Below are 115,343 nucleotides of genomic sequence, written 5' to 3'. Positions count from 1 at the left end.
ATGTACAATAATGCAGATAAAAACAGATGAAATGGCTGGAGGAATGTATTAACCGGTTTCTGATTACATTTGGTGATACCGCCGCCCACAAAGCGTTCCATTTTTACACGCGGAACACCCGGAACGCTATGAAACACGCTCATTTTCAGGTATTTTAGTTTTGCGCGATTTTCAAATTAATGCTAATTTGGATAGATGTAGCATGTTTATGTAGTTATAGACTATGGTTATAATAGTCCTATTTACAAACTTCAGACAGCGGGGTTAAGCCATCCCCTGTTTATTTTAAATATCTGTTGCAAATGAGAAGTATCTTGCTATATTTGATACTGATAATCAGTATGCTGATGCAGCCTGATCCTTAAACCGTAACCTCAAATCACATGAATAAGAACGCCTTTGCTTTTTCCAATAACGATGTCATCACCATCGCCTGGAGTTTCGGCGAAAAGCCTGTCGGCTGCGTCGGGTTCGCCATTTACCGTATAGACAATAAAGACAAAGAGGAAGCGCTGCCGAACAAGGCGGTTTTTCGGAACACGATCGATCCCGGAGACAAGTCCTCCGAAAAGTTTCCGATCCAGAAATTCTATTGGAAGGATGTCTACGCGCGACTGGAGGCAGAAAGAACCGGCAACCGGACGTTCACTTATAAGATCGTTCCCATGGAAGGTGTGCCCGGTAACTTCAAGCCAATGACCACCTTTGATGCGCTGCTGACCGCGCCGGTTACCATTTCACCAGATGTTGGTAATAAAATGAAAGCGTACTTCAACCGGGGCATCATTTCAACCCAACGTGTGGCGAATTATCTAAAGAAAACTCATGACAGCCGTAAGCTCGGCGATATTGTTGCCGAATATCCCGGTGCAAATGAGCTTCGGGATAGCCTTTCTGGCGATATGATTGAAGCGCTGACGGAATTCCTGGGACGGGCGAAAGTATCCGGTAAGATATATGCCGGCTTGTATGAGCTGCACGACAAGCAGCTTGTAGAAGGCCTTTGCGGCCTCGGAAGCCGCCTCAGCGTCGTGCTTTCCAATTCCGTTGCAAAGGAACCCGACCCGGCAGGCGGCACTCATGTTAACCGAAAGGGCAAGACCGTCGATAACACACTAACCGTCGACGCGAATGATGCAGCGCGGCAGTCGCTGATCGCATCTCATGCGGATCATTATGCCAGGGTAATGCCGAACGGTCATATCGGGCACAATAAATTTCTGGTATACGAAGACGATCATGGCGTAGCCCGGGCCGTACTATTCGGTTCGACTAACTGGACACCGACAGGGCTTTGCACCCAAACCAACAACACAATGGTGATTGACGATCAGGGGCTTGCTGAACGCTACCGTGCATACTGGAATCAACTCAAGGATGATACGATTGCGGCGGGCCACAAAAAAACCGATCTTCAGGGCAGCGTATTCAGGGATTGGAACAGCCGAGGAGAAACGCTGACTATAGACGGCCTGAAAGCACAAAGCTGGTTTTCTCCGAATACGCCCAAAGCGCGTTCAAGTCAGCACACAAATGAAGCGCGGCCTGTAGATATGGCTAGTGTGATAGAAGCCATCAAGTCTGCCGAGCAAGCCATTCTGTTCCTGGCTTTTTACCCGGGTTCGCCTTCTATCGCCAACTGGGTGGCGGATGCGGTTAAAGTAAAAAAGGACCTGTTCGTCCGGGGAATGGTTACCAATGATTCCGCTTCGGAAAGTTTTTATTATGAACTGGTTGATGAGGTGCCGCCCAAGCGGGTAAAAGGACAGTCTGCCAAAGAGGATAGCCGCGTTGAAGCTGCAGAGGCTTTTGACGGGACCGTTATGCCGGAAGGCTGGATCAAAGAGATACTGAGCGCTGGATTTGCCATTATTCATGACAAAGTGATGGTGATAGACCCGTTCTCGAAGAATTGCAAAGTCATAACCGGCAGCCATAACCTCGGGCACAAAGCCTCTTACGATAATGACGAAAATTTGGTAATCATAGAGGGTAACCGCAAACTGGCGCTGGCATACACCACGCATGTGCTGGATATCTACGATCACTTCAATTACCGCATTTACTATAAGAAACACGGCAATGGCTCAAATGCCTTTCTTGAACCGGATTCTGAAAAATTTTTGCAGCGCTACTTTAAAGGTACTGCCGAGCCGTTGAGCGCCGAGCTTCGTTTTTGGATGAACGGCGCGTTACAAATGGCAAAATGATAATTTATAACTGGCGTTAGGGAAATGCCCGCTGTAGACTGCGTCTACGAACCAATATGCCTGGAGACTCTGTCTCCAGTGCGCAGATAGATAGTGGTATATCCCCGTTTTATAATGGATTGCATCTTTCGGGTTTGGGCGGTTGATATACTTCAGCGTTTGTCATAACTCAAACGAGTAAAAAATGAAAAATCTGCATGCCAATATCCGATATGGCATGCAGATTTAAACAACAAACAAATCTTTAAATTATATTGAAAAACTGCGGGTCATAGATACAGACACCTGGTTGAAAATGTCGGTTATAGTCACCCAGGCTGTATAACTACCGCTGCCCCCAAAGCGTTCCATTTTTACACGCGGAACACCCGGAACGCTGTGAAACATCCTCATTATCAGGTGTTTTAATTTGTATATATCAGCGACTTCGAAGATAATAGTTTTATTTATAAACTACGAACAACGGGGGAAATGATGCCCTATACTGTAAACATAAAGCCGTTTTAATAAAACAAAATTAAAAAATACTCAATAATCAACACAGAATGTTTCCTGTTAAGAAGACAGCGTTTGCCGGAATATTATAGATTTTGGATCTGCTAATTAAACGGATACAATGAATCCGTATGCTTTACTTTTAAATTCACCGCTGGTTGTATGTTGGGATTTGTATTTTCATCCACCACACCTTCCCAATGCCGTACGGTATTTTCAAAGCCGACGGGCCTCATCAAATTTAAAGGTGATGTTGTAATATTAAAAGGTATGGTTTCGTTTTCCTGGTCCGGTTCAAAACTGTTGCTTTTGCTCAACTCGCCACCCAAATACACTTTCATCCCGATATCAGATGTCGATAGCTTGCCGTTTAAATTAAAAGTTATATTGCCAATTGCGCTTATAATCAGTCTGCCGCTTGTTATTGCAAGTAATTCGCCTTTGCCGGGTAAAACTTCATACTTGAATATCTCTGGGTGGCAACTGCTTACATCATTTATTTCCATTGGCCGGCGTTTTGGCGCCTCTGCCGATACTTTTACATACAGGTCATCGCCAAGTTCGAACGGCGCCGAATCTACCTGCTCCATAGTATAAGCAACCGTTCCGTTTGCACCGGCACACAGGTGTTGGGTAAACTCATCGGTACGCAGCAGCCATTTGGTGGCAATAACATAGATATTTTTTACCGCGATAATTTTCTCGCCTTTAGCGTTTTTTATACTTGCCGATATGGCAATACCCGGTTTGGCTGGCATTGCAGCCGGGGCATTGTATTTATAAATACCTGCGGCTGATTGGGTTATGGTACCAAATTCACTATTGCCATTGGCAACGCCGTTTACAAAAATTGCATCGGGCAAAATTTTTAGAGGTTTGCCATTTTCTTTTACCTGTACGGTTACCGGCAACACCTCGTTAGGGAAAACCACGTTTTGCGCATGCTTTACTGTCGCAGTAATGCTTAACTGCTGCGCAGGCAGCAAACCCGGCATCGTCATTAATAAGGCTATTATGATTTTTTTCATTTCAGTTCGGTTATCCATTGTTTAACAATCTCCCTGGCCGAGCCGGTAAACGCCTCGCCACGGCGGAAATAAAACTTCCAGGCATAACTCTTGCTCTCAAAGGCCAGGTTTGCAAATATTTTGTATTTGCCGTTGTCTTTCAGCGTGGCTTTAAAATCCATACCATCGGTAAGCGATAAAAATTGCTGTAATATAGGTTTCAGATGTAAATAAGGATTACGCAAATTTTTACGGGCCTGCACGTCCTCATCCTTTAAATTGGCCATTTCTTCCTGTATTTTCTTCTCGCGCACAAAGTCGACATAGGCTATTTCAAAGGCGGCATTGCTAACCTTCTTTTTGTCAAACACCTGCGTGTACATTAGTTTTTCCGCCTCGTATCTTTGTTTATCCGCCAGTGTTATTTTTTTATGTTCTGCCGATGCACCTGCCGACCATAGCTTCATGTCTTCGTTAATGCTGTTTAGCTGTACGTTTATTCCGTCAATTTCGTCCAGTACATCCTGGGTATGTTTATAGCTAACATAGGCCGCTTTAAAGATTTCATCGCCAGCGGGTTCCTTAGCCTCAACTATTTTAATAGCTATGAGGATACTTACCGCTTTTTGCTTTTCGTCCTTTATCCTTTTTATAGCTCCCGGCGGGATACCTTTTTCCTTCAGGCGATTATCGGCATCGGTGATATTATCAGCAGCGCTGTTTTTTATGCTGTTTACGTCCTCCACCATGTCGTCCTTAGTTTTGCTTTCGTCCAGCACAGCTGATAAAGTATTTCCTACATTATCGGCTGCCAACTCGTGGATATTATTGGCTTTAAACCATTTTTGACTGGTTATCCAGGCCTCCCATTGCTGTTGAAAGTACGGCGATTGTATTGTTTGCATAATCTCCGCTTTAGATTGCAGCAAGGTGGTTTTATAATTTGCTGTACCAACGGCTTTAAACTGGTCGAACGTAACATCCAGTCCAAATTTCCCGGCTTCGTATGTCGAAATATTTAAAAACGAGCCTGGCTCTTCGCTTTTCATCTCGGCCAGTAGCCTGTCGCTAAACTGTTCTTTGGTAAGATGTACCGTCGACAATACATCGAAGGCTGCAAAGGAACTTAGCATAACAATTGCGGCTATGGGAATAAAGTATTTAAATTTTTTCATTACAATCCTTTTACCAGCAGGAATAATTACATTTTTACAAACTCAACCCGGCGGTTATTGGCTTTACCCTCAATGGTGGCATTATCGCTTAGCGGCTTGGTATCGCCCAGGCCTTTGGTACTAAGGCGCGATTCTTCGACACCCATTTTTACCAGTTGTGCCTTTACAGCCGCTGCTCGTTGTTGCGACAAGGCAAGGTTATGGCCTGCACCGCCCGAATTATCTGTATGCCCATCAACCTCAAATTTCAACTCGGGATTGTCTTTTAATATCTGAACAATGCCATTCAGCGTGCCCATGCTTTCAGGCTTAATGGTCGATTTATCGATATCGAAATTGATGCCGTGGGTAACTATTTTTGCATCGGTAAATTTCTTGCCTATCATATTCATGCCGCCGCCGTTGGCAATTTTTACGGTTGAAAATATTATAGGTGCACTCTCGCTTCCCCCGCCGTCAAATAATAACCTGAAAGGCTTGTTTTCAAGGTTAGGATTAACACAAACGCGGAACTGGTCGACGTAAGCCTTCATTTGGCCATTTTTATATACCATAGCGGCATGGTGCCATTTGTTTTCAAACCCGTTCAATAAATCTTCGGGGTAGGTTTTGGTGAGTTCACCAATCTTTACATCGCCAATTCCAAACACCACGCGGAAAGGCCAGTCATAGCCGGCAGCCACATCCTTATAATAAAATTCCACGCCCGGCGCATCGCTAAAGGTGCCGTCGGCGGCTTTTTTAAATATGAAATCAAACTCAACGGTAAACTCTCCCGATAAGTAGTGGTCGGTTTTCATACGTGGCGCAACTTCGGCGTAGTTGCCCTCAGTTAACAGTAATGATGGTTTGTCGCCAACTTTATTTAAAACTGCCTGTCCTTTAAGCAATTTCCAGTGTGCCGGGAACTCGCCGTTTTGGTCGTCGGTAAAATGGTCTTCAAAAAGTATTTGCTCGCCCGCAATAAAATCATAGTTCTGGTAAGGCTTAAATGCAGCTGATGAGTCGGCGCGCCTCACGTTCGTGCTTACAGCAGGGGTGCTCGTACTGGCTTGGGGTGTCGGGGTTGCGGCAACCGCGTTATCCGGTTTCTTTTTCTTTTTAAACAATCCTTTTATAGCGCCGGCAGTTTTACCCACGCCATCGTCAATACTACTTTGGATATTACTGTTTACCGTATTTTCGGTGGAATTTTTTGCGACTGTCTTAGGATCAACTATTTGCGCTTTACAAAATAGCGCAGTTCCGCTTAAGGCAATTATGGCTGTGCAGGTGATTAGATTTTTCATGTTGGGTGAACTTGATTTTAGTTTACCAAATCTATTTTGCACGCCACTCATAACATATCCCTATATATAGGGAATTTTATCACAGAAATATTACTCACCTTTATATTAATATTTAAAAATGCTTAATGCACAACATTTTACAAAATATCTTATCCAAAAAACCTATTGCTATTAATACTTTATTTATCGTATTATTTATTTCATGCAGCGTTAGGGTTTATGGGCAGGAAAACTGGAAACAGCAGCGCAACCTGCTGCTCAAACAGCTGTCGGAAAATGTGGACGAACGCCAGAAAGCCGACAGGTTATTCAATTTAGGTGTAAACTATGAAGCCAACAACCCAGATTCGGCTGTTTATTATTATGAGGCCGGTAACAAGTTGAGTATTAAAATAGGCTATAATATCGGCAAGATGCGCTACCTCGCCTGTATGACGGAGGTGCTGGAGAACCAGGCGAAATACCCGGCTGCGCTTAAACTTTGCCTGCAGGCTATCGATCTCGCAAAAAAGATAAACAAACTACGCCTGCTGGCAGCCGCGTATAATAATACGGCCTCCATTTACGACGACCTTGGCAACAGGATTAAAACCCTCGAATATTTTCAACAGGCCATCAACCTGTACGAACAGCTAAAAACAAAAAGCGACAGCGCCAACCTGGCCACAGTTTACGGCAATGTGCTGGCCATTTATTCATCGCTCGAAATGCCGGAAAAGGCATATGCTTATGGCATTAAAGCAATCGCCTTTAGCCGTGCCACCAAAAACAACGACGCCCTGCTCGTGGCCTATGCCAATTTAGGCAGCGTGTTGGCAAAAATGAACCGCACAGATACTGCTATGGTGCTTATTGAACAGCAATATGAGCTGGCTAAAAGGTTGAACGATGAGTCGAACGCCATAAATGCCCTGGGTAGTATGAGCAGCATTTTATTGGCAACAAATAAACTGACCGCTGCAAAAGCAAATGCGGAAGAAATGCTATTGTTGTCTGCAAAAACAAAGGATGTAAAAGGGGTTGGGCTTGGCAACTATTTTTTATCGTTATATTATTTTAAGCTCAAGGATTACAACCCGGCCGGTTACTATGCCCGGCAGGCAGTTACCATTTTTACCGTTAATAAAATCAATAATGCTGATGTACACCTGCTGCTAAGCGATATCGCCCTTGCCACCGGCGATTTGCCAACCTATAACAAACAACGCGGCATCAGCGACTCCCTGCGGAACGTGGAAGTATCGGGCAAAATATTAAAATACAACCAGGAACTGCAAGTACAATACGCGGTAAGCAAAAAGGAGTCGGAGATAAAAAGCCTCCACGAGGAGCAAAATATTCAAAAATTAACTATAACACAACAAAAGATAATTAGTTGGGTGTTTGGCGGCTCGGTTATAATAGTTGGATTGATAGGCTATTTGTATTACCGGTATTATCGCCAAAAAAACAGGTTATTAGCCGTTGAGGACAAGGTGAAGCAACAGCGCATAACCGAACTGGAACAGGAACAAAAACTATTAGCAACCGAAACTATGTTACGCAGCCAGGAGGAAGAACGTAAACGAATCGCCAAAGACCTTCACGATGGACTTGGCGGCATACTATCAGGCGCAAAATTTTCATTAAGCAGCATGAAACAGAACTTTATACTAACACAGGAAAATGTACTTGCCTTTGAGCGAACCATGGAAATGCTCGACCAATCCATTACCGAACTCCGCCGCGTGGTGCACAATATGATGCCCGAAACGCTGTTGAAATTAACTTTTGATGAGGCCCTGGCAGATTATTGTCAGCAAATTACCAACAGTGGCGCGCTAAATGTAACTTACCAAAGCTTCGGCACGCAGAATGTGGAGTTTGACAATACCGTTAAAATAACCGTTTACCGTATGGCACAGGAACTGGTTAACAACGTAATTAAGCACGCCGGCGCATCAACTGGTATGGTGCAGTTGATTGTTAAAGGCAACGAGTTGAACCTCACCGTAGAAGACAATGGTAAAGGTTTTGATGTAGAAACGCTGCCCGAATCCACAGGGATAGGCTACAAAAGCCTGCTAAGCCGGGTCGGTTTTTTAAACGGGAAGATTGATATACAGAGCGTTAAAAACAAAGGAACACATGTTTACATAGAAGTACCGGTATGATAAATATAATTTTGGTTGAAGACCATCCGCTGGTTATTGCAGGTATAAATTTCATATTGGCTAACGAGCAAAACATCACATGCATGGCCAGTTGCGCCACAGCAACCGACCTTTACAGCCTGCTAAAAAACAACCAGCCCGATGTTATTTTGATGGATATCAACCTGCCAGATGCCAATGGTATAGAACTGTGCGCCGAGGTTAAAAAGAGATACCCGGCCATCCATATTTTGGCACTAAGCACCAACAATCAGCCAGGCATTATCAAAAAAATGATGAACAGCGGCGCCAGTGGCTACCTGCTGAAGGACGCGCCGAAGCAGGAAATCATCGAAGCCATTGAAAATGCGGTAAAAGGGAAAAACGTCTTTAGCCGTTCTGCCGCCCTGGCCATGCGCAAACCCGACCACCCGGACTTCCCCCCGCTCACCCGCCGCGAGCGCGAAATTTTAGAACTGATAGCAGACGGCTTTACCACCCAGGAAATTGCCGGCAGCTTGTTTGTTGATGTAACCACGATAGATTCACATCGCAAAAATATGATTGCAAAGTATAATGTGAAGAATACTACAGCGTTGGTGAAATTGGCGGTGGTACATCGTTTGATATAAGAGCCGGATAATATTTATATGCACGTATGCTCAAGTACTTCGCTTGAAAAGGCGTCTATGCATAGACGCAAACGGGTATGGAGCCTTTGTCTCCTGTGTGCAAATACATAGGGTATTTCCCCCGCTGCCGCAAGAGTTTTGCTTTTTCGCTACCACAAGACGCACGTCTTGTGGCTACCTATCAGCGAACCACAAGGCTGGAGCGGTAGCGAAGAAAAAACGCGGCAACATGGGCAAGCTTTCGAATTCTCGTTCAATTGATTTGAAACGTTTAGCGCGAAGACATTAACTGCAGGCAAATTAAACTAATCATACTTTAACGGGGGGCCAACAACATGAATATCATGGTCATCAAATAGTTTGGGATTGAGGTTTGCTTTGCTATCTCCGGCAGCCCTGAAAAAATCTTCCATTTTACCCGATGGTTGAAAAAAGAAGAAAACCCTGCCCTTATCTGATAATTGCGCAAAAGTATGCGGAACATCTCTAGGCAAAAATATGGTATCGCCGGCGGTAAGATTATGTTTTTCTTCTCCTACCTGGAACAGGAAATCCCCCTCCAAAATAAAAAATATTTCGTCCTGGAAAGGGTGAACATGTAATGGCGGCCCACCTTTTACATTACCTGTGTAAGTAAAGGCTGACAGGTCGCCATCGGTGTCTTTTGTGGAAACCTTAATATCATTAGGGCAATTGCCGCTTAGTACCGTCTTTTCGTTAAAGCGGCTCTCATTAGCTTTCACTACAAAACCTTTTCTAAGGCGCGGTTTCCTGAACCCGGTTTTTTGGCCGATAGCTAAAGCCGGGATACCTACTGCCCCTGCCAATAAAAAGTTTCTTCTTTGCATGGTTTTTAATTAAATTGTGATTGATAGTGAGGCAAATATGGGAGTAAACGATACCTGTTTAGTGGTAAAAAAACGACATTTTAATAAGTGTCGGCCTCCCCAAATTCTCTTTCCGGCGATTTAAGGTCGAGCGCGTGAAAGTCGGCCGGCGTTTTCTGTGTGAATGCCTGGTAATCTTTTACCAAATGCTGGTAATCGTAATACCCGCATTCAATAGCAATGGTAAACCAGCTTAAGTGCGGGTACATATTTTTCATCCGGAAAGCATTTTCAAAACGGATCACTTTGTTAAAATACCTAGGCGAAGCGCCCATACGTTCTATAAACTTCCGTTCGTACTGCCGCAGGCTCAAACAAGCTTCACCGGCAAGCCATTCTATACTCATATTTTCCTTTGTCCGCAACATCATATTACTGAGCCCATCCATACGGTGAAAATCTCTTGTACACCGTTTTATTTGCGCGGCCAGAAAACACTCAACTACCGTTACCATCTCCGGGTACCCCCTCGCATCATTAAGCTTGGCGTTTACCTCGGGTATGCCATTGCAAAAAATAGCTTCGGCATCTATATAACCGTTGTTAAGTTCGTTTGACGGTATTCCCGTTAAGCGATATAATGCCCCCGGACTAAACACCACCTGGAAAACTAAAAAATCCTTACCTACATAACGGTTAGTTACTTCGGTTTGCTGGCCAATAATAACCGCGTTTAAATTGCTTACCTTTTTGTCGCTATTGGCAAATTCAACACGTTCGGTATCCCGCGGGTAAAAACTTAAACAGTGCTCTGGCTTTGGCGGATAGGCCTTGAATGGTATCTTAGTAATATCGTCAAATACAAAATGCACGATCCTGTACACCCGTACAAATTCGGATAAGGCTGGGCTTGGTGCAAATTCCAGTAATACCATTAGCTTAAAGGTAGGTTAATTTTTTAACCACGTCCAGTAAATTACGCGCATGCATTTATCTGGTTTTTGTTTGAGATATACTTTCGCCGGCAATTTTCTGTTGCCCCACTTTTATAAACATCCACGCGGCAATTAAAGTTAATACCATTGCAGGCAATCCCCGGTATTGAAAATCGCTGTTAATGAGTTCTTCAATTTTGGCGCGCGAGTAATTGTGTGTCAGATAGCCCTGCAAATCTTTTGCTATATAAATAAAGCTGATAAAGAATATCCAAAAAATAGTAAGCCCGTAAATGCCGACCAGCCATTTAGGGATGCTTTTTGGCCGCAACCAAAACATAGGGATTGTTAACAGCATTGGGACGAAAGCCAGGATGAGCATCCAGATAAATTTTGTTGGCACGATAGCCTCCCTGAAAGCAAGCCAGTCTTTTGCGCCAACAGGAGTGTATAATGAGAAACTTACTAAGGCATCATAATTTATCGTCCAAAAGGTGAGACTAAAAAACAAGATAAACACCCAGCGGCTCAGCAATTTTATATCGCTTAAATACCTGTTCAGCAACCATAATCCCATTAAAACCTGCATTAAAGAAGGTATGATCTGGAAGTTTAAACTGACGCTTAGCAAGTGCTGGTAAAGCGTCGCATCAAAACCTTTTATCCATAGCGATAATTGAATTGGCAGTATAACAAACAACGTTGCACAAACGGACACAGCACTCAGCACGATAGTAACCCAAATTACCTGCCGTGGAAATGCGCCGGGCCGAAACCAAAGCATCAAAACGGATATGAACACCAACGCGACAGAAGAATAAATCATCAAAATTCTTGCCGAGGCATTAAACACACCCATATACTCATCATAATGCTCATTAATCTTAGAAAACGAAGGATAAATAATGAAATAATTAGATGTAATGGTACTGAAGTAGTAAAGGCTAACCAGGTAATAAGCGGTCATCACACCGATTATTTTCAGGTTAAGCGGATTTTGTTTTGGGTCTGAATGTGTCATGTTATTGGGTTTATAATAATTGGTCAAAAAAACAATTGCGAAAATTTGCCGGCAAATGCCTGCCATGGTGCAGATAGCTGAAACTGCCAGATCAAATGCATAGCAACCAAAATACCAAGGGTAACCAGGTAAGGTTTATATGGCCTTTTATTGATTGCGTCATAAATAATAAATCCTATTGCCAACGCATCTGTTAATAGCAGCGAGTATTCAATCGCCAGCGGAAACGGTACCCCGCCGTAAATGATCATTGCCCTGCCTACGCCGGGGCCCAGCATTAAAAAGGCCGTAGCTATCATATAGCGCATGTGGTAAGCACTGTTCTTTTTATAAACCAGGGCCAATATGTACAAAGCGCCGAAAGCGAAAATATCGGGCAGGTTCAATGCCAGGCCGGCAATGTTCTGTTCTTTCGGGATGGTGGGCGCCAAACGCTGAAACTGGCCTTTGGTAACTAAAAAAACAGAGAGTAACAGCAACGGCACCAGCACATAGGATACCTTGCCCAAATTGCGGTGCAGTTGATACTTTTTGTAGCGGATTAAAAATGGCTGAACAATAAGCATGGCAAACCAGCTTAACATCATGAACCCATGAAAGTGCTGCACGGTGGTTATACCATTAAAAGAAGGAAACAGGCCGAAATAAGTTCGGTAAAAGCCCCAGATAACAAAGGCTAAAATTACGACTACAAAGTAGCTCACATTTTGATAGGTTTTTTCCATGACGGGTTTGGTGTTTTATTTCAAAAATGACTTAAAAGCAAGCAGTTATGGTGGTAAAAAATCGGCATATTTTATTTTATTTTCACCACACCGTCCGTTACTTTCGGAAACTTTGAAAATACCAGCGGGTCGTGACCGGGAAGAATTAGGTCGATATTTTTTACCATGCCCCTCATCCTTTTTAGATTTTGTAGATAAGCCTTTTGGTCCAACGTTATCGGAATCGACAATAAATTAGCAAGGTTGTAGTATAAATAGCTATTATCTGACGCGATAATTACCTTAGCAGCCCCTGAAACTACCAATACATATTGGCACTCAAAAGTGTGTTTTGACCCAATAAACACGCGAACCCCAGGGGTGATCTCAACACTGTCACCTTTTACCAGGTTGAGTTTCCCCGTTAAATTCTTTTCAATTATTTTGTTTACATCTATCGGGTTAAATCCGTTATTCGGGTCTTCTCCTTTTTGCCATGCGGCACCAACAAAATAGTTAAAGTCTTCTTTTTGCATCCAAACCATGGCATTTGGAAAAAGATCGATACCGCCAATATGGTCCCAGTGCGGGTGGGTTATAATCACGTCGGTAATATCCCTTGGGTTGATGTTTATTTTCATCAGCATGGAATCGGGCCGGATGTAAGTAAATGCCTGCGAGGGATAAGGTTTAATTGGTTCGGTAAACCCGGCATCAACCAATATCAGTTTGCCATTATCGCCTTTCAATAAATAAATCATATAGCATACACCGGTGCTGTCTTTACTTGCCGAGCCAACAGCCATAGCCGCAATAGGCACTTTGAAATTAAGCGAAGCAAATTTTAAAGCATAAATTTGATAATTGGGACTTTGGCTAAATACGTTGCCGCCGGTTATGGAGAGCAGCAACACCAAAACAAAAAGCCTGAATCTTAATCTGAAATTTTCGGGGGTTATCATATTTGATTTTTAAATTGAATTAATATAAAGTTGCCTGCTAACCAGTACCAGCCAGCTTACATCCCAAACTATCAGTATTCTTTCGGTGAGCCCCCTTAATGAGGGCGGGCTGAAGAGGAAAACAATGAACATAGCAATGCCCAACCCGCCGAACACCCATGATGTTTTTGCCACAGTAAGCCAGTTATCATTCCTGGTAAAAGTAAAACCCCAGGCAAGCATAGAGATACCCAGGTTCACTAAGGCAATTAGCGCCGAAAAGCCATGAATTAAGCCCTGCGGTGTTGGTGGCGTGCCCGGCAGGTCGGTAGTGAATATTGAAAAAAGGAAAGCGCCGGTACACCAAATACATAAAGTAACAATGGCGGTTTTAGATGCTTTAATGCTGTTTAATAAACCGATGAGCAGGCATAGCGAGCCTGTTGCGAGACAAAAGAAGCCAAGCGTCATCAGCCAGCCATAGTTACCTACCGCGTATTCGCTCACAAAGCTGCCGGCGATGCTTTTATCCGGGCGGATAAAATGCATTAAAGTAAAAATGAACAGGAAAAACAGGTTGCTGTACAAACCAGCAATTGCTAACGTTTTGCCGTATCTCATAGGGTTGGTGTTTAGTTTTTCTCTAAAACTTTTGTCCCCAATTTTTCCTTCTCTTCGTCGGTGGCCTTTTTAGTCCCCTGGCCGCTTACAAAATACCACTTGCCATTTTCTTTAATGTAGGTTTCTGTGCGGATTACGGTGATTGCGACATCTCCTTTGGGAGTAGAGAATACAACATCGGCTACCAGGCTCTTTACTGCCGCATCGCCGTTATATATGCGCAGAATATAGGTGCCGGGTACAAGCTTTACCGATTTAAAAGTGAAATTATTATCATTAAACCCTTTTTTCCATTCTTCGAAACCATAGGACACTTTGCCTTCAGGTCCTACTGCGATATAGTCATCGTTTAAATACTGCGAGTTATCTTGCTGTGTGTTTAATGCCTCAATGGCTTTCCTGTCCTCGGGGTAATTTGTAGTGTTGTACTTACCTGCAGGCGGCTGTGCTTTTGCGTAAGCAGCCGCAAGTACCATAAGCCCTGCTGTGGCGATAAAGATTTTAAGGTTTACAGATTTCATTTTTAAGTTGTGTTAGGTGTTTACAGGGTTAAAATTCAGCCATACGGCATAAATTAAAAAATACGTTATGGTGAAAGGCGGGTTTGATGAGTTAGCGGTATTATCTGTTAGGGATGGGCAACCGGGCGCTGTTTTTCGCCGTTCCCTCAAAATTCCGGCTATTCACCAATCGGTTTAGGTAATGCAGTTTGCTTTAAGTAAGTTTAAATACTATAAGTTTCCGTATGCGCCGAATCCTGTTTTTCTTATTCCTGTTCACCGCTATATGTTTACGGCTTGCGGCGCAGGATACCATCGTATTAAATGGGCAGCCTAAATGGAAACAATCACTGGATATTGCCGACAAAAGTTTGTTTTTTGAGGAAACGTCAGATAAGCCACTAACCTTTACTGAAGCAAAAAGGCAGGTGTTCGGTCCATTTAAAATGGAATACAGGCAGGAGAAATTCTCGTCGAGGCCGCTTATCATCCAATGGCATAAGTTTATCATCAGTAATATATCATTAACAGATACTGTTGATTTACGCGTGGATGTAGGCGCCCATTATTTTTCGCGCTTATATAACAATAAACAGCTTATTGTGGTTGGCGGCGCTTTCCAGGCAAATGTTCCGCTCATCAATCAATTCGGGCTGCAGATAAAAATATTGCCACACTCCACAGTTACCTATTGGGCACGGAACGAGGACAGGAAAGAGCAACTGATGAACGCAGGCATTTACCTTAAAACGCCATACCTGTCGGCAAATGATGCTGCTGTTGGCAACTACTTAAGCCGTTACCTGTTCCTGCTGCTTGCCGTATTAACGGGCTGCTTGCTTTTCATTGGCATTTATGCACTCTACCAGTATTATTTATACCGTGATACTTCCTTTATATATTACATTGGCTACACTTTTGCTGCCTTGCTTACAGCGTTATTTTGGATAGATATCAGGCTTCAGCTGATGTTCTTTCCTACCCTGGTAAGAGATATCATTTTTTCCTGCTACCTTTTTCTGATTCCGGTACTCTACACACTTTTTATCGGGAGCATGTTAAAACTGCCTGTACATTTTAAAAAGACATGGATAGCTGTAAAAGTGCTATTAACCATTGCCATTTTACAAATAGTTATCGAATTTCTGCAAGTACATTGGGGGTGGTTCATTTTTAATCCCAATTATTATTCATTGGTTTTATCCCTCTTGCCGATAATCATCATGCACCTTATTTTACTGGCGCTAACTGCATTAAGTAAAGACCCCGTAAAATGGTTCCTGTTTGGTGGCTTGCTCAGCCTGTTGTTGCTTTGGTGTATCCCCATAACAGGTATTTTTGGTTTGGTGCCATCCCGAAACACCGAATTATTTCTCATACTCGTTTTTGTTCCCGGATTTTTGATATTGGGCTTAACCATTGAAGCCATTTGCTTTTCATTTGCTTTATCCTACCGTGCAAAGCTGGTTTTGACAGAGAAAAACACCCTGCAAAAAACCTATGCAATGCAGTTAGAAAGTGAGCTGGATAAAAAGGTTCGGGAGCTTCAAATACAAAACAATATCAGCGAAGCGCAAAAAATAAAACAGGTACAAACCGAGTTTGAGCAAAAAATAGCAGAAACCGAAATGACGGCACTGCGCGCACAAATGAACCCCCATTTTATATTCAACTGCCTTAACTCCATTAAGCTTTATACACTCGAAAATGATTCGCAAACAGCATCCGAATATCTAACCATTTTTTCGCAGCTCATCAGGCTGGTACTGGAAAACTCACAATCGGAAAAAGTAACCCTGCAAAAAGAACTGGAAACGCTGCGCCTTTATATTGAGCTGGAGGCCATGCGTTTTAAGAACAAGGTACGGTATGAAATTAATGTAGACCCGGCAATAGATCAGCAATACACCGACATCCCACCCCTTTTACTACAGCCGTATGTAGAAAATGCTATATGGCACGGTTTAATGCATAAAAAAGAAGGCGGGAATATTAAGATAGCTGTAACGCAGCCATCAGAACACCTGTTACATATTGAAATTATGGACGACGGTGTCGGGCGTGAATTGGCAGCAGCGTACAAAAGCAAATCGGCTACCCGGCAAAAATCGTTCGGATTAAAAATGACCTCCGAACGGATAAATATAATAAATCAGCTGTATGAGATGAAGGCAGATGTTACCATTACTGATATGAAGGATAGTATGAACAACGCCACCGGGACAAAAGTAACCATTCAAATACCTGTTTAAATTATAATAAAACTCGTTATCGATCAAATAAAAAATGATTCACAGCGTAATACCACCAGCACCACATTTAAAAACATTTGTAAAGGATTACCTTTTGCTGCATTTTGTTTTTGATAGCAATGCGCCGCCGCCGGTAAAACCTTTTCCTGCAAATACGCAACACAGCCTGGTGTTTTACTTACGGGGCGGGATAACTGCGTTTGATTCCAAAACCGGCACCTCAAAAACGTTTGCCAAAACTGCCATCAATGGTTCGCAGGTGTCGAGGTTCGATTTTCATCTTTCGCCGCATTACCTGATGTTTGCTGTTAATTTCCAGCCCGGCGCTTTAGCTAAATTTTTACGCCTGCCGCTTACCGAATTTATTGACGAGCGTATTGATGCCGAAACCGTCCTGCCACAAATAAACCGCTTGCATGAACGTATGGCAAACTCGACCAGCTACGAAGGGATAGTACAAATTGTTGAGGAATATATTGGGCAAAGGATTCGCAATTTAAACGCTGATTTTTATCCTATCGATAAGGTGATGCGGGTAATTACAGAAAAGCCGGTTGATTTTGAAATAAAGAGAATGGCCGGCCTGTCTTGCTTATCTGTTAGCCAGTTTGAGCGCCGGTTTATGCAGCAAACAGGCATCACCCCAAAACTGTATGCCCGCATTAACCGCTTTTACCATGCTTACCAAATTAAGGACCGTGAACCCGACAGCAGTTGGCTAAGCGTAGCTATTCAAGCCGGGTACCACGACTACCAGCACCTGGTTAAGGATTTCCGGCAGTTTTCTAATACTTTGCCACAGGCTTTAATCGAGGCACAGGCCGCAGCGCCCGAGCGGCTTTTAGGCATAGGTTGATCTTACATCTTAAATAATTTAGATATCGCGACATCAAAGAGAAAATTTACAGATACCACAATGCTTAAAGCTATTATTATAGATGATGAACCTGATTGCGTAAAGCTATTGGCCTTGCAGCTAAAAATGTATTGCCCGCAGATACAGGTAGTAGCCGAATGTACCGATAGCCAGGAAGGCCTTTTAAAAATAACCGGACTACTGCCCGACCTGGTGTTCCTTGATATCGAAATGCCGGTAATGAACGGGTTTCAGCTATTGGAAAAAATAGGCCAAATTAATTTTAGCCTTGTTTTTGTAACTGCTTATGATCAGTTTGCAGTTAAAGCATTCCGCTTTAGCGCATTGGATTACCTGCTCAAACCTATTGACGGGAAAGACCTGAAAGCAGCCGTAGAAAAGGCCGAGCAACGCAAATGGCCCGATAAACAGCAGCTTAGCCTGCTTAAACAGCAATTGCAGGGCGGAGAAAAAGCGTTTCCCGATAAAATAGCCTTGCCTTTTCAAAACGGGGTGACTTTTGTAGAGATAAAAAATGTGATCTATTGCGAATCGGACAATAATTATACCCGCTTTACTATGCTTGGCGGCCAGCAGCATACCGTAGCCAAAACCCTGGGCGACATACAGGAGGTATTAGAAGAACGGAATTTTTTAAGGGTACACCGCCAATACCTGGTCAACCTGGATCATATTAAAAAGTATGTGCGCGGTGAAGGTAATTACCTCACCCTTTCGAACGATAAAAATATACCTGTTGCACGCAATCAAAAGGAAAGGCTGATAGAAAAATTTGGTTGGTTGTAAACGGGCACACTCAATTGTACGATACGCTGTAGCTTCGCATTATGAGTGAAAGCTCCTTGCTTGGCTGGGGCAGCCCTAACTGATTGAAAACGAATAGTTACAAAGGCGAGCAGCCCCGCTGGCACCCTTCTCGGGTATCCGGCCAAGCCTGGGGAGGTGGAAGCCTTCGTGCACCGATGCCAGGTCTTGAACTATTTCACCTGGCCGTCCAAAACTTCCCCAAGTCCAAACCTCTACACTTATAGTCTTTCCCGTTACCCAAGAAAACTATTTATCCCCTCCAAACCAATAATTTCCTAAATTTAACCCCAATCAACCTGCTATCAAAAATTCAATAGAAAATGAAAAAAATCTTATCAAGCCTTTTACTTGTTTCGTCAGTTATTACTGGTGCGTTTGCGCAACAGTTCGAGGTAAGCTACGTTTCTCCCGGGGCCAGCCAGCCTTTTACCGGCTATGTTGTTTTGTACCTGTCGAAAGACAAGGCGCCGACGGGCGGCATGGTGGGGTTCGGCAAAACGGCCTACTTTTCGGTACATGTGAAAAATATAAAACCCGGTGGCACTGTAAAAATAAATGATGAAGCCAATAGCTACCCTGCCGCCCTTTCCGACATCCAGCGCGGGCCTTATTACGCTGAAGTAATATGGGACAAAAACTTAGGCGGTCGAGCCATAGCCGAAAGCCCGGGGAACATATACAGCGAACCGATAAAGGTCGATATCGACAAAAATACTAAATTGGTATATCATCTATTAGCAGACAAGGTTATCCTTGCACCTGAATTTAAGGAGACGGCGGTTGTTAAAGAGTTAAGGGTGCCATCGGCATTGCTCACCAAATCGCAGGGCAGGCCGGTGACAGTTGATGCTGCGGTTATTTTGCCCAAGGAATATAATTCGGACCCTAACCGGAAATTCCCGGTGCTTTTCAGGGTCTCAGGTTATGGTGGCAACTATCACCGCTATTCTGGTTCGGAAACGCCGGGCGCGCCGATTGACACCATCCCCGTAATTACGGTTTACCTGGATGGAAACTGCTCAGGCGGGCACAGTGTTTACGCCAACAGCGACAACAATGGCCCATGGGGCGACGCGTTAACAACAGAGTTTATCCCCGCACTGGAAAAACAATTCCGCTGCAATGGCGCCAAATTGTTGACTGGCCACAGCAGCGGCGGCTGGACGGTAGCCTGGCTGCAAACGCATTACCCAAAGGTATTTGACGGCACTTGGTCAAGCTCACCCGACCCGGTTGATTTCAGGAGCTTTCAAAAGATTAACCTCTACACCGATAAAAATATGTTTTATGGTAAAGACAGCACGCTTAATTCAGTTGCTACCGTTGCCGGTTTTTTCCCATGGGTTACCATGAAGGACATTTACCTGGCTGAAAACGCGGTATACCGCGGCGAACAAATGCACTCGTTTAACTTTGTCTTCAGCAAAAAAGGGGTCGACGGAGCGCCACAGCAGCTTTGCAACTACGCAACCGGCGAGATAGATACCGCTGTGGTTTCGTACTGGAAAAATTACGACATCTCGTTATACCTGCGCACCAATTGGGAACAGATTAAACCCGACCTGGACGGCAAACTGCGCATCTCGGTAGGCAAACAGGATAATTTCCTGTTAAACTATGCGGTAGTGCTGCTTGATGGTGAAATGAAAAAACTAAATTCAAAATTCCAGTTTGCCTATTACCCCGGCGACCACTTCACAGTTTCATCGCCCGAATATGTAAAAGACGGCTACCAGTTTTTAAAACAGAAGTATGCGGAATGGCAGGCGAAGAATAAGTAATAGGGGGCCGGAATTTGAAAATCCTGCCGTTGTTGCAAACTACAGGCATAATAGTCCGTAGACGCCTACGAACAGCTGATAAAATACATTACTATTAAGATGAGAACAGATAGTAGTGTTGGTTCAAAATCGAGAAAGTCTCGTGCCGTTTTTGCAATCTTATAGTTAACTTTGAATATGTCACACAACAAAACACCACAAGAGGCTTCAAACATCTTTCATAGCATTATGAAAGCGAGTGTTACGCCGCCTAAAACTGATAAAGAAGATAAGCCAAAGACTAAACCTAAGTCTAAAAAGTAATAGATGAAAACAAAATATATTTTCTTGTTCTTTATTTTCGGCTCCATATTGGGGCTATTTGGAGCCCTATTTAAAATTCTGCATTGGCCGAGTGCAAGTACATTACTCACATTTGGTACGGTTCTAAATGTATGCTTTTGGATATTACTACTTTGGAAGACATTTACACATCCCTCATTGCGAGATTTTATGAATAAATAATTTCCTCATGGTGTAACAGGTATATAGTCTCCTATCAAGACAAAAAGTAACAGCCTCCGCGGCAATTGAGCGGGGTGAAGTCTAAGTTCTACGAAGGAATAAAATTTCGAAGCTCCCGGAAATATTTTCGCCTGATAAATGGAAATTCGCTGAAGAAATCAATGATTTAGGGTCTAAATCATTATCTTTAATAGCTACAAGCCTGGGCAAAATGAATTAAGCTAATTCAGCCCTTTTTTAGGGAAAATAGGGTAATAATCAAAGATTAGGTCTTTTGTCGGATCAAATTGATGACGCGGAAGTTATTACTAAAAATGTAAATTTCTTAAATCGCATTTACACGATATTTAATAGCCATCCGGCTTTAAATTAATTTTTAGTTGTTAATTATTATTCTAAATAATTCGCATTCAAATATTGAAAAAAATAATAGGAATCATCATCTTGCTGGTGGCATATCAAATTGTTAAAGCCCAAACCGGCTATAACTGTCAGGAAGCTATTCCATTAACAAATTTAAAAAATTCCTGTTCTGATAGTGCTCAATATTCAAATGCAGCACCAAGCCAAAACGGTCAGACCTGGTTCAAGTTTACTGCCGATACAACCGGTGTTTATGTGACTATAAACGGTAAAGGTGCCGGCGGAACGTTAGCCACGCCTAAATTGAAATTGTTGCTTGCGAATTGCAGCGGCGACACCGTTGCAGGAACCAGCAGTACTACAAATAATGTGACTACTTTTTTTAGTGATCAAATACAAAGAAAAGTTACCTATTATATATTGGTTACCGGATCAAATAATCAGACTGGCAGTTTTAAGCTATGTATCAATAGTGTGCCAGCCGCCGACGCCCCCGTTACCTGTGCAAGGGCAGCTTTCCTATGTACTACCGCAGATTATACAATCACCAGGGGATTAAAAGAAGATACCGTATTAGATTCTTACGCAAGTTTGACCGCAAACGCTGCCAGCGAGAAGGGGACATGTATAACGCACGGCGAATATGGCGGTTTTTGGTTTAAGTGGAAGGCCGCAAATAGCGGGACATTAGCTTTTAATATTACTCCTCAGTCCGTGCCTTCCTATCATATATTTCTACTTTACGATCTTGGCGCTTCCCCCGACTGCACAAACGCCAATGCTGCCAGTGTAATCCGTTGTATGGGTTGGTCACCCGTATTCTGCGGTAATGGCCAGGTAAATCCCATTGGGCTTTCTTTTACCGAGAATGATATTTCCGAGCCTTCTATATGCGGTCAAGGGCAGAATGGGCGATTAAAATATGTAGATATGATACAGGGCCATTATTATGCCTTAGCGGTAAATGTTGATTATGCCGTAGTACCTGGAATTATTTCAAATATCGGATTTACACTTTCTTTCACCGATGAGAATGGCAAGTCAGGCACCGGGCAGTTTGCCCCGGCTGATCCAGCTATAACGTATACCTCGATAAACGCCGGTTGCACGTCCGATCGTACTTATACTTTCACTTGCTCAAATTTAAGTTATCAAAATCTAAGATGGGATTTTGGTGATGGCGTATTACAATCAGCCGATGCAAACCGGAATTTTACAGTGCATTATAATACATCCGGTAATAAAACAGTAAAACTTTATGCCGGCACGGGATCAAATTGCCTGGCGACAGCTACTACAAGCTTCGTTATCACAGATAATTCACCACAAAACAATGTTAAACCGAATATTAGTGTTAATAAAAAGCTGTTCTGCATTGGGGACACATTGATATTAAGTTCCATATTTAGTCAAGGCCTGACCTATTTATGGAACGGTCCTGATAATTTCGCGTCTAAACAATCTATTGTAACCATTCCTGTCAATAATGCAAGTCAGGCAGGTACTTATACTTTGACAGCCTACGATGGTTTATGCCCGGCTAGTGCTGCGGCAGCCATAACGATAATGCCTTTTCTCAATCGCCCGGAGTCGATTTTTACTACAAGTCTGTCTCTCCCGGCAAATGTTAAAAATCCCGCCACCGTTCAGTTTGTAAATGAGTCGGTTAATGCCGATAGCTATTTGTGGGACTTTGGTGATGGAAGTAGATCTGCCGAGGCTAATCCAAGTCATGAGTATACGCAAAACGGCTCCTATAAAATTACGCTTACTGCCTATCAAAGCACAGCTTGCAGTAGTTCGGAGACTAAAGGAATTTTAACTATTAGCGTCGATGGCGACATCAGCAACACGATGTTTATTCCCAATGTCTTTACGCCCAATGGCGATGGAATTAATGATAATTTTGCCGTTACCGTCAGCAATATCACAAATTTCCATCTCCAGGTCTTTAACCGATACGGTCGGCAAGTGTTTGAATCAAAAAACGAAGGGAATAAATGGGATGGAAATTTAAACGGAAAACAATTACCTGAAGGTACGTACTACTACATATTGAATACGACGGACACGAGCGGTAAGATCAGTAAAGTATCGGGGCCAATTTCACTTGTACGCTAAGGAACGGGCTTCAGTATCCGGGATTGCTATCAGTTTTAACAACAATCTTATCAGCTGTTCAAAGTTTCCGGACTAAGAACCACTATGCTTGCATCTTTGCCTACACCATTCAAACCGCACAATCATCCAATCTTTTCCAAATTATCCCTATAGTTTTCACCAACAGGTATCCGTTCATTACCAACCAGTATGCTGTTTTTATCCACCAGGTTAATCAGCGAACGGTTAACCAGGTAGGAGCGGTGCACCCGCAGAAATGCCGGCGAAGGCATCAGTTCACTTAAATATTTCATAGTCATATGCACCAGGTGGTTGCCGGTTTTGGTACATATTAAAATATAATCCTTAACCGACTGCGCATACAGCAGCTCTGCATGCTGAATTTTGACTAACCGCCCCGATACCTTAAAGTAGGTGTAGTCTTTAGGCGCTTCCTTTTCGGGTTGCCATACCTTCAGCATTTTATTAATGCTTTTCTCAAACCGTTCGTAGGTAATGGGTTTAAGCAGGTAATCCACGGCATCCAGTTCGAAACCTTTAACGGCATGTTCTGCAAAGGCGGTCGTAAATATAATAGCAGGCGGGTTTTTCAGGGAAGCGACAAAATCCAGTCCGCTAATGCCGGGCATTTTAATATCCAGGAACATCAGGTCAACCTGCTGGTCATGCAGCGCCTTAAAAGCCTCAATAGCATTAGCACATTTGGCCACTAATTCCAATTGTGGCGTGCGGTTGATGAAATGCTCCAGTACCTCAAGCGCCAGTGGCTCGTCGTCAATAATGATACATTTAATCATATGTTGGGCAGGATTAAAGTTACCTCATAAGTGCCGGGTGCATCGTTCATTTCCAGCCGATAACCGCCCGGGTATAAAATATCCAGTCGTTTACGCACATTCTTAATGCCTATTCCCGCTACTGCCTTTCCCTTTGCAGTTTCGGGGATGCTGTTGCTTACCTGGAGCGTGAGGTCTTCATCTGTCTGGCAGATCACAATATGCACAAATCCGTTCCCGGTTTCCTCTTCCAGGCCGTGCTTAAATGCATTCTCAATAAATGGAAGTAATAACAACGGCTCAATACGATATTCCGGCAGGATGCCCTGCACATCAAATTGGATATTTGTGCCCTTCTGGTGGCGTATTTTCTCCACTTCGATATAACCCGATAAAAAAGCAATTTCGCGGGATAGGGGCACCGTTTCCTGGTCGGCCTCGTAAAGGATATACCTCATCATTTCACCCAGGCGGGCCACCATTGGTGCGGTGTCAGTGGATTGTTTAAGTGCCAGCCCATAAATGTTATTGATGGTATTGAAAAAGAAATGCGGGTGGAGCTGGGCCTTGAGGTAGTTAAGCTCCGAAACCAGTTGCTGTTCCTTAAGCGTTTTCAGCTCATTATCCTGGCTGAAGGACCGCACCACGAAAGCCAGTCCGGTCAGCGGGAAAATGGCCGAGATCAGCGCGTAATTGAAAGTAAAAACTATCCGCGGATCGCTCAGTTCATCCAGCGCACGTTTGCGGAATGCCTGTGAAATAAAGTCGGTATGGGCCAGTATCCAATTGGTGACATATTTATCAAATATATGGTCGAGGATAACAAAAGCGAGGCTGCAGAGGATAACCCCCAATAAACTGCGCCTGAACACGTAAACTTTTAAAAACCCCCAGTAATATATCCCGTAACAGATCAATGCCAGTGATTCAGTCACCACCCTGTAGCCAAAGTCGTCACTAAATTTGGAAATATTATGTTGTACGTAGGCGCTGTATTCCAGGTCGCTGATGAGGGTTATGGCGAACGAAAGAAAAAAAATAAAGCCGAATTCCATCCGGAAATATTTCCGGTTAATAGTAAAGTGGCTCGCCTTCATGGTGCAAAATAAGTAATATCCGCCAAGCCGGGAATGGTCGCGTTCCCTTTTTCGACCAAGACCCTCATTTTTTCGACTAAAACTCCGGATGCATGCCCCGTCGAAAATATAGGCCACCCGGTCTAATTATCAAAAATGCTATGGTTCTGCCATGTAATTTTGAAACAAATCATCCAACCGAAACAATGAAACATATTACTTTCCTTTTGGCTGCCTGTATCTTATCCGCCTTTGCGTTTACCCTGCCTGAACCCGGCTACCGGATCAACGGAACGGTTACCGGCTTACCCGACAGCACCTGGCTTTATCTGCGCACGGCTACACCGGACAAAGAAATAGACTCCTGCCGGGTATTGGGAGGCAAATTCAGCATGACCGGCCGTATTACCGAAAAGGCGGCGCCGGTATACCTGCATACTACGAAATATACCAACTATGTACATTTTTGGCTAGAGAATACCATTATAAGCATAACCGTCAAGGCTGGCGAATTCAAAAAAGGGTTTATCAGCGGCTCGGCCACCGAAGATGAAGACAGGCGGCTGGACCGGTTGCGAAAACCCTACGGTGAAGCAGCAGACAGCCTTGAACGGATCTTCGCTAAGACAAAAGACAGTACCCTAAGAAAAACCTTGCTATCCCGGATCAAATCTTTCGAAGACCAGGGAAAAGAAGTAGAAAAGGACTGGGTGCGAAAAAATCCAGGTTCCCTTGTTGCAGTTAATATGCTGAACATTTATGCCACCACCTGGGGGAAGGAAACTACCCGGGCGCTTTATCAAAACCTGGCACCGGAAATGAAGGCCACCCGCTATGGCCACGAGATTAATGATTACCTGCTGTTAAACAGGGACCTGAAGGTGGGGGATCATTACGCCGATTTCGAACAAATGAATACGGCAGGAAAGGCAGTTAAGCTATCACAGGTGAAAGGCAAATATGTATTACTCGATTTCTGGGCTTCCTGGTGCGGGCCCTGCCGTGAAGAAAACCCCAACCTGGCGCTAACGTACGCCCGCTTTAAGGCCAAAGGCTTTGCTATCCTTGGTGTGTCGATGGATGAAAGTAAAAGCCAATGGTTAGCTGCTGTAAAAAAGGATCAGTTGACCTGGGAGAATGTTAGTGACTTGCGCGGCGATAAAAACCAGGCCACATTGATATACGGCGTCAACGCGATACCAAACAATTTCCTGATTGATGAGAACGGAATTATTATAGCCAGGAATCTGCGTGGAAAAGAATTAGATGATAAACTGGAAAAGTTACTGCCGTAGTTAAAAATTTATGCCTGATCATAGGCTATCTGTTACCTATATCTGCAACTTGACATGAACTTGAATGTGATTGAATAGCATAAACAAATGGCAACAGGTATCTTCGTCTAAAAATTCGGGTATGAAAAAAAAGACGCAGTTACTTTTAACGCTTTTGTTTGTACTTACTTCCATCACCGTATTAACGGCAGATGCCCAGGTACAAAAATATAACCTGCAACAATTATTAAAAGATGACAGGATAGTAACTGTCCCGTCACATCAAACTAAAATACTGGAGGACAATAAAAAGGGGGCTATCACCACCAAAGGGATTGTTTGGATCAAAGGGATCGATTTCAAACAAGGTACCATCGATATCGACTTACGCGGAAAAAATATTTTCCTGCAAAGCTTCCTGGGTATAGCCTTCCATGGAACCGACACTACTACCTGCGACATACTTTACTTCCGCCCGTTTAATTTTAAGCACGCTGATACCAGCAGGCATAAATGGTCGGTTGCTTATATGCATATACCCGACAACGATTTTTCGCGCCTGCGGAAAGAACACCCCGGCGTATATGAAAACAAAGTAACCCCGGTGCCCGAAATGGACGACTGGTTCCATGCAACCATAGCGATCAAGGGAAAGCAGCTAACTGTATACGTAAACCACTCGGCAACTCCGTCACTAACCGTGACCATGCTTAGTGACCGGCAGGATGGCCTATTCGGCTTGTATTCCGATGGATTGACGAATGACTTTGCCAACCTGGAAATAAAATATACCCAATGATATATTGAGGGTTGTCAGCACACAAATTTAGTTTGACATTTCTTTCAATAAGACTTGATATCAGCATTGCTGTAAGATTGCATATTAAACAAAAAGAGGCTATATCATAAATAATACGCAGCTCTCTTTTCTTTGACTTGTTCATGTCCTTGATGCAGTCTGTTTTTGCGGATAGATTACATTCCTCAAAATCCGGTTGTGGCTGGTTTGGTTTACTTAGGCGAAGATTATGATATTCCGGCGCTGCCAACTATGCCTACCTGGAATCAGAATGTCGATATAGCCAGTTTGTTCGATTTTATGTAGTTGTAAACTACAGACAGCTGGAACAGTGGGCCTTAAATATTTCAAATTCGGTGAATTCCGCCATTTCATCTGAAATTTCTATTGATGAAAACATAAATAAGGGAAATAGAAAAGGAACAAAATATTGCTAAACAGGATATTTTCCCTTCTTACCGTACTTCTTCATGTGTTCACTATCCGATTCAAATAACTTAATTAGGGTTTGCAAACAGGTAATTTCAAAATCAGCACAACAACATTTGAATGTTATATTATTACTGCTAATCCCAATTACCGCTTTTTGATTATGAACCGGGCAAGTTGTAAGGTCAATCACAAACTTAACATGATGGTTAAAATCCATTTTAATGAGGTAGTTGTTAAACTAAACCAATTGAATTCAAAATTGTTTTCTCCGCCGTCCGAAGTCTCCCAGCTTCGAACAATCGTGTGGTATGACTATTAAAAACAATAAAGCCTCCAGAAATCAATCTGAAGGCTTTTTTCGTTGAAGCCGTCGGGTTCAAACACTACTCTGAGCGAAGGCTCTTGACCGGGTTAGCCAATGCAGCCCTAACCGACTGAAAGCTCACCGTTATAAGTGCTATCAAAATAGCGCCCAGTCCGGCTGCTGCAAACATCCACCAACTGATAGAAATTCTATAAGAAGAAGCGAAATCCTGGAGCCACTTTTGCATGCCCCACCAGGCAACGGGCGATGCAATAAGAATAGCCAGCAACACCAGCTTTACAAAATCTACCGACAGCAATGTGGTTATGCCCTGCACACTGGCGCCTAATACCTTGCGAATACCGATCTCCTTGCTGCGTTGCTCGGCCATGAACGCTGAAAGCGCGAAAAGTCCCAAACAGGCGATAATTATGGCCAGCACTGCGAAGGTGGTAAAGATGTTTCCCGTGCGTAATACATCGGCATACATGCCGGCAAATTGCTCATCCAGGAAATCGTAACGTATCGGTTGATTGGGCGAGAACCTTTTCCAAACGGCCGAAACGCCCACAACGATATTTTGCACATTCGACCCACTGAACTTTACAGTCATCATCGATGGGCTTATACCAAAGTGAAATACCAGCGGATCGATATCGCCGCGCATGGAATTAAAGTTGAAATCCTGCACCACCCCGATAACTGTAAAGGTATTACCATTGCTGATGCGTTTGCCCACTGGGTTTACCAGGTTCAGTTGTTTGGCCATCAATTGATTAATGACAACTGTTTTCCCCGCCGTGTCGTCAGCCCGGTCGTACGAAAAATTCCGGCCTTCAACCATTTTGATGCCCAGAGTTTTCAGGTAGGTGTCGTCAACCTGCCATATTTGACCGCCTACACTGGCATCCAGTTTTTCACGCCCCTCGTTAAAGAAAGCATTCTGATTACGTTTGCTGTTTTCTATCGGCAGATAGTCGCTGATGGAAACGCTTTTGATCGACGCCATCTTAGACAGTTCGTTTTTAAGGGTCTTTATATTAGCATCGCCAAGTGTATTTGTGCCTTGCAACACCATTACCTGGTCTTTATCAAAACCTGGTTTACGGTTCAGGATAAAGTGTGTTTGGGTGTAAATAACTATCGTGCTGATGATCAATATAATAGACGTCGCAAACTGGAAGACTACCAGGCCGTTGCGCAGCAATGGGCTTTTACTGCCATTTGCTATCGATCCTTTAAGAACCTGTGCCGGTCTGAAGGACGACAGATAAAGCGCGGGATATATCCCGGCAAATGTACCAACTATCACAGCCGAAACCAGGACACAAGGCACCAGCCACCACTCGCCCCAGGGCATTATTAGCGATTTTGAGGCGAGCGTATTGAAATAAGGTAATACGAGCCAGGCGATGAACAACCCCAGTACAAACGAAATAAGGCTGTAAACCATGGATTCTGTCAGAAACTGGTTAATAAGGCTGCCGCGGGACGACCCAACCACTTTTCTCAGGCCGACTTCCTTAGCCCGGTTAGCCGATTTGGCTGTAGATAGATTGATAAAATTGATACAGGCAATTACCAAAATAAATAGGGCGATTGCCCCAAACAGCCAGATAAAACGGATATCGCCGTGCGGAAATCCATCCGGCAAATCGTACGAATAAAGATTAACGTCTGTTACCGGTTGCAGGTGCAGGGAAATTCCTTTAACCTCTTTTTCGGCGTCTTTTCTACCCTCCCTGAGCGATTCAGGCAGTAAATAATTCTTTACAAGGTCAGCGGTAAGTTTTTTCTCAAATGCTGCCGCATTTACGCCGGCTTTTAGTTTAACGTAAATACGGTAGTTGTACCAACCCCAGTTATTTTGCTCGCCGCTGCCAAATTCCATCCCGGCCAGGGTCAGGAAAAAATTGAACTGGTGTAAATGCGAGGTCGTAGGAATGTCGGCCATCACAGCGCTGATACGATGTGGGTGAGCCTTATCATTATCAAGGTACATCACCTGGCCCACCGGGTTCTGGCCATGATAGTACTTATCGGCCATTGTTTTGGTGATCACCATGGTTAACGGCTCTTTTAAAGCCGTTTTCCCGCTACCGAATACCATTGGTAATTGCAAAGCATCGAGGAACGATTGATCAGCATAAACAAAGCCTTGCTCGAAAGTGTTTTGCGCCTGGTCGGCGCGGCGCAGCTCCAGGTTGCCAGCGGCGTTTATACGCCCCGAGTGTACTACTTCGGGGAAATCATTCTTAATTGCTTTGGCCATTGGCGCCGGCCAGTCGAAACCTCTGTCCCAGTTGCCATCGCCTGCAACACGGTAAATTCGGTCCGCATCCGGGTACGTGCGATCGAAATTTGTTTCATCGCGGATATACAATCCTATCAACAAACAGGCAGCGATGCCCAGGGCAAATCCGCCGATCTTGATCGCTGCATACATCTTTTGTCTGAGCAGCTGGCGGTATGCGATCTTAAGGTAATTTCTAATCATGATATTGCGTTTTAATGTTCCGGGAGCCCAATTTGGCGGGCTTTCCGAACGCAATATTACCGGCCGTATTAGTAACCGGGGTGCCAACTTATCAATTGGCACCTCTTTTTTCAAGCTGTTTTTATATTCCACCGGTGTTTTACCGGGCATCTCTTTAAAAACCCGGTTAAAAGTGGTTTTAGAATTAAACCCCGATTCATAGGCGATACCCAGCAGTGTGAGCTGGTCGTAAGCTGGGTCCTGCATTTTCCGGGCAATTTCACGAACCCGGAATTCATTAATAAAATCGCTGAAGTTCTTTTCCAGCCCCATATTAATGATCCGCGACAAATCATGCGGATGAATTTGCAGTTTCACCGCCAATGTGGTCAATGTCAGTTCGGCATCCTCGTAGAGGCGGTTTGCCGCCACGGCTTCCTTTAGTCTCCGGCTTTTTTCTCTTGCATCCGATCTGCTGGTTATTGGCATTGCCAGTTGCGAACCGGCATCCAATTTGAGTATCGCTTCCGCAGCCATTCCAATCAGTACAAAAGCAACTGCCAAACTAAAAGTATCGCTAAACGCCGATAACGCGCAAAGCAAGCCGAGCAAAACTAACGCCCTTTCCAGACGCCTGAAAGCAAAACGCGGCCTGTCCATCAGTATCGGTCGCAGGCGGTTATAAAAATTCTCTATAAGCCGGTACGACAGGTACAGGTAGATGATAACCGAAATCATAACCAGCCAGGCCGGCATCCAATATCCAATAAACAGGAAGGAGAAATGCAGCATATCTTTCGGGCGGAATTGCCGGTCGGGGCATGTTAGCTGCCGTACATAAAAATACAACAGCGGTCCCAGTGCTGGTAAAAAAAACGTGGTGAGCCCTCCAGTCTTCAATGCGATTACGACCAGGGCTGAACTTAAAAACAGGTTCGCTGTTTGGCCAACCCTTTTTGCGAATCCTAAAAGCAGCGCAAGCGTAAGCCCCGCGAACAGGGTTCCCACCGAGGCCAGGTCAAACAGGCTGATATGAAAAAAATAAGATCTCAATTATGTTCAATATTTTCAATTATCGTTCCAAGTTGCACACTTGTTTGATTGCCAGTAAATTACATAAAAAATATAATTTGTTATGTAATAAAAGCGAACAGCCCGCTGTTCGCTTTTGATTCCCGCCGGGTAAAAACCGAACCGTTTTATAAATAACTTAGTACGGCGTTTGATACATTTTGAGATTTTGTTAAATCGCATGGTTAACAGCTGATCGCGCTGGCAGAAACAGGCGTTCAACAAAAAAGCCCGGTATTTTTTGGTTTAGTTATATAAATATTCAAGATTTGTTCGAACCGGGGAGTATACACAATATGCTTCACTCGAAATAAACTTCTATTTAGTTACGTCCACAAAAGATGAACATGAACGATGAGTCTAATGATCGCAAGATCAATATGAAAATGCTTGCGAAGGAGCTGAACTTGTCGATTGCTACAGTGTCGAGGGCGCTTAAAGATAGTTATGAGGTTAGCGATCAAACCAAAGCCAGGGTTAAGGAAGCTGCGGCCCGTTTAAACTATGTGGTGAATACCCAGGCCAGCAGTCTCAGGAGTCATAAAACTTACACGCTGGCCATCGTTGTTCCTGAAATAGGGGATAGTTTTTTTACCCAGGTTATCAATGGGATCGAAAGTGTGGCCGACAAGAAAAAATACCGGGTACTCATCTGCATGACACACGATAGCTATGAGCGCGAAATCTCGGTTATCAATGAATTGACGAATGGCCGTGTTGATGGGGTTTTAATTTCCGTTGCAAGTAACACGCGCAATGGCGATCATTTTAATGCCCTCAAACGGAAAGGTATTCCTATACTTTTTTTTGACCGCGATTTTAAAGAAATTAACGCTGCAAGCGTAAAAACTGATGATTTCGAAAGCGCATATAACGCGACCTGCCATTTACTGGATAATGGCTGTAAAAAGATCTCGTTGATAACAGTGCGGGGAGGTGTCTCAATCTTTTCTGCTAGGGAAGAGGGCTATCGGCAAGCCTTGATCGATAATCATAGCAAACCTGGATTACCGGACATTATTCATTGCGCGAATGAACATTCAGACGATAACATTGCTATGATCCGAGATCACCTGTTGAAGGCCCGGCCGGATGGGCTTTTATTGACGGTTGAGCACCTTTCGACTGACGCCTATACAGCTTGTCAGCTGCTCGGCTTAAAAATTCCTGCCGATATAAAAATAGCCTGCTTTACCACCCAGCTTACCGCCGGCATCCTCAATCCTGCATTGACCACTATTCAACAACCTGCGTTTGAGATGGGCCAAAAGGCTGCGGAACTGCTTATCGAATACCTAACCTACAAATACATCCAATTGGAAAACCAGCATTTGGTTTTGCCGTCTCGGCTAATTTTAAGGGATTCAACAAGTTTGACGTGACCAGCCTGGAATGGCTAACATGGGTAAATCAAAATTGTCGCATATCACCAGGTGTTCCTAACGGAACACACTATCAATTCATTAATATTTTTCTACCGACCAAACGTCCCTAAGGGACGAAGCTCTAGTGTGCTCCATAGGAGCACTTCGTCGGTAGAAAATTCACGAAGAGGTTTTACGTTCCATCGGAACGTTTCGTGACTTAGCGACAATCTAATTTGCACCTGGTCTAACAGCAATGCTGCATATCGTAATCCTGTTGATTTAAAATGTAAACGTTTACGTAAATAAATCTGGCTAATCCATGAGAAACGCTCCTTTTTATTAAGAAATTTGATAGTAGGCTTACTACGAAACCAATTATCCTATTTATTAAATATCATGAGCAAGATCACACAAGCACAGGATCAAAACCCGTTGGCATCTGTTGATGAATGGGAAGATGATCTGTTAGTCCGTTATCCTGATGCGGACGCTATAGCAGCTGGGCGGGATACGGCGGCGTATCGCAACTATGAAGCTACGCTCAAAGATACCGTTAGAGAATTTTACCGTTTACAGCATATTAACCAGACCTATGATTTTGTGCTGCAGAAAAAAGAGCAATATTTAAAATTCGACAAAAAGGAGATGTCGGTTTGGGATGCGTTTGATTTTTTAAATCAATTGGTTGACGATTCAGATCCTGATACCGACCTTGATCAGTTTCAACATCTGCTCCAAACCTCCGAAGCTATCCGGGCTGATGGTCGCCCCGACTGGATGGTGCTTACCGGCTTGTTCCACGACCTTGGGAAAGTGCTTTGCCTGTTTGGTCAGCCGCAATGGGCAGTAGTAGGAGACAGCTATCCTGTGGGCTGCGCTTTTTCCGAGAAAATTGTTTTCTCTGAATATTTTACAGATAACGCAGATCATTGCGATCCGCACTTCAATACCAAATATGGCGTGTACGAACCCAATTGTGGTTTGGATAATGTGCACATGACCTGGGGGCACGATGAGTATATTTATCACATGATGAAGCCTTATCTCCCGGAAGAGGCGCTTTATATGCTTCGTTACCACTCATTTTACCCACAACACCGGGAAAACGCTTACAGCCACCTGATGACAGCGGACGATCACCGTTTATTTAAATCGGTTGCGCTGTTCAATCCCTATGATCTTTATTCAAAAAGTCCCGAAATTCCGGACTGGAATAAGCTGCGACCTTATTACGAGGATCTTGTAGCTAAATATTTGCCGGCAACATTGAAATTTTAAAAGGGCGGGTATTATTAAGCTTCAAAGTTTCTAAACGCTGCCTGCTATAGGGGGCTAAGCCTTTCTGTTCGCATTAAATTGTTGGTGCACGAAAAACGCCTTCTCCTGTAGTAAAATAAGACAATAAGCTTGTTTTTATCCAGTGGGTCCAGCCTGGTGCGCAGTCTTTGTAACACTCAACTTCGGGCGTAAGGCCTTCATGCGTAAAGTCCACAGTGGTTACACCATCAGTTTCAGTAACATCAAAAATTATTTTAGTGTCGGCCCATTCTTTTTTGTTGGCATACCAGGGCATATTACAATCGGTAATTAGCCAAACAACCCTTTCACCGGGAATCAGTTCTGCTACGGTAAAGTCGAAGAATGAGTCTCCGCCCATCTTTACTACAAACTGATCATTTTGTTTTTCGGAACTTCCGCTAAAGGTTATTCGCCACCAGCCGGGTACATTGCTAATCTTTTTGGTCGCCTCGTCGGCACTAATGTTTGCAGAAATACTGCTGTTAAAATCGTTCTTTTCCATCTTATTTATTTTTTAAAACAAAGATGGGGTGATTGCAACTTCAGGTATTGTACAAATCGGAAGTCAGCTCGTATAGTGTTTGGTGGCGAGTTCGTTCATGCTGTTTTGAAGATCGGTTGGGGTCGATCCGGTGAACCTTTTAAATGCCCTTATGAAATGAGACTGGTCGTGATAATGATGGTAAATATGCTCCTTTAGGCGCTGATAATTGGCCCCGGCCGAGAATGCCCCGTAAAATTGTTTGAACCGGACTATTTCCGAAAGGTTTTTTGGCCCGGTGCCCAGGTGTTCCGAAAATTTTGCATGGAGCCAGCGCGAGCTGTAACCGGTTTCTTTTTCAAGTTGTGCAACGCTCAGAACGCCGGCGGTGCCCGATATCCTATCGATGCAATAATCATAAATCGGGTCGGCCACGGTTTTCTCCAGTTGCTTGATCAGGAAGTTTTGCAGGAGCTGCAATTTCAGCGTTATTGAATTTGCATCAACAAGCCGCGATTGAAGTTCTTCTGCGTATTTACCGATCAGCTCCGGCAGTTCAATAATTTGATTTTTAACTTCGGCATATGATAAATGAAAAAAACGATACGCTCCAAGCGGATTGAATTCGATGATGATTGTGCCGGTCTGCGCATCTTGCTGGGCGTCAAGCATAACAGGCGAATCGATGAGGCCGGTTAAGCTTAGTTTATTTTCGCCCTGGATAAATGTTTTGTCGCCGATGCCGGCTACGATACCGTTACGATAAGTAAGCGTTAATTTGAAATTTGCATTTGGGACGATCAGTTTTCTATCCTCCGCGGGAAGACGGCCGCTGCTTTCAAATACGTGTATTTTTGCAACGTATGGGCTTAGCAGCGGATGTGGCGTGATAGGAATGAATCGGAAATCTGTCATTTGCTGCCTCCCGCAAAGTATCAATGATGTTTAAAGATAAGCGTATGAAAGGCTTTCTCCAATTTTTATTGCATAACGTACTGTAGTTGCAGGTTTTTCGCTGGTATTAAGCGGGATCTTTTTGATCCGCCAAAATAGTTTCTTACAAAAACGTTGTATTCAGCCTTCTGAACTCTTTTGGAGGGACACCATTTTTCTTTTTAAACAAACGCGAGAAATAGAATATCGAGTCAAACCCGGTTTGCCATGCAATTTCGTTGATGGTGAGGTTGGTTGATGTAAGTAACTCTTTTGCTTTATCTAACCGTAAATCAAGCTGGTACTGATTGGGTGACAGACCGGTAACTTGTTTGAAGATTTTCCTGAATTTTGAATAGCCCATCGGCAGTTCTTTTACCATTTCTTCCAGGTTAACGGGTTTTTCTATTGATTCCTGCAGCAGGAACTTGGCTTTTGAAATCAGCTTGCTTTGGTTGTCAGTGGCATAAGCATGGTATTTACAAACCGCGTTTAGCAGGCCCAATATCTGCAGGGTAGTACCGGTAATCATTTGCCGGTAACCCGGTTCGGCTGCTGCAACAGTTTTTATAAGCGTGTGAAACAGTTGCAGCAACTCCTCGTTCATGCCTGCATCAATAAACGGATTATCGGCAGTAAACGTCCCGTTTTTCATCAGTTGGTCGGGGTAACTACCGTTAAAGCCAACCCAATATTCTTCCCAGCCCGATTGAGGGTGTGGTTTATACCGGTGCCAAACGCCGGGAAACAGGAAAAAACAGGTGCCGGCCTTAATTGTGCGGGCCTTGGTTTTTGCTGATTCAAGTACGCCCTCGCCCCGGGTGATAAATACAATATAGTAGCCGTCCAAAATCCTTCCTTTGTCCCAGGTAAAAGAATGGTCCATTGGGTGTTCACGGTTGTTGGGATAGTTTTTGTTAGGAGGCACCCTGGCAGAGCCAACTGTGGTGACAAAAAAGCCCCATTCCTTTTCGGTATTGCCTACATTAATGTATTTGCGATAATTCTGCATTTACGCGTAATTAATTTAAAATGGTTTGTCAAATAGGTTAAAGGTAATTGGCTGCAAATTATAGATGTGCTTCAAAATTTGCGATGATACTGTCAAATATATCAACTCAAATATCAAAAAGTATAAATATTTGCTGTTTTTGTTAAAGTGAAAAACGGCGCCGGTTGTTTAGGTTTGTTTTAACCAATTATTTATACCAAACCAATTTATTTATGAATACTACGATAACACCAGCACAGGTTGATTTTTACCAGGAAAACGGCTATGTAATTATTGAAGATTTCCTAAACAGCGCCGAACTTAAATTATGGCGCGAAGCGGTAGCAACTGCAGTTGATGAAAGAAACGGACAGAAAATTCCCGGGAGGGCTGGCAAAATAGGCGAAGATGATGGGATCAATAAAGATTCGGAATACCTGGCCAAGGTTTTTGATCAGCTGATAAACCTATGGCAGACTAACGAAAAAGTTAAGGAACTGATGTTTAACCCGGCAATAGGGGAGATGGCGGCTACGCTGGCACAGGTTGACGGGATAAGAATTTGGCACGACCAGGCCCTGTTTAAAAAGCCATGGGCAAACCCCACATCGTGGCACCTTGATACCCCGTTCTGGTCGTTTTCCGACCGTAAGGCCTTGTCGATATGGGTAGCGCTGGATGATGCTACTTTTGAGAACGGTTGCCTTTTCTTTATCCCGGGTTCGCATAAGGAAACCAGTTTTGAAAACCCCGGGATTGGCAGAAATATGGATTCAATATTTAATTTTTATCCCTCATTTAAAACGTCGCCATCGGTTGCGGCTCCAATGAAAGCAGGAAGTTGCTCTTTCCATAACGGCCTTACCATTCACGGCGCCCACGCAAACATGACGCCCGGCTCGCGCAGGGCTATGACATGCGCTTACATGCCCGATGGCAATACATTTAACGGCATACAAAACATCCTTAGCGACGAGGCCATTGAAAAGTTAAAAGTTGGCGATTTGCTGAATAACGACGAGCAAAACCCGCTTATTTACAGCACAGCCACTCACCGCAGTTTGTAAATGGTTACTGGCGCATAAATCGCCGGTACCTTTTTTTTAAACCCCATTTCAGTTAAATAGTTATAACGCAAACGTTTGTGCGGTCAAATGCTAATGCTTTAATTGGTATGAGCTTAAGTATAGCTTATTTTCGTAATAGTTAGGACCATAAATTGAGTTCAAACCTTAAAACAAATAAGCTCTCCTTAAATTTTTAACATACGTTTTAAATATTTCTTTGGCATGAAAAAAGTATTTCTGATCATTTCCCTGGTGGTAACAGCTGTGGTAAATTCCTATGCGCAGGAAGGTGCGGTGATAAAGGAGTATAACAAAAGTTTTACCACCTATCCTTTTTCAGACCCTAACCCGATACCGGTAAATACCAATATTTATCCTTATTTCAGGTATGATGGTTTTACCGATAAGCCGGTTCAGAAAGAATGGAAAGTGGTTGAGCTGGAGAATAAGTATCTTAAATTGATGATAACGCCCCAGATAGGGGGTAAAATATGGTCGGCTATCGAAAAATCTACTGGCAAATCGCTCATATATTACAATCACGTTATCAAATTTCGCGACATAGCGATGCGCGGACCATGGACAAGCGGCGGAATTGAGCCAAACTATGGCATAATTGGACATACGCCAAATACTGTTACTCCCGTGGACTATCTGACCCGTAAAAATGACGACGGGAGCGTAAGCTGCATTATTAAAGTTCTTGATTTACTCACCAGAACGACTTGGACAATGGAAATAAATCTGCCTGCAGATAAGGCTTATTTTACCACCAAATCATTCTGGTATAATTCAAACGTGGTAGCAGAACCATATTATCATTGGATGAACACCGGTATAAAGGTAGACGGAAATTTAGAATACATTTTCCCGGGAACGGGCTTCCTGGGCCACCAGGGAGAGCATGGCGATTGGCCTGTCAATAAACAAAATGGCAAAAACGTTTCGTGGTATAAAAACAATGATTTCGGGGGCTACAAATCGTACCACGTTTTTGGAAAGTACACCGATTTTTTTGGGGCTTACTGGCACGACGACAATTTTGGCATGGCGCGGTATGGTGGTCATGAAGATAAGGCGGGCAAAAAAATATGGATTTGGGGCCTGTCGCAACAGGGAATGATATGGGAAAAGCTGTTAACCGATACCGACGGGCAATATTCCGAGATCCAGTCGGGCAGGTTGTTTAATCAAACAGCCGAAAAAAGCACCTTTACCCCCTTTAAACATAAAAGCTTTGTACCTGGCGCCACCGATACATGGACCGAATATTGGTACCCGGTGTTAAACACAAAAGGGTTTGTTGAAGCCAATAACTATGGCGCTTTAAATGTAAGATATGAAAACGGCTGGTTAAAGGTGTATTTCAACCCTGTTCAGAAATTGGACGAAACGCTTGAGGTAAAACAGGGCGATAAAATAGTCTATTCAAAAAAAGTTGAACTAAGGCCGCTTAACACTTTTATCGATTCTGTTAAAATGAATACAGCACCCGGGAACCTGGTCATTACGTTAGGAGGTGACAAGCTAATTTATAAGTCGGATCCGGACGCATATAATTTAAGCCGCCCGCTTGATATGCCAAAAGATTTTAACTGGAACTCTGCTTATGGCTTATATGTGCAGGGGCAGGAACTTGCGGATGGAAAGATGTATCCCCAGGCAGAAATTAAGTTAACGGCAGCCCTTGATAAAGATCCCGATTTCCTTCCTGCTATTATAAAAATGGCCGAACTGAAATATCGTAATATGAATTACAATGAAGCATTGCAACTGGCAAAAAAAGCGCTCAGTATCAATACTTACGATGGTGCCGCCAACTATTATTATGGAGTTGTAAACGCGCAGTTGGGTAACACTATCGATGCCAGGGACGGGTTTGACATTGCCGCTTTATCAATGGATTACAGGAGCGCCGCCTGCAACGGCTTAGCCAGGCTGTATTTAAAGGAAAAAAACTGGGATAAGGCAAGCCATTTTGCCGCAAAAGCACTTGATTTTAACCGGTTTGATGTGGCAGCCTTGCAAACCGAGGCGATTGTTTATCGTTATAAAAACAAAAAGACTGATGCAGAAAATGTACTGGATACGATATTGTCGTTCGATCCGCTGAACCATTTCGCACAGTTCGAAAAATATTTACTGCATCCGTCCGAAGAAAGCAAAAACAGGTTTAATTCAATGGTCCGCGACGAACTTCCTGTGGAAACTTACCTGGAACTGGCCATGGGCTATTACAATATCGGGTGCTATGACGAATGCGAGAAAGTTTTGCAGATGGCCCCGCAAAATGCTTTGGTAGAGTATTGGCTGGCGTTTTTACAGGATAAACAGGGTAAACCATTTTCGGCGGGTTTAGATAAAGCGAATAACGCATCACCGGCTTTTGTATTTCCTTTCAGATCTGAAGACGAAGCCGTGTTGGTTTGGGCTAAAAATCAAAGTACTAACTGGAAACCCAAATATTACCTCGCGCTTTTATATCGCGACAGGAACCGAATTGAGGAAAGCAGAAAGCTATTTGCCGAATGTGGAAACGAACCGCAATTCGCGCCCTTTTATGCTGCACGCGCCGCTACGGTAACGGGAGCTACCGAACTAACCGACCTCAAGAAGGCGGTAAGCCTTGAGCCTGTGGAATGGCGTTACACCAAGCTACTATGCGAATACTATGTAGCCCATCGGCAAGTACAGGATGCGTTAAATGTAATTCAACCTTTTTACCGCGGTCACCCCGATAATTATATAATAGGCATACTTAACGCGAAGGTGTTATTGCTGGATAAACGCTATAAAGAATGTGCTGATTTATTGGCTAATATTAACATTCTGCCGTTTGAGGGAGCAACTATTGGTCGCGAATTATATCACCAGGCCCAATTAATGCTGGCAGTTGATAATATGGCTGCCAAAAAATATACCCCGGCATTAGCCTATATTGATGCTGCAAGAAAATGGCCGCAGAATTTAGGTGCCGGCAAACCATATGACGTAAATACAGACGAACGCCTGGAAGATTGGATGACCTATAGCTGTTATCTGCAAACGGGAAAGAATAAGGAGGCATCGGCGCTTTTACATAAGATCATTGATTTTAAACCTGAAATGGAGAACGGTGTTATTAATTTTCTGCCTGCCAACGATCTTGTAACAGCGTTGGCGATAGAAAAACTCAGCGGAAAAAAAGAAGCCATTAAATGGTTAAATGGCCAGGCTATTCGATACCCTGACAATAAAATAATCGCATGGTGTAAGGAAGTATTTAAAAATCAGCACCCAGCTACGACCAACAGGAATGATGCAAAAATTCAAATATTGAAACAATTAGTGCAGGTAAAATAATGCTCATTTGTCGGCGGTAAATTAATGCCCTGTCTTTTGCCAAATTGATTTTAATGGCAATAATTTCAAGTTTCTAATAATCGCCCCCCTGTTATTTTGGATCTGCAATTGAGTAAAGGTCTTGTGCGGGAAAAAGATACTCGTCATCGCAGTTAATCCATTGTCTGCAAACAATTCAACTGATGATACATCAATTACCAATTCAATATTTGATGACGATGTATTGCTGGTTAACCGGGGTGCAAACGCTGTTTTGGCAAATTCCGCATTGAAATCAATTTTTCCTGATTTTGCCCTGTCTATATAATATTGTTTTTTAGTGTTGTCGTAGCCGATAATCAATTTCTCCCCTACATTATTTGAAAGTATTACCGAATAATCATTGATCTTGTTGATATTGAATTTCAGGATGAATTGATCCGGGATACGTTTAGCGCTCTTTCCTGTTAACAGGCTATTATTTATATCCATAGGCGCGCGCTCAATGTTCGCTAACTCTCTCACGGGATTAGATGTTAACAATATTTTACCATCTACCTGTCTTAGCCCAAGTTCTTTGGGGATGGTCATTGCATTGCGCCATTTTTCAGTGGGTACCTGGTTGGCATATTGCCAATTGCTCATCCAGCCTAAAAATATTTTACGGCTGCCGGTATTGCTCCACGTAATGCCCGCATATTCATCGGGGCCGTAATCAGCCCAGCGAATGTCATTATCCATTGTGGTAAACTTATTGCCATCAAATTCACCGATAAAGTATTGCGTAGCCGATCCCCCATTAGGCCCGCCCGGATTAAGGTTTACTATCAATACCCAATAAGTTTTGCCATTTAATTTTAACGGAAACAAATCAGGGCATTCCCATACTCCGCCGTGGGCACCAATTTCTTTACCAAATTCACTTTCTTTTTTCCAGTCTTTCAGGTTAGGAGACGAATAGAATGTGATATGATCGAGCGTTGCCAAGGTCATCACCCACTTTTTCTCTTTGCCATACCACGTTACTTTTGGGTCGCGGAAGTCCTTAATTCCAGGGTTTTTCAAAACCGGGTTACCGTTGTATTTTGTCCATGTATTGCCTTCGTCTAAACTATAGGCAAGACTTTCATTTTGAAAATTATTTTTACCTTCTTTCTCTCCTTTTGGGTCGTGGTGTGTAAAAATGGCAACTAAAGGAACTTTACCATCCTTGCCGAACCCGCTGGTATTATTGGAATCGACTACTGCGCTGCCCGAAAAGATGTAACCCAAACTATCGGGGTATAGCGCAATGGGCAATTCCTTCCAATGCATCAAATCCTTGCTTGTGGCATGCCCCCAGTGCATCGGCCCCCAAATAATATCTTTTGGATAATATTGAAAGAACAAATGGTAGGTGCCTTTATAATATACCATACCGTTTGGGTCGTTGGTCCAATGCGCTTTAGGAGAAAAATGTACCTGTGGCCGATGAGCGTCCCGGTAAGGTTTACCAGCCAATGTTTGTGCCTTTGCAAAATGGCATATTAATATACCCAACACTAAAAACCAAGCATTACTTATTTTTTTCATAGAAATTTTTCACTAAAGTATGGTGATGCTTTGACAATGATTACATTCTGAATTAAAATGTTTTCCTAAAGAACCATGTATTAAAGTTACCGATATCCAATCGGTTATGTTTAGTCAGCTGACTGTTATTTTTTAATTTTTGAAAAATGTTTACCCGTGGCAGTGGATGGGTATATATTAACAGAGGCGCGCTTGGGTTTTTTGATGCTACAACGGTAAAAAAATGGTCGCCCCGATCAGTAATTTGTTTATAATTTAGTACTATAATATTCTAATAATTGAAATATAATACAATATTGTATTATATCCGCATCGGAATTGAGATGTCTTGATTTCATAATGCTTTAAACTTGTGGTGCGCGTCGATATGAATATTGATAACGGTAGGGCCCATAGTTGAGCCGGTAATATTTACGTTTACGGCATACGGAAATACGAAAGATAATTTTGATCTGCGAAATCCCAATATCACTATAAACGATTTGGTTTATACCATGTCTTCCAGTCCGACTACAGATGTATGGGGCGGTGACAATGTAACGCTAACATGGAATATTGAAAGCGCATCAGCAGTAAGTGTATCACCTGCAATTCCAAACGGCCCCTCGCTGCAAAACCTTTCAGGTTCGGCGGTTGTGAATCCATCGTCTGGAATAACTTATCTACTTACCGTTTCAGGCTTTATTAATAACGTACCGGCCCTAAATCAAATCTTGCCGGTTGTGCTAAACGTCCAACCTATAGTTTTAACCGGCTTTACCATATCGCCGGCAGTGATCAACCCCGACTCCGGGTCCAGCTCAGGTACCTTACAATGGGATACGCAGGCTCAATCTGTATCCATCGATAACGGTTTAGGCGCCCAATCGGCTGTGAGCAGCGCTGTATTAAATAACCCACCCAACGGAACAGTTTATACTTTAACAATTGGGTCAAATGAATACCCCGACCAGCAAACGCAGCAGGTCACCATTGCCAACACCTACGGCCCTTATACTTTTAATGCTTTTAATGCAGGGCCTACCGGACTACAATTCAGCATACCAGATCCGGGGCCGATGGCTAATTTAAAACAAGGACTCGACGGCGGGTACCTGGCAACGTTTACGGGCGTGATCGCTATGGGCACTATTCCCCCTGGTTACCTGGCAATGGCCGCTTGTGACGAAGATCCATGCCTTTTTTTGGTTTTGCCCTGGCCAGTGACGGGACCCTCCGTAACGTTCGAATGGGCGGACCCTAATGATCAAACAGGGACAATTATCCTGTACCCTCCGCCCTATGGCGGGCTTGGAAAGCTAAATGATGGACTGAAAATGCTGAATGGTTTACTGCATTGAAAAGCAAAAAAACTAAAATTTAAAACCTTATACACCATGAGCAAATCAACAACTACCAATGCATCGTTAAATATCACCATCAATCCGGGCACGGTTTATATCTCAACCAACCCCGATCAATCCAGCTATGCCAACCTGGTGGTAACGGTTGAAAACACCGGTCAGGACAGCTTATCTGTAAATGAGATAGCGATTACGCTTCCTCCCGTGCTGGCCCCCGCGAATAGTTTAAACAGCATAACGCCGGTTGCTGCGCAAGCAAGCTTATGGAATTTCCGCGCCTCACAGTTCACGTCAGGAGAGTTTGATGCTACCGCAGTTTCGGGCAATGATGTTCAAATGAACGCCGGCGATATTTGGCAGTTTACTCTTCAAAATGTAACGCTGACAAACAGCACTGCTGTACCTTCGGCTGATGTAGACGTAGTGGTTACTTTTGGCGACGCGACCAGTTTTCCAAAATCGCTGAATGTAAATATCGACGCTGCTGTTGCCAGTATTATTTCGTTTAATTCGCAGCCTGCCAATATCACCCCCGGTGGACTTACCGCGCTTAGCTGGCAATGCGAAAAAATAACTTATTGCGTTATCACCCCAATTAGCGACAAGCAGTTGGCATCGTCAGGCTCGCTCAATGTAAAGCCTAATTCTACCACGGTTTATACTTTATATGCCTATGGCGATGGGGTTATTTTATCGGCACAGTGGGCGGTATCTGTGGCCAATGCACAGGTTATTAACTTCGGCGTAAACGGACAAACGAATATTGATTTGGGTGGCACCGTTAACCTGGTTTGGGCCTGTAACCAGTTTACCGAAAACATTGCAATTATTGCCAATAGCGGGGTAACTATTCCGCCTTTAAATACCGGCGGCAATACACATGTCAAAGGAAGCGTTTCGGTTGGCCCCATAACGGCGCCCACAACATTTACGCTGTATGCATACGGCAGCACCCACGAAAATTTTAACACGTCGACCGCTGTTATCAGTATAAACAACGTTACAGTTACCCTTAGTGCAACTCCTGGTTCAGGGCTTTGGGTTGGCGATGCTATTACGTTCAATTGGGCGATCACCAACGCTTTGAGTGTAAATTTTACTCCTGCAGTAACAAATGGACCGTCGTTGCAAAACCTTTCCGGCTCCGCGGTATATGATCCCCCCATCGGCGTTACCAGCCTGCCCTGTACGCTTACAGTAACGGGGTTTGGAAATGACTACCCGGTAACTATAACTAATAATCCGCCAATTGTACTGGCGTTTGAGCCTGTTACCTTTAACAGCTTTACCATATCGCCGCAACTGATAATACCGCAGACAGGGCCTAACCAGGCTACCCTAGCCTGGAATACACAGGCACAGCTGGTAACAATTAATGATGGCGTAGGTACGGTAAATGCAAATGGCTCTACAGTGGTGAATAGCCCAGCCAACGGGTCTGTGATTACTTTAACAGCAGGAACAAATCAACATCCCGGCTTGCTAACACAAACTGTGAATGTTGTTAACGCTTACGGGCCTTTTACTTTTACCCAATTTACCTGGCCTGCCATTGCACCTTTTGGTGTATTAAAGATAGCCACCGCTATAAATTGCCCGGACATCGTTTCTTTCATTCCGTACAAGTTCATGATACCCCTTCAAATAACAGTCACCGGTTTAACATCAGCCGGACAGCAATGGGGACAAAATATTTCAGGCGTAACGGTAATGCCCTTTGGCGGTGGATGGTGGTTTGTGCTGCCGTTAACTCCTGTTGCATGGGCCGACCCTAATAACCCAACGGGAACAGTCACGATCATCGGAATCGATTAAAATTATTAGACCTGATAAGCCGTGCAAAATATTTGCGGTTACCGGCCACGATATAATCCAGGATCACCGGGTGCAGGTGACGGATGATAGCGTTTACCAGCCAAGTTACTTTCGCTTACCACGCAATAGGTAAATATCAGATTGGAGGCACCACATCGTCAGGGTCCACATTTTTACCGCTGTCTTGTGGGGCTATCTCCTAGTGGCCTGCTGGCCCCTCAAACTGGAGTGGCTGCAGGCTACATTGTATAGGATTTCAGAAAAACATTCAATTTGCTTTTTGGTGAACTCGACGAAGAAATAATATTGTGTAATGGCTTATCAGTTCTTTGAATTGATAAGATTGACTACCACTTTTACCATAATGTCTTTTTCTTCGGGCTTACTTTCAGCGATCATCAGCGTAAGCGCTACCAGCGCATTATCCGCAATGCGCTTTGTTCCGTCAACTCTGTAAAGTACCCGGTTTCGTTCCAGAAACCACACGAACAAGTAAGCTGCAATGCGCTTATTTCCGTCGGAAAAGGAATGGTTTTTTACAACAAAATATAGAAGATTAGCAGCCTTTTCTTCAATTGTCGGGTAAAATTCTACGCCGCTGAACGATTGATAAATCGTACCAATTGAGCCTTTAAAAGAATCGTCTTTTTCATTGCCAAATAAAGTGCTGCCACCGAATTTGTCTTTCAGGTCTTTAATGGCTTGCATTGCTTCGGCATAAGTGGCCACGAATAACTGTTGATCTGTCGTACCTTCCAGCACTAATGCCTGGTGATCGTACTGGTCCAGGATGTCTAATGCATAGCTATAATCGGTAATGACATTTAACAAGCCAGTTGCTTCCTCGGAGCTCAGTTCTTTATTTCTGAGTACATTGCTTAAAAGAGTGACCGTTTGTTTTAATTCATTGAACTTTTCTGCCTGATCTTTTAATTTCTGTTCGTTAATGGCATAACCCTTCACCAGGTAGTCTTTCAGGACTTTATTGGCCCAGATACGAAACTTTGTGCCGCCCGGGGATTTTACTCTGTATCCGACAGATATGATTACGTCGAGGTTGTATTTTTTTACCTTTCTGGTAACTTTTCTTTTTCCTTCTTCCTGAACTACCGAGGATTCCTCGGTAGTTGACTTTTCCTCTAATTCGCCTTCATTGTAGATGTTCCTGATATGCAAGCCGATTGTATCCGAATCTTTTTGAAATAATTCGGACATCTGCCTTTGATTTAACCATACAGATTCGTCCTTTAATTGAACTTCAATATTGGTTGAATTTCCCGGATTCTGGTATATGATGATTTGATCGTTATTCATGATTTTTAAATTTAAGAGTTTTAATGCCAATAATTATTTGTCTTGTTTCCGCAGACGATTAATTCTGATTTAAGTTTTATCCATCAGATGCTGTATATCCGCACCAAGGCTGCAACCGAATACCTTTGCACAAACTAGGGCAGTGACAATCCTGGAATGTCCCCGCATTTTTCTGTCTCAGGTTGCTGCAATTGCGGAACCAGCGACACGAGGAGTTTCAGTCATTTTGTATACTGGAGCTGATTTAATAACATCCATATGTTTAAATACAGTGACTCAACTTATTCCTTAATTCAGCCATGTCTTCACTAACTTTTTTCTCCAGCACACGGGCATAAATTTGTGTCGTAGAAAGTTTATTGTGCCCAAGCATCCGGCTGACGGTTTCGATTGGAACACCATTAGATAAGGTTATTGTTGTAGCAAAAGTATGACGTGCGACATGGAAGGTGAGGTTTTTGCGCACGCCGCAGAGGTCTGCTATTTCTTTCAGATAGCTATTTACTTTTTGGTTTGAGATTACTGGGAACACTGTTCCTTTTTCTTCAGCCCGAACATTATTACGATATCGGTTGATTATTGCTTGTGCCTTGGGCAAAATTGGGGTGTTAACCGGGATAGATGTTTTTTGCCTGTTCGTGTGTATCCAATTCTCCCCATCAATTCCTTTTACAATATGGTTGTTTTCCAAATTAGCCATATCCACATATGAAAGACCGGTATAGCAGGCAAAAACGAAAAGGTCCCTAACCATTGATAGTCGCTCAACCTCAAATTTCTTTTCTTCAATTGCCTTTAATTCAAATTCAGAAAGGAAGTCCTTATCCACCCGTTTTTTTGTCATTTTGAAGCCTTGGAAAGGGTCGGAGGGAAGCCATTTTAATTTTACGGCGAGGTTAGTCATTTTCTTTAGCCTGACAATGTGCTTTAGTACGCCATTGGTGTCCATCGGTTTTTGATGGTCTTTTGGCTTATGGTTGTAAAGAAACAATTCAAAGTCTGAAATGAATTTATAATCAAGAATTGTTAGATTAACATCGGGTTTATTAAATTTTTGTTGAAAGAACTTGATCAGGTAACGCTGGGTGACCAAATAATGTCGCATCGTGCCGGCAGCGAGTAATGTTACGCCTTGCTCATTGTGGTAAGCTATAAGCTGCGCAAATGTGATGGGCTTATCTTCATCCACATTTCCTAAGAAAGCGTTTTTAATGGCCTCTAAAGTTATCCTTGCGCCACTCAATTCGAGTTCTTTATAGTGGTTTTTTATGATTATCCGGATTTCATCCAGGTAATTGTTGATTTGCCGCCCTTGTTTGGTAGTTGATTTTCCGCATCCTTTGGCGGTATCCCAATGGATAAGTTCGGCCTGACAGTTTTTTAAGGCCATATAGGCCTTGTCGCCGTCGACAGCGATTCCTACAAAGACAGGTGCTTTACCTTCTTTAACACGTTCACTCCTGATTTTGAAGTGGATTCCAAATTTGTTTGTTGCTTTCATTTCTTCAATTGTTTTTGACACGATTTGTTTACAGTTGGATTTGAAGCATTTTTGGTACTCCAAATACCGTATCAAACAGCGCTAAAACGCCTCTATTTTTATTGATTTTTATGGTGTTATACCATTGTAAATCAATTAGATGCAGCGTTTTAGAGTACCACAAAAGTACAAACCAAAATTTGGTACTCACTTTGGTATCATAAACATTGAAAAGAATTGGTTAGAATTGATATGGGTTTAAACAAAAAACCCTGTAAATCAAGTGATTTACAGGGTTTCGGAGGTATTTGTTCTCCATTTTGTGGGAGTTACTGGGTTCGAACCAGTGACCCTCTGCTTGTAAGGCAGATGCTCTGAACCAGCTGAGCTAAACTCCCTTTGCTTAAACTTTGAAGCCTCGTGCTTCCTCCGTTTTGGGAATGCAAATATAGGATGTATAGCTTATTCTTCAAAAAATAATTTAAAATAAAAAGTAGCAGGTTGATTTACAGCGCAATTAATATGAAATTAACTTTTAAAGAGGTTGAATTTAACGCGATTCGGCCTGAATTATGCCCTTTTATTTAGCTTTTACATCGCAACATGCTGTCCCGGCCTGGGGTCGTCGGGCAATATTTCCATTTCGGGGAAGTCTATATACTCAGCATACCATTGGATGGCACTTACCACGTCGAGTGCGTCTTCTGCTACGATGTTTATGGTTTCAAAGGCATATAGTTTTTTTTGGGCGTAACCGTATAGTTGTATTTCGTTGCTATCCGGATTAAATTGCTCTTCACTGAGGCAAAATACCCTAATTTTTAAACGTGTGTCGCGAGAATGGATAATATCCCTGCAGGGGTTATTGGGATCGGTGGCTAATAAATAAACATTGTAATCCATATGAGTGTAACAACGTTAATTGGTTATGGTTTCGTGATAATAGCTTTAGATTTAACTTGTTAATAAATAATATCTCGTTGTAAATTCTACGCTTTATGCCCTGAGTAAAAAAATACTACATATTGGGTAATTAATTGCTCGTTTTATTTCCCTATTGGAAACATTTAAAATATTTGAGCGTACAAAGCAAATATATAAACTGGCATTGCTTTTGAGTTAATGTTAGTGCCCTTCCAAAAGGGTTGTTTTTCATAGGTAGATGTAGGGCCGACAAACTGCGAGAGTTTTTCGGCCTTTTTTTATCCCTTCTGTTTTTTAGTCAATCATCATCTAACAGCTATTGGTTTAAATAGTTTTCTTCAATTAAATGTTGCACGTCGGTAACCGTACAAGCTAAAACTTTTAGAATAGTCGTAAATGTTGTGTTAATTAAATTTTTAATATGGAACAAAATCTTGTTACGTAAGGTTTTCTGTATAAAAAATTGATATTCCTGAAGCGAGTGTTTTATAATTAAAAGTTAAAAACCAAATCTTACTAAAGCTACGTAACTACCAAAAACATCAATATCAAATAATTAAACATTTACATCACTATGAAAACAGAAGAACTGGAAAAAGTAGAAAACGCAAACATGGCTAGGAGGTCGTTTTTGCGCTATGCCGGCGTGGGTGCGGCATCTGTAGGGTTACTAGCCACCGCGGCATGCCACAAAAACTATTACCACGATTATAGCCCAACCGCCGGTGTGGACATAGGTTCGGGCGATGACGGAATATTGAATTATGCATACGCATTAGAGCAATTGGAGGCAGCGTTTTATACTCAGGTTATATTAACGCCTTATTCGGGCATAAGTGACAGTGAAAGAACTTTATTGACAGAAATTCGCGATCACGAAATTTTGCACCGTGAATTTTTCAAAGCGGCGTTAGGGCCTAACGCAATAAAAGCATTAACGCCTGATTTTAGAAAGATCGATTTTAGCAGCCGTTCGTCTGTTTTAGGCGCTGCAATGGCATTTGAGGATTTAGGTGTGCAGGCTTATGATGGTGCCGGGTACCTGATATCAAACCCGGACTATTTAACGATTGCCGGAAAGATTGTTTCGGTTGAAGCGCGGCATGCAGCATTGATCCGCAATTTAATCGCTCCCGGAAATTTTGCCGGAAGCGATGTTGTAGATACAACAAACAGCTTAAATGCATCAACAGAAATTAAGGCCGTTCTGCCAATAGCAAACACATTTCTTAAATCAAAAGTTAGCGCAAAAAATTACGGTTACACCGCTTAATCCAAAAATATCATGAATTTATTTAACATAATAGAAGAAGTAGAAAAAGTAGATCCTGAAGTTTACGGCCGTTTAAGTGATCGTCGTAGCGTGATCAAAAATATTACAAGCTTTGGCACCAAGGTGGCTGCGGCCGCACTGCCGTTTGCTGTCGGGACGATGTTTCAAAAAGCTTATGCACAATCGGGGGCGAAGCCTACCGTGCTCGAAATACTAAACTATGCCCTTACCCTTGAATACCTGGAATCTACATTTTATAATGCAGGTTCTGCTAAAGGAACAGCGCTAATACCTGCGCAGGCAGCCAGTTATTATTTTAACCAGGTTACAAAAGACGAAAATAATCACGTTGCCTTTTTAACTACTGTAATTAAGTCACTAGGGGGGACACCGGCAGCAGTGCCAACGTTCGACCTAACCGCTGGCAATGGCTCGGGTAACGGCCCGTTTAAGGACGTTTTAACCAACTATCAAACATTTTTGGCTGTTGCGCAAGCCTTTGAAGATACCGGCGTGCGTGCATATAAAGGCCAGGCGCAGTACCTTACAGGTGAAAGTAACAGAGTGGTTTTAACCGCTGCACTATCAATACATGCTGTTGAGGCGCGCCACGCATCGGCTATCCGCCAGATACGCGGGTTAACCCCTTGGATAACCAGCACAGCAACGTTAGGTAACGACACCGGGATTGCCCTTGTTAACGGAAATTACGATGGTGAACAAAATGTGATCCAGGGTGGGGTAGACGTTACTACGCTTAAAGGTGCAAATGGAGGGGCAACATCAGTTGCGACAGCAACTGCTGCATTTGACGAACCGTTATCAATGAGCCAGGTACTTGCCTTACTAGTAGGAAGTTTTATAGTTCACTAACTCTCAATAATTTTATTTGATCTAATCATTAAGCCGGGCGCCGCAAGTGCCCGGTTTATTTTTTTAATGCCTCGCGGCCAAACCTTATCAGTTCGCTTGCTTTTATAAAGCCCACTGTGCCTAAGACGGGCTTTCCTTTCGGGTTGAATATGATCATAGTGGGGTAGGCCCTTAACTGCCATTGCTGAGCAAGCTCGGGCCCGCGGCCTTTTTCCATATCAATGGCTACATTTATAAAATTGGCGTTGTAAAAGGCTGCGGCTTTATCATCAGTAAAGGTTTGCTCTTTAAGCATTTTGCAGGGGCCGCACCAGGTAGCGTATGCATCAACAAAAATATATTTATTTTTTGCCGCAGCCTGCTTCAGTGCTTCATCCCAGGAGTTTTCGATAAAAACAATGTGCGAAGAATTGTTAGCAGCAAAGGGAGCGGTGTAGTATTTAATACCCGCAACAGTAACCAGGATTACAGTTAGTGCTGTGGTAACGTATTTAAAAAGCGAAGTAGAAAACCGGTTCATTGAAATTAGTTAGGGTATAAAAATAGCACCTGTAATTCAATTATAACTACAGGTGCTGTTTTTTATTATAAATTAATTAACAGCGGCAATTGTTATTCGTGTTGGGGCTGATTTGTCCGTGGCTTTGGCTGCTGACGTTGTTTTTCTAACTGCTGCTGGCGTTGTTGCGCCTGCTGCGCTTGTTTTTGCGCAGCTTGTTGTTGTCTTTGCTGAGTCAATTGCGCCTGTTTTTGCTGAGCCTGCTGTTGACGGGCCTGCTCCAGCTGCTGTTGTTTTTGCTGAGCCTGCTGTTGACGGGCCTGCTCCAGTTGCTGTTGTTTTTGCTGAGCCTGCTGTTGACGCGCCTGCTCCAGCTGCTGTTGTTTTTGCTGAGCCTGCTGTTGACGAGCCTGTTCCAACTGCTGCTGCTTTTGCTGGGTCTGCTGTTGACGTGCCTGCTCCAACTGCTGCTGTTTTTGCTGAGTCTGCTGCTGACGGGCTTGTTCCAACTGCTGTTGTTTTTGCTGAGTCTGCTGTTGACGGGCCTGTTCAAGCTGCTGCTGTTTTTGCTGAGTCTGCTGTTGACGGGCCTGTTCCAACTGCTGTTGTTTTTGCTGGGTCTGTTGCTGACGAGCCTGTTCCAACTGTTGTTGTTTCTGCTGAGTCTGCTGCTGACGGGCCTGTTCTAACTTCTGCTGTTTTTCCTGGGTTTGCTGTTGACGTGCCTGTTCCAACTGTTGTTGTTTCTGCTGGGTCTGTTGCTGCCGAGCCTGTTCCAACTGTTGCTGTTTTTGCTGAGGCTGCTGCTGACGAGCTTGTTCCAACTGCTGCTGTTTTTGCTGAGGCTGCTGCTGATTTTTCTGCTGTTCTTGTTGTTTTTGCTGTGCCTGTTGCTGGCGTTCCACCGCAGGGTTTGGCCTGTTGGCAGGCTGGGCCGGGCGGTTAACTGCAGGGTTTACACGTACAACCTTATTGTCTGGTTGCGGGTTCCTTGCAACCTGGGCAAGCCGTTGAGCATTTGCGCGGTTATATGTAGGCGCGCCCCTGTCGCGGCGTGCAATTGCCTGGGCAGGGTTTTCCCTTCGATATGCGTTTGCATCAATTACACGGGCTGGCCGCGCGTTTGGTGCTTTGTTAACAGCAGGCCGGTAAATGTTTACAATATTGTTTTCAACCCGAACAGCGCCTGGCCGCCTGTCGTTATTGATTTTGTAAATCTGCGGCGCCTGGTGTGTGTAACGCTGTATCTCACGCGGACGGGGGCCGGCAATATACGTGGTGTTATTATTAATGTATGTATTATTAATGATAGTTGTATTGCGTATAATGGTCACTGACCTGGTCGGCGGAACATAATAGTTGGAAATATTAGGCCTGTTGATATAAGCTTCGGGTGCACATACCCAATAATGATCGGGCACATGGTAATTGCGGCCCAAAGAAATACTAATAGTTATCCCTGGTTGCAGCGGGGCCCAACCATAATAACCGCGACCGTGCCTCCAACTTACCCAAGCTGGTGCCCACTCGTGGCCAGGTATCCATTCCCAGCCATAATAATCATCATAACGCCAGCGGCCGTAGTGGAATGTCGCCCATCCCCAGCGATAGTCTGACACCCAAGTGTTACCATATTCTGTTACTACCCAGTGCCCGCGTGTGGCATAAGGCCTGAAGTCTTCATCTACATTTGGCACCCATACGTTACCATACTGTGGGTCGCTTACCCAGGTGCCGTCGGGATCAAGGTCGTCGTAAAATTCCTGGTCCGAAATATACTCATCTCCTTGTGCCTTGCTATGTTTGGGGACTGCTATAAATAGTAGCAAAGCCAATAGGCCGGTTCCCCATATCTTGTTTATTTTTTTCATGATTTTAATAATTTTTGCCAGGTATTTATAAATGCCCGGCGTAACGTTTTAAATAGGGTATAAATGTTCAGACAGGCAATAACCTAAAAGGTAAAGCGTCTTTATTGGTATTTATTAAAATTGTCAGATTAGGGATGGATATATGGCTGGCTCTCTATTTCCACATTTTCTTTATAACTATTTTTTATTTAAATAGTTTTGCGAAACAATTAAACAGTGCAAAATGGTAAACATCCCAAGACTTGATTTAAATTTATATATAAACGGAAGCGGTGCCCAGCGTAAGCAATTTTCGGACGATATTGGCAAGGCTTTTAACGAGACCGGCTTTGTAACCATAACCAACCACGGAATGGATAAGCAGCTGATAGATAAACTTTATGAGGATGTAAAAGCGCTTTTTGCGTTACCCGATGATATAAAAGCGAAGTACGAAGTGCCCGGCCTTGCAGGCCAGCGTGGTTATACCGGTAAGCAAAAAGAAACAGCCAAAGGGTTTACCGCCCCTGATTTAAAGGAGTTTTGGCAGATTGGCCAGACTGTAACAGACAACGACCCTGTAAAAGACGAATACCCGGCCAATCTTGTAGTTGAGGAACTGCCATCATTTAACGACACTACTTTAGAAGTTTATAAAAAATTAGAATGGGCCGGTCAGCATTTATTAAGGGCGATATCTGTTTACCTGGGGTTGCCCGAGAACTATTTTGATGATAAGGTGCACAATGGCAACTCAATATTGCGTACGCTGCATTATTTCCCTATAACTAATCCCGATGCCTTACCGGATGACGCGGTGCGTGCAGGTGCGCATGAAGATATAAACCTGATTACGCTGCTTATCGGCGCCAGCGCCGACGGATTGGAGCTGCTGACACGGGATAACAAATGGTTCCCCGTTAAAGCCTATGGCGAGGACCTGGTAGTTAATGTGGGTGATATGCTGCAGCGTTTAACTAATAATAAGCTGAAATCAACCACACACAGGGTGGTAAATCCGCCGCGCGAACTGATGAAAAATTCGCGCTATTCGGTGCCGTTTTTTCTTCACCCGAAGGCCGGGATGGATTTAAACTGCCTTCCGCAGTGTATTGATGAAAACCATCCTAAACAGTATGAAAATATTACTGCCGGCGAATACCTTGATGAGCGACTGAGGGAAATTGGACTGAAGAAGTAGGTGAAAGAGATCAGCGGTTGGAGATCAGAGATTAGGAAAAATCCTCCGGCCTCTGTTCTTCAACTGCTAATTTCCTGTCACTTTCCTAAACTAACGGCTAATCACCAATCTCTAATCACTATTCTCTAAACTCCAATTACTATATTTGCCCTCATGGAACAAAATTTGTTTGTTTACAATACTTTAACGCGTAAAAAAGAGAAATTCGAGCCGCTTAATCCACCGCATGTGGGCATGTATGTTTGCGGGCCCACCGTTTACAGTGACGCGCACATGGGAAACACCCGCACCTACATTTCTTTCGACCTTATATTCCGTTACCTTACCCAACTGGGCTATAAAGTGCGTTACGTGCGCAACATTACCGATGCAGGCCACCTGGAGGGCGACGCCGGAGATGAAGGCGAGGACAAAATATCGAAAAAAGCAAAACTGGCCCAGTTAGAGCCAATGGAGATTGTGCAGAAGTACACGGTAGGTTTTCATGAGGTAATGCAGATATTTAATACTTTGCCACCCAGCATTGAGCCGACAGCAACCGGGCACATTATTGAGCAAATTGAGATGGTGAAGGAGATATTAGCCAATGGATATGCTTACGAGGTTGATGGCTCGATATATTTTGATGTTGAAAAATATAATAAAACACAGGACTACGGCATATTAAATGGCCGCAATCTGGAAGACCTGCTGGTAAACACCCGTACACTTGGCGGCCAGGACGAAAAACATGGCAAGCTTGATTTTGCCCTTTGGATAAAAGCTAAACCCGAGCACCTTATGAAATGGCCGTCGCCATGGGGAGTTGGTTTCCCGGGCTGGCATTTGGAATGCTCGGCGATGAGCGGTAAATATTTGGGCCACCAGTTTGATATACATGGTGGCGGGCTTGATTTGGCGCCAACCCACCATACCAACGAAATAGCACAGAATGTTGCAGCTTGCGGCCAAAACCCGGCAAAATACTGGCTGCACACAAATATGCTCACCGTAAATGGCCAAAAGATGTCCAAATCATTGGGTAACAGCTTTTTACCGCATGAACTGATTTCGGGGAACAATAATATTCTTAAAAAAGGGTATAGCCCCATGACGGTTCGGTTCTTTATGCTGCAGGCGCACTACCGCAGTACCCTGGATTTTGGGAACGAAGCAATGGAAGCATCGGAAAAGGGTTTTAAGCGCATGATGAATGCTTTCGGCCTGCTTGAAGGTTTAAAAGCATCGGCAACCACCGAGATTGAGATACGACCACTACTTGAAAGATGCTATGCTGCAATGAATGATGATTTCAACAGCCCTGTGCTAATTGCCGAACTTTTTGAAGCATCGCGCATTATCAATTCGGTGCACGACGGCAAAATGAAAATTGATGCTGGAAATTTAGATCAGCTAAAACATTTGATGAATACTTTTGTACTTGATGTACTTGGATTAAAAAATGAAACAGCCGCTAACGATGATTTACCAAAATTGATGAACCTTGTAGTTTCGATAAGGAATGAGGCAAAGGCCAGTCATGATTATGCAACGTCTGACAAAATACGAAACGGCTTGCAGCAAATAGGCTTCCAGTTAAATGATAGTAAAGAAGGTACAAACTGGAGTAAAATTTAATTCAAAAAATTGCGTTACATGTCCGTTAAGCGGTAGCAAAATTTACTAAATCAATAAGTAAGCTTTGGTTTAGTAAAGGCCGCCTGATAAATTATTATAAATTTGCCCTACAATATCTGCACACAACAATGAAAAAAATAATACTCGCCGCCATAGTTTTAATTGGCCTCAATAAAGTATCAATTGCACAAACTACTGAACCTGTTGATGTAAACAAAGTTATAGAAGCTGAAAAAAGCTTTAATAAACTGGTTGAACGCAAAGGTATAAAAGGTGGTTTTTTGGCTGTTGCCGACCCTGAAGGCATAGTTTTTAAACCGGATGCGGTTAACATAAACGAATTTTATAGCAATATTGATAAACAATCAGGCTCGCTAAGCTGGACTCCGAGTTTTGCCCGCATATCAGGCAATGGCGACCTTGCATTTACGGCAGGCCCTTACGTTTATCAGAACGGAAAAGGCGATGACGACAAAGTCTATGGCGATTACGTTTCGTTGTGGCGGGTTGACGCTGAAGGTAAATTCAAACTGCTAATTGATCTTGGTATACAACACCCCGAGCCGGATAAAGAAAATTTAACCGATTTCAGGAGCCCGGAGCCTGAGAAGAGGGTTGCGCCAAGCAAAGACCCGTTTGGTGGAAAAAAGATTATACTGGCTACTGATGAGCTGTTTAATCATTCATTAACAATTTCGACCATTGGTACTTATAAGGAATTTCTAAGCCTCGAAGGCCATTTCTATTTCCCCGGCTTCGATCCGCTGACCGGTCGTGAACAGGTGATGAAGTTTCTTAGCAATGAAGCTATCACCATTAGCGCACAAACTGTAAATGCGGGCCGGTCAACCAGTAACGATTTGGCTTATACCTATGGCAAAGCCCGGATAAAAAAAGGCAGCATATTAAGTAACTACAATTACGTGCGCATTTGGGAGCTTGATAAAAACCACAAATGGAATGTTTTGCTGGAAGCCTTTTCAGCTATTGAAAACGAATAACCTGGTTGAAAATATTTATTGAAATGAAAAAGCCGGCATCATAGCCGGCTTTTTTAATTTTTAAACATGCCCTTGAAGGCATAATTGTAACTAATATGTAACAATGTTAGTAAACTTAATTTTGTGGAAAACCTTTTGCAACTGTTGCGCAACCCGCTGCGTAAAAGGGAATGATTAAATAATTTGGTTTATGGCCGATTTAAATAAATTCCAGCGATCAAAGGAAAGAATTGCCGAAATTCTTAATCATTTAACAATGACCGGGAGCGATCACCAGGCAAATCCTTATTTCCATAAACTTAAACAATCGGCCCAATTAATCGACACTAAAATTGAGAAGCTTAATCAACAGGAATCAGAAAAAAAACAGGCTTAATTGATCGATTCAAGCACCATGCTGCCCACAAGCTTATCTTTCCTGTAGGTTTCAGATTTTACAAAGCGACCTATTTTTGGCGAAAACCACTCAGTAACTTTTAAATTTATCGGTATCCCAATCCCCATTATTTTTGCCTTAAACAGCGATTCGTAGCTTATTTTAAAACAATCAAACGCACCCGCTGCTGTTTGTACCTGTTCACCGGCTTCAACTGTCCTGTTTGTCATTGCTATCTGAATCTCCGAAAACTTACTGCCATTATTCATTACAATTATGGTAGCGTCGCCATCCTCAAGCTTATCTCCAACCTTAAGATTGAGCGGATAGGTAAGATATTTGCCGTCCCCCTGCATTTGCATACCATTAAATTGCTTTGCCGATGAGGCCGGGATAAAAGATTTCATATCGATTTTAAGTGCGGAGCCATTGCAGCTAATGTCAAAATCGGCGTTGCCAATGGCTTTGCCGTTTTTGTCCGTTACCTCGTTATGATAACTAAGCGTAGAACCGTCCTTTTTTACCGATGAGTAGCTTACGCTCCCCTGTTTATTGCCCTTAGCATCAAAATTTGAGTAAACAACCTTTTTACCGTTCCCGTTGCTGACAAACTGGTCGCAGGTTTGCGCGTTGGCCAGACTTACAAGCGCAGCGAGGCACATGATTGTGGTAATGATTTTCTTCATGATGTTTTTAATTGATAGATAAGTAAAATTATAAAATTTTCTCTTGAAATATAGCTAACTATTTGTTTTTCAGCTGTCCATAAAAAAATAAGCTCAGTTGTCTGGAAATGTTAAATTCCTCCCGGATTTTGTTAAAGTATGTTAACAGGTGTTAAATTTCAATTAGGATTAAAAAATTAGGCGGAAATTGGTGTGGTGAATGGTTTATTAATCGATGAAAAGAATTAAAAACCGTTGCTAACTCAATCTAACTCTAACTGAATCAACTAAAATTTGAAACCACTTTACACCTCACCTACATGCATTACAAAAAAATCAACAACCTTTTAGGCTGGCTCTGCTTTGCAATAGCATCTGCCACCTACATCCTTACCCTCGAGCCATCCGTTAGTTTTTGGGATTGCGGCGAATTTATTTCGTGTGCTTACCGTCTGCAGGTTTCGCACCAGCCGGGCTACCCGCTATTTGCTATGCTGGGTAAGGCGTTTTCCTTATTGTCATTCGGTAACAACGCAAAAGTGCCTTACTTTACCAACCTCATGTCGGCACTGGCAAGCGGCGCAACTATTATGTTTTTATTTTGGACGATAACCGCACTGGCCAAGAAGCTGCTGGTAAAGAGGGGAGAGGAGACCGGGACACCGCAATTGTACATGATTATGGCTGCTGGCCTTGTCGGCGCGCTCGCATTTACTTATACCGATACATTCTGGTTTTCGGCTGTGGAGACAATCGTATTTGCACTGTCGTCATTGTGTACTGCAATCGTATTTTGGGCTATACTAAAATGGGACGCCAATGCCGATAAAAATGGTGCTGATAAATGGATAGTACTCATCGCCTATATAGTTGGCCTTTCTATTGGCATTCATTTATTAAACCTGTTAACCATCCCGGCCCTGGCAATGGTTTATTATTTCCGCAGGTACAACAATATCACTATTAAGCGTGGCATTGTAGCATTTTTAATAAGTATTGTCATATTGGGTCTTGTGCAATTTGGTATCCGCGGCTACACAGTCTACTTTGCCGCCTGGGCCGATTTCTTTTTTGTAAATACACTGGAAATGGGATTTGGCAGTGGGGCAGCAGTATTTTGCTTGCTCCTAATTGCACTAATTGCCGGTGGGATTTGGTTCAGCGCCCGTAAGAAAAAACCGATGTTAAATCTGGCACTGGTATGTATCGCTTTTATTTACTTCGGCTACAGCTCGTTTGTGTACATACCTATAAGGGCCTCTGCAAATACCGATTTAAATAATTCGCACCCAGACAACGCTTTTACGCTTTACAGCTATCTCAACCGCATCCAGTACGGCGAAACACCATTGTTAACCGGCCCTTATTTCGATGCGAAAATTATCGACGAAAAAGAAGGCGGCAACGTCTACCAAAAGGGAAAGAATAAATATGAAAGCGCAGGTAAAAAACTTGACTATGTGTACGACCATACCAGCGTTTTACCGCGGATGTGGAGCACCGAATCGGACCCGTATTTTGCGCAAAACCAGCAATTTTATAAGCAATGGCTGCAATTGGGTGAAGGCCAGGCACCTGCATTTGGCGATAACCTGAAATGGATGTTCAGCTGGCAAATTTACCAGATGTACTTCCGCTATTTTCTGTGGAACTTTGTAGGAAGATACAACCAGTTCGATGGTCAGCAAAGCTCGATAGCTGTAAATGGCAATTGGACGAGCGGTATTTTCGATGGAGGGAAACATCTGCCAAAATCGATAACACAGGGTACTGACTATGCGCCTTTGTATGCCCTGCCATTTATACTGGGCCTGCTTGGTGCCGCCTATCACTTTAAACGCAGCAAGCGCGATGCACTTGTAATAGCACTGCTTTTCTTTTTCACCGGGATAGCTATCGTACTGTATGTTAACCAAAACGCCGTACAGCCCCGCGAACGCGATTACTCGTATGTTGGCTCATTTTACGCTTTTGCCATATGGATTGGCCTGGGAGTGATTGCCCTTATTGAATTTGCCCGTAAAAAAATAAGTCTAAGGATTGCGACCATCGGCTCATTTGCAATCTGTATGCTAACAGTGCCGGTTTTGCTGGCTTTCAAAGAATGGGGCGGCCACGACCGCTCGACTAAAACCATTCCGCATGACATGGCCTATAACTATTTAATATCGTGCCCTAAAAACGCCATCCTGTTTACCAATGGCGATAACGACACCTACTCGTTATGGTACGATCAGGAGGTTGAAGGCATACGCCCGGATGTGCGCATTGTTTGCATGAGCTTGTTTAGCGGGGACTGGTATATACACCAGATGCAGAAGAAAATGAATCAATCGGCGCCGTTGCCTGTTACACTGCCTTACGAAAAGTATAAAGCTGGCACGCGCGATGTGATTTATTTTAATGATGCAAAAATACCGGGGTCGGTTGAGGTTAAAGAGGTTTTTGATTTTATCACTTCAGACGATAGCCGCGCCAAAATTACTTTCCAAAGCGGGGACGTAATGAACTACCTGCCAACCAAAAATTTTAAATTAACCGTTAATGCTGCCGATGTGCTTAAAAATGGCGTAATAACTGCACAACAAAAAGGCAAGTTGGCCGATACCATGGAGTGGAAGTTTTCTGGAAACTATGTAACTAAGGATAACCTGGCCATGCTCGACATAATGGCCCACAACAACTGGGAACGCCCCATTTGTTTTACCACTACAATGGGGCCCGAGAATATGTTCGGTTTGCAGCCGTATTTATACAAAGAAGGGTTTGTTTATCACTTAATACCATTTAAACCTGATAACAGCGACCCGGCCAGCCAGCTTTCAAAAACAAATAGTTTGGTGATGTACGACAACGTGGTAAACAAGTTTAAGTTCGGCAACTATAAAAAGGCAAAATACCTGGATGATGTTGCACTAACGCAATTTTACCTGAACATTGAGCGTACATTTAACGATCTTGCAATCGGGCTTATCAAAGATGGGCACCGTGATCTGGCGCTAAATACCATCCATAAATTTGATAAAGAAATGCCGGATATTAACCCGGATATTGACACTGCAGCTCACAAATTTTTCCTGGGTGAAACGGCATACAGCCTTGGTGATAAAGCCCTCGGTACAAAATATGTGAAAAGCGTCGATGATTTTATAACCGATCAGTTGGATTATAATTATCAATTATTAAAAGACAACAATGCCGGGCTTGACCAGCGCACCGTTCAAATTGGTGTACAATTACTAAATGGAATGGCTGATACAGCGAAGAATAATGGCGAAGCAGAATTGAGCAAAAAGATAAAGACCCAATTGATGGATTACGAAAATAAGTTTGCTGTATTGGTAAAGTAACAGGCGATAATCATCAAAATATATTTTACCTGCGAGGTTGTTAAACTTCGCGGGTTTTTTATTGTCTGTTACGTTAATCACGATTTTACCGTCTGATAGTTAATAGTTTAACTATTTTATTAAATTTATACGCAATCACAATTTTCAACCGTAACCAATCATGAAAAAGTTCTTTTTTTTAGCACTGCTTTGTTGTTGTGCGTTATGGGCACAAGCCCAAAAGTTTGAAGGTACAGTTAAAGCCGATATTAACGGAGGGTATGCCATTCCTACGGAGGGTTTTGGCGTTAAATCGGGTGTTATGTTTGCGGTTGAGCCTCATTATTACATAACGGATAACTTTGCTGTGGGACTAAGACTTGAAGGCGCCTTTTTGGGTTACCAGGCCCAATCAAACGATGAACTGTTTTCGTTTTTCGGTTCCACCATATTGACGGGCGATTTCTATTTATCGAAAAGCACGGTCAATCCCTTTATAGGTTTAGGCGCGGGTCTTTACACCAGGCACTATATTTATGAAGATTACAGCGGCGACAGTATTTACACATCGGGCTACGGCGCTATCAAATTGGGCTTTATGGGCAGGGCCGGTTTCGAGATAGGGCATATACGCCTTACGGGAAGTTACAACGTTGTGGCCGCTAATTTTAGTTATGCGGCCTTTACTATTGGATATGTTATTAAGTGAGTAATTTCAATGCAATAATTTTTATTTTCTGCATTTTGGGCAACTGGCACACAAATGGATACGTATGTATGTATAAGTATATAAATATACATCTACTCAAACAATCATGCCCTTTATAGCAGCAGTATCAAAAATCGACTTACCATATAAAACCGACCAAAACGATGCTAAACAGCAGGCGCTTGATATGTTTTCGAAGAATTTCCCCGAGGCCAACCGGTTAATTTTCGCTTTTGACAATACCGAAATAAAATACCGCAACTTTTGCAAACCGCTTAGTTTTTACTCCAAACCGAATACTTTTCAGGAAAGAAACAACGAATACATACAAATCGCGCTTGATTATTCTGTACAGGCCACCGAAGATTGTTTAGCAAAAGCAGGTATCAACAAAGAAGACATTACCGATATACTTTTTGTATCAACCACAGGTCTCGCCACACCCAGTCTGGATGGGATGATAATTAATAAAATGCGGCTTAACCCGCATGTAAACCGTTCGCCATTGTGGGGCCTTGGTTGTGGAGGTGGCGTATCGGGCATGGCAAAGGCAAATACGGTGGCAAAGGCAAATCCGGATGCTATTGTGCTGCTTGTTGCTGTCGAACTTTGTTCCTTAACGCTTATCAAGAGTGATTACAGTAAAAGTAATTTTATCGGTTCGAGCCTCTTTTCGGATGGAATTGCGGCTTGTATTATCAAAGGCGATAACCACCGTAACAATAGTACGGCGACCTATGTTGCATCGTCCAGCAAATTGTATTACGACTCATTGGAGGTAATGGGCTGGGATTTCCAGGACACAGGTTTTAAGGTATTATTTTCAAAAGATATACCAGCATTTATCCATGAACACATAAAAGGTGATATCGATGAATTTTTGTCGAAACAGCACTTAAAAATTGAGGACATTAAAAATTTTATATTTCACCCGGGAGGTAAAAAGGTGCTGGATGCTTACCAGGATACATTAGGAATTGAGGGCGATTTTTTAAAAACCACCCGCGAGGTGATGAATAACTACGGTAATATGTCGAGTGCTACGGTATTGTATGTGCTGGAGAAATTTATGCGGGAAGGATTTGAGGAAGGTTATGGGCTGATGCTTTCTATGGGCCCGGGTTTTTCCAGCGAAATGGTGTTGCTGAAGGTGAGTTGAAGTCCGGAAATTCAGTAAAGTCTGGAAGTGAGAAAGACGCTGCACATATTAACCTAATTAACTCAATCCAACCCAATCAACTAAAAATGTACTTCACCATCTTCATATCTTTTCTGATACTCCAACGCTTGTCTGAACTGCTGATAGCCCGGCGGAATGAGAAATGGCTGCTATCGCAGGGGGCTGTTCAATATGGGCAAAGTCATTACCCGTTTATGATAGCTATGCACACGCTGTTCATCGTATCTATAATTACAGAATATAAGTTACGTGGAGGTACGGAAATCAGCTGGCTTTTCCTGGGAATATTCTTATCGGTTTTGCTGTTTAAGTTTTGGGCATTATCGTCATTAGGTAAGTACTGGAACACGAAGATTTACCGTATTCCTGGTGTTTATCCCGTTAAACGCGGCCCTTATAAATTCTTAAAACATCCTAATTACATGGAGGTGGTTTGCGAGATCGCCTTTATCCCACTGGTATTTCATCTTTACTATACAGCTATAATATTTACTGTTTTAAATGCAGCCATGCTGAGTGTAAGAATAACCGTTGAGAACAAGGTTTGGGCGCAATAGATAGCCTATTTGGATTTGGCTTGTTCCTTATAGATTTTGAACGGAGCAAAATAGGAGCTATCCGTCCGTTTATCAAGGGTGACTAGCTCGCCGTCTTTTTTTAGAATCACTTTGCCTATTCTTTTATTCGTAGTATCTGCATAAGTTAAAAACAGCGTGTCGCGTCTTTGAGTATAAGTTCCCGTAAACCATTCATTATAGCCAAATGTTGCTGACCAATGCAGGTCGAAAGTGTGATTTTTTCTGAACCGCAAATCGGCCTGGTTTTGCGTGCCCTTATAGTAAGCTGCTATTACGACTTCACTTTTTAACGATTCTGAATTTGGTAAAAAGTAGCATAAAAGCATGGTAGTCGTATAAATCAACGCAGGCATAGCTATTGAAAAAGTTAATTGTTTACGTTTTTTGACAACCCTCCTGACACTTTTTATAAAAAAGACCACTATGCAAATAAAAACTACCAGCATAAAAAAGGCGGTAAGCAGGTAGTTAACGTTCCTTAAATATGCGTCGATATGCGGATAAAATATAGCCCCAGCGAAAAATATACTGCAAAAAACCAGCGCCGTAAGTATCCTTATTTTGTTCGATTTTTCGGTCATATAAACAGGTCAATTTATTCCCTTGTCGTCTGGAGGCGGCTTACTGTGCCACCACATAGCCGGTGATGGGCCATTCTTCATTGATATTAAAGGTATCAGTTTATCGAGCCACTTTAAGCGGCCCCCTCACCAATGAATTAAACAAAATCCTTGCCATAATTGGGATAATTACTGCTTTTACTATGTCCCAGCCCATAGTCCAAAGTGTCCTTCAACAAACTTACCGGCCGGCAATTGCATCAGCAAAGGGTTAGTAAAGCTGTAGACAGGTTTGAGTTAGTGATTTGTCGAATTGAAAATGTGGTGAATTTATGGGCTATTTGTACCTGTTTTTCACCATTTTCTACTCAGCACTCACCAGCCTACCTTTGTTCGTCATAAACTCCAAACTCGGCGATTGAAGCCTGGTGGTCCGATTTTTTTACCCAGATACGCACTTTGCTGCCGTAAACCCGGTTAAAGCGGTTTATTTTTACGCGTTTGCCGTTTTCGCCGTCGAACAAAGGTTTCCAGGTGCTATTTTCATAATATTCCAGCTTGTATTTAGTGATGTTGGCTTTCTCTTCGGCAATGCTGATGGTGTTGAAAGCGCGGTCGCTGGTAAAATCAATTTCATACCATGGCTTGTCGACTGTGGGGTTTGATATCCATGAGGTGGTAAAGTCATCGTCATTTGCCTGGTCCATAATATTGCTGTCGTCGGCCCAACTTGAACTTGATGGTTGTTTTTTGGCGATGTTCGACGAAATGATTGGGGCATCAAGTTCTGGCAGTTTCTTTAGGGCTCCTTCGTTGTGCCACAATTTGCCGATCTCTTTAAGTCCGGCTAAGGCATTGTCATCAAACAAACCGTCGCGGTTTGGCGCAACATTCAGTATGAAATTGCAATCCACATTGTTCAATGGGATTAAAGTTTCATTCACAAGCTTTGCAGCATCCTTAACAGGTTCGGTTGGGAAAGCTTTTTTCCAAAACCATGCTTTTTGGATGGGTAAACAAGCTAACGCCGGCATGTTATTGCCATCTTTTGATACACGCTGCCCGGCGCCCATCTCATAAGTTTTTATGTCGCTGTAGTACAAACCTTCTGCAGGGTATTTGGCGCCGTTTAAATCCATCAGCACACAATTTGGCTGTAACGATTTTACCAATTTGTAAATATCCTCAAATGGGATATCGTCATAACTTATGCGCGACCATGGCGCGTCCCATCCATCAATTATCAGTGCAGATACCTCGCCGTAGTTGCTTAATAACTCAGTTATCTGTGCCTTTACCATTTCAATATGCTTACGCGTTATCATATTTGGGCGCAGGCGGTGGTGTGTATCCAAAATGGAATAATACAGCATTACTTTTAGCCCGTTTTTACGGAAAGCGTCTGTAAACTCACGTACCACATCCTTTTTAAGCGGGCTGTTCATTACGTTATAGTCGGTAGTTTTGGTATCCCAGATACAAAAACCGCTGTGGTGTTTGGTAGTTAAGCAACCATAGCTCATATTGGCCGATTTGGCGGCTTTGGCCCATTGGTCGCAGTTGAGTTTCGTTGGGTTAAATATGGCCGGTGATGCATCCGGATCAGGCCAATCCTGGTCCATATAGGTCGGGATATTAAAATGGATGAACATGCCGAAGCGCAAATCGACGAATTGCTGTTGCAGTTGTGAAAGCGGCGCTGGTACAACAGTTTTTTGGGCTATTGATAAAGATGATAAATGTGCAAAAGCAAAAATCAGCAGGTAAATGGTCAGTTTTTTGTTCATGCCCAAAGCTATAAAATTTAAGAAAATGGTTTGTAATAGCATAAATATAATTTTTGGTTATAAATTTCCCGTCAAACCCTTATTATTGCATAAACCTAATTATAGCGATGGAAAGTTCTGGCTCAAAAATTAATGTAAGATTGATGGTAATCCATTTTATAGGATTTTGGCTATTCATCTTTGGATTTCAAACCGTTGCCTTTTTGTACGATTTCAACTTTTTGATTTTTTTGCCGGTAGAGGCAAGGATAAATGATGTGCCGAGGACTAACCTCGATATGAAAATTGTAGCACAGGCGGCTTTGGTTGGAGCAATTGTGGCTTATGTCATATCATGGCGGATATCACTGAAACGCAATTGGTTTTGGCTGAACTCCGTTTTTATTTTTGTACTAATTTATATTTTAAAACTGTACGACCTTTTAGGCTGGAGCCAGCTGCAAAAAGTATTTTTGTTGCCCGGCAGTATATTTCGTTTAAATACCCGTACGTATTACGTAACCAACGGCGCCGTTATGCTGGCAATAGGTTGTTTTTTACTTTTTTCGGGCAAGGTGAAGAAGTTTATTGATGGGAAGCGTACAGGAAGCCCGGAACCGGCTCGTTCGGTTAAGGTAAAAGCCGCGAAAGCTAAATAAATAAGCCATTCCCGATATTTTCTTTGGTTGTCACAAATCTTTGCCAATCTGTTCCAAATTTTATTTGCCCATCATTAGCTATCAACCGTTTAAAATCCTAATTTTAGCGCCTCAAAATTAGTGCAATAAATGTTGCATGTTTTGAATGAAGAGGAACAAAAAATGAAGGTTTTAAAATTTGGCGGAACATCTGTTGGCAGTCCCGAAAGAATGAAAAAGCTGCTGGATATTATCAATCCGGCTGAGCGGCAGATTGTGGTGTTATCCGCAGTATCTGGTACTACCAATAGCCTGGTTGAAATTGGCAATGCGTATCTTGAAGGGGATAAGACTAAAGCGGCCAGCCTTATCGCTGCGTTAAAAAGCAAATACGAAGATTTTATAAAAGAGCTTTTTGCCAAACCCGAATACCTGCAGCAAGGCCGTGAAGTGGTTGACTACCATTTTGCGCTATTAAGCGGCCTGGCAAACGACTTGTTTACCAATATCGAACAGAAAATAATACTGGCGCAGGGCGAACTGCTTTCGACAACTTTATACCACGTTTACCTTAAAGAAATCGGCGTGCCATCGGTTTTACTGCCTGCGCTTGACTTTATGAAGACCGACGAAGACAGCGAGCCTATCGTCGACTATATCACTTCGCACCTTACGCCATTGTTGGATAAACACCCCGATAATAAACTGTTTATTACCCAAGGGTATATTTGCCGCAACAGCTTTGGCGAAATTGATAACCTGCGCCGCGGTGGCAGCGATTACACTGCGTCGCTGATAGGGGCGGGCATACGCAGCGAAGAGGTTCAAATTTGGACCGATATTGACGGTATGCACAACAACGATCCACGGATTGTAAAAGGTACTAAACCAATTGCTCACTTGTCGTTTGACGAAGCTGCGGAACTTGCCTATTTCGGTGCGAAGATATTGCACCCGCAAAGTGTTTTCCCGGCGCAAAAATACAAGATTCCGGTTAGGCTGTTGAATACCATGGAGCCTGAAGCACAAGGCACTTTAATATCCGATGCCAGCGAAAAAGATGGCATTAAATCCATTGCAGCAAAAGACGATATCATCGCCATAAAAATACAGTCAAGCAGGATGCTGCTGGCGCACGGCTTTTTACGCCGCATTTTCGAAGTCTTTGAGCGGTATAAAACATCTATCGACATGATTACTACATCCGAAGTGGCTGTATCTTTAACTATTGATGACACCACGTACCTGGATGACATTACCAAAGAGTTGCTGAAGTTTGGTTCGGTCGACATAGATAAGAACCAAACCATTATTTGCGTAGTGGGCGATTTTGGCGCCGAAAAACATGGCTACGCTGCCCGCGTACTGGAAGCCGTAAAACACATCCCAATCAGGATGATATCCTACGGTGGCAGTGACCATAATATGTCGTTACTGGTAAGTACCGGCGATAAAACAGAAATATTAAGAAGTTTACATAACAGGCTTTTTTGATTTCGGATTTCGGATGTTCGATTTCGGATTTTCAGTTCCGAATTATCAAATGTACCGATGATCAAGTAATCTTTTAATTAAGCGAATCAAGGTTCAGACAATGTTCAATACAAATACCATATCCCGTTTTCGGCAATTAGAAACGCCTTTCTATTATTATCACCTCGATGTTTTGCGCAACACTTTAGATGCTTGCCGTGCGGCATCGTCAAAGCATGGTTTTCATGTGCATTACGCCATGAAGGCAAACTTTAACCCCCGGGTGCTTGATATGATAAAGGCCTATGGTTTTGGGGCCGATTGTGTGAGCGGCAACGAGGTTAAAGCCGCCATTGCCCATGGTTTTGGCAAGGAAAAAGTGGTGTTTGCCGGTGTAGGAAAATCGGACAAGGAGATTAACCTTGCGCTTGATGAGGATATTTTTTGCTTTAATGCGGAGTCTGTTCAGGAATTATTTGTGATTGACGAGCTGGCAAGGGCTAAAAGCAAAGTGGCCAAAATAGCCATCCGTATAAACCCGAATGTTGATGCGCATACCCATCATTTTATAACAACGGGGCTCGATGAAAATAAATTCGGCATCAACACCTGGCAACTGCCCGAAGTTGCCGATGCGCTGCGTAAATGCCCTAACCTGCAATTTTTAGGCATACACTTTCACATCGGTTCGCAAATAACGGATATGGAAGTTTACAAGAACCTTTGTAACCGCATAAATGAAATACAGGACTGGTTTGAAGATCATGGCTTTGCTGTAAAAGTGCTGAACACCGGCGGTGGACTTGGAATTGACTACCATCACCCGGACACCAACGGCTTTAGCGATTTTGAAAGCTACTTTAAAGTATTTAAACAGTTCTTAAATGTTCGTCCGGGACAGGAGGTTCACTTTGAACTGGGCAGGGCTTTGGTTGGGCAGTGCGCCACGCTGATATCGAGAGTGTTGTATGTTAAAAACGGCCAAAAGAAGAATTTTTTAGTACTGGATGCCGGTATGACCGAACTGATAAGGCCGATGCTTTACCAGGCGTACCATTTGATAGAGAATATTAGTCGGGGGGAGTCGGAAGTCGGAAGTCGGAAGTCTGAAGTCGGAAAAGAGTTGACTCAGGACTTGATAAAATATGACGTGGTTGGGCCGATATGTGAAAGTACCGATTGTTTTCAAAAAGATGTGGAACTGCCGGAGTCTTTCCGCGGTGATTTGATTGCTGTGCGTACCGCCGGCGCGTATGGTGAGGTAATGGCCTCAAGTTATAATCTGCGGGACCGGGTTAGCAGTGTTTATTCGGAAGAATAGTTTTTAACAACAAAAAATGAAAAAAGCAATTGTAGTCGGCGCATCATCAGGTATTGGCTATCAACTTGCTGTTTTATTGGCCCAAAACGGCTACAAGGTTGGTATAACCGGCCGCCGCGACCAATTGCTGCTGAATCTGCAGGCCACCAATCCTCAACAATTTATAGTCTCGGTTTTTGATGTTACCGATATCGCCTCTGTTCCACAACAACTAAAACAATTGACGGATGAACTTGGCGGGCTGGATTTATTGGTGCTAAGCTCGGGCACCGGAAAAATCAACCCGGAACTCGATAGTAAAGTTGAACAGGATATTAACGCCCTAAACGTAGCGGGCTTTACGGCTGTTGCAGACTGGACTTTTAACTTTTTTCAGAAACAGGCATTTGGCCAGTTTGCGGCTATCACTTCAATAGCTGGTATCCGCGGCAGCAGGCAGGCTCCCGCTTACTTTGCATCAAAAGCATATCAAATAAATTACCTGGAAGGCTTGCGCCAAAAGGCGAAGAACACAAAGCTGCCTATTCATGTAACAGATATTCGCCCGGGTTTTGTCGATACAGCCATGGCCGCCGGAGAAAATTTATTTTGGGTAGCATCGGTAGAAAAAGCTGTTCTGCAGATTTATAACGCCATTGAAAATAAAAGAAGCGTGGTTTATGTAACCAAACGCTGGCGCATTGTCGGCTTTCTATTCCGACTACTGCCTGGTTGGACGCACCGGAGATTATAATATTAGTTGACTGAACTACTTGCCTCAAAATATAACCGCTTTTGGCTTGTTAGTATGGCGACAACATATCAGTCAGCAGAAATATTCCTGCCCCGGTTTCGAGCAACACGCCAATGTGGATATTAATCTGCAATTAAAAATATATTTGCAAGTGATAATAATTAATTGTTACTTTATATCAAGTTCAAAAGGCAAAGCTTCAGCCTCAATGAAGCATTAAATAATCTAACCTTATAACATTATGAAAGAAATGAAAAAACTTACCCGAAAAGAGATGAAAACAGTGGTTGGTGGCACTGCTGGGACTATCTGGTCGTGCGTTATAGGCACCGGAGCGCCGGTAAATCAATGTTCGCACGGTGACCCGACCACAAGATGCTTCTACACTCACTGTACAAACACTGGCGTTGTCTGTGTAGATGATGGTTTCTGCGACTAACGAGACACAAAATATGTATTAAACAAAGTTTGCCCGAATGAACTTCGTAAGCAGACTTTTTTTATGCAATTAGATTGTTATAGTAACAATCCTCAAAACTTATAGCCAAACCTTACAAAAATATTGCTGCCGGCTTCAAATGTGCCGAAGTAGTTTTTGAAGGTGATGAAGTAGCTTACCTTCGGGAAGATTTTGCGAAACATTCGGGCAGTGGCATCCTCGTTGTTGTAGTAGGTGTCATCCAAATTACTATGCCCAACGGTTGTACCTAAAAATCCGCGGATGCCGTGCTGAAAAGTAGCATCGTCGCGGTTATGAAAAATCACCTCGGTTGTAAGGCCGATGGAAAAAAGGTCGGTCCGCGGGTCGACATAATAACCACCCTGGGTATTAAGGTTTTTGCGGAAAGAGGCATAGTCACCGAACTCATGGCTGTAGGCCATTTCCATACCTATAAACCTGATATCTGCCCGGCCCGAAGTAGTAAATGCATTTATAGAGAACCGGCCGCCAACAGCGCCGAAAAATTTATCACTGAAATAATTGGCTTTCGTTTTATCGTTCGAGCCATTCTGGTAATCGCCAAAAACTGCAAAACCCCCGTAGGCGACGTTGAAGCCATCAAAAACATAACCCTGGCTTAAATTAAGCTGGCCGCTTATTAAAACATCGTTAAAATTGGTATTTGTATAACCGTTTACCCCGGCAGAAATATAAGTTAATGATTTCGCCGTATCAAACGATGTGGGTTTTGGCTGGTAAACAATATCCTGGTGATATAATGCAGGGGTGTAAACATGCGAGCACGACGCAAATATCATGGCAACGCACAGTAACAGGAAAGTATATTTTAATTTCATATAGCAGATTTACAGGTTCAATATATTATATAATTCCTTACGGTACGTAATTGTTCAGTTTGCTGATACAATTTTGCTGTCGCGACTGTTTTTCAATCAGTCGATCAACGCTTTTACTGCTGCATCCTCAAAATCCTTTGCAAAACATATAACGTTATTTAAGTAATTAAATTCTGCCTGCTCATGGGTGGTTGTTATTACCACCGCCTCCATACCTGCATTTGCTGCTGCCTCGGTACCTTTTGGTACATCTTCAAATACGATGCAATCGGTTGGTATCACATTTAACAAGCTGGCCGCTTTTAAATAAGTTTCGGGATGGGGCTTGCTTAAAACCACATCATCGGCACTAACAATCACTTTAAAGTAATGCCTGATGTTAAGGTTGTCCAGCACAAAATCGATATTAAAAGGAATGGCTGCCGAACCAATTGCCATGGGGATGCCCTGCTGATAAGCATTTTCTAAAAATTCGTTCAGCCCGGGTAATAATTTAAGATGGGGAAAAAACTCAATTTGGTATTTCTTTTCTTTTTCGAGCGATAACCGGTTCATCTCGCCCAATGTGAAGCGGTCGGGGCCGAACATGCGTACAAGAACCTCAGGGTTTTTTCCATACATCTGCGGTTTTACCTCTTCCCAGGTAAAATTACCACCAAGTTCGTCGTTTAAAAGTGTTTGCCAGGCACGGGTATGATAGATCATATCGTCGATCATGGTGCCGTTAAGGTCGAATATAAAGGCCTTCATCTGTATAAATTAGCTGTTTTGCTGCTTGTTCAGCAAATATCGTTTTGGCGCAAAAATAGCATTAAATAAAGTTAGGGAGAGAGAAAACCCCCAGCCATTTTTCAACGTATTTAACTATATAAGCCTGTAGCATACAAAGTATTATTAGCGTATAGATAATAAGATATTTAAGAAGTGGCTAAATGATTAAGGATTGCGCGCTGGGGCGATTTGTGCGATTAATTAATATTTAGCAAAGCCCGTTTAGCGAGAGCTGAAGGGCTTTTTTCTTTTTTGGGATTAGTAAGATTAGAAAGTGATTTCACCGATTATTAAACGTTGATTTATTTGACTGCGATGAGTATCGACTTCATTTTCTCAACTTAATCAACCACTCACTTAATCAGCCTAATCAATCCCTTGCCAACAAAAAGCTTGCGTTCCGGATAATTATGCCTACCTTGCCGACTTTAATAAATAAAATAATGCAAAAAGAAGGAACAGTAAAATTTTTTAATGAAACAAAAGGGTTCGGATTTATTACACCAAGTGCTGGTGGCCAGGACGTATTTGTTCATTCAACAGGTCTAATCGATGAAATCCGTGAAAATGATAAAGTGGAGTTTGAAGTAGAGAACGGAAGAAAAGGCTTGAATGCGGTAAATGTAAAGGTTATTTAATTATAATATAATCATTAAACGTACAAGGCATCCATTTATGGGTGCCTTTTTTCGTGGCCTCAACCTTCCCTCACCAAAGGATCTGGTTCTAAAAAAGAGCGAAGTTAAGTCCTCTCCTTTGGAGAGGATTAGGTGAGGCCCGAAGAAGATTCTTTTAAAAAACTCAAAACAAAACGGTGGCATTGTTATTGTATTAGTGTATTCAACTAAATTGAAAACTTATGAAAGACCAGACAAGAGTAATAGCAGCGCTACTAATAGGTGCAGCAGCAGGGGCGGCATTAGGATTATTGTTAGCACCTGAAAAAGGCGAAAAAACACGCGACGATATAGCAGGGTATATTAACGATTTGGTTGATGCTGCTAAAGAAAAAGCGCAAACAGCAAGCAGTGGTATTAAAGACTACGGCAGTGATGTTTATGACAAAGCCCGTTCGCGGTTTGCAGGGGTGGCTGACAAAGTGTCTGATTATAAAGACACCGCCGTAGAAACAGCAAAGGCAAAAGCAAACGACCTTAAAGATAAGGCGCAAACCAAATTTGAAGAAGCTAAATCAAACGCCAAAAACGGCGCGAATGATTTGAACCATTCCGTTCAGAATTCTTAATATTAATTGATTATATAAAACAAAAGAACCCGGCCAAAAGCCGGGTTTCTTCGTTTAAACGCCTTATTGTCATTGCGAGCGAGGAACGAGCGCGGCAATCGCGAACTTTACAGAGCGGTTCTGCATAGTTCGCGGTTGCTTTCCCGAAACAAGTTCGGGACGGGCTGTTCCTCGCAATGGTCAATGGAAATTTACTTCGCTTCCCATTTATTGTTGGTAGTATCAGCATCCATAAATATACCGCCGTCAAGCACTGCTGATTTTACTTCTTTAACTGTTTTGATGTTTACGGTAATTTGCTTCTGGTCTTTCTCCCAAACAGCAGGCGTTTGGTGGAAGTTTTCAGTTGAACCATCGGCGTAGGTTACTTTAACATCAAATGGATTTGCAAACCCGCCTATATTTTGTATGGCAAGTGCGTAGCCATTGCCCACCTTGGTTACCTTCTGTAAATTTAAGTCGATATAATAATTGGTGAAGAACCAGTTATTAAAGAACCAATTTAGGTTTTTACCCGAACCGCTGTTCATCGAATTAAAATAATCCCATGGGATGGGGTGTTTGCCATGCCAGTTATCCATGTAAGTATGTAATGCTTTTTTAAACAGGTCGTCGCCCAACATATCTTTTAATGCAAAATAACTTAATGAGGGTTTGCCGTAGGCGTTATTACCGAAACCACCCCTTTCTTCGCTGGTAGGCACAATAATTGGCAAGTCTTCAGCCTGCGATGGGTCGTTTATCCAGCCTTCAACACGGAATGGTTTATACAAAGCTTCTGCTTTTTCTTTACCGACCTCCGCTGTTCCTATCAATAATTCGAAAGTAGTTGCCCAGCCTTCATCCATAAACGAGTAGCGGCTTTCATTAATGCCCATATAAAAAGGGAACCAGGTGTGTGCAATCTCGTGGTCCTGTACAAACGCTGCAAAATGAATATCATCCTGGTGGCTATCATTTACCATCATTGGGTATTCCATATCGGCAAAACCCTGGAAGGCCGTCATTTTAGGGAAAGGGTATGGTACCCCGGGCCAGTTGTGCGACAGCCAGCCTAATGAATTGCGGCCTGCTTGAACAGAATGATGAAAGTCGGCAGCGCTATCTAAAAATGCGGCCTGCATGCTTGCGCGGCGGTGTGTTTTATCATCAACACCAACGCTGGCGGCATCCCAATCATAATGGTCGCTTACACCAACGGCCATATCACTGATGTTGGTTGCTGTCCATGTCCAGGTGTTTACATCGTTTTGCGCGGTGATATTCTTCTTTGCCAGATCGTCTTTGGTCGCAATATGGATTGTTGAATCGCTGGTGAACGATTGCTCGAGCCGCTTAGCGTATTCGGGTTGCAGCACTTTGTTAGCATTTTGCAGGGTGCCGGTTGCCCAAACCAGGTAGTTTTTAGGCACGGTTACATTCAGGGTATAGTCGTTAAAGTCGTTATAAAACTCCTGCGCATCTAAAAATTCCAGGGTATCCCAGCCATTGTAGTCGTCATAAACAGATACCCGCGGATAATAGTAGGCCAGGTAATAACTGGTCGAGTCAATCATCCCTTCGCGGCCGCTTTCTTTTGATATCTCGAAATGCCAGGTAATATTCAGCTTAACCGAATCGTGCGGTGCTAACGGCTTTGGTAAACCTACCATTTGGTTAGTCCGCGATGCCCTTGCATTGTCCCAGGGTTTTTTCGTGCCGTTTATAAATATTGAATCTACCTGTATACCCGGTGTAAGGTAATCAGGGTTTGCCCCAAAAAAGCGAGCTGCACCGGGGCGGTGGATATTCAGGATCAGCTTCATGTTAAGCCTTTTCAGCGTATCCGGGCTGTTGTTAAAATAAACTATCTGCTCAATGCCTTTAATGTTGCGGTCGGGTGGCAGGGCGGTGATGGATATATTGTACCGGGCATGGTTTTGCCAGTAGTTTTTGCCGGGCTTGCCATCCATTGAACGGGTGCCTTTATTAAACGCGCCTTGAACGTCGCGCGGGATGTACAGATTTTGCGCCTGCGCCTGGTAGAATACCAAACCGCAAATAACGCCTACGATAATTGATTTAAGCATTTGATGTAAAATTTGGGTGTAATGTATGCAGATTTAAGGTTGTATAATGTGGCAAAACCACCAATTTGGCGAGATTTATTTTCGTTAAGACGTTTGTGTAACATAAAAAGTTACATAGCAATGAAGAAATTTAACACTGAAAAAATTTGCAGTGCAATAAATATTTTTTTAATTTGCACCCAGTTATTTTAATAGGGGTATTAAATAACTAATTTCTAACCATCTGCCTTTGGGCGGGTGGTTTTTTTGTTTTGGGGGATTACACCGATTTGAATGATTTAAGATGATTGTCTTAATCGGTGTAATCATTTCAATCGGTGAAATCATAAAAAAAAATGAAATATAAGTTAGGCGATTTTGTGCGTTTTGTGGACGAGAAGATGGAGGGCTTTGTAACCCGCATTATCGACGACCAAATGATAGGGGTAACCGGTGAAGACGATTTTGAAATCCCGGTGCTGGCCAGCAAGGTGACTACCGTGCATGGCTACGAGGCGCCGGGAAGTAAAAAGGCTGCAGAAGCTGACGAGCAGCCCATCTCAACCGGCGAGTTTAAAGCCAAAGGGGTTTATGTTGGCGTGGTTGCTGATGCGAAGGCAAATTCGGTAGTGCATTTTTATTTAATTAATGATACTTCGTTTCAATTACTGGCATCGTTGACTACCGAGAAGCAATCTGTTTTTAAGGGTGAGTTTGGAGGAATTGCCGCACCTGGTACAGCTACCAAAATATATTCGGCACAACTGGCAGACTTGCAGCTTTGGCCGCGATTGATTTTTCATATTGTGTACCATACTAAACACAATACCGAACCACCTTCGCCAATTGTGATTTCAGAAAAATTTAAGGCGAAAGATTTCTCTGGTTCGAAAAAGACTATCCCTGTATTAAACCAGGCCGGGTGGCTTATCCGGCTGGATGAACCAGAGATGGTGATAGACGCCCAAAAGTTGAAGGAAAGTTTTTTTCAATCGGCAGATGAAAAGGCCGTAGTTGAAAAGCCCAGGACTGAAGTTGATCTGCATATTGAAAAGCTGCGTGATGATTACCAGTTTTTAAATAGCGGAGAAATGTTAAAGGTGCAACTTGATGTTTTCCATAAAGCGCTGGATGCGGCCATTGTGCATCAATTACCCGGGATTATTTTTATACACGGGGCCGGCAATGGTATTTTAAGGCACGAAATTCATAAACTATTGGGCAAGCATCAAAAAATTCAAACCTTTATGGATGCCCGGAAAGAGAAATTCGGGTATGGGGCTACCAAGGTTTTGCTGAAATAAATCTTCGTTAAAAATCGGCGCTGCAATTTCCATCGCCGGATTAAAATCCGGCGCTACAATATTGGCCGGGCCTATGGCTCTTTAGCTAATAGGGTAGCGGGTAAGCAACATCTTATTTTAACTTGAGTTCGATATAAGAATTTATGTTAAATTATAAAACTACTGATAATGAGCATGTTTCACAGCGTTCCGGGTGTTCCGTTGGCAAAAATGGAACGCTTTTCCGGTAAGGCGACGAAGCTCACCTCACTTAACTTCGCCCCATGTTGTAGCGCTGGATTTTAATCGAGGGCTACAAGACATTGGAAGCGATATCCTCGTAAATCTTAGCGCAAACGATTGCGCAGCATACGTTTAACAGGTAAAGTATTTCTTAATTTAGCGTTCCCTTATAAACGCTATAATGAATAAATACTTTTACTTAGCCATTTTTACGCTCATTTGCCAGGTCTCTATCGCGCAGCAAATCAAATACGTTACAAAAAATAACGATTGGGATGCCGACTCGCTGGGTAATCACCGGGTTGTATTAACCCTGCAGAACGCAAATACCCACATTGCCAAAGCGGTGATAGCATGGCGCCGTAACGACTATCACCCGGAATTGAAGCAACTGTTCGTGGTAGATTCGGTCACCAACAAACGGGTAATGAACGTATCCGTAGCCGCGATATCCCGCGAGGCTTGTATGCTTTATTTTGAGCCCAATACAGGCGACAAAAAGTATTTTGTATACTATATGCCTTATCACGTCGATAGGAAATCGAACTATCCCAATGTGAAATATTTAAAAGCCGCCCAAACCGGGGCGAATGATTGGGTGCAGTCGATTGAAGGCAGCAAGGATGTTGAGGGCGCTAAAGTAGATTGCATTCAATCCGTAAATGCTATGAACAGCTTCTACCCAATGGAAGTAATAGCAACGGATACCGAAGTAAAAAACCTGGTTCAGCAAAATGCGGGCAAAACTTATTTGGTGTTCCCGGAAGACAGGTTGAATATTATAAAAATGAAACACGATTTGCCGCAGCGCTGGATAATTAATGGTGCGCAAAGTGTTTTTGACGGCGATGCAAAGCGCGGCGAAAATTATTCATATCAATTAGGAATTTATCCAACATCAAAAGATTTAAATGGCATCAATGTTTCGTTTTCGGATTTGAAAAGTAAAACAGGCCAGGTTATTTCATCAAAAGTGATGTCGTGCATTAATAACAGCGGAACGGACTACAAAGCAAAACCGTTTAGCAAACTGGTTGATGTAGCCAAAGGCGAAGTGCAGGCGATGTGGTGTTTGGTAAATATTCCATCAACCGTTGTAGCAGGTACTTATGAAGGAACAGCAACTGTATCTGCCAAAAATGCCGAGACAACCAAAATTGGTATTCGGATTAAGGTGAAAGCAACCGCGGCGGTTAACGGCGGCATTAATGAACCATGGAAAGAAACCCGCTTAGCCTGGTTAAACTCCACCCTCGCCCAACAAAACGATATCATAAAACCATACACACCCCTGGTGGTGAAAGACAACAGCGTTGCGCTGCTTGGCCGTAAGGTTACGTTAGATAAAACAGGATTCCCCAAAAGCATACAAACCTTTTTTACGCCCGAAATGACTTCGTTTTCGGCAAAGGCAAAAGAGGTGCTCAATCAACCGATAAAATTAATTGCTGAAAATGAATCCGGGGTGGAAGCATGGCAGGCTAAAGGCTTGAAGTTTACTGAAACCCAACCCGGAACAGTTAAATGGACAGCTACTAATACGTCGGCTGATTTACAGATGGATGTAAACGGCTCGATTGAATTTGATGGTTTTGCAGCATACACAGTTAAGGTAACCGCGTTGAAGGATGTGGATTTGAAAGATATCCGCATGGAAATACCTTTTAATAAGGATGCCGCCAAATATATGATGGGTCTCAACTTAAAAGGTGAGAAAAGGCCCGGCAGCTATGAGTGGAAATGGGATGTTGCCCACAAAAACCAGGACGGCGCCTGGATTGGCGATGTAAATGCCGGCTTGCAATATTCGTTGCGTGATGAAAATTACGTACGGCCTTTAAATACCAACTTTTACCTGCAAAAACCTTTATTGTTACCGACATCATGGGGTAATGATAACAAAGGTGGTATTAACATTAGCGAAAAGGACAACCAGGTTTTGGTTAACAACTACAGCGGTGCCCGCAGCATGAAAAAAGGCGATGTGCAGTATTATAACTTTACTTTGCTGATAACCCCTTTCCATCCAATTAATACCGATTTTCAATGGTCGACCCGGTTTTATCACAAATACAGCAATTTGGATAGCATTAAGCAAACCGGCGCCACGGTGGTAAATATTCACCACGGCACGCCCATAAACCCCTATATCAACTATCCATTCATCAGGTGGCATCAAATGAAAAGCTATATCGATTCGGCACATCAGCTGGGTTTGAAGGTGAAGATATATAACACCGTGCGCGAATTGTCAAACAGCGCTTACGAAACCTTCCCGATGCGCAGCCTGGGGCACGAGATTTATTCGCCAGGCAAAGGCGGCGGTTATTCATGGCTGCAGGAGCACGTGGCCGATGATTACATTGCTGCCTGGTATGTACCCGAATATAAAGATGCCGCCCTGATAAACAGCGGTATGAGCCGCTGGCACAACTATTATGTAGAGGGGATGAATTGGCTTGTACAAAACGTTGGCATAGATGGTATTTACCTGGATGACGTGGCGTTTGACCGTATTACCATGAAGCGTATCAAACGTGTGCTTACCAAAGATGGCCACCCCGGTATTATCGACTTGCACTCGGCTAACCAATATAACAAAAGCGACGGCTTTAATAATAGCGGTAATTTGTACCTCGAGCATTTTCCATACTTAAACAGGCTTTGGTTTGGTGAGTATTTTGATTACGAGAAAAATACCCCTGATTTCTTTTTAACCGAAGTGTCGGGCATACCATTTGGACTGATGGGCGAAATGTTACAGGGTGGCGGCAACCCGTGGCGCGGTATGATTTACGGCATGACCAACCGCATGCCATGGAGCGACAACGCCGACCCGCGCCCAATATGGAAAGTTTGGGACAACTTTGGTATGAAGGGCACAAAAATGGTTGGCTATTGGGTAGAAACCAATCCTGTAAAAACCAACAATCCTGAGGTGCTGGCAACTATTTACAAAAAGCCGGGAAAGGTACTGGTGTCTATAGCAAGCTGGGCTGCCGATGACGCTAATATCAAACTTAAAATAGATTGGAAAGCATTGGGCCTAAACCCGGCACACACTACCATTACCGCGCCGGAAGTCAAGAATTTTCAGCAAGGTGCTAAGTTTAAGGACGGGCAGGAGATAAAGGTTGAAAAGGGTAAAGGCTGGTTATTGATAATCAGCGACAAAAAATAAAATAATGAAACTAAATAAATTTATAATTGGTGCAGCGTTAATTACAGTAACCTGTTTGGCGATGAGCTTTACTAAAATAGCGCGTCAAGCCCCATTTGCGGCTAAAAGTTCTGACAGTTCTATAACTATCCCCCTGGGCGGCAATGCCTGGCGCGTGGCCAAAGATACCATAGGCGGCACCATTACCAACGATGGCATTGTGGACTGGACAAGCAGTAGCGTAAAGTTTACCGCATATTTTCGGGCAAATGTTAAAGGCAAATTTAAACTTTGGCTGAATTTAAAAGTACCCGATGGTAAAAGCGTTATAGCGGTTTCTGCATTAAAATCAACAAAAAACATAACCGTATCGGGATCTGTAGCTAAAGACTATTATGTTGGCGAATGGAGTGCTGCCGACACTGGCTACATTGCAATTGACATAAAAGCCGTCAGCAAAACGGGCAAGACTTATGCTGATGTTAGCAGTATAAAACTGGGAGGCACCGCCATCAATGGCAGAACCGCTTATGTGCCAAATAACGAGGGTAATTTTTTCCATTGGGGGCGAAGGGGGCCATCGGTGCATTTGGCGTATGAGTTGCCAAATACTAACATCGAATGGTTTTATAACGAAGTAACCGTGCCGGTTGGGAACGACGTGTTGGGCTCATACTTTATGGCAGATGGTTTTAATGTTGGCTATTTTGGCATGCAGGTAAATTCACCGACTGAAAGACATATCCTGTTCTCGGTTTGGAGCCCTTTTAATACGGACAACCCCCAAGCTATACCCGACAGCCAGAAGATAGTGATGCTAAAAAAGGGCCCTAATGTGCACACTGGCGAGTTTGGTAACGAAGGCTCGGGCGGGCAAAGCTATATGCTGTACAACTGGAAGGCAGGCAATACCTATAAATTCCTGGTACATGCCAAACCTACCGGCAACAACCATACTACTTACACCACCTGGTTTTTTGCACCCGAGCTTGGCAAATGGCAATTAATAGCAAGCTTTAGCCGCCCGCAAACAAATACTTATTTAAAAGGACTGCATTCGTTTTTGGAAAATTTTGAACCTGAAAATGGCATAACAACCCGTCATGTATTATTTAACAACCAGTGGATTGCCGATAACAACGGCCATTGGACCGAAATAAACAAAGCCCACTTTACAAATGATGCCACAGCAATGAAGGGGTATCGTATGGACTACGCGGGTGGTACTGATGGGGGCGCATTCTACCTTAAAAACTGCGGATTTTTTAACACTTATACCAAACGCGGGATAGAGTTAGTAAGGCCAAACGGTGGCAAAGCGCCGGATGTGGCATTGGATAAATTGCCGTAACTTATTAGATACGTTAAACTTACGAAGTTTTACTCGGTGTTGTTCGTTTTTAAAGGCCTCGTAGAGGGCTTCGCCGTTTTGAAACTTCATAAGTTTCCTTGGTTCAATACTATTTATTCAACTTATCCACCCGGTCAAAAAACTCGTTTTGCAGTGGTATAGTTTTCGTGTCGTCCTTTACCTCTTTTAATGCTTTTATAAACGATGCAATTTCATGGTCGGTAATAAACTTGCCGAACTCTGCGGTTGCTTTGTCGCCTTCTCCGGCATAATGGTTAGGGTATGATGAGTACCACCATATTGGTGTATAAAGGCTGGGCAAATCGCTTCGTTTTTGATCAGCGCCGCTTTCATTAGCAGCACGGTCCATGCGCATCAGGTCAGGCCGGTAATACATTAAAACAGATGTTTCTGATTCTCCCGCGTGCTGGTCGTTCGCTGTGGGCGATTTGTGCATCTGGCGGTATTGCTTGTTATAGTCTGCATCTTCGCGTTCGGGGCTGTACAGGTAAACTGCATAGTTATGCCGTTTGTTCAGCAACGATTGCATAAAAAAGTGCAGGAACTCCGGGTTACCGCCATGGCCATTTAAAATAACAATCTTGTCAAAGCCATTGCGGGCAATTTCATCGCAGGTAGCTTCCAGCAATTTGTAAATGATATCGCTTGGCAGGGCAAATGTTCCCGGTTGGTGGCGAGCTTCGTTTATCTGTCCATAAAAATAATCAGGAAACACCACAGCGTATTCCGATTTTACTGCGCGGGCCGCCCATTCGCGCACATGGATTAAATCGGTGCCGATAGGCGAATGCGGTCCGTGTTTTTCCAATATCCCGATAGGTAGGATGCAGGTTTTCGATGATTTTTCAAGGGCCTTCGGAAAATCGCTGGCCACAAGTTCATCCCAGCGGGCAGGAATATCCTGCGCAAACGAGGCTGCAGAAAATAGCAGTGCAATTAAAAGTGTAAGATAGGTTTTCATATTCTTTAGATTTTTATAAATACTTAACCGGGATGTTTGTAATAGCGGTGGGTTTTAAACCCATCGCTATGGCTTTACTTCTCCAATATAAAAGTAATATTCGTCCAGCTACCTACAAGTGGGCTATGTATAGTTTCCTTAATCACCCAGCCCTCATCCAAATACTTATTTACAAAATTAACTTCGTAAGCCGAGTGCCTGTTGGTCACCGATTGCTCATAAACATTAATATTTACTGTTATTACTTTTTGCGCCATGATGTTTTTTAGTTAGTTTTCAAAGGTATGTAATAGAGTCAAGAACCAAGAGTCTAGAACCAGAAATTTAAGAGCCAAGAATCAAGAGCCAGGAGTCAAGACAAAAACGATAATGTCCGCGAATTTTGATTGACGACAACTTTTGTTCTTTTCAAATCTTTTAACGTTATTTTGGCTGACGCTTGGTTCTTGGCTTTTGATTCCTGGCTCTCAATTATGCACGATATTTTAAGAAATTATTTAGCGCAAAATATAAATTTAACCGAAGAACAATGGGCCTTCGTACTAAATTGCTGTAAGCCCAAAAAAACTAAACGGAACGAAATACTTTTAGAAAAAGGCAAGATAAGCCAGTATATGTATTTTGTTATAAAAGGCTGCCTGCGGATATTTTTGATTGATGACGAAGGGCAGGAAGCCACCCGGTTTTTGATTTTTGAAGGCAGGTTTGGAACTGCATTCCCAAGTTTTACTTTACGGCAACCATCCGCGGCAGCCATTCAAACTATTGAGCCATCGGAATTGTTAATGATAAGCCATGGCGACTACCAGGTACTGATGGATACAGTCCCCGGTTGGGAGCGGATGACCCGGCTGGGTTTGCAAATGGACTATATCGATGCAATCGTTCGTATTGAAGGCCTGATAACCATGGATGCAAAGCAGCGGTACGACACCCTCATGAAGCAAAATCCCAAGCTTATTCAGCGGTTGCCGGGTAAGATTGTGGCCGATTATTTGGGAATTTCGCAAGAAACACTGAGCAGGCTGAAGAAGAACCGTTGATTTTAACCGCTGATTTTTTTGATTGCGTTGATTTCACTGATTTTTGGTGTGCGATAAAATGATTTTTGCTGCTGACAGGCTGTTGTCAATAGCAGGTATTATTTTGGCAGTAAATTATAAAAGCTGATGACAAATTCCGAAATAGCAAGGCAACGGTTATTCAACCAAAATATAGCATCGCAAAGTTTTAAAAAACCTGCAGAGATTGTGCGTCATATGGGCGCAGTGCAGGCGCAGGATTATGCGGGTGCGAAGTGGGCGGTTGGTATGCGTTTGCAAAAAAGTAAGGATGCGGCGATTGATAAGGCCTTGGCAAATGGTAGCATTATCCGTACCCACGTATTGCGGCCAACCTGGCACTTTGTAACCCCGGCCGATGCACGCTGGATGATTGAGCTTACCGCCCCGCGTATTAATATTTTGGCTGCCGGGCGCCACAGGCAGTTAAAACTGGATAGCAAAACACTTAAGTTGAGCAATGATATACTGGCTGGCGCGCTGGATGGTAAAAAACAGCTTACGCGATTGGAGTTGCAGGATGCTTTACATAAAGCAGGTATAAATACGGATGAGCAGCGGTTTGTTCATATCCTGATGCAGGCCGAACTTGACAAAGTGATTTGTAGTGGCGGCCGGCAAGGTAAACAATTCACCTACGCGCTTTTTGACAAACGGGTGCCAAAGGGTAATGATTTTACCCATGACGAAGCCGTTGCAGAATTAGTGAAACGATATTTTATTAGTCGTGGCCCGGCAACGCTGCAAGATTTTACCTGGTGGAGCGGCCTTTCGGTTGCTGATGCAAAAAATGGGCTGGAAGCCTCGAAAGGCGAATTAGATGGTATTGAAATAAATGGGCTAACCTACTGGATGGCAAAAAATCAGTCCCCAATAAATAGCAAAGCGCCGCTTGCCCATCTTTTGCCCGCCTATGATGAATTCGCAGTTGCTTACAGCGACCGCACGGCTATCATCAACCCTAAATACGTTACACAAGCAAAATATGTAATCTTCGCACCATCAATCGTAGCAAATAACCAGGTTGTAGGCACATGGAAACGCACTATCAAAAAAAATGAGGTTGAAGTTGTGCTAGAGCCTTTTGGCAAATTTAACAAAGCTCAGACCACGGCCGTGGAGGCCGCTGTAAAACGTTATCAAAGGTTTGTTATTGGATGAGGTAAAATTGTCCATGCACTTGCGTACATCATCCATGTTATAAAATTAGCGGTCGTTGCATATTTGTACTGTCAATAACGACAAACAAATTATCAAACAAAATGACACGTTTAAAAGCAATAAACCCTGAAGAAGCCACAGGCAAAACCAAAGAATTATTTGACGCAATACAAAGTAAATTAGGCACGGTGCCAAACATGATGCGCACCATGGGCAATTCGCCCGCCTTGCTTGAAGGTTACCTGAATTTGAGCAGCATACTCAGCCATGGAAAATTAGGTGGCAAAACCGGCGAACTGCTTGCACTGGCTATCGGCGAAAACAATAGCTGTGATTACTGTTTATCGGCGCACTCATTTATCGGCGAAAAGCTGGTACATATTGATACTGCCGTTTTAAAAAATGCCCGTAACGGTGAAGCTGCAGACGCAAAAACTGCAGCAGTTTTAAAATTTGCCAACATATTGCTCGATAAAAAAGGCCGGGTTAGCGATGATGATGTTGACGCTGCAAAAGCCGCAGGTTTAACTGATGGCGAGATAGGCGAAGTTGTTGGGCATGTGGGCCTGAATGTTTTAACCAACTATTTTAACAATGTCGCTAACACCGCTATCGACTTCCCGGTTGTTCGGGCCGGGCAATTGGTGTAAGCACCATTAAATCTCATCACACAGTAAAAGTTAGGGACACTTGCCTTAGCTTTTGCTGTATTGGTTAATTTTATAAAAAATATCAGCATGGAAAATAAACGATATCCTTTGCCTCCGTTTAATATGGAAACTGCCCTGCAAAAAGTGCAGGCTGCCGAGGACGCCTGGAATACAAAAGATCCCGAAAAGGTTTGCCTTGCTTACACCATCGATACGGAATGGCGCAACCGTACCGACTTTATAAATGGCCGCGAAGAAGTAAAGCAGTTTTTAACCCGTAAATGGGAAAAGGAACTGGATTATAAATTGAAAAAGGAACTATGGGGCTTTCGCGAAAACCGGATGGCCGTGAGGTTTGAATATGAGTGGCACGACGCTACCGGTCAATGGTATCGCAGCTATGGTAACGAACTTTGGGAATTTGATGAAAATGGCCTGATGCAAAAGCGGTTTGCCAGTATTAATGATTTGGAAATAGAAGAAACCGACAGGAAGCTGTTTTAAATTTAAACTGATGAATTATCCAAAAACTGCATTTTCGGAGGCATCGAAAAGGTTCCAGGAGCGTTACGGCAGCCGGGCCAGTTATGCCAGGATGGAAGGGTACAGAGATACCGATGGCTTAACTGACGATGAGCGTGATTTTATAAGCCACCAGGACAATTTTTATATGGCGACCATCGGCGAAAATGGGTTTCCCTATATACAATTCAGAGGTGGGCCAAAGGGCTTTTTGAAGGTGTTGGACGATAAAACACTGGGATTTATTGATTTTGGTGGCAATAAGCAGTACATATCAATAGGTAACCTGGCGACAAACAATAAGGTATCCCTGTTTTTGTTGGACCAGGCAGCCAAAGCTCGGCTTAAGATATACGCTGAGGCCAAAGTTTTGGAGATTGATGATAACCCGGAGTTGTTTGACAAACTGAATTTGGGCGATTATCAGTTTCGGCCCGAACGGATAATAGTGTTAAATATAACTGCTTACGACTGGAACTGCCCGCAGCACATAACAGAGCGTTATACCCTTGAAGAAATACGGGGTGAATTTATGGCGCAGCACGAATACATTGAGAAACTTCGAGAAGAAAATGCCGCGTTAAAAAAACGATTAGATCAGGACTAAAAGCCAATTCAACTAATCTCCAGTCTCTAACCTTTAGTCACTAACAAATGCTCAACAATCAAACAGCCTTTACTTTAGTTAACCCTCAAACTGGGAACCTTGCTTTCCGGCTGTTTTCGTTTGATGATAATAGCAATTTCGACCACCTGCAGCGGCATAATTATTACACCATTATTTGGGTTACAAAAGGAAAGGGTAGGTTGCGTGCCAGTTTTTCCGAATACGATTTTGAGGCAAATTCGCTGTTTGCCTTTGCAATTTATCAGCCGTTTATGATAATTACAGGGGAACAGTTGGAAGGCTTCACCCTTAATTTTCACCCGGACTTTTTTTGTATCCATAAGCATGATAAAGAGGTGGCGTGCCACGGCGTTTTGTTCAATAATATTTATGAGCCACCAATCGTCGGGGTCGACGAGCATTGCGTGCCCATTTTTAACATGGTGCTGGAGCAAATGAAAACCGAAATGCAAAACCCGGCGCTTGCGCAATACGAGCTGCTAATGTCATACCTTAAGATATTTTTGATTACTGCAGTGAGGCTAAAGACCGAACAGCAGCCCGGCAACCACAAAGTGCTTTTGGAGCGAAAAGAACCCTTTATACTCCAAAACCTGAAAGACGCTATAGAAAACCATTTTAAACAAAAGCACTCTGCGAGTGATTATGCTGATATGCTTAATATTTCGCCTAAGGCATTAGCAAAAATGGCAAAAAACCATTTTAACCGTACCCTCACGGATATGATTGCCGAACGCATAGTTATTGAAGCTAAACGCGAGTTGTACCTCACCAACAAGCCCGTTAAGACAATTGCTTTTGAATTAGGATATGATGATGAATACTACTTTAGCCGCTTTTTTAAAAACAATGCCGATGTATCGCCGCAGCTTTATCGCGACACAGTAGGGGCGGGCAGGGCTGAGGTGGCTTAAGAGCAGGTATTTGAAAAATTTAAAAAGATGTGGTTATTTCATCTGATTTATTTATTTTCAAAGCCAGTATGCGTAGAAGTTTTTCAAGGGCGGGTAAATTTATTTTAACCTTTTTGTTTGTTGTGGTAAGTTTTGCGTTGGCAAAAGGTGCGCAACCGGTTGTTCATATTTCCGCCAGGCCAACTTGGCTGAGTATCTGCAAACCATACAATCAAAAGCCATCGCTACGAACGGTTGAGGACGGATACTACTTTTCTATCATCGAACACCAGGTACACATCGAAAAACAAGCTGATTATCGACATAATGTGCGCGAAATAATATCTGAAACGGGCATTCAAAACGGGTCGCAAATATCTGTCAGCTTCGACCCAACTTATGAACGACTCGATTTTCATGACATAACTGTTTGGCGCAATAACAAACCACAAAACAGGCTCAAGGCACCCGCCTTTAAAGTTTTGGCCGATGAGAAAGATCTGTCAAACTTTATCTACCAAGGCACCTATTCGGCGCTCTGTATTCTTGATGACATCCGCAAAGGAGACAGGATTGAATACTCCTATACTATTACCGGCCGCAATCCGATATTTAATAACAAGTACAGTTCGTTCCTATACCTGCAGTATTATCAAACGGTTGCGCACCAGTATACTGCTATTATGTTTTCGGCCGGCCGAAAAATAAATATGAAACTGTTTAATAACGCAGCAAGCCCGGTGATAAGCCAGGCCAATGGGTTGAAAAAATACGAATGGGAAGGTTTTCAAATAAAGCCTGCGCTGTATGATGAAAACGCACCATCCTGGTACGATGCCCGCGACTATATACAACTAAGTGATTACAACAGCTGGGCGGAAGTAACGGATTGGGCCCGGGGCATTAACCCTGCCCAAACAAATATACAAGGCGAACTGGCCGAGGAAATAGCCAGGTTGAAATCATTATCGGGCAACAACAAAGAAAAATACTTTCGCAACGCTGTAAAAATTGTGCAGGATGAAGTGCGGTATATGGGGATTGAACTTGGCCCGTATTCGCACCGGGCCAATAATCCGGCAAAAGTGTTCGCCCAGCGATATGGCGATTGCAAGGATAAGTCGCTTTTACTGGTGAGTATGCTGCGGGCAGACGGGATTGATGCTAATATGGTGTTAATAAACTCCGGCGGGGACGACCTTGACAAATGCTTGCCAGCGCATAATCTTTTTGATCATGCGGTAGTTGTGGCACAAATAAACGGCAAGCCTGTTTGGGTCGACGCTACGATAGCTTACCAGCGCGGCACCGGCGCCAATATCTACTTCCCAGGTTACAGCAAGGGACTTATCTTAAAGCCGGGCAATACCGGTTTAACCAAAGCCAACACATCAAAAGCAGGGCGGATAGTTTGCGTTGATAGCTTTACGGTTAAAAACGCCAAATCGCCGGTGCAATTGCAGGTTAAAACAACGTACACTTTAAACCAGGCCGACAGGGAACGCGACAGGCTGGCATCATCGGGCATGGCCGAGACCGAAAAGAGCTATTTAAAATACTATTCTGAAATTTATAATAAAATTGAAGCAAAGGATTCGGTTGTGGTTATTGATAATGAAGAAAAAAACGAGCTTACCACAATTGAAAAGTACGAGATAACCGACTATTTTAAAAAGGATTCGGTATCGGGGGACTACTCCGCAAGCTTTTATGCCAACCCGATAAAAGAGGAATTGCCTAAAATAACTAATCAAACCAAAACGCCGGTTGCCGTGAATGGGACTTTTGACGAAGACTATACCGTTAAAATGTTTTTGCCGGCTGGCTGGGACATCACCCCAAAAACAAACGAGATAAAACGAGACGGCTACGAGTTTACATCCGATTATTCATCGTCGGGCAAGGTGATGACGTTAGACTATTCGTTTAAATACCTTAAAAGCTTCGTCCCGGTTAATAAATTAAGTCAATTTAGGGAGGATGTAAAAAAGCTAACAGATAATGGGCTTGCTTATTCGATAAGTTTTAACCCCGACGCTGCTGCCGATTCCGGCCCGCCGATTGTAAACCAATGGATGCTAAATATGGCGATGTTTATCGTTTTGATTGCCGGTTTCGTAGCATTTCGTATTTACAAGACAGAGACACCCGGCATTGTGTTTGAATACGGCGCCACCTTTGTGCAGCTTGGCGGTTGGTTGATTTTACTGCTTGTCGGGTTGTTCTTAACTCCTATAGTTATTGTAATAAATCTCAATGATACCAAATATTTTACAATGGATGTCTGGAATTCCATTAGTAAATATAGCTACGCCAATGGACTCAAGGCACATATTATTTTTAAGGTTGCGGGTTCAGTAATATTAATGGCCTATTCATTGTTTTGCCTGGTATTGTTTTTAAACCGGCGGGACATATTGCCCAAATACATGATTGGTTATCTTGTTTATGGAATTGTATTCCGCGTGGCCGATTTGATTTTTGTTCATAGTGTATCGCGTTTGGCAATTTCAAACCAATTTTCAGAGGCAGTTATATCTTCGGTTGTCGCCGGTGCTATTTGGATACCATACTTCCTGAAATCGACCCGGGTGAAGGAAACGTTTATAGTACCTTATCCATCCTACAATTATAGTTATGAAAAACACCGGCGCGAAGAGTTGCCAAATGATTGAACGCCTATCCGGGTTTAAAACTTAAAGGGTTAGGCTGCTATTACACCTTGCTTTTATTTGTTGACAAGTCCGGGTATTTGCCATTTTTATTAATGTCCTGCCATAATTTAAAGCTTACATAAAATGTGGTTCCGGCTCCCGGTTTGCTTTCAAATGTAATTTTCCCATGCTGCGATTCGGTAAATTCTTTGCATAATAACAAGCCTAAACCAACACCCTTTTCGTTTTTGGTACCTAAGGTTGATTGGGCCTTTAACGAGAAAATTTCATTTTGTTGTTCATAAGGAATTCCAAGGCCACTGTCTTTTATAACTATACGGCAATCGCTGCCGGCAATGTCTGCAGATATTATGATTTGCCCGCCGGGATTTGTGAATTTAAGAGAGTTGTTTATCAGATTTCTAACTATAAGCTGCAGCATATCCGCATCAGCCATAATAAAAATCGAATTATTTATCTGCTCTGTAAATTGAATGCCTTTTTCGGCCGCTACAGTTTTAAGAATCTGTAAGGTCGTTTGTAAGGTTTTTTTCAGGTTTACCATAACCAGGTTTACAGTCACGCCTTTCATTTGCGATTTACTCCATAAAAGCAAATTTGTAAGCATTTCCTGCGTGTTTTGCGTGGAAGTAAGCAACTCTCTTTGTATTGATAGTCTTTCATCTTCAGTCAGCTTAAACGACGAAAGTACATCCAGAAAATTTTCTATCGATGCTAAAGGCGAGCGCAGGTCGTGCGCCAGGATAGAAAACAGTTTGTTCATGGTGTCATTTGCATAGGCCAGTTCTATTGCTTTTTGCTCAACCAATTTCCTTTCGGTATGATAGCTTTTCCTTACTGCTGTGGTAATCATAAAAATAAAGAACACACTAATAATATAGGTATAGCCGAAGTCAATAAAACGATGTTTAGCATCAGGATAAGTATTAATTATTGCCCCCGGGTATTTATATTCAAACACAAGCAATGTGGTAACAATTGCAATGTTAAGCGTTATCCAAAACCAATATTGTTTTTGAGGAACGACGGAAATGGTAAGGAAATAAGAGAGTATAAAAATTAAAAGTGTGGGGCCGTTAATGCCCGAATTATATTTATAGTTTATAACGATAAGAATATTAGATGCAATCATGTATATGATGATGCAGCTATTCAGCTTCATTTTAAAACGGGAGTAATAATAACAGAGAACTGAGATAATAAATACAGCCACCATTAAAATAACTAATTGTGAAATACCTAACAGGGAGTTTAAAAAAACGTTGAGAAATAAAGTAACAGCAGATACAAGGCAAATTGCATTAAATATCCGCGCTTCTAACGAGAAAGCGGGAGGGTATCCAAGACATTTTTTCCAGAAGGATTGCATCATTTTAATTGAATAACTGTCGTTATAATTCAAAAGTGACAATGGCAGGATCACTACACGCGGCAAGTACTAATTATTAACTAAAAATAACACTAATGGTTTGTATATAGTGACTTTATTTGCACTTTAACATTTGCAGGACGGTGGATTTTTGTCATTAAGATAGAAACCTACCGGCGCCTAAAACTATTAGCACGGCCTGGCAACACCTATTACGAGATTTTATTAGATAAAGTTTGACAATAACTGGTAAATGTTTTATTTCTTTACTTTATATTCCATCCGCTGTTATGAAACGGTTTATCCTGTTTTTCCTTTTGTTAAGTACGGCTGCAACGGCTCAGCACAAAATAAACTGGCCTCATCATAAAAAAGCGGTGATTGTACTAACTTATGATGATGCGCTCGATTCGCAGTTAAAAACTGCGATCCCGCAGCTGGATTCATTGCAGCTGAAAGGAACCTTTTTTTTGACCGGCGAACTTAACAGCAATAATATTCGCCAATGGCGCAAAGCGGCCAAAAAAGGACATGAGCTGGCAAACCATACGCTTTTTCATCCATGTTTGAGCACCACTATGCCCGACAATTCAGTTAATGCAGCCGAGCGATACACGATATTCCAGATTTTGCGTGAGATATACACCATGAATAGTATGCTTTACGCCATTGACGGTAAAACCACGCGTACATACGCTTACCCTTGTACTGAAACAGAGGTAGGGGGTAAAAGTTATATTGATTCGTTACGAAAAACCGGCATGATAAAATACGCCCGTATAGGTGGCGATGTAGATGACGCCATTATTACCAACTTTAAAAAACTCGATCCAATGCTGATACCGTCATACGGTCTTGAAGAAGATACCCCCGCAAGCAAGCTGATTGATTTTGTGAAAAAAGTTAAGCAAAGTGGGGGAATGGGGATATTTATGTTTCACGGAATTGGAGGCGATTTTATAACTACGTCGACAAAGGCACATAGAGAATTATTGGAATATCTTGCAAAAAACAAACAAGAGATTTGGGTCACCACGTTTCAGCAGGCCATGGATTATATAACAACAGCGAATAAAGGGGGCTGAGCACTACCGGTATATTATGATAAATAAGCTAAAAAGTGTTTTTACCGGGACTGGGCTGGTTTTGGATTATATGTATGATAACGCCCACCGTATAGTAACCGGATTGCCGCGTTTAAACCGATCGCAAATTACTGCACATTTGTTTTTGGGCAGCCAGTATAACCTGTTAGGGCTAAAAAAATTAAAAGCACTGGGAGTTACCGCCATAGTAAACATGCGCATGCATAACGATTACAGCGATGCCGAACACGAAGGGATAAAGTACCTGCACCTGCCAACTGTTGATAATACACCGCCACCTTTGGATATTTTATTGAAAGGTGCCGATTTTATAGATAATGAAATTAAAAACGGCGGTAGTGTTTACGTGCATTGCCGCCAGGGGCTTGGCCGTGGCCCAACTATGGCGATGGCTTATTTAATAAAAACAGGTTTAACTTATGCCGATGCCTATGCCATGATAAAACGGGTAAGGATATTTATAAACCCCAGGCCCGGGCAGATAGCGATGTTGAAGGAATTGGAGGAGTATTATAAAGTTATTACTAATAAAAAATGATGTCCCCAACCAAACCCCAAAACATTGACTGGATAAATAATCTCCGCCTTGTTGCGCTGTTTGCAGTAATAATGTTGCACAGCAACAGCGTATTGCTGATACAATACGGCAAGATTCCGTTGAGCGACTGGGTGGTTGCGGATTGTTTTAATGCGATAGTGCGTTTTGCGGTGCCGGTATTTGTTATGGTAACCGGGGCATTGCTGTTACACAGGGAATATGAAATTGGTGATTTTTTAAAGAAACGCACGGTAAGGGTAATTGTGCCTTTCGTGTTTTGGAGCCTGGTTTATATTGCCTATTCTGTATATAACGAAGACCTTGTATTGAAAAGTACAGTTTTGGCGAATGTTAAAATGGTTTTGCGTTTACTGGCGTCAGGCAGTTCGTACCATTTATGGTATGTATACATGTTAATTGGGCTTTATTTCTTTATCCCGGTTATAGGGAAGTTTGTGCGCAACGCGTCGGAAAAGGAAACACTGTATTTTTTGGTGGTTTGGTTTGCCGTAATTCTGATAAGCCAACCTTATATGGCGCGCTACGGATCATCTGTAGATACGCATTATTTTGTAGGGTTTGCAGGCTACCTTGTGTTGGGCCATTACCTGGCCTTCAAGAATTTTAAGATTAAACATTTGCGCTTATGGATGATCCTGCTGTTTATCGCAAGCATCTTGTTTATCGCAATTGGCTCGCGGTTAATTGTCGACAGTAAACAGTGGCCGGGTACCATGTTTTTCGAGCCGCTTAGTCCGCTGGTTGTGTTGCTTGCGGCCAGTGTATTTATGATTTTCAAATTATCTGCGCCAAAACTATCGCCGGTAATTATTCGAATCCGCGATTTTGCAGGCAGCTTTAATTACGGCATCTATCTTGCGCATGCGCTGATATTATATCTTTTAGAAGACCCGCTTGGAATAAGTTATAAACTCTGCACACCGGGAGTCTCGATTCCACTTACAGCGCTGATTTGTTTTATTATAACGCTGGCGTTGGTTTGGGTGGTTAATAAAGTACCATTTGTGGGGAAATGGATTTCGGGTTAATCTCCCAATAAAAACCCTGATAATTAGCGATTTTTTTAAGAGATTTGTGCCCTTGCAAACTGTGCTCATTTTATTTTAATGAAGAAACTTACAGAAGATAATGCAGCGAGGTCCGCAGCAATATTAATCTTTATAACATTCGCGCTTCGTTGCTTAATTGCAGGCTATACAGGGCTCGGCATCGGCGAATCCTACTACTTCCGCGGCGCGCTTAACTTCGATTTAAGCTATTTCGACCAGCCGCCTTTGTTTTTTTGGTTGAGCGGCATCAGTGTAAAAATATTCGGGTTAAATAATTTCGGGCTTAGGTTCCCGGCGGTGCTGCTGTTTGCCGGTACCAGCTGGCTGATGTTTCTGGTTACCCAGAAATTATTTACAGCAAAGGCCGGCTTTTGGGCGGTTGCGGCAATGAATTTAAGCGCGGTTTTTACCGTGGCTATCGCCTGTTGGTTTCAGCCCGATGCGCCGCTGATGTTTTTCTGGATGCTGGCAACATACTATATTGTTCAGTTAATGGTTGGCCCCGGCGCCGAGAAATCGGAAGCCACGCGTTACAGCCGCAGAACATGGTTGCTTTGGTTGGCGGTAGGGGTGAGCATGGGCTTCGCTACGTTGAGCAAATACCACGTGCTGTTTTTATTTGCAGGTGTATTTATGTTTGTGGTTACCAATAAAAGCCAGCGCCACTGGCTCCGTCATCCAGGGCCGTATTTAGCGGTGCTTATCACAATCATTATGGCATCGCCGGTATTGTTGTGGAACGCACAAAACGGCTGGGTATCTTTCGTTTTCCAGGGTTCTAGGGCAGGGGCAAGCGGTGAACATTTTAAACTGCATTTCGACTGGTTTTTCCGCAGCATAGGCGGTCAGGCAGCGTTCCTGCTGCCATGGATTTGGATACCCATTGTAAGACAACTATACATATCGTACAAATTACGCAAGCAACTGCTGGCTTACAGCTTTACATTTTGGATGGCTATACTGCCACTTGTGTTTTTTACGATAGTTACCCTATGGTCGAACCTGCAATTTCACTTCCACTGGCAGGCACCGGGATATATGATGCTGTTTATACCGCTTGGTTTTGGCATCGACAGGTGTTTAAGTACAACGGGCAAAGGCACTGTGCTAACCCGCAGGTGGCTTAACTTCGCGGTATATTTTACTTTGATTACTATAAGCGTGCTTGGTACCCACATGGTCACCGGGTTTTGGCAATGGTATGGTCCTAAATGGATGGTATACCACTTTCATGGCGACAATAACGACCCAACTATTCAAGGGGTAGATTATACCGACATAAAAACCCGTTTTGATAAAGAAGGCTGGACAAATAATCCCAACATATTTACCGGTACCCCACGCTGGTGGTTAACTGGTAAAGTCGACTGGGCGCTTAAGGGGACGAAGGACATCGCGGTGTTTAATAACGACCCGCGCAACCTGGCTTTTATGGTTGAACCGAAAAAGCTGGTAGGCAAAGACGCCATCATCATTAGCGACCAGGAGCAACTGGATGTTAATGCCGATGCCAAACCATTTTTCGACAGTGTAACACAATTACCTGACATTGATATAGTCCGCAGCGGCAGGGTAGAATATAAGCTGCAGGTTTTTTATGGAAAAAACTTTCATGTGCCGGCAGCTAAACGCATGGATCTACCATTGTACAGGCAACTGGTTGGCCTGCCGCCGTTTGGGAACTAAATTCAGGCACGAATGGTCACGAATTAAAGTGAATTTAATAAGCACAGATTTTTACGAATTAAGTCGAATTACACGAATTAAACAGGCATTAAAAACAAAACTAAGCTCCATTAATTAATAATGAATTTATTGAAATTAAGAACTCAATCTCCAGATAAAAGCGCCCTCAAAAATTCGTGTAATTCGTTAAAGTTCGTGAAATTAGTGTCACCTCAATTCGTGAAATTAGTGTTCCTCTTGATTGTTTTTCCATTTTTTCTATCTGCACAAAACGTAAATATTATCCCCCTTCCAAAATCGGTTGTAAAGGCAGAAGGGCAGTTTAAAATAAGCAACAGCACGGTGATTGGGATGAACGACAACTCATTACTGCCGCAGGCTAATTATTTACAAACAGAATTCCAAAAATATAACGGTTCCTCCATAGCGGTTGACCCGGATGAAACCAAAGCAACGATTGATCTGCAGCTGGTGAAAAGGGACGAACTGCCCGGCTCGTACAGGTTGAAAATAGAATCAACTAAAATAACTATTACTTCGGCCAGCAGCGAAGGGGTCTTCTATGGATTGGTGTCGCTATTACAAATGATACGCGCTCAGCCGCAAGGACTGGTTAATTTACCGGCGGTTGAAATAAACGATGCCCCGCGCTACCAATGGAGGGGCTTTATGCTTGATGAGTCGCGTCATTTTTTTGGGAAGGAAAAGGTTAAACAATTACTGGATTGGATGGCCTTTTACAAGCTGAACAAATTTCACTGGCACCTAACCGATGTTAACGGCTGGCGCATCGAGATAAAAAAATATCCTTTGCTGACATCGGTAGGTGGCATCGGCAACAAAACTGACACACTCGCACCCGCAAAATATTACACCCAGGCTGATATTAGGGAAATTGTGGCCTATGCGGCCGAAAGGTTTATAACTGTTATCCCCGAAATTGATATGCCGGGGCACGCTACCGCAGCAAATAAAGCCTACCCCGAATACACAGGCGGAAGCGTGGCTAAATATCCAAACTTTACGTTCGACCCAGCGAACGAGAAAACCTACCAGTTTTTGGCCGATATACTGAAAGAAACCAACTCATTATTTCCGGCTGGGATGATTCACCTGGGTGGAGACGAAGTTGCACTGGGTATGCAAGCGTGGGCTGGGCGACCAGCTATAACGGAGATGCTTACCAGGAATAATTTCACTTCGCTGGCAGATTTGGAGCATTATTTTTTCCGCCGCATGGCCGATTCAGTCGTCAAAATGAACAGCAAAATTTTATGCTGGGATGAAGCTGCGGAAACAGACTTGCCTGCTGATAAAACAATAGTATTCTGGTGGCGGCAAAATGTTCCTTCGCAACTAAGGCTGGCCTTGCAGAAAAAATACCAGGTGGTACTGTGCCCAAGACTTCCCTTGTATTTTGATTTTGTGCAGGATAAAAGCCATATCGCCGGGCGCCGTTGGAGCAGCACTCAATTTAGTACGGTGAGCGGCGTGTACAATTTCCCTTATAAAGAATTTCCGGCTGATGAAATACAATCCCCGCTTATACTTGGTGTGCAGGCAAATTTGTGGACTGAACTAGTTGAATCGCCGAAGCGCCTTGATTTTATGGTGTTTCCCCGCCTGGCAGCGCTATCAGAAGCAGCTTGGACGGACTCGGCACGTAAAGATGAGACATCATTTAATGAAAGGCTGAAAGTTAATTTTTCCTGGTACGATAAGGCTGGTATTTATTACTTCAACCCATTTGATATAACCATGCACCCTGAGCCGGTTGATTTCGCGCCTAAAATCGTCGTGAAACCCGGGAAGTATAAAAAGCACGGACATGGGCATAAATCAAAGGTTAGCAAGCATCATAGCAAAAAAGGCGAAGCTAAAACCGGGATTAAAAAGCATTATACAAAAGGTAAAAAGAGAAAATAATATTTCCCCCTGGTCATTATTTACCACAGAGGACACAAAGAAATTCACAGAGGATACAGAGCCTTAATGGTGAAAATTTCACGCCATTATTTTTTCTCCGTGCTCTCTGTGACTCCTCTGTATCGCCGTGGTTGTTTTTATCCCACGCAATGATGCAAAATTCAGCTTATCAATTTCCGCAATATCATTAACAATTAAGCTCGAATAGCGTTATTTTTAAAGCTGAAATAATTGTGAGCGTTTTGAGAAACATCTTTAATAATTCAAAAGGAACAAGGCCTGTATTTTTATTGGCGATAATCATATCATTAATGGCATCTGAAAAAAATGCCTATAGCCAGGCCCAGGTTGAGCCCTGGGGCAATATAACAGGCATCCGCAAAAGCGGGCAACTATTTGATTTTGAAACCAGCCTGCGGGTAGTAAGCACCGATAGGAAACACGCTGTATCAACTGCCAAAGAAAAGCAGCAGCCCCACTACAAACGCGTAAACGACGATGAGCAGGAAGTTACCACCAGTATAGATAGCTTGCATTTTACGGAAAACGTAAAAGATAACGGCAGCGGGAAGATAAAAGTAACCGTTCAATTAACCGCGCATAAAGATACTACCGTGCAAGGTGTTTATTTCGTAATAGCTTTACCCAATGAATTTTTAAACGGCGACCTGCGTTATTCAGGCGGCGACAAACCTGAACTTGACCGCTTTGTTAAGGCCAGCCCTGCGGAATATGACGATAATGCTAAAGGTTTGGAGTTAGAAACCGCCACGCGCAAATTTAGCGTAAAACCGGGGGGAAAATCGCTAATGATGGTACGTACTGAAAGTGTGAACGGGCAAAGCAAATTAACGCTTTTTATCCCGTTAAAACTCGGCGAGGTTAAGAATGGCGAAACGGTCGAAAAAGAATTTACTATCAAAGCCTCAGGCGAAATTGACGAGACCCCGGTTGCTCTTACCATAAACACCGCGCAACAAGGCCGGGCGTTTGAGGGACTGGGCGGTAACTTCCGCCTGCAAAATCCCAAAAACGACCCGCAGGTCATTGATTATTCGCTTCAAAACCTGCGTGTGGCTTGGGGACGTGTAGAGATGCCCTGGCGTTTTTGGCAGCCAAAACTAGATACTGACCCGAAAGTGGTTGCCGACTCCGGCAAAATTCATCCTGCTGTAATAAAAGCGATGGAAATGGCACACCGCATGGACAGCCTGGGCATCCCGGTAATTCTTTCGGCGTGGTTCCCGCCAGATTGGGCAGCCGAGGGTAAGCTCAATTTTCGACCAGTTAACGGTATCTGGGGCAATAAGCTGAATAAGGATAACATGGAAGCGATTTACAAATCCATAGCCGATTATATCATTTACCTAAAAAATAAATATGGTACCGAACCAAAGCTATTTTCGTTCAACGAGTCGGATTTAGGGATAAATGTAAGAGTAACCGCGCAGGAACATGTTGACTTTATAAAAGGCTGCGGTGCTTATTTTGCTGCGCATGGGGTAAATACAAAAATGCTACTGGGTGATAACTCCGACGCTACAACTTATACCTTTATCGACCCTGCGTTGAACGACCCGGATGCCAAACAATACATCGGTGCCATATCATTCCACTCATGGCGCGGCTGGGATACACCGATATTGCAAAAATGGGCCGATGCCGCCACCAAACTTGGCGTTCCATTATTAGTTGGCGAGGGCAGCATTGATGCCGCAGCCTGGAACTACCCGGATATTTTCCAGGAACCAACCTATGCGCTGGAGGAAATAAACCTGTATACCCGCATGTTGGCCATTTGCCAGCCGGCATCTATATTACAATGGCAGCTAACGTCTGACTATTCGCCGTTGATAGGAGGGGGGATATTTGGGAACAATGAGCCATTGCATCCCGGTCAACGTTTCTGGAACCTTAAGCAGTTATCTATAACACCAAAAGGATTGTATGCCGTGCCGATAACAAGTAGCAAAGCAGATGTTTCGTGCGCAGCGTTGGGCGATAATAGTAAAGGGGCGTACGCCATCCACCTGGTTAATAACGGCTCTAAACGCAAGGTGACTTTAACAGGCTTCCCCGCTGGTGTAAAAGAGCTAAACATTTACACAACAAACAAAGAGACAAGCATGAAACAGGGCAGCGTGAAAATAAAAAATGGCGCGGCAGAATTTAAAATGCCGGCCACGAGTTATGTGACTTTGATAAGCGAATAGTTTGAAAGTCTTGAGTCTTAGGTCGATAGTCTCAAGTCAAAAAAGGACTTAAGACTTAGGGCTTAAGACTTAAAAATCACGGATTCTCAACAGTTGTATCCTGCGCCAATACTGCGTCATCTGGGGTTGTACCCAAATCTTTGTCGAGGTTATACAGGGCATCGTCATTTGCATTTGCACCGCCGGCTTTTTTGATCTTGCCGAGTAAATCAAGCGCCATGGTTTCTTCCTCCGTTTGTTCTTTTACAAACCATTGCATAAAGTTCCAGGTTGCCCAGTCTTTTTGTTGCAGGCTCATATCTACAATGTTGTAAATCCTGGTTGTATTCTCAACTTCCGAAGTAAATACTTTTTCAAAACAATCGTTTACGCTTTTAGGGTCGGGCCCCGGTTCGGGTATGGCTGTTACCACCACCTTTCCGCCGCGCTTTAAAATGTATTCCAAAAACTTCATCATGTGGTTGCGCTCCTCGTTCGAGTGACGGAACAGGAAATTGGCAATGCCATCATAGCCTTTATCGCTGGCCCATGCTGCGTAACTCAGGTAAATCTGGGCGTTATGCGCCTCGTTGGTCATTTGGTCGTTAAGGGCTTTTGCAAGCGAGTCGGATAGTCGGTTAGTGTTCATGTCAGATAGATTTATCCACTAAACCAACCGGGCACAAAAAAGTTTACGCAGCAGGCAGATATGCAAGAATATTTTTGCAGACAGGCGCAGGATACCGGTTGTATCCCGCAGAAAATAAAACTAAGGTGTAAGAGTTAAACTTCCTTATAAGCCGATATATGGCTTGTTTTTATCGACAACATAAAAGATTTGCCTACACTGATTTTGATGCTTTTGTTTTGAAGCATGGCTTTTATAGCTTCATCAGCTTTAAGGGCCTCGTACAAATCGCGAGCTACAGCCGAGCCGCTGATATTATTGGTAACCTTGCCGTTTTCTAAGGCTATGTTAAAGGTATAGCCCGATTTGCCGCGGTCGCCGGCCGATTCAAAGTCAGTGATGTTCAGCTTAAATTGCTGTTCTTCGTTCAGGCTTCTCTTTAAGTGCAAACGGATAACGGGGATGTACCTTTTCCAGGTAGTTAAGTATTTTCTTTCTTCCATTGTAATTCAATAAAGGTATCATTAATAAAACGGTAATTAGCTAAACACGGCATATTAATGCTTAGTTAACTTATTTTGAACTAATTAAAACAACTTAATGGCACAATTTGTATAGTAAATTGGCGTGTTTGCACCCTTTGCCGGTAGTTTTAGACTTGTAGATTTGCTTATATTCAGTGAAAATACCATGGCAAACGAAAATAAAAACCTGAAAATCTGCGAGAACGGCCACAAATATTACAAAAGCAGTGATTGCCTAACATGCCCCATTTGCGAAAGTGAGCGAAAGCCGACAGATGGTTTTCTTTCAACACTTGGAGCGCCTGCGAGGCGTGCGTTAAAGAACAACGGGATAAAAACGGTGAAGAAGCTTTCGGAATTTACCAAAGCCGAGATTTTAAAATTTCACGGGATGGGTCCTGCTTCAATGCCGAAATTACTGGGGGCTTTAGCGGCCGAAGGATTGTCATTTAAAACCAGGGGTAAATAAACACCCTCATAAACCAATTAAATTATGTTTAAAAACACCAAAGCATACAGCGGTTTTTCGGTAAACGATATGCAAAAGGCCAAAGAGTTTTATAATGGTACCCTCGGCATTGAGATTTCCGAAAATGAAATGGGGATAATGACTTTGCTTATAGCAGGCGGTACCAAAATTATTGTTTACCCCAAACCTAATCATGAGCCGGCCACATTTACCATCCTTAATTTTAATGTGGATGATGTGGATAAAGCAGTTGATGGGCTTATAGCTAAAGGGATCAAATTTGAGCAATACGATTTCGGACAAATGAAAACCGACGAAAAAGGTATTATGCGCGGTAATGGTTATGGCCCGGATATCGCTTGGTTTAAAGACCCGGCAGGGAATATTTTATCGGTGTTGAAGGGGGAATAGTTGACTTAGGTGTTGGATGTCGCGTGTCTGTAATATCATATTTTTGTGATTATTGGTGATGTTAATTAAACATCAATATATTGCGTTTATCATCCAATGAAACCAATATACGACATCATCGGCACAACCTACAATACCACCCGGCAGGCCGACCCGTATATTGCAGGTCGTTTATTTTTTAAATCCTCACCCGTCTGGACTATACCTTGATATTGGCTGCGGAACCGGTAACTACACCATCGCCCTCGCAAACAAAGGGTTGAACTTTGTTGGTGTTGAACCATCGGAACAAATGCTGATGGAGGCGCGCAAGCGGGGTGAAACCATACTTTGGCTGCAGGGAACTGCTGAACAAATACCCGCTGATGTTAGCAATTTCGATGGGGTTATTGCTACCCTTACCATTCATCACTGGGCTAATCTTTTGAAATCATTTAGTGAATTAGCAAGAGTGATAAAGCCTGGTGGCCGGTTTGTGATATTTACAGCAACGCCCCATCAAATGGGACATTATTGGCTAAACCACTATTTTCCCCAAATGCTTCAGTTGTCTATTTCACAGATGCCGGCCTTTGAGGTTATTAAAAACGAATTGGGGGGCGCGGGTTTTGAAATATCTGCGACAGAAAAATATTTTGTGCAGGATGATTTGCAGGATACATTTTTATACGCAGGCAAAAATAAACCACAGATTTATTTAGACGAAGCCGTAAGAAAAGGGATATCGTCGTTTGCTGCCCTTGCTAATGCGGAAGAAATACGGACAGGGTTGTTAAAGCTTCAATTAGATTTAGAAAGCGGCAAATTCACCGATATAAAGAAAACATACAATAATGATTTCGGCGATTACCTGTTTATTGTTGCTGAAAAGAAAATTACTGATAATAAATAAGTTTACACCCTTAAAAAAGGGGTGGTAATAACCCAATACTCTCAATATACCGCGCTCTAATACGTTTAGCTTAAAAGCCCTGCTTATTTGAAATTGCAGCATTTGTTTGCCGTTAGCATTTATTTTCATGTGCTTGTTAAAATGAACCAGCGCTCTCTCGCCTTTTTTCATCGTGCGCGGGTTTTACTGCTATCCGAAACCTTTTCAACGTTAACGGCTTTTGTTTCGCCAGGTAATGGTTTACCATTTTTTGTAATACCCGTCCGTTAGGAGTAATTTGGATGGGGCCGGTCGGCGGTATTCAGATATATTCCCCAATACAGCAACAGGGATGACCAAACTGGCGGGATGATGTTTCCTGCTTTCTTCCAAAGACATATGTGATCCGGGTATTGAATAACAGCAATAACGCTCCGGGTGGCAAAGCCACTTTTGTGAAGTTATAATTTCTGACAACCGATTGAAATGGTGACGAGGATCACTAAAAATAGTAACAACAGTCACAAAAAAGGCCGGTATTCGAGGGGGCGATTTACGTAAAAAGGGTGATGACAAAAAAGCATGTTATCTTTTAACCTTCTATTAATTTATAAAGAACATGAAAAATCTTTTTAGCTTGTTTGTTTTTTTGACTTGTTGTAGCCAGGTCTTTTCGCAAACGGTGGTTGTTACCGACGATGCAGCGTATACTACTGGTAATACATCTTCGGTATTAGACGTCAAATCTGTTTTAAAAGGGTTTTTAGCCCCGAGGATGACCCAGGCCCAACGCACTGCCATTGCCACACCGGCTGATGGTTTATTGGTTTACCAAACCGATGCTACCAAAGGATTTTATTACTATAACGGAACAACCACTGCCTGGGTGTTGCTGGCAGCCAGTGTCAGCACTGACTGGAGTTTAGCCGGCAACGGCGGCACAAACTCAAGCGCCAATTTTTTAGGAACGACAAATAACGTCAGTTTTAAAATGCGCACCAATAACACACAACGCGTTTTGGTTGATAGCTTGGGCAATGTTGCCGTTGGCACAGCCCCAGTATTTACAGCAGGCGCGCCCCGCGAAAAATTCCTGGTGGATGCCGGTTCTTCTTCCAGTCCTACTACATCCTTTAACGTGATGAGCGGTAAAGGCTATATTGATAATTACCTGCAATTAAATATCCAGAACAAGGCAGGCACCGGCAGCGCGAGTTCGGACCTGGTGGCCAGTAATGACGCCGCCACGGAAACTGTGAATTTTGTGGATTTGGGTATCAACTCAAGCGGATTTACCGGAACAGGTGTGATTGGCGGTGCAAGTAATGGATATCTATATTCTACCGGCAACGATTTTGCTATAGGTAATGGTACCACGGGTAAAAACTTGATATTTTTTACCGGGGGTGTTGGCGCCAACGAACGCATGCGGATTGACGGCAACGGCAATGTTGGGGTTGCAACCACCAGCCCGACAGCAAAACTGGATGTTGGCGGCACTTATAAACTTGGCACTGCAGGCACAGTGCTGACCAATATGATCAAAACCAGTTTTACATTTACCGATAATACATCCTTTTCTTATGCTTCTGCAACGGAAGTGGTGACTGTGACTGTAACCGGCGCCAATGTTAATGCAACGGTGATTGTTAATCCGAGAACGGCGCTACCAAGTTCCATTTCTATGGCGTGGATACGGGTAGTCAGTAGTAATACCATTGCCATTGGTTTTGTAAATGCTGATGCTTTTCCGCGTGCTCTTGGTACCATTACTTGTGACGTGACCGTGATTCAATAGTGCTAAAAACAAGGCCATGAAAACTAAAAATAATATCATATCGTTAATCCTGGGATTGATAGTTATGCCTTCATTCTTATTTGCGCAAGGCATGAAAATTTCGTCAAACGCTTATGTAATTGCTAACAGCGGTTACGTTGTGGTAACCGGAAATGTGGCAAATTCGGGTGCTTTAAACTTGCAAACCGGGAGCTTTACTATGTCGGGCAATTATACCAATAGCAACGCTTACACACAGGGTTCCGGCAATATTGTTTTTAATGGTCAAAACCAGGTCCTTATTGATAACGGCTCCGGTACTATGTTTACCAATGTGTTTTTTAGCGGCAACGGCGGCTCGGGCAGTCCGGCCGTTATGAGTTCGGGTAATTTTTCAGTTTCAAGTCAAGGCGTACTACAGATGGTTAATGCAACTTCTTTAAATGCCAATGGCAATTTAACATTGAATTCGGATATAACCGGTTCAGCAACGGTGGCAGCTATACCTTCAGGTTCGACAATCACTAACAATGTAAATGTACAACGTTATATAAGCGGCGGCGCTTCCAAGTACCGAGGCTACCGCTTTTTATCATCACAGGTGTACACGGCAAAGGTGGGGAGCAATTATTATTTCGATCTGAGTTATCTTTCATCGTACGCACCGATTACGGGTAGCCTTGGTGCAGCAGGAGGAATGAGTAAAACAGGTAACCCTACTATTTATTTATACCGGGGCGATATTCTATTTAGCAATGGATCATTCAATGGGGGAAATTTCAGGGGGATCAACAAAATTAATAACTCTACGCTTTATTCGGTAGGAGTTGATTATGATGGAAGTTTTAACCTGTATGCAGGCACCGGCTTTTGGTTTTTTTATAGGGGGGACCTGACTAACATCAGCACAAAATATTTTTCAACCACCATCCCTGAATCAAATACCTTTGTATCCAAAGGTACACTGAATCAGCAAACAGTAACATTTGTACACTGGTACACCGGTTTATCCAACTTACAATATGCAGTAGTCGCCGGAAACCCTGCAACCTATGTAGGGTATAATATGGTTGGCAACCCGTATGCCAGCTCAATTGACTGGGACACCTTTAGCGCAACCATTTCAACAGCGGGTATTTATGGCCCACAGGTAAACAAAACAATTTATATATATAATGAAGCAACAAAAATTTATGGCACCTACGATGGCACCTTTGCACTAAACGGCGCCTCTGATATCATCCCAAGCGGGCAGGGTTTTTATGTACAGGCAAAAGATGCAACTGCGCAACTGATTTTTCATGAATCAGCGAAGACAAACGTCCAGGCAACCGGATCGAACCTGTTATTGAGTAAAAAGCCGGTTAATAGCGGCCCGGTGTTGCAATATGTACGTATGGCAATGTCAAAAGATTCGGATAACATAGAAGAAGCGGTTATCCGGTTTGAAAATACCGCAAAAGACGAATTTGTGATAGATGAAGATTCAAAACATATGGCAGGAACCGGTGGTGTGAATTTTTCAAGCTATACATCGGATAACATAACTGCTTCAATAAACGATATCCCATTACCAAAGAAGAGTCAGACAAAAATTAGATTATATGTAAGTACAACTGCTGATGGTTTATATAAAATAGAGAAGACCGAACTGAAAAACCTACCCGATATTTATGAAGTATGGTTGATGGATGCCTACAAAAAAGATTCGCTGGATATAAAACACAATTCCGTTTATCAATTTAATATACTAAGGAGCGATACAAATAGCTGGGGTGCAAACAGGTTTAGCCTGGTGATCCGTCAAAACAAGGCCCTTGGCCTGCATTTGTTGAATTTTGCTGCAACAAAAGCGACCAAAGGAGCTGAATTGGTATGGAAAACCGAAAACGAAGAAAACTATACCAACTTTACGGTTGAAAGAAGTTCAAACAATGGTAAAACGTTTAACATAGTTGGCGGTTATGTTTCAAGCAGCGAGGGAACCTATAGCTTGGTTGATAAAAGCCCACCGGTCGGAACAGACCTGTACCGCCTAAAGCTAGAGGATTTAAATGGCGCTATAACTTACTCAAATATTGTTACGCTGGTGTACGGAAACGGAAACAATTCCATTGCCGGCAATATTAATGTTTACCCAAATCCGGCGAGCGGTGTAATTAATTTAGCAATTAATCAAAGCAACGTGAATTCCACCGATGCTAATTCATCTGCGCTTAAAACACTTAGTTCAACTGTTGCCACACCAGCAACTGCAGCTTCACAATTATATGACATTAAAATAATAAGCATAGCCGGGTCAGTTATCACAACAACGACCTCATCCCAGCCTACGTGGCAAAACGATATTAGCCATCTGATGCCCGGTACATATATTATCCAGGTAACGAATGGTAGTGATAAAAGCCTGGTTGGAAAAGCAACTTTTATAAAATTGTAACTATTATTTTTAAGCAGGATGTGCAAATTACGGGGTAGGGAAAGGACTCAATGGGAAATATCCCAACACGTTTTTCTTTTTAAAAGACCTCGGCTTTTATGGATAACTGTACGGTCACAAACCTAATGTGCTCGTTGTTACTGATCAAAAATGATTTGGCAGTAACTCAACATCGCCAACAAAAAACCTTTCATTACCCTTAGGCATACAGGCATCGACTATGTAAAGCCGAAGCGTTTGTTTGCCAACATCCGCAACTTTTATATGAATTTAAAACGCTGTTTAGGTTATCAGAAGGAATTAGCTAGTTGGATGATATCTTTCACCCGGTCGATGTCAGTAACGTCGTTGCTGTATTCGTCGCCGGGATTTGCGCCCATAATAATATGGTCGTTTTTGTATGTCATTTTACTGGGAACCTTTACCCTTGCAGATGAGTGGATCTCGGTAGCACCTGTAAAACGCACTAAATCTGCGGCGTTTTTTTCATTAACGCCGCTGCCGGGCATAATTTTTATGCGGCTGGCTGCCTTACTAATTAGCCGGGCGATGTTGTAGGCACCTTCCATAGCTGTGCTTTTACCGCCCGATGTTAATATACGCTCGCAGCCTAACTCAATTATTTCTTCAAGCGCGGTGTCCATATCGGCACACATATCAAAGGCGCGGTGAAACGTTACCCCCAGGCCCCATTGCCTGGCCAGGCTTACCATTTCAGAACACCGCGCTTTGTCGATCGTGCCATCGGCATTGAGCATGCCAATTACCACGCCATCGCAGCCGGCTTCTATACAGTAGCGTATATCGGCCATCATAATGTTAAATTCCAGGTCGGTATATAAGAAATCGCCGGCGCGGGGCCTTATCAAAACGTATAGCTTAATGTGCAGCAGTTTACGGGCCATCAATATCTCGCCATATGAAGGGGTAGTGCCGCCCTCGAACAAATTTTCACAAAGTTCAACGCGTACCGCGCCCCCGGCCTGCGCGGCTAAGGCCGATGTTACAGAATTGGCACAAACTTCCAGCGAAACGGGAAGATTTTTGTGTTCATTGTTCATGGTTCATAGTTCAGGGTTTGTTGCTGGGCCGGCCACAAACCTGCGATGTAAAAAATAACGCTGCGTTAAGCTTTTAAACGAAAATTAAACGCGAATGGTTTTAAATTATTTAGTCGATAGACCATGGACCATAGTCCATAGAATTAGATATTTACTACCAATTGAGCTATGGTCTATCGCCCATGGACAACTTCTCAATAGAAACTCTTACCCGGGATCAACAAATCCTGTTTATCGGCATTGCAAACCGCGAAAGAGAAACCTTGCTGGATGGCATAAGCGCCATATTCGCCTTTTTTGTTAATGGCCAAAAAGCCAACTTGTATATTTTTAGCTGTGTCAGGTTTCTTTTTAATGATACGTTTAACGGCTTCTTTGCAGGCATCCTCTGGCGAGAAGCCCTGGCGCATAAGTTCGACTACCAGGAAGCTGCCAACATTACGGATAACTTCCTCGCCAACACCTGTTGACGTGGCACCGCCTACTTCATTATCCACATATAAGCCAGCGCCTATTATAGGGCTGTCGCCCACACGGCCATGTAGTTTAAAGGCCATGCCGCTGGTTGTGCATGCACCTGATATATTACCTTTGGCATCAATGGCCAACATGCCGATGGTATCGTGATTGTATTTGCTGCCCGGCTGATGTTGTTTATTTTCAATATTCATCACCGGCGAATATTTAGCGGTTTTGAGCCAATCTTTCCATGCTTTCTCTGATTCAGGGGTGAGCAGCTTTTCTTTTTTGAAGCCTTGCTCAACGGCAAACTGGGTAGCGCCATCGCCAACCAGCATCACGTGCGGCGTTTTTTCCATAACCGCGCGGGCTACAGATATTGGATGAGCTATATTTTCCATAGCGGCCACCGAGCCACAATTTCCAAACTCGTCCATTATACAGGCATCTAGGGTAACGTGGCCGTCACGGTCGGGGTAGCCTGCGCGGCCAACAGTGTGGTTGTTCATATCCGCCTCCGGAATTTTAACGCCAGCCTCAACGGCATCGAGCGCGCGGCCGCCTTTTTCAAGCACTCTCCAGGCTTCTTTATTAGCAGGAATGCCGAAATCCCAGGTTGATATTACAATTGGAACGCTGCCGGCCGGTTTATAAGCCACGGCCTTCGCGATTTTTGAACTTGACAACGCCGCCAGCGAAGCGCCGGCAGCCGATATTTTTATAAACTTACGGCGGTTAAACATGGCCGCTAATATATAAATTAGCTTCGCATTATCCCAGTTTTGTATCTTTATTGATACATGTTTAAATTATACGTAATATTCCGACGGGGAATATTCTTATTGGAAGCTTTTTTATAAAAAATTTTAAACTGATTTTGATTGAAGGGTGAGTCATTGGTAGCCCATATCATTCAAAATCCTGCTGACAGTTATTGCAGTGCCAGTTTTTTTGACTCGAAAACGGGTTTATCAAATTCACAAATGAACTTAACATGCCGGTTTCGTTTTCATCTTTTTCAATACTGGTTACGTTGGTAGAAGCGCAGTAGGGGCATACCACGTAGGTATTGTTTTCGTTATCAATTTCAAAGTGGTCGCTTTCGTGCAAGTCGCCCTCGGTGGCTAAAATTTCACGGCAGCGTTCAATATCTTTTTCGAATATTTTGAGTTTTACACCACCCACGGCGTTATTGTACAGCGGGTTGGCGCCAATTATGTTCTCGTCGGCAATAAAACAGCTGATACCGTTTGCTTCCAGCCGGCTGCGGATGATGTGCGCCAGCATAGGGTCGTAATACGATTCGAATGTTATTATTTTATCGTTATCCTGGTCCATGTTATTCAAAATAATAAAATTTGTGCTAAGATACTTGGTTTTTGCTTAATTTGGGGCACATGAACCGTATTGACAGAGTTTCGGCAATATTAATTCAATTACAGTCGCGTAGGGTGGTTAAAGCCAGCGATATAGCCGAGCGCTTTAACATAAGCCTGCGTACGGTTTACCGTGATGTAAAAACTTTGGAAGAGGCCGGCATACCGATAATAGGGGAGGCTGGTGTTGGGTATTCCATCGTTGATGGCTACCGGCTGCCGCCGGTAATGTTTACCAAAGAAGAAGCGACCGCCTTTTTAACTGCCGAAAAGTTCGTTGAAAAGCTCACGGATAATGCTACATCCGAACACCATAAATCGGCCATGTACAAAATACGGGCGATTTTAAAAACAGCTGAAAAGAACCTGTTGGAAGATATAGATAGCAGCATTGAGGTACTGCGCAGCCATAGCCAGTTAAAGGTGGATAATAAGGACCACATTCAAACCCTGCTGAACAGCATTGCCAAAAAGAGTGTAATTTGCATTGATTATTTTGCCCTCCACAGCCAGGAACATACCAAACGCGAAATTGAGGCGATAGGCATATTTTATAAAAGCGGCTACTGGCACTTAATTGCCTATTGTTTGCTGCGGAAGGATTATCGTGATTTCAGGCTCGACAGAATTATCGCTATTGAATCTACCGGTAAGACGTTTAACAGCAAGCACCCCACGTTAAAAGCTTACATAGCCCAAACCGCCAAAGACCAGGAACTGGATATGGTGGTGATTCGGGTTGAAAAATCAATTCACGGCCACCTGGAGTACCAAAAATATTATAGTGGTTTCGTATCCGAAAAAACAGTTGGCGGCTACATTGAAATGACGTTTTTGACGGCATCAATGGAAGGATTTGCGCGCTGGTTCATGATGTACGGCGACCACGCCGAAATTATAAGCCCGGATAGTTTAAAGGAGACGGTTGGAACCATAGCCGCAGCGATTTCTCAAAAAAATCTACAATTGATAAATTCCTACTGACATAGGGTTGTCATTCGCCTGTCGTTAATTTGATTAAACAACTAACGATATGGAAATCAAAATAATCATTTTTTGGGTATTAATAGCAGCTTATATAATACCCGGCGTTATTTTCGGCTTTAAAAAACTAAGCGGCCATCCAGATTCGGAAGCATATTTTAAACGATGGGGTTACCCCTTGTGGTTTATGCACCTGCTTGGCTTTACGGAAGTTGCATGCAGTATATTGATAGTATTTAGCCAAACCCGAATTTACGCAATAGGCATTTTTGCGACCCTGGTTGTTGGCGCCTTTTATACCCACGTAAAATATAAAGACCCCAAAAAAGACGTGATGAAGCCAGTGTTTGTCGGTATGCTTTTGGCCGTTATTTTTTCATTCACCTTTTGGATATAAAGCGTATGAAATACTGGATAGTGGTAGTATCAAAAGACCATATTGCCCGCGGCGTTGAAGGCGGCTTTATGCAGGCCAATCATGGCAAAGAAGGGCCGCTGAAACGTATGGCCGTTGGCGATGGCGTAATATTTTATTCGCCAAAAAAAACTTATGGGGGTAACGAGGTATTGCAGGCATTCACTGCAATTGGCGAGGTGGCTGACGATAAAATTTACCAGCACAAAATGGCAGATGATTTTATCCCTTACCGCCGGAATATCAATTATCATAGATGCAAAGAAACACCCATAGCACCGCTGATAAATCAACTCAGCTTTATTGAAAATAAAACTTCGTGGGGTCACAAATTTCGCTTTGGTTTTTTTGAGATACCGGAGGGAGATTATGAGTTAATCCGGGATAAAATGATTGAATAAGAAAATTAGTTGATTGGGTTGATTGGGAGTTGTGGTTGATTAAGTTGAATACCAACCATTCCTCGAAATTCAACCCAATCAACTCAATTTAACGTAATCCAACTTACTCAACTTAGCATAACTTAACAACTGAAAACATGAACACACTGACATCAGAAACAACCGTAACATTTAAGGCACCTATTGCTGAAGTTTGGAAAGGCCTTACCGACCCGGCAATTGTAAAAGAATATTTCTTCGGCACTAATTTGAAGTCGGATTGGAAGGTAGGGAACCCCATTACATTCACCGGCGAGTGGGAGGGGAAGACCTACCAGGACGGCGGAATTATCCTCGACATTTACGCACCGAAATTTTTAAAATACACCTATTGGAGCAGCATGAGCGGTACCGAAGACAAGCCGGAAAACTACAACAATATTACCTACGAGTTGAGTGAAACGCGCGATGGAACGACGTTAGTTATTGCCCAGGACGGCGTAAAAAGTGAGGAAGCTGCCTACCATTCCGAACAAATGTGGACAGCTGTCTTCGACGGGTTGAAGAAAATTATTGAAAAATAAGCTGTTAATGTAACTATTTAGTTAATCTTGTTAAATAATTCATTGAAAGTTTTTTATAAGTCGATATAACAAAAAGTAATGATAGCCAAAACCGAAAGATCAAGCGAAAATCAATTTTACCTTATGGGGATTTCTGTAAGGACGACTAACAAAGACGGGCAATCTGCCAAAGACATCGGGGGGCTGTGGACACGGTTCATCTCCGAAAATTTAATTGACCAAATTGCCGACAGGATTTCAGATGATATGTACTGCGTTTATACCGATTATGAAAGCGACTATACCGGCCAGTACACGGCCATATTGGGCTGCAAGGTTAGTTCATTGAATGGCATAACCAGCGGCTTTACCGGTACAACTGTACCGTCCGGCGAATACCTGGTTTATTATTTGGAAGGGGAGTTCCCGGCCAATATTGGTGCCGCCTGGCAACAGATATGGGCAAGCGATATCGATAGGAAATATGCCGCGGATTATGATTTTTATAAAGCCAACCCGAAGAGTTTTGAGGAGACAGAGGCAAGGATTTATTTGGGGGTGAAATAGTATATTTTATTTTTTGTCATTGCGAGGAGGACCGACGAAGCAATATCGTCTTCTCGCTCGCAATGACAAAATTTTTTGGTAAATGAAATAATAGATTTTCCTATATCGCCGCCACCAATTTGGCGAAATCCACATCACTAATTTCATCTTCCGTTGTGGGATAATACTTCTCCAGCAGCATTTTAATAAGCAAATAGCTTTGGGTTGATTGCAATAGCGGCGAGTTCAACTCGCTTATCAACGATCCGATTAATTGGTTCTTTTTAGTTTCGTATTGTTTTATCAGCAATGCCGATGTGCGTGCTTTGCGGCTGGCAGTAATTAAATCTTCAACCTTCTTTATCTCCTCAACCAAGTCCATCAGTTGAAACAATTTAACTTTCTTCATTTATATTTTTATTGCAGAAATCCCGCCTGAATTATTAAACCCCCGATTTAACTTAAACGAATTATCGTATAAAGCTCAGCCTTTTACCGGCCTCACCTTCTACTAAACTTCCGTTGGCCCACACAACGTTGCCCGATACAATGGTATAGGCAATTTTTGATTGAAAGGTTGTACCCTCAAACGGGCTCCATTTACATTGGTACAAAATATTGTCTTTGTTAACCTTCCAGGGGGCATTTAAATCGGCCAGCACAAGGTCGGCGTAGTAGCCTTCGCGTATAAAACCACGTTTTTCTACCTGGAAGCAAATGGCCACGTTGTGTGCCATTTTTTCGGCTATTTGTTCAAGTGTTATCTTTCCCTGGTGGTAAAGTTCGAGCATGGCCGGCAGGGCATGCTGCACCAGCGGTCCGCCGGATGGGGCCTGCAGGTAGGGTAGTGATTTTTCTTCAATGGTGTGCGGTGCGTGGTCGGTAGCTATTACATCTATACGACCATTGAGTACGGCTTTTAAAATGCCGGCACGGTCATGTTCTGTTTTTACCGCAGGGTTCCACTTTATCAGGTTGCCTTTGGTTTCGTAATCCTTATCGCTAAACCAAAGGTGGTGGATACAGGCCTCCGCGGTGATCCTTTTATCTTTCAGGGGGATGGAATTATCAAACAGGTAAGTTTCTTTTTCGGTAGATATATGCAGGATGTGCAGCCTGGTATTGTGCTTTTTTGCCAGGTCGACCGCCATCGACGACGAGATATAACAAGCCTCGGCGCTGCGTATTTTCGGGTGTAGCCTTACCGGGATATTTTCGCCCAATAGTTGCTTATAATGTTCAAGGTTGCTTTTTATGGTTGCTTCATCCTCGCAATGGGTGGCAACCAGCATGGGCGATTGCGAGAATATCCGTTCGAGCGTGCCGGGATTGTCAACCAACATGTTGCCGGTGGATGATCCCATAAAAACTTTTATGCCGCAAACGTTGGCCGTATCGGTACGCAACACCTCGTCGATGTTATCATTTGAGGCGCCCATAAAAAACGAGTAGTTAGCCAGCGATGTTCGGGCAGCAATGTCATACTTATCCTGCAATAACTCTTGTGTTAGCGTATTTGGCACGGTGTTGGGCATCTCCATAAACGAAGTTATGCCACCGGCTACCGCCGCGCGCGATTCTGTGTATATCTTAGCTTTATGTGTTAAGCCGGGTTCGCGAAAATGTAC

98 protein-coding genes and 1 tRNA gene (1 of these 99 running past the window's edge) are annotated in these 115,343 nt (G+C 43.1%); 59 read left to right on the top strand and 40 right to left on the bottom strand.

Features of this window, described 5'->3' with window-relative positions:
* Together Q0R52_RS02405 and Q0R52_RS02400 are read left to right on the top strand one after the other, a co-directional pair.
* Nucleotides 1–11 carry the end of a hypothetical protein gene (locus Q0R52_RS02405; protein ID WP_295791751.1) on the top strand. It extends 1,849 nt beyond the left edge of the window, so 11 of the gene's 1,860 nt are visible here — the last part of the coding sequence; its start codon lies beyond the left edge, outside the window; it ends in the stop codon at nt 9–11.
* Nucleotides 12–383: 372 nt separating this feature from the next.
* Nucleotides 384–2,210, top strand: a complete 1,827-nt coding sequence (locus tag Q0R52_RS02400; RefSeq protein WP_295791748.1) for a phospholipase D-like domain-containing protein — start codon at nt 384–386, stop codon at nt 2,208–2,210.
* A gap of 249 nt (nt 2,211–2,459) precedes the next feature.
* Here the strand turns inward: Q0R52_RS02400 and Q0R52_RS02395 are convergent, their stop codons facing one another.
* From Q0R52_RS02395 to Q0R52_RS02380, 4 genes are all read right to left on the bottom strand, one after another.
* A complete protein-coding gene (locus tag Q0R52_RS02395) occupies nt 2,460–2,603 on the bottom strand; it encodes a hypothetical protein (RefSeq protein WP_295791746.1) in 144 nt (47 codons plus the stop codon).
* Nucleotides 2,604–2,809: 206 nt separating this feature from the next.
* Nucleotides 2,810–3,733, bottom strand: coding sequence for a hypothetical protein (locus Q0R52_RS02390; protein WP_295791744.1), 924 nt, complete (start codon nt 3,731–3,733; stop codon nt 2,810–2,812).
* Nucleotides 3,730–4,887, bottom strand: coding sequence for a hypothetical protein (locus Q0R52_RS02385; RefSeq protein ID WP_295791742.1), 1,158 nt, complete (start codon nt 4,885–4,887; stop codon nt 3,730–3,732). The genes Q0R52_RS02390 and Q0R52_RS02385 overlap by 4 nt, the downstream gene beginning before the upstream one ends.
* A gap of 26 nt (nt 4,888–4,913) precedes the next feature.
* Complete coding sequence (locus tag Q0R52_RS02380; protein ID WP_295791740.1) at nt 4,914–6,176, bottom strand: OmpA family protein; 1,263 nt, start codon at nt 6,174–6,176, stop codon at nt 4,914–4,916.
* Between the two features lie 125 nt (nt 6,177–6,301).
* On the opposite strand from Q0R52_RS02380, the gene Q0R52_RS02375 reads away from it, so the two are divergent.
* Both Q0R52_RS02375 and Q0R52_RS02370 read left to right on the top strand, forming a co-directional pair.
* The gene (locus Q0R52_RS02375) at nt 6,302–8,329 is read left to right on the top strand and encodes a sensor histidine kinase (protein ID WP_295791739.1); all 2,028 of its coding nucleotides are present in this window, start codon (nt 6,302–6,304) and stop codon (nt 8,327–8,329) included.
* On the top strand, nt 8,326–8,940 hold the full coding sequence (locus Q0R52_RS02370; protein ID WP_295791737.1) for a response regulator transcription factor: 615 nt from the start codon (nt 8,326–8,328) through the stop codon (nt 8,938–8,940). Before Q0R52_RS02375 ends, Q0R52_RS02370 begins: the two co-directional genes overlap by 4 nt.
* 305 nt (nt 8,941–9,245) lie before the next feature.
* On the opposite strand, the gene Q0R52_RS02365 is transcribed toward Q0R52_RS02370, so the two are convergent.
* The 7 genes from Q0R52_RS02365 to Q0R52_RS02335 all read right to left on the bottom strand — a co-directional run bounded on the left by Q0R52_RS02365 (nt 9,246) and on the right by Q0R52_RS02335 (nt 14,510).
* Entirely contained in the window at nt 9,246–9,788 is a 543-nt protein-coding gene (locus Q0R52_RS02365) for a cupin domain-containing protein (protein ID WP_295791734.1), read from the bottom strand.
* A gap of 80 nt (nt 9,789–9,868) precedes the next feature.
* A complete protein-coding gene (locus Q0R52_RS02360; RefSeq protein ID WP_295791732.1) occupies nt 9,869–10,702 on the bottom strand; it encodes a helix-turn-helix domain-containing protein in 834 nt (277 codons plus the stop codon).
* 55 nt (nt 10,703–10,757) lie between these two features.
* Nucleotides 10,758–11,723, bottom strand: a complete 966-nt coding sequence (locus Q0R52_RS02355; protein ID WP_295791730.1) for a hypothetical protein — start codon at nt 11,721–11,723, stop codon at nt 10,758–10,760.
* Nucleotides 11,724–11,746: 23 nt separating this feature from the next.
* On the bottom strand, nt 11,747–12,448 hold the full coding sequence (locus Q0R52_RS02350; protein WP_295791728.1) for a hypothetical protein: 702 nt from the start codon (nt 12,446–12,448) through the stop codon (nt 11,747–11,749).
* A gap of 71 nt (nt 12,449–12,519) precedes the next feature.
* On the bottom strand, nt 12,520–13,389 hold the full coding sequence (locus Q0R52_RS02345) for an N-acyl homoserine lactonase family protein (protein WP_295791726.1): 870 nt from the start codon (nt 13,387–13,389) through the stop codon (nt 12,520–12,522).
* A 9-nt stretch (nt 13,390–13,398) separates the two neighbouring features.
* Nucleotides 13,399–13,989, bottom strand: a complete 591-nt coding sequence (locus Q0R52_RS02340; RefSeq protein ID WP_295791724.1) for a DUF998 domain-containing protein — start codon at nt 13,987–13,989, stop codon at nt 13,399–13,401.
* An 11-nt stretch (nt 13,990–14,000) separates the two neighbouring features.
* Nucleotides 14,001–14,510 carry a nuclear transport factor 2 family protein gene (locus Q0R52_RS02335; protein WP_295791722.1) on the bottom strand — a complete coding sequence of 170 codons (510 nt, stop codon included), beginning with the start codon at nt 14,508–14,510 and terminating at the stop codon, nt 14,001–14,003.
* 224 nt (nt 14,511–14,734) lie between these two features.
* Between Q0R52_RS02335 and Q0R52_RS02330 the strand changes: the two genes are divergently transcribed.
* From Q0R52_RS02330 to Q0R52_RS02310, 5 genes are all read left to right on the top strand, one after another.
* On the top strand, nt 14,735–16,741 hold the full coding sequence (locus Q0R52_RS02330; RefSeq protein ID WP_295791720.1) for a histidine kinase: 2,007 nt from the start codon (nt 14,735–14,737) through the stop codon (nt 16,739–16,741).
* A 34-nt stretch (nt 16,742–16,775) separates the two neighbouring features.
* Complete coding sequence (locus Q0R52_RS02325) at nt 16,776–17,597, top strand: AraC family transcriptional regulator (protein WP_295791718.1); 822 nt, start codon at nt 16,776–16,778, stop codon at nt 17,595–17,597.
* A gap of 60 nt (nt 17,598–17,657) precedes the next feature.
* Nucleotides 17,658–18,404 carry a LytTR family DNA-binding domain-containing protein gene (locus Q0R52_RS02320; protein ID WP_295791716.1) on the top strand — a complete coding sequence of 249 codons (747 nt, stop codon included), beginning with the start codon at nt 17,658–17,660 and terminating at the stop codon, nt 18,402–18,404.
* Nucleotides 18,405–18,745: 341 nt separating this feature from the next.
* Nucleotides 18,746–20,206 (top strand): alpha/beta hydrolase-fold protein, encoded by a 1,461-nt coding sequence (locus Q0R52_RS02315; RefSeq protein WP_295791714.1) that lies wholly within the window; start codon nt 18,746–18,748, stop codon nt 20,204–20,206.
* A gap of 921 nt (nt 20,207–21,127) precedes the next feature.
* Nucleotides 21,128–23,194: a gliding motility-associated C-terminal domain-containing protein gene (locus tag Q0R52_RS02310; protein ID WP_295791712.1), complete on the top strand. Its 2,067-nt coding sequence runs from the start codon at nt 21,128–21,130 to the stop codon at nt 23,192–23,194.
* Nucleotides 23,195–23,316: 122 nt separating this feature from the next.
* Here the strand turns inward: Q0R52_RS02310 and Q0R52_RS02305 are convergent, their stop codons facing one another.
* Nucleotides 23,317–23,991 carry a response regulator gene (locus Q0R52_RS02305; protein WP_295791710.1) on the bottom strand — a complete coding sequence of 225 codons (675 nt, stop codon included), beginning with the start codon at nt 23,989–23,991 and terminating at the stop codon, nt 23,317–23,319.
* Nucleotides 23,988–25,025, bottom strand: a complete 1,038-nt coding sequence (locus tag Q0R52_RS02300; RefSeq protein ID WP_295791708.1) for a histidine kinase — start codon at nt 25,023–25,025, stop codon at nt 23,988–23,990. The genes Q0R52_RS02305 and Q0R52_RS02300 overlap by 4 nt, the downstream gene beginning before the upstream one ends.
* A 227-nt stretch (nt 25,026–25,252) precedes the next feature.
* Here Q0R52_RS02300 and Q0R52_RS02295 point away from each other — a divergent pair, with 227 nt between their 5' ends.
* Both Q0R52_RS02295 and Q0R52_RS02290 read left to right on the top strand, forming a co-directional pair.
* Nucleotides 25,253–26,341 (top strand): TlpA disulfide reductase family protein, encoded by a 1,089-nt coding sequence (locus Q0R52_RS02295; RefSeq protein WP_295791706.1) that lies wholly within the window; start codon nt 25,253–25,255, stop codon nt 26,339–26,341.
* Between the two features lie 121 nt (nt 26,342–26,462).
* The gene (locus Q0R52_RS02290; protein ID WP_295791704.1) at nt 26,463–27,119 is read left to right on the top strand and encodes a hypothetical protein; all 657 of its coding nucleotides are present in this window, start codon (nt 26,463–26,465) and stop codon (nt 27,117–27,119) included.
* An 815-nt stretch (nt 27,120–27,934) separates the two neighbouring features.
* On the opposite strand, the gene Q0R52_RS02285 is transcribed toward Q0R52_RS02290, so the two are convergent.
* On the bottom strand, nt 27,935–31,384 hold the full coding sequence (locus tag Q0R52_RS02285) for an ABC transporter permease (RefSeq protein WP_295791702.1): 3,450 nt from the start codon (nt 31,382–31,384) through the stop codon (nt 27,935–27,937).
* Between the two features lie 365 nt (nt 31,385–31,749).
* Between Q0R52_RS02285 and Q0R52_RS02280 the strand changes: the two genes are divergently transcribed.
* Nucleotides 31,750–32,784, top strand: coding sequence for a LacI family DNA-binding transcriptional regulator (locus tag Q0R52_RS02280; RefSeq protein WP_295791699.1), 1,035 nt, complete (start codon nt 31,750–31,752; stop codon nt 32,782–32,784).
* A 381-nt stretch (nt 32,785–33,165) separates the two neighbouring features.
* A complete protein-coding gene (locus tag Q0R52_RS02275) occupies nt 33,166–34,047 on the top strand; it encodes an inositol oxygenase family protein (RefSeq protein ID WP_295791697.1) in 882 nt (293 codons plus the stop codon).
* Between the two features lie 73 nt (nt 34,048–34,120).
* Here Q0R52_RS02275 and Q0R52_RS02270 read toward each other — a convergent pair whose 3' ends face one another.
* The 3 genes from Q0R52_RS02270 to Q0R52_RS02260 form a co-directional block, all read right to left on the bottom strand.
* Nucleotides 34,121–34,570 carry an SRPBCC domain-containing protein gene (locus tag Q0R52_RS02270; protein ID WP_295791695.1) on the bottom strand — a complete coding sequence of 150 codons (450 nt, stop codon included), beginning with the start codon at nt 34,568–34,570 and terminating at the stop codon, nt 34,121–34,123.
* A gap of 63 nt (nt 34,571–34,633) precedes the next feature.
* On the bottom strand, nt 34,634–35,464 hold the full coding sequence (locus tag Q0R52_RS02265; protein ID WP_295791692.1) for an AraC family transcriptional regulator: 831 nt from the start codon (nt 35,462–35,464) through the stop codon (nt 34,634–34,636).
* 142 nt (nt 35,465–35,606) lie between these two features.
* On the bottom strand, nt 35,607–36,494 hold the full coding sequence (locus Q0R52_RS02260; protein ID WP_295791690.1) for an AraC family transcriptional regulator: 888 nt from the start codon (nt 36,492–36,494) through the stop codon (nt 35,607–35,609).
* 212 nt (nt 36,495–36,706) lie between these two features.
* On the opposite strand from Q0R52_RS02260, the gene Q0R52_RS02255 reads away from it, so the two are divergent.
* Both Q0R52_RS02255 and Q0R52_RS02250 read left to right on the top strand, forming a co-directional pair.
* The gene (locus Q0R52_RS02255; protein ID WP_295791689.1) at nt 36,707–37,540 is read left to right on the top strand and encodes a phytanoyl-CoA dioxygenase family protein; all 834 of its coding nucleotides are present in this window, start codon (nt 36,707–36,709) and stop codon (nt 37,538–37,540) included.
* Nucleotides 37,541–37,762: 222 nt separating this feature from the next.
* Nucleotides 37,763–40,882 carry a DUF5107 domain-containing protein gene (locus Q0R52_RS02250; protein ID WP_295791687.1) on the top strand — a complete coding sequence of 1,040 codons (3,120 nt, stop codon included), beginning with the start codon at nt 37,763–37,765 and terminating at the stop codon, nt 40,880–40,882.
* 21 nt (nt 40,883–40,903) lie between these two features.
* On the opposite strand, the gene Q0R52_RS02245 is transcribed toward Q0R52_RS02250, so the two are convergent.
* Nucleotides 40,904–42,433 carry a glycoside hydrolase family 32 protein gene (locus tag Q0R52_RS02245; RefSeq protein WP_295791685.1) on the bottom strand — a complete coding sequence of 510 codons (1,530 nt, stop codon included), beginning with the start codon at nt 42,431–42,433 and terminating at the stop codon, nt 40,904–40,906.
* A gap of 374 nt (nt 42,434–42,807) precedes the next feature.
* Here Q0R52_RS02245 and Q0R52_RS02240 point away from each other — a divergent pair, with 374 nt between their 5' ends.
* Nucleotides 42,808–43,773, top strand: a complete 966-nt coding sequence (locus tag Q0R52_RS02240) for a hypothetical protein (protein ID WP_295791683.1) — start codon at nt 42,808–42,810, stop codon at nt 43,771–43,773.
* A 36-nt stretch (nt 43,774–43,809) separates the two neighbouring features.
* Nucleotides 43,810–45,591 (top strand): hypothetical protein, encoded by a 1,782-nt coding sequence (locus tag Q0R52_RS02235; protein WP_295791682.1) that lies wholly within the window; start codon nt 43,810–43,812, stop codon nt 45,589–45,591.
* Between the two features lie 321 nt (nt 45,592–45,912).
* Here the strand turns inward: Q0R52_RS02235 and Q0R52_RS02230 are convergent, their stop codons facing one another.
* From Q0R52_RS02230 to Q0R52_RS02215, 4 genes are all read right to left on the bottom strand, one after another.
* A complete protein-coding gene (locus tag Q0R52_RS02230; RefSeq protein WP_295791680.1) occupies nt 45,913–46,905 on the bottom strand; it encodes a virulence protein RhuM/Fic/DOC family protein in 993 nt (330 codons plus the stop codon).
* 262 nt (nt 46,906–47,167) lie between these two features.
* Nucleotides 47,168–48,406, bottom strand: a complete 1,239-nt coding sequence (locus tag Q0R52_RS02225) for a site-specific integrase (RefSeq protein ID WP_295791678.1) — start codon at nt 48,404–48,406, stop codon at nt 47,168–47,170.
* A 302-nt stretch (nt 48,407–48,708) separates the two neighbouring features.
* Nucleotides 48,709–48,783 (bottom strand) — tRNA-Val (locus Q0R52_RS02220).
* A 193-nt stretch (nt 48,784–48,976) separates the two neighbouring features.
* On the bottom strand, nt 48,977–49,288 hold the full coding sequence (locus tag Q0R52_RS02215) for a hypothetical protein (RefSeq protein WP_295791677.1): 312 nt from the start codon (nt 49,286–49,288) through the stop codon (nt 48,977–48,979).
* Between the two features lie 595 nt (nt 49,289–49,883).
* Between Q0R52_RS02215 and Q0R52_RS02210 the strand changes: the two genes are divergently transcribed.
* Nucleotides 49,884–50,582, top strand: a complete 699-nt coding sequence (locus Q0R52_RS02210) for a ferritin-like domain-containing protein (protein ID WP_295791675.1) — start codon at nt 49,884–49,886, stop codon at nt 50,580–50,582.
* 12 nt (nt 50,583–50,594) lie between these two features.
* Entirely contained in the window at nt 50,595–51,455 is an 861-nt protein-coding gene (locus Q0R52_RS02205; protein WP_295791674.1) for a ferritin-like domain-containing protein, read from the top strand.
* A gap of 55 nt (nt 51,456–51,510) precedes the next feature.
* On the opposite strand, the gene Q0R52_RS02200 is transcribed toward Q0R52_RS02205, so the two are convergent.
* Together Q0R52_RS02200 and Q0R52_RS02195 are read right to left on the bottom strand one after the other, a co-directional pair.
* Nucleotides 51,511–51,975, bottom strand: a complete 465-nt coding sequence (locus Q0R52_RS02200; RefSeq protein ID WP_295791673.1) for a thioredoxin family protein — start codon at nt 51,973–51,975, stop codon at nt 51,511–51,513.
* Between the two features lie 92 nt (nt 51,976–52,067).
* Entirely contained in the window at nt 52,068–53,825 is a 1,758-nt protein-coding gene (locus Q0R52_RS02195; protein ID WP_295791671.1) for a DUF6600 domain-containing protein, read from the bottom strand.
* 223 nt (nt 53,826–54,048) lie between these two features.
* Between Q0R52_RS02195 and Q0R52_RS02190 the strand changes: the two genes are divergently transcribed.
* From Q0R52_RS02190 to Q0R52_RS02175, 4 genes are all read left to right on the top strand, one after another.
* Nucleotides 54,049–55,005 (top strand): 2-oxoglutarate and iron-dependent oxygenase domain-containing protein, encoded by a 957-nt coding sequence (locus tag Q0R52_RS02190; protein WP_295791668.1) that lies wholly within the window; start codon nt 54,049–54,051, stop codon nt 55,003–55,005.
* A gap of 153 nt (nt 55,006–55,158) precedes the next feature.
* Nucleotides 55,159–56,622, top strand: coding sequence for a cysteine--tRNA ligase (gene cysS, locus Q0R52_RS02185; protein WP_295791666.1), 1,464 nt, complete (start codon nt 55,159–55,161; stop codon nt 56,620–56,622).
* Nucleotides 56,623–56,750: 128 nt separating this feature from the next.
* Nucleotides 56,751–57,623 (top strand): hypothetical protein, encoded by an 873-nt coding sequence (locus Q0R52_RS02180; RefSeq protein WP_295791664.1) that lies wholly within the window; start codon nt 56,751–56,753, stop codon nt 57,621–57,623.
* A gap of 190 nt (nt 57,624–57,813) precedes the next feature.
* The gene (locus Q0R52_RS02175) at nt 57,814–57,999 is read left to right on the top strand and encodes a hypothetical protein (protein ID WP_295791662.1); all 186 of its coding nucleotides are present in this window, start codon (nt 57,814–57,816) and stop codon (nt 57,997–57,999) included.
* Here Q0R52_RS02175 and Q0R52_RS02170 read toward each other — a convergent pair.
* Nucleotides 57,996–58,685 carry a hypothetical protein gene (locus Q0R52_RS02170; RefSeq protein ID WP_295791660.1) on the bottom strand — a complete coding sequence of 230 codons (690 nt, stop codon included), beginning with the start codon at nt 58,683–58,685 and terminating at the stop codon, nt 57,996–57,998. The two genes, Q0R52_RS02175 and Q0R52_RS02170, sit on opposite strands and share 4 nt — an antisense overlap.
* A 299-nt stretch (nt 58,686–58,984) precedes the next feature.
* Here Q0R52_RS02170 and Q0R52_RS02165 point away from each other — a divergent pair, with 299 nt between their 5' ends.
* From Q0R52_RS02165 to Q0R52_RS02150, 4 genes are all read left to right on the top strand, one after another.
* A complete protein-coding gene (locus tag Q0R52_RS02165) occupies nt 58,985–62,014 on the top strand; it encodes a DUF2723 domain-containing protein (protein WP_295791658.1) in 3,030 nt (1,009 codons plus the stop codon).
* A gap of 160 nt (nt 62,015–62,174) precedes the next feature.
* On the top strand, nt 62,175–62,702 hold the full coding sequence (locus Q0R52_RS02160; RefSeq protein WP_295791656.1) for an outer membrane beta-barrel protein: 528 nt from the start codon (nt 62,175–62,177) through the stop codon (nt 62,700–62,702).
* 106 nt (nt 62,703–62,808) lie between these two features.
* Nucleotides 62,809–63,861 (top strand): 3-oxoacyl-[acyl-carrier-protein] synthase III C-terminal domain-containing protein, encoded by a 1,053-nt coding sequence (locus Q0R52_RS02155; RefSeq protein ID WP_295791654.1) that lies wholly within the window; start codon nt 62,809–62,811, stop codon nt 63,859–63,861.
* An 86-nt stretch (nt 63,862–63,947) separates the two neighbouring features.
* On the top strand, nt 63,948–64,439 hold the full coding sequence (locus tag Q0R52_RS02150) for an isoprenylcysteine carboxylmethyltransferase family protein (protein WP_295791652.1): 492 nt from the start codon (nt 63,948–63,950) through the stop codon (nt 64,437–64,439).
* 5 nt (nt 64,440–64,444) lie between these two features.
* Here Q0R52_RS02150 and Q0R52_RS02145 read toward each other — a convergent pair whose 3' ends face one another.
* Entirely contained in the window at nt 64,445–65,041 is a 597-nt protein-coding gene (locus Q0R52_RS02145; RefSeq protein WP_295791649.1) for a hypothetical protein, read from the bottom strand.
* Nucleotides 65,042–65,403: 362 nt separating this feature from the next.
* Entirely contained in the window at nt 65,404–66,807 is a 1,404-nt protein-coding gene (locus Q0R52_RS02140; RefSeq protein WP_295791647.1) for an alpha-L-fucosidase, read from the bottom strand.
* A 107-nt stretch (nt 66,808–66,914) separates the two neighbouring features.
* Between Q0R52_RS02140 and Q0R52_RS02135 the strand changes: the two genes are divergently transcribed.
* The 4 genes from Q0R52_RS02135 to Q0R52_RS02120 all read left to right on the top strand — a co-directional run bounded on the left by Q0R52_RS02135 (nt 66,915) and on the right by Q0R52_RS02120 (nt 70,951).
* Nucleotides 66,915–67,445 carry a hypothetical protein gene (locus tag Q0R52_RS02135; RefSeq protein ID WP_295791646.1) on the top strand — a complete coding sequence of 177 codons (531 nt, stop codon included), beginning with the start codon at nt 66,915–66,917 and terminating at the stop codon, nt 67,443–67,445.
* A 162-nt stretch (nt 67,446–67,607) separates the two neighbouring features.
* Nucleotides 67,608–68,918: an aspartate kinase gene (locus Q0R52_RS02130; protein WP_295791644.1), complete on the top strand. Its 1,311-nt coding sequence runs from the start codon at nt 67,608–67,610 to the stop codon at nt 68,916–68,918.
* Between the two features lie 100 nt (nt 68,919–69,018).
* Complete coding sequence (gene lysA, locus Q0R52_RS02125) at nt 69,019–70,218, top strand: diaminopimelate decarboxylase (protein ID WP_295791641.1); 1,200 nt, start codon at nt 69,019–69,021, stop codon at nt 70,216–70,218.
* Between the two features lie 16 nt (nt 70,219–70,234).
* Nucleotides 70,235–70,951 carry an SDR family NAD(P)-dependent oxidoreductase gene (locus Q0R52_RS02120; RefSeq protein WP_295791640.1) on the top strand — a complete coding sequence of 239 codons (717 nt, stop codon included), beginning with the start codon at nt 70,235–70,237 and terminating at the stop codon, nt 70,949–70,951.
* Nucleotides 70,952–71,482: 531 nt separating this feature from the next.
* On the opposite strand, the gene Q0R52_RS02115 is transcribed toward Q0R52_RS02120, so the two are convergent.
* A complete protein-coding gene (locus tag Q0R52_RS02115) occupies nt 71,483–72,250 on the bottom strand; it encodes a hypothetical protein (protein WP_295791638.1) in 768 nt (255 codons plus the stop codon).
* Between the two features lie 96 nt (nt 72,251–72,346).
* A complete protein-coding gene (locus Q0R52_RS02110) occupies nt 72,347–73,000 on the bottom strand; it encodes an HAD family phosphatase (RefSeq protein ID WP_295791636.1) in 654 nt (217 codons plus the stop codon).
* A gap of 464 nt (nt 73,001–73,464) precedes the next feature.
* Between Q0R52_RS02110 and Q0R52_RS02105 the strand changes: the two genes are divergently transcribed.
* Together Q0R52_RS02105 and Q0R52_RS02100 are read left to right on the top strand one after the other, a co-directional pair.
* Nucleotides 73,465–73,659, top strand: a complete 195-nt coding sequence (locus Q0R52_RS02105; RefSeq protein WP_073404972.1) for a cold-shock protein — start codon at nt 73,465–73,467, stop codon at nt 73,657–73,659.
* 221 nt (nt 73,660–73,880) lie between these two features.
* The gene (locus Q0R52_RS02100) at nt 73,881–74,267 is read left to right on the top strand and encodes a YtxH domain-containing protein (RefSeq protein WP_295791632.1); all 387 of its coding nucleotides are present in this window, start codon (nt 73,881–73,883) and stop codon (nt 74,265–74,267) included.
* Between the two features lie 191 nt (nt 74,268–74,458).
* On the opposite strand, the gene Q0R52_RS02095 is transcribed toward Q0R52_RS02100, so the two are convergent.
* Entirely contained in the window at nt 74,459–76,336 is a 1,878-nt protein-coding gene (locus Q0R52_RS02095; protein ID WP_295791630.1) for a M1 family metallopeptidase, read from the bottom strand.
* Between the two features lie 335 nt (nt 76,337–76,671).
* Between Q0R52_RS02095 and Q0R52_RS02090 the strand changes: the two genes are divergently transcribed.
* The 3 genes from Q0R52_RS02090 (at nt 76,672) to Q0R52_RS02080 (ending at nt 82,352) form a co-directional block, all read left to right on the top strand.
* Nucleotides 76,672–77,619 carry a Smr/MutS family protein gene (locus Q0R52_RS02090; RefSeq protein WP_295791629.1) on the top strand — a complete coding sequence of 316 codons (948 nt, stop codon included), beginning with the start codon at nt 76,672–76,674 and terminating at the stop codon, nt 77,617–77,619.
* A gap of 403 nt (nt 77,620–78,022) precedes the next feature.
* Entirely contained in the window at nt 78,023–81,022 is a 3,000-nt protein-coding gene (locus Q0R52_RS02085; RefSeq protein WP_295791626.1) for a glycoside hydrolase domain-containing protein, read from the top strand.
* Between the two features lie 4 nt (nt 81,023–81,026).
* The gene (locus tag Q0R52_RS02080) at nt 81,027–82,352 is read left to right on the top strand and encodes a DUF3472 domain-containing protein (protein ID WP_295791624.1); all 1,326 of its coding nucleotides are present in this window, start codon (nt 81,027–81,029) and stop codon (nt 82,350–82,352) included.
* A 109-nt stretch (nt 82,353–82,461) separates the two neighbouring features.
* Here Q0R52_RS02080 and Q0R52_RS02075 read toward each other — a convergent pair whose 3' ends face one another.
* Nucleotides 82,462–83,334: a creatininase family protein gene (locus Q0R52_RS02075; RefSeq protein ID WP_295791622.1), complete on the bottom strand. Its 873-nt coding sequence runs from the start codon at nt 83,332–83,334 to the stop codon at nt 82,462–82,464.
* 74 nt (nt 83,335–83,408) lie between these two features.
* A complete protein-coding gene (locus tag Q0R52_RS02070; RefSeq protein WP_252792436.1) occupies nt 83,409–83,591 on the bottom strand; it encodes a hypothetical protein in 183 nt (60 codons plus the stop codon).
* 216 nt (nt 83,592–83,807) lie between these two features.
* On the opposite strand from Q0R52_RS02070, the gene Q0R52_RS02065 reads away from it, so the two are divergent.
* The 7 genes from Q0R52_RS02065 to Q0R52_RS02035 all read left to right on the top strand — a co-directional run bounded on the left by Q0R52_RS02065 (nt 83,808) and on the right by Q0R52_RS02035 (nt 90,924).
* Complete coding sequence (locus Q0R52_RS02065) at nt 83,808–84,377, top strand: Crp/Fnr family transcriptional regulator (protein WP_295791618.1); 570 nt, start codon at nt 83,808–83,810, stop codon at nt 84,375–84,377.
* 126 nt (nt 84,378–84,503) lie between these two features.
* Nucleotides 84,504–85,556, top strand: a complete 1,053-nt coding sequence (locus Q0R52_RS02060; RefSeq protein ID WP_295791616.1) for a winged helix DNA-binding domain-containing protein — start codon at nt 84,504–84,506, stop codon at nt 85,554–85,556.
* A gap of 101 nt (nt 85,557–85,657) precedes the next feature.
* Nucleotides 85,658–86,206 (top strand): carboxymuconolactone decarboxylase family protein, encoded by a 549-nt coding sequence (locus tag Q0R52_RS02055; RefSeq protein WP_295791614.1) that lies wholly within the window; start codon nt 85,658–85,660, stop codon nt 86,204–86,206.
* Nucleotides 86,207–86,293: 87 nt separating this feature from the next.
* Nucleotides 86,294–86,710: a nuclear transport factor 2 family protein gene (locus tag Q0R52_RS02050; protein WP_295791612.1), complete on the top strand. Its 417-nt coding sequence runs from the start codon at nt 86,294–86,296 to the stop codon at nt 86,708–86,710.
* Between the two features lie 10 nt (nt 86,711–86,720).
* Nucleotides 86,721–87,335 carry a pyridoxamine 5'-phosphate oxidase family protein gene (locus tag Q0R52_RS02045; protein ID WP_295791610.1) on the top strand — a complete coding sequence of 205 codons (615 nt, stop codon included), beginning with the start codon at nt 86,721–86,723 and terminating at the stop codon, nt 87,333–87,335.
* Between the two features lie 47 nt (nt 87,336–87,382).
* On the top strand, nt 87,383–88,270 hold the full coding sequence (locus Q0R52_RS02040) for a helix-turn-helix domain-containing protein (protein WP_295791607.1): 888 nt from the start codon (nt 87,383–87,385) through the stop codon (nt 88,268–88,270).
* 68 nt (nt 88,271–88,338) lie between these two features.
* Nucleotides 88,339–90,924, top strand: a complete 2,586-nt coding sequence (locus tag Q0R52_RS02035; RefSeq protein WP_295791605.1) for a DUF3857 domain-containing protein — start codon at nt 88,339–88,341, stop codon at nt 90,922–90,924.
* Between the two features lie 40 nt (nt 90,925–90,964).
* Here the strand turns inward: Q0R52_RS02035 and Q0R52_RS02030 are convergent, their stop codons facing one another.
* Complete coding sequence (locus Q0R52_RS02030; protein ID WP_295791603.1) at nt 90,965–92,086, bottom strand: HAMP domain-containing sensor histidine kinase; 1,122 nt, start codon at nt 92,084–92,086, stop codon at nt 90,965–90,967.
* A gap of 497 nt (nt 92,087–92,583) precedes the next feature.
* On the opposite strand from Q0R52_RS02030, the gene Q0R52_RS02025 reads away from it, so the two are divergent.
* The 6 genes from Q0R52_RS02025 (at nt 92,584) to Q0R52_RS02000 (ending at nt 100,832) form a co-directional block, all read left to right on the top strand.
* Nucleotides 92,584–93,378, top strand: coding sequence for a polysaccharide deacetylase family protein (locus tag Q0R52_RS02025; RefSeq protein WP_295791601.1), 795 nt, complete (start codon nt 92,584–92,586; stop codon nt 93,376–93,378).
* A 16-nt stretch (nt 93,379–93,394) separates the two neighbouring features.
* A complete protein-coding gene (locus Q0R52_RS02020) occupies nt 93,395–93,937 on the top strand; it encodes a dual specificity protein phosphatase (protein WP_295791600.1) in 543 nt (180 codons plus the stop codon).
* A complete protein-coding gene (locus Q0R52_RS02015) occupies nt 93,934–94,986 on the top strand; it encodes an acyltransferase family protein (protein ID WP_295791598.1) in 1,053 nt (350 codons plus the stop codon). Before Q0R52_RS02020 ends, Q0R52_RS02015 begins: the two co-directional genes overlap by 4 nt.
* Nucleotides 94,987–95,064: 78 nt before the next feature.
* Nucleotides 95,065–96,693: a glycosyltransferase family 39 protein gene (locus tag Q0R52_RS02010; RefSeq protein ID WP_295791596.1), complete on the top strand. Its 1,629-nt coding sequence runs from the start codon at nt 95,065–95,067 to the stop codon at nt 96,691–96,693.
* A 219-nt stretch (nt 96,694–96,912) separates the two neighbouring features.
* Entirely contained in the window at nt 96,913–98,619 is a 1,707-nt protein-coding gene (locus Q0R52_RS02005) for a beta-N-acetylhexosaminidase (RefSeq protein ID WP_295791594.1), read from the top strand.
* A 311-nt stretch (nt 98,620–98,930) separates the two neighbouring features.
* Nucleotides 98,931–100,832: a hypothetical protein gene (locus Q0R52_RS02000; protein WP_295791592.1), complete on the top strand. Its 1,902-nt coding sequence runs from the start codon at nt 98,931–98,933 to the stop codon at nt 100,830–100,832.
* A 76-nt stretch (nt 100,833–100,908) separates the two neighbouring features.
* Here the strand turns inward: Q0R52_RS02000 and Q0R52_RS01995 are convergent, their stop codons facing one another.
* Nucleotides 100,909–101,460: a ferritin gene (locus Q0R52_RS01995; RefSeq protein WP_295791589.1), complete on the bottom strand. Its 552-nt coding sequence runs from the start codon at nt 101,458–101,460 to the stop codon at nt 100,909–100,911.
* Nucleotides 101,461–101,594: 134 nt separating this feature from the next.
* Nucleotides 101,595–101,942: a hypothetical protein gene (locus Q0R52_RS01990; protein WP_295791587.1), complete on the bottom strand. Its 348-nt coding sequence runs from the start codon at nt 101,940–101,942 to the stop codon at nt 101,595–101,597.
* Between the two features lie 187 nt (nt 101,943–102,129).
* Between Q0R52_RS01990 and Q0R52_RS01985 the strand changes: the two genes are divergently transcribed.
* The 5 genes from Q0R52_RS01985 to Q0R52_RS01965 all read left to right on the top strand — a co-directional run bounded on the left by Q0R52_RS01985 (nt 102,130) and on the right by Q0R52_RS01965 (nt 107,931).
* The gene (locus tag Q0R52_RS01985) at nt 102,130–102,432 is read left to right on the top strand and encodes an RNA polymerase alpha subunit C-terminal domain-containing protein (protein ID WP_295791586.1); all 303 of its coding nucleotides are present in this window, start codon (nt 102,130–102,132) and stop codon (nt 102,430–102,432) included.
* A gap of 24 nt (nt 102,433–102,456) precedes the next feature.
* Nucleotides 102,457–102,843 carry a VOC family protein gene (locus tag Q0R52_RS01980; protein WP_295791584.1) on the top strand — a complete coding sequence of 129 codons (387 nt, stop codon included), beginning with the start codon at nt 102,457–102,459 and terminating at the stop codon, nt 102,841–102,843.
* A 160-nt stretch (nt 102,844–103,003) separates the two neighbouring features.
* On the top strand, nt 103,004–103,735 hold the full coding sequence (locus Q0R52_RS01975) for a class I SAM-dependent methyltransferase (protein WP_295791582.1): 732 nt from the start codon (nt 103,004–103,006) through the stop codon (nt 103,733–103,735).
* A 598-nt stretch (nt 103,736–104,333) separates the two neighbouring features.
* Nucleotides 104,334–105,512: a hypothetical protein gene (locus Q0R52_RS01970; protein ID WP_295791579.1), complete on the top strand. Its 1,179-nt coding sequence runs from the start codon at nt 104,334–104,336 to the stop codon at nt 105,510–105,512.
* A 16-nt stretch (nt 105,513–105,528) separates the two neighbouring features.
* A complete protein-coding gene (locus Q0R52_RS01965; protein ID WP_295791577.1) occupies nt 105,529–107,931 on the top strand; it encodes a T9SS type A sorting domain-containing protein in 2,403 nt (800 codons plus the stop codon).
* A gap of 290 nt (nt 107,932–108,221) precedes the next feature.
* Here Q0R52_RS01965 and Q0R52_RS01960 read toward each other — a convergent pair whose 3' ends face one another.
* The 3 genes from Q0R52_RS01960 to Q0R52_RS01950 form a co-directional block, all read right to left on the bottom strand.
* On the bottom strand, nt 108,222–108,992 hold the full coding sequence (locus Q0R52_RS01960; RefSeq protein ID WP_295791575.1) for a copper homeostasis protein CutC: 771 nt from the start codon (nt 108,990–108,992) through the stop codon (nt 108,222–108,224).
* Between the two features lie 194 nt (nt 108,993–109,186).
* The gene (locus Q0R52_RS01955) at nt 109,187–110,194 is read right to left on the bottom strand and encodes a N(4)-(beta-N-acetylglucosaminyl)-L-asparaginase (protein ID WP_295791573.1); all 1,008 of its coding nucleotides are present in this window, start codon (nt 110,192–110,194) and stop codon (nt 109,187–109,189) included.
* Between the two features lie 166 nt (nt 110,195–110,360).
* Nucleotides 110,361–110,789, bottom strand: coding sequence for a DUF2007 domain-containing protein (locus Q0R52_RS01950; RefSeq protein WP_295791572.1), 429 nt, complete (start codon nt 110,787–110,789; stop codon nt 110,361–110,363).
* 59 nt (nt 110,790–110,848) lie between these two features.
* Between Q0R52_RS01950 and Q0R52_RS01945 the strand changes: the two genes are divergently transcribed.
* From Q0R52_RS01945 to Q0R52_RS01925, 5 genes are all read left to right on the top strand, one after another.
* Complete coding sequence (locus Q0R52_RS01945; RefSeq protein ID WP_295791570.1) at nt 110,849–111,811, top strand: YafY family protein; 963 nt, start codon at nt 110,849–110,851, stop codon at nt 111,809–111,811.
* A gap of 49 nt (nt 111,812–111,860) precedes the next feature.
* Nucleotides 111,861–112,208: a DoxX family protein gene (locus Q0R52_RS01940; RefSeq protein WP_295791568.1), complete on the top strand. Its 348-nt coding sequence runs from the start codon at nt 111,861–111,863 to the stop codon at nt 112,206–112,208.
* Nucleotides 112,209–112,213: 5 nt separating this feature from the next.
* Nucleotides 112,214–112,627 carry an EVE domain-containing protein gene (locus tag Q0R52_RS01935; RefSeq protein ID WP_295791567.1) on the top strand — a complete coding sequence of 138 codons (414 nt, stop codon included), beginning with the start codon at nt 112,214–112,216 and terminating at the stop codon, nt 112,625–112,627.
* Between the two features lie 137 nt (nt 112,628–112,764).
* Nucleotides 112,765–113,190 (top strand): SRPBCC family protein, encoded by a 426-nt coding sequence (locus Q0R52_RS01930; RefSeq protein WP_295791564.1) that lies wholly within the window; start codon nt 112,765–112,767, stop codon nt 113,188–113,190.
* Between the two features lie 78 nt (nt 113,191–113,268).
* Nucleotides 113,269–113,736 (top strand): GyrI-like domain-containing protein, encoded by a 468-nt coding sequence (locus Q0R52_RS01925; RefSeq protein ID WP_295791562.1) that lies wholly within the window; start codon nt 113,269–113,271, stop codon nt 113,734–113,736.
* A gap of 100 nt (nt 113,737–113,836) precedes the next feature.
* Here Q0R52_RS01925 and Q0R52_RS01920 read toward each other — a convergent pair whose 3' ends face one another.
* Entirely contained in the window at nt 113,837–114,124 is a 288-nt protein-coding gene (locus Q0R52_RS01920) for a hypothetical protein (RefSeq protein ID WP_295791557.1), read from the bottom strand.
* Between the two features lie 61 nt (nt 114,125–114,185).
* Nucleotides 114,186–115,343 (bottom strand): dihydroorotase (locus Q0R52_RS01915; RefSeq protein WP_295791555.1); only part of this gene is annotated, 1,158 nt, incomplete at its 5' end.

The sequence above is a fragment of the Mucilaginibacter sp. genome, from assembly GCF_025359345.1.
GTDB lineage: Bacteria > Bacteroidota > Bacteroidia > Sphingobacteriales > Sphingobacteriaceae > Mucilaginibacter.
The sequence above is the reverse complement of the archived record's forward strand: the minus strand, read 5'-3'. Positions and strand labels throughout refer to the sequence as shown.

Coding starts and splice junctions, on each gene's coding strand:
- Q0R52_RS02400 (WP_295791748.1), top strand. CDS start 384: ATGAATAAGAACGCCTTTGCTTTTTCCAATAACGATGTCATCACCATC.
- Q0R52_RS02205 (WP_295791674.1), top strand. CDS start 50,595: ATGAATTTATTTAACATAATAGAAGAAGTAGAAAAAGTAGATCCTGAA.
- Q0R52_RS02225 (WP_295791678.1), bottom strand. CDS start 48,406: ATGAAAGCAACAAACAAATTTGGAATCCACTTCAAAATCAGGAGTGAA.
- Q0R52_RS02300 (WP_295791708.1), bottom strand. CDS start 25,025: ATGGAATTCGGCTTTATTTTTTTTCTTTCGTTCGCCATAACCCTCATC.
- Q0R52_RS02325 (WP_295791718.1), top strand. CDS start 16,776: ATGATTCACAGCGTAATACCACCAGCACCACATTTAAAAACATTTGTA.
- Q0R52_RS02250 (WP_295791687.1), top strand. CDS start 37,763: ATGAAAAAAGTATTTCTGATCATTTCCCTGGTGGTAACAGCTGTGGTA.
- Q0R52_RS02340 (WP_295791724.1), bottom strand. CDS start 13,989: ATGAGATACGGCAAAACGTTAGCAATTGCTGGTTTGTACAGCAACCTG.
- Q0R52_RS02025 (WP_295791601.1), top strand. CDS start 92,584: ATGAAACGGTTTATCCTGTTTTTCCTTTTGTTAAGTACGGCTGCAACG.
- Q0R52_RS01950 (WP_295791572.1), bottom strand. CDS start 110,789: ATGGACCAGGATAACGATAAAATAATAACATTCGAATCGTATTACGAC.
- Q0R52_RS02385 (WP_295791742.1), bottom strand. CDS start 4,887: ATGAAAAAATTTAAATACTTTATTCCCATAGCCGCAATTGTTATGCTA.
- Q0R52_RS02140 (WP_295791647.1), bottom strand. CDS start 66,807: ATGAACAAAAAACTGACCATTTACCTGCTGATTTTTGCTTTTGCACAT.
- Q0R52_RS02370 (WP_295791737.1), top strand. CDS start 8,326: ATGATAAATATAATTTTGGTTGAAGACCATCCGCTGGTTATTGCAGGT.
- Q0R52_RS02150 (WP_295791652.1), top strand. CDS start 63,948: ATGTACTTCACCATCTTCATATCTTTTCTGATACTCCAACGCTTGTCT.
- Q0R52_RS02120 (WP_295791640.1), top strand. CDS start 70,235: ATGAAAAAAGCAATTGTAGTCGGCGCATCATCAGGTATTGGCTATCAA.
- Q0R52_RS02030 (WP_295791603.1), bottom strand. CDS start 92,086: ATGAAGCTGAATAGCTGCATCATCATATACATGATTGCATCTAATATT.
- Q0R52_RS01970 (WP_295791579.1), top strand. CDS start 104,334: ATGAAAAATCTTTTTAGCTTGTTTGTTTTTTTGACTTGTTGTAGCCAG.
- Q0R52_RS01980 (WP_295791584.1), top strand. CDS start 102,457: ATGTTTAAAAACACCAAAGCATACAGCGGTTTTTCGGTAAACGATATG.
- Q0R52_RS02245 (WP_295791685.1), bottom strand. CDS start 42,433: ATGAAAAAAATAAGTAATGCTTGGTTTTTAGTGTTGGGTATATTAATA.
- Q0R52_RS02260 (WP_295791690.1), bottom strand. CDS start 36,494: ATGCAGAATTATCGCAAATACATTAATGTAGGCAATACCGAAAAGGAA.
- Q0R52_RS01935 (WP_295791567.1), top strand. CDS start 112,214: ATGAAATACTGGATAGTGGTAGTATCAAAAGACCATATTGCCCGCGGC.
- Q0R52_RS02010 (WP_295791596.1), top strand. CDS start 95,065: ATGAAGAAACTTACAGAAGATAATGCAGCGAGGTCCGCAGCAATATTA.
- Q0R52_RS02000 (WP_295791592.1), top strand. CDS start 98,931: ATGGCATCTGAAAAAAATGCCTATAGCCAGGCCCAGGTTGAGCCCTGG.
- Q0R52_RS02270 (WP_295791695.1), bottom strand. CDS start 34,570: ATGGAAAAGAACGATTTTAACAGCAGTATTTCTGCAAACATTAGTGCC.
- lysA (WP_295791641.1), top strand. CDS start 69,019: ATGTTCAATACAAATACCATATCCCGTTTTCGGCAATTAGAAACGCCT.
- Q0R52_RS01945 (WP_295791570.1), top strand. CDS start 110,849: ATGAACCGTATTGACAGAGTTTCGGCAATATTAATTCAATTACAGTCG.
- Q0R52_RS02355 (WP_295791730.1), bottom strand. CDS start 11,723: ATGACACATTCAGACCCAAAACAAAATCCGCTTAACCTGAAAATAATC.
- Q0R52_RS02255 (WP_295791689.1), top strand. CDS start 36,707: ATGAATACTACGATAACACCAGCACAGGTTGATTTTTACCAGGAAAAC.
- Q0R52_RS02315 (WP_295791714.1), top strand. CDS start 18,746: ATGAAAAAAATCTTATCAAGCCTTTTACTTGTTTCGTCAGTTATTACT.
- Q0R52_RS02085 (WP_295791626.1), top strand. CDS start 78,023: ATGAATAAATACTTTTACTTAGCCATTTTTACGCTCATTTGCCAGGTC.
- Q0R52_RS02020 (WP_295791600.1), top strand. CDS start 93,395: ATGATAAATAAGCTAAAAAGTGTTTTTACCGGGACTGGGCTGGTTTTG.
- Q0R52_RS02115 (WP_295791638.1), bottom strand. CDS start 72,250: ATGAAATTAAAATATACTTTCCTGTTACTGTGCGTTGCCATGATATTT.
- Q0R52_RS02295 (WP_295791706.1), top strand. CDS start 25,253: ATGAAACATATTACTTTCCTTTTGGCTGCCTGTATCTTATCCGCCTTT.
- Q0R52_RS01940 (WP_295791568.1), top strand. CDS start 111,861: ATGGAAATCAAAATAATCATTTTTTGGGTATTAATAGCAGCTTATATA.
- Q0R52_RS02395 (WP_295791746.1), bottom strand. CDS start 2,603: ATGAGGATGTTTCACAGCGTTCCGGGTGTTCCGCGTGTAAAAATGGAA.
- Q0R52_RS02015 (WP_295791598.1), top strand. CDS start 93,934: ATGATGTCCCCAACCAAACCCCAAAACATTGACTGGATAAATAATCTC.
- Q0R52_RS02145 (WP_295791649.1), bottom strand. CDS start 65,041: ATGACCGAAAAATCGAACAAAATAAGGATACTTACGGCGCTGGTTTTT.
- Q0R52_RS02165 (WP_295791658.1), top strand. CDS start 58,985: ATGCATTACAAAAAAATCAACAACCTTTTAGGCTGGCTCTGCTTTGCA.
- Q0R52_RS02265 (WP_295791692.1), bottom strand. CDS start 35,464: ATGACAGATTTCCGATTCATTCCTATCACGCCACATCCGCTGCTAAGC.
- Q0R52_RS02380 (WP_295791740.1), bottom strand. CDS start 6,176: ATGAAAAATCTAATCACCTGCACAGCCATAATTGCCTTAAGCGGAACT.
- Q0R52_RS02290 (WP_295791704.1), top strand. CDS start 26,463: ATGAAAAAAAAGACGCAGTTACTTTTAACGCTTTTGTTTGTACTTACT.
- Q0R52_RS02180 (WP_295791664.1), top strand. CDS start 56,751: ATGAAAAAAATAATACTCGCCGCCATAGTTTTAATTGGCCTCAATAAA.
- Q0R52_RS02345 (WP_295791726.1), bottom strand. CDS start 13,389: ATGATAACCCCCGAAAATTTCAGATTAAGATTCAGGCTTTTTGTTTTG.
- Q0R52_RS02335 (WP_295791722.1), bottom strand. CDS start 14,510: ATGAAATCTGTAAACCTTAAAATCTTTATCGCCACAGCAGGGCTTATG.
- Q0R52_RS02055 (WP_295791614.1), top strand. CDS start 85,658: ATGACACGTTTAAAAGCAATAAACCCTGAAGAAGCCACAGGCAAAACC.
- Q0R52_RS02065 (WP_295791618.1), top strand. CDS start 83,808: ATGCACGATATTTTAAGAAATTATTTAGCGCAAAATATAAATTTAACC.
- Q0R52_RS02330 (WP_295791720.1), top strand. CDS start 14,735: ATGCGCCGAATCCTGTTTTTCTTATTCCTGTTCACCGCTATATGTTTA.
- Q0R52_RS02365 (WP_295791734.1), bottom strand. CDS start 9,788: ATGCAAAGAAGAAACTTTTTATTGGCAGGGGCAGTAGGTATCCCGGCT.
- Q0R52_RS02275 (WP_295791697.1), top strand. CDS start 33,166: ATGAGCAAGATCACACAAGCACAGGATCAAAACCCGTTGGCATCTGTT.
- Q0R52_RS02050 (WP_295791612.1), top strand. CDS start 86,294: ATGGAAAATAAACGATATCCTTTGCCTCCGTTTAATATGGAAACTGCC.
- cysS (WP_295791666.1), top strand. CDS start 55,159: ATGGAACAAAATTTGTTTGTTTACAATACTTTAACGCGTAAAAAAGAG.
- Q0R52_RS02175 (WP_295791662.1), top strand. CDS start 57,814: ATGGCCGATTTAAATAAATTCCAGCGATCAAAGGAAAGAATTGCCGAA.
- Q0R52_RS01960 (WP_295791575.1), bottom strand. CDS start 108,992: ATGAACAATGAACACAAAAATCTTCCCGTTTCGCTGGAAGTTTGTGCC.
- Q0R52_RS01995 (WP_295791589.1), bottom strand. CDS start 101,460: ATGAACACTAACCGACTATCCGACTCGCTTGCAAAAGCCCTTAACGAC.
- Q0R52_RS01920 (WP_295791557.1), bottom strand. CDS start 114,124: ATGAAGAAAGTTAAATTGTTTCAACTGATGGACTTGGTTGAGGAGATA.
- Q0R52_RS02190 (WP_295791668.1), top strand. CDS start 54,049: ATGGTAAACATCCCAAGACTTGATTTAAATTTATATATAAACGGAAGC.
- Q0R52_RS01985 (WP_295791586.1), top strand. CDS start 102,130: ATGGCAAACGAAAATAAAAACCTGAAAATCTGCGAGAACGGCCACAAA.
- Q0R52_RS02320 (WP_295791716.1), top strand. CDS start 17,658: ATGCTTAAAGCTATTATTATAGATGATGAACCTGATTGCGTAAAGCTA.
- Q0R52_RS01990 (WP_295791587.1), bottom strand. CDS start 101,942: ATGGAAGAAAGAAAATACTTAACTACCTGGAAAAGGTACATCCCCGTT.
- Q0R52_RS02280 (WP_295791699.1), top strand. CDS start 31,750: ATGAACGATGAGTCTAATGATCGCAAGATCAATATGAAAATGCTTGCG.
- Q0R52_RS02305 (WP_295791710.1), bottom strand. CDS start 23,991: ATGATTAAATGTATCATTATTGACGACGAGCCACTGGCGCTTGAGGTA.
- Q0R52_RS01955 (WP_295791573.1), bottom strand. CDS start 110,194: ATGTTTAACCGCCGTAAGTTTATAAAAATATCGGCTGCCGGCGCTTCG.
- Q0R52_RS02080 (WP_295791624.1), top strand. CDS start 81,027: ATGAAACTAAATAAATTTATAATTGGTGCAGCGTTAATTACAGTAACC.
- Q0R52_RS02135 (WP_295791646.1), top strand. CDS start 66,915: ATGGAAAGTTCTGGCTCAAAAATTAATGTAAGATTGATGGTAATCCAT.
- Q0R52_RS02210 (WP_295791675.1), top strand. CDS start 49,884: ATGAAAACAGAAGAACTGGAAAAAGTAGAAAACGCAAACATGGCTAGG.
- Q0R52_RS02090 (WP_295791629.1), top strand. CDS start 76,672: ATGAAATATAAGTTAGGCGATTTTGTGCGTTTTGTGGACGAGAAGATG.
- Q0R52_RS02070 (WP_252792436.1), bottom strand. CDS start 83,591: ATGGCGCAAAAAGTAATAACAGTAAATATTAATGTTTATGAGCAATCG.
- Q0R52_RS01925 (WP_295791562.1), top strand. CDS start 113,269: ATGATAGCCAAAACCGAAAGATCAAGCGAAAATCAATTTTACCTTATG.
- Q0R52_RS02035 (WP_295791605.1), top strand. CDS start 88,339: ATGCGTAGAAGTTTTTCAAGGGCGGGTAAATTTATTTTAACCTTTTTG.
- Q0R52_RS02095 (WP_295791630.1), bottom strand. CDS start 76,336: ATGCTTAAATCAATTATCGTAGGCGTTATTTGCGGTTTGGTATTCTAC.
- Q0R52_RS02200 (WP_295791673.1), bottom strand. CDS start 51,975: ATGAACCGGTTTTCTACTTCGCTTTTTAAATACGTTACCACAGCACTA.
- Q0R52_RS02235 (WP_295791682.1), top strand. CDS start 43,810: ATGAGCAAATCAACAACTACCAATGCATCGTTAAATATCACCATCAAT.
- Q0R52_RS02350 (WP_295791728.1), bottom strand. CDS start 12,448: ATGGAAAAAACCTATCAAAATGTGAGCTACTTTGTAGTCGTAATTTTA.
- Q0R52_RS02110 (WP_295791636.1), bottom strand. CDS start 73,000: ATGAAGGCCTTTATATTCGACCTTAACGGCACCATGATCGACGATATG.
- Q0R52_RS02390 (WP_295791744.1), bottom strand. CDS start 3,733: ATGAAAAAAATCATAATAGCCTTATTAATGACGATGCCGGGTTTGCTG.
- Q0R52_RS02075 (WP_295791622.1), bottom strand. CDS start 83,334: ATGAAAACCTATCTTACACTTTTAATTGCACTGCTATTTTCTGCAGCC.
- Q0R52_RS01965 (WP_295791577.1), top strand. CDS start 105,529: ATGAAAACTAAAAATAATATCATATCGTTAATCCTGGGATTGATAGTT.
- Q0R52_RS02195 (WP_295791671.1), bottom strand. CDS start 53,825: ATGAAAAAAATAAACAAGATATGGGGAACCGGCCTATTGGCTTTGCTA.
- Q0R52_RS02170 (WP_295791660.1), bottom strand. CDS start 58,685: ATGAAGAAAATCATTACCACAATCATGTGCCTCGCTGCGCTTGTAAGT.
- Q0R52_RS02060 (WP_295791616.1), top strand. CDS start 84,504: ATGACAAATTCCGAAATAGCAAGGCAACGGTTATTCAACCAAAATATA.
- Q0R52_RS02375 (WP_295791739.1), top strand. CDS start 6,302: ATGCACAACATTTTACAAAATATCTTATCCAAAAAACCTATTGCTATT.
- Q0R52_RS02040 (WP_295791607.1), top strand. CDS start 87,383: ATGCTCAACAATCAAACAGCCTTTACTTTAGTTAACCCTCAAACTGGG.
- Q0R52_RS01930 (WP_295791564.1), top strand. CDS start 112,765: ATGAACACACTGACATCAGAAACAACCGTAACATTTAAGGCACCTATT.
- Q0R52_RS02360 (WP_295791732.1), bottom strand. CDS start 10,702: ATGGTATTACTGGAATTTGCACCAAGCCCAGCCTTATCCGAATTTGTA.
- Q0R52_RS02155 (WP_295791654.1), top strand. CDS start 62,809: ATGCCCTTTATAGCAGCAGTATCAAAAATCGACTTACCATATAAAACC.
- Q0R52_RS02045 (WP_295791610.1), top strand. CDS start 86,721: ATGAATTATCCAAAAACTGCATTTTCGGAGGCATCGAAAAGGTTCCAG.
- Q0R52_RS02215 (WP_295791677.1), bottom strand. CDS start 49,288: ATGGATTACAATGTTTATTTATTAGCCACCGATCCCAATAACCCCTGC.
- Q0R52_RS02105 (WP_073404972.1), top strand. CDS start 73,465: ATGCAAAAAGAAGGAACAGTAAAATTTTTTAATGAAACAAAAGGGTTC.
- Q0R52_RS02100 (WP_295791632.1), top strand. CDS start 73,881: ATGAAAGACCAGACAAGAGTAATAGCAGCGCTACTAATAGGTGCAGCA.
- Q0R52_RS02130 (WP_295791644.1), top strand. CDS start 67,608: ATGAAGGTTTTAAAATTTGGCGGAACATCTGTTGGCAGTCCCGAAAGA.
- Q0R52_RS02230 (WP_295791680.1), bottom strand. CDS start 46,905: ATGAATAACGATCAAATCATCATATACCAGAATCCGGGAAATTCAACC.
- Q0R52_RS02160 (WP_295791656.1), top strand. CDS start 62,175: ATGAAAAAGTTCTTTTTTTTAGCACTGCTTTGTTGTTGTGCGTTATGG.